This is a genomic window from Pseudomonas sp. MDT1-17, from assembly GCF_054898105.1.
The window spans coordinates 5,775,857-5,891,199 of record NZ_JBUBVM010000001.1 but is presented as its reverse complement, the minus strand read 5'-3'; the positions used below and the strand labels follow the sequence as shown (position 1 = coordinate 5,891,199).

Annotated in this window: 93 protein-coding genes, 3 tRNA genes, 3 rRNA genes and 5 pseudogenes (1 of these 104 cut by a window edge); 50 read left to right on the top strand and 54 right to left on the bottom strand. The window is 58.3% G+C overall.

Features of this window, described 5'->3' with window-relative positions; all coding sequences use genetic code 11:
• From ACYZTX_RS27225 to ACYZTX_RS27180, 10 genes are all read right to left on the bottom strand, one after another.
• Window positions 1–410, bottom strand: the 5' end (the start) of a protein-coding gene (locus ACYZTX_RS27225) for a S9 family peptidase (protein ID WP_462036605.1). The gene continues 1,417 nt to the left of window position 1, outside the view; the window shows 410 of its 1,827 coding nt (coding positions 1–410); its start codon is at window positions 408–410; its stop codon lies off the left edge, out of view.
• On the bottom strand, window positions 376–1,530 hold the full coding sequence (pqqE, locus tag ACYZTX_RS27220) for a pyrroloquinoline quinone biosynthesis protein PqqE (RefSeq protein ID WP_462037121.1): 1,155 nt from the start codon (window positions 1,528–1,530) through the stop codon (window positions 376–378). Before pqqE ends, ACYZTX_RS27225 begins: the two co-directional genes overlap by 35 nt.
• Window positions 1,523–1,798, bottom strand: a complete 276-nt coding sequence (pqqD, locus tag ACYZTX_RS27215; RefSeq protein WP_462036604.1) for a pyrroloquinoline quinone biosynthesis peptide chaperone PqqD — start codon at window positions 1,796–1,798, stop codon at window positions 1,523–1,525. The genes pqqE and pqqD overlap by 8 nt, the downstream gene beginning before the upstream one ends.
• On the bottom strand, window positions 1,795–2,547 hold the full coding sequence (gene pqqC, locus ACYZTX_RS27210) for a pyrroloquinoline-quinone synthase PqqC (RefSeq protein WP_462036603.1): 753 nt from the start codon (window positions 2,545–2,547) through the stop codon (window positions 1,795–1,797). Before pqqC ends, pqqD begins: the two co-directional genes overlap by 4 nt.
• Before the next feature lie 22 nt (window positions 2,548–2,569).
• Window positions 2,570–3,481, bottom strand: a complete 912-nt coding sequence (pqqB, locus tag ACYZTX_RS27205; protein ID WP_462036602.1) for a pyrroloquinoline quinone biosynthesis protein PqqB — start codon at window positions 3,479–3,481, stop codon at window positions 2,570–2,572.
• 72 nt (window positions 3,482–3,553) lie between these two features.
• On the bottom strand, window positions 3,554–3,628 hold the full coding sequence (gene pqqA / locus ACYZTX_RS27200; protein WP_009045898.1) for a pyrroloquinoline quinone precursor peptide PqqA: 75 nt from the start codon (window positions 3,626–3,628) through the stop codon (window positions 3,554–3,556).
• Window positions 3,629–3,783: 155 nt separating this feature from the next.
• Window positions 3,784–6,216, bottom strand: a complete 2,433-nt coding sequence (pqqF, locus tag ACYZTX_RS27195; RefSeq protein WP_462036601.1) for a pyrroloquinoline quinone biosynthesis protein PqqF — start codon at window positions 6,214–6,216, stop codon at window positions 3,784–3,786.
• Window positions 6,217–6,264: 48 nt separating this feature from the next.
• Window positions 6,265–7,059: a carbon-nitrogen hydrolase family protein gene (locus ACYZTX_RS27190; protein WP_462036600.1), complete on the bottom strand. Its 795-nt coding sequence runs from the start codon at window positions 7,057–7,059 to the stop codon at window positions 6,265–6,267.
• Window positions 7,060–7,071: 12 nt separating this feature from the next.
• Window positions 7,072–8,754, bottom strand: a complete 1,683-nt coding sequence (locus ACYZTX_RS27185; RefSeq protein ID WP_462036599.1) for a flavin monoamine oxidase family protein — start codon at window positions 8,752–8,754, stop codon at window positions 7,072–7,074.
• Window positions 8,755–8,910: 156 nt separating this feature from the next.
• Window positions 8,911–9,372 carry an Lrp/AsnC family transcriptional regulator gene (locus ACYZTX_RS27180; protein ID WP_007980298.1) on the bottom strand — a complete coding sequence of 154 codons (462 nt, stop codon included), beginning with the start codon at window positions 9,370–9,372 and terminating at the stop codon, window positions 8,911–8,913.
• A gap of 220 nt (window positions 9,373–9,592) precedes the next feature.
• Between ACYZTX_RS27180 and ACYZTX_RS27175 the strand changes: the two genes are divergently transcribed.
• Entirely contained in the window at window positions 9,593–10,273 is a 681-nt protein-coding gene (locus ACYZTX_RS27175; RefSeq protein WP_462037120.1) for a peptidase M41, read from the top strand.
• Between the two features lie 97 nt (window positions 10,274–10,370).
• Here the strand turns inward: ACYZTX_RS27175 and ACYZTX_RS27170 are convergent, their stop codons facing one another.
• The 8 genes from ACYZTX_RS27170 to rpsU all read right to left on the bottom strand — a co-directional run bounded on the left by ACYZTX_RS27170 (window position 10,371) and on the right by rpsU (window position 21,509).
• Window positions 10,371–11,180, bottom strand: coding sequence for a DUF3037 domain-containing protein (locus tag ACYZTX_RS27170; RefSeq protein WP_462036598.1), 810 nt, complete (start codon window positions 11,178–11,180; stop codon window positions 10,371–10,373).
• A complete protein-coding gene (locus tag ACYZTX_RS27165) occupies window positions 11,177–11,920 on the bottom strand; it encodes a HipA family kinase (protein WP_462036597.1) in 744 nt (247 codons plus the stop codon). The genes ACYZTX_RS27170 and ACYZTX_RS27165 overlap by 4 nt, the downstream gene beginning before the upstream one ends.
• A 354-nt stretch (window positions 11,921–12,274) precedes the next feature.
• On the bottom strand, window positions 12,275–12,550 hold the full coding sequence (locus ACYZTX_RS27160; RefSeq protein WP_462036596.1) for a DUF3077 domain-containing protein: 276 nt from the start codon (window positions 12,548–12,550) through the stop codon (window positions 12,275–12,277).
• A 403-nt stretch (window positions 12,551–12,953) separates the two neighbouring features.
• Window positions 12,954–13,030 (bottom strand) — tRNA-Ile (locus ACYZTX_RS27155).
• A gap of 15 nt (window positions 13,031–13,045) precedes the next feature.
• Window positions 13,046–16,792: a bifunctional diguanylate cyclase/phosphodiesterase gene (locus tag ACYZTX_RS27150; protein WP_462036595.1), complete on the bottom strand. Its 3,747-nt coding sequence runs from the start codon at window positions 16,790–16,792 to the stop codon at window positions 13,046–13,048.
• A 122-nt stretch (window positions 16,793–16,914) separates the two neighbouring features.
• On the bottom strand, window positions 16,915–18,765 hold the full coding sequence (rpoD, locus tag ACYZTX_RS27145; protein WP_462036594.1) for an RNA polymerase sigma factor RpoD: 1,851 nt from the start codon (window positions 18,763–18,765) through the stop codon (window positions 16,915–16,917).
• A gap of 67 nt (window positions 18,766–18,832) precedes the next feature.
• Window positions 18,833–20,812: a DNA primase gene (gene dnaG, locus ACYZTX_RS27140; RefSeq protein ID WP_462036593.1), complete on the bottom strand. Its 1,980-nt coding sequence runs from the start codon at window positions 20,810–20,812 to the stop codon at window positions 18,833–18,835.
• 481 nt (window positions 20,813–21,293) lie between these two features.
• Window positions 21,294–21,509, bottom strand: a complete 216-nt coding sequence (rpsU, locus tag ACYZTX_RS27135; RefSeq protein ID WP_002551877.1) for a 30S ribosomal protein S21 — start codon at window positions 21,507–21,509, stop codon at window positions 21,294–21,296.
• Between the two features lie 199 nt (window positions 21,510–21,708).
• Between rpsU and tsaD the strand changes: the two genes are divergently transcribed.
• Complete coding sequence (gene tsaD / locus ACYZTX_RS27130; protein WP_462036592.1) at window positions 21,709–22,734, top strand: tRNA (adenosine(37)-N6)-threonylcarbamoyltransferase complex transferase subunit TsaD; 1,026 nt, start codon at window positions 21,709–21,711, stop codon at window positions 22,732–22,734.
• 35 nt (window positions 22,735–22,769) lie between these two features.
• Here the strand turns inward: tsaD and plsY are convergent, their stop codons facing one another.
• Window positions 22,770–23,339, bottom strand: coding sequence for a glycerol-3-phosphate 1-O-acyltransferase PlsY (gene plsY / locus ACYZTX_RS27125; RefSeq protein WP_462036591.1), 570 nt, complete (start codon window positions 23,337–23,339; stop codon window positions 22,770–22,772).
• A gap of 74 nt (window positions 23,340–23,413) precedes the next feature.
• On the opposite strand from plsY, the gene folB reads away from it, so the two are divergent.
• Together folB and folK are read left to right on the top strand one after the other, a co-directional pair.
• Window positions 23,414–23,770 carry a dihydroneopterin aldolase gene (folB, locus tag ACYZTX_RS27120; protein ID WP_030129997.1) on the top strand — a complete coding sequence of 119 codons (357 nt, stop codon included), beginning with the start codon at window positions 23,414–23,416 and terminating at the stop codon, window positions 23,768–23,770.
• The gene (gene folK, locus ACYZTX_RS27115; RefSeq protein ID WP_462036590.1) at window positions 23,761–24,279 is read left to right on the top strand and encodes a 2-amino-4-hydroxy-6-hydroxymethyldihydropteridine diphosphokinase; all 519 of its coding nucleotides are present in this window, start codon (window positions 23,761–23,763) and stop codon (window positions 24,277–24,279) included. Before folB ends, folK begins: the two co-directional genes overlap by 10 nt.
• A gap of 115 nt (window positions 24,280–24,394) precedes the next feature.
• Here the strand turns inward: folK and ACYZTX_RS27110 are convergent, their stop codons facing one another.
• From ACYZTX_RS27110 to ACYZTX_RS27060, 11 genes are all read right to left on the bottom strand, one after another.
• Window positions 24,395–25,618 (bottom strand): multifunctional CCA addition/repair protein, encoded by a 1,224-nt coding sequence (locus ACYZTX_RS27110; RefSeq protein ID WP_462036589.1) that lies wholly within the window; start codon window positions 25,616–25,618, stop codon window positions 24,395–24,397.
• Between the two features lie 63 nt (window positions 25,619–25,681).
• Complete coding sequence (locus ACYZTX_RS27105) at window positions 25,682–27,244, bottom strand: SpoVR family protein (RefSeq protein WP_462036588.1); 1,563 nt, start codon at window positions 27,242–27,244, stop codon at window positions 25,682–25,684.
• The gene (locus ACYZTX_RS27100) at window positions 27,241–28,512 is read right to left on the bottom strand and encodes a YeaH/YhbH family protein (RefSeq protein ID WP_449645256.1); all 1,272 of its coding nucleotides are present in this window, start codon (window positions 28,510–28,512) and stop codon (window positions 27,241–27,243) included. The genes ACYZTX_RS27105 and ACYZTX_RS27100 overlap by 4 nt, the downstream gene beginning before the upstream one ends.
• 202 nt (window positions 28,513–28,714) lie before the next feature.
• Entirely contained in the window at window positions 28,715–30,637 is a 1,923-nt protein-coding gene (locus ACYZTX_RS27095; protein WP_033056218.1) for a PrkA family serine protein kinase, read from the bottom strand.
• A gap of 296 nt (window positions 30,638–30,933) precedes the next feature.
• Entirely contained in the window at window positions 30,934–31,263 is a 330-nt protein-coding gene (gene glpE, locus ACYZTX_RS27090; RefSeq protein ID WP_046045372.1) for a thiosulfate sulfurtransferase GlpE, read from the bottom strand.
• 33 nt (window positions 31,264–31,296) lie between these two features.
• Complete coding sequence (locus tag ACYZTX_RS27085; RefSeq protein ID WP_462036587.1) at window positions 31,297–32,178, bottom strand: symmetrical bis(5'-nucleosyl)-tetraphosphatase; 882 nt, start codon at window positions 32,176–32,178, stop codon at window positions 31,297–31,299.
• On the bottom strand, window positions 32,178–32,558 hold the full coding sequence (apaG, locus tag ACYZTX_RS27080; RefSeq protein ID WP_462036586.1) for a Co2+/Mg2+ efflux protein ApaG: 381 nt from the start codon (window positions 32,556–32,558) through the stop codon (window positions 32,178–32,180). The genes ACYZTX_RS27085 and apaG overlap by 1 nt, the downstream gene beginning before the upstream one ends.
• Before the next feature lie 123 nt (window positions 32,559–32,681).
• The gene (gene rsmA, locus ACYZTX_RS27075; RefSeq protein WP_449645255.1) at window positions 32,682–33,500 is read right to left on the bottom strand and encodes a 16S rRNA (adenine(1518)-N(6)/adenine(1519)-N(6))-dimethyltransferase RsmA; all 819 of its coding nucleotides are present in this window, start codon (window positions 33,498–33,500) and stop codon (window positions 32,682–32,684) included.
• On the bottom strand, window positions 33,497–34,486 hold the full coding sequence (pdxA, locus tag ACYZTX_RS27070; RefSeq protein ID WP_462036585.1) for a 4-hydroxythreonine-4-phosphate dehydrogenase PdxA: 990 nt from the start codon (window positions 34,484–34,486) through the stop codon (window positions 33,497–33,499). The genes rsmA and pdxA overlap by 4 nt, the downstream gene beginning before the upstream one ends.
• The gene (gene surA / locus ACYZTX_RS27065) at window positions 34,483–35,799 is read right to left on the bottom strand and encodes a peptidylprolyl isomerase SurA (protein ID WP_462036584.1); all 1,317 of its coding nucleotides are present in this window, start codon (window positions 35,797–35,799) and stop codon (window positions 34,483–34,485) included. The genes pdxA and surA overlap by 4 nt, the downstream gene beginning before the upstream one ends.
• Entirely contained in the window at window positions 35,780–38,596 is a 2,817-nt protein-coding gene (locus ACYZTX_RS27060; RefSeq protein WP_462036583.1) for an LPS-assembly protein LptD, read from the bottom strand. The genes surA and ACYZTX_RS27060 overlap by 20 nt, the downstream gene beginning before the upstream one ends.
• 130 nt (window positions 38,597–38,726) lie before the next feature.
• Between ACYZTX_RS27060 and ACYZTX_RS27055 the strand changes: the two genes are divergently transcribed.
• From ACYZTX_RS27055 to ACYZTX_RS27045, 3 genes are read left to right on the top strand one after another with little or no spacing between them, the layout of a single operon-like run.
• Window positions 38,727–39,746, top strand: a complete 1,020-nt coding sequence (locus tag ACYZTX_RS27055) for an aminoglycoside phosphotransferase family protein (protein WP_462036582.1) — start codon at window positions 38,727–38,729, stop codon at window positions 39,744–39,746.
• Window positions 39,743–40,414, top strand: coding sequence for an N-acetylmuramate alpha-1-phosphate uridylyltransferase MurU (gene murU, locus ACYZTX_RS27050; protein WP_462036581.1), 672 nt, complete (start codon window positions 39,743–39,745; stop codon window positions 40,412–40,414). The genes ACYZTX_RS27055 and murU overlap by 4 nt, the downstream gene beginning before the upstream one ends.
• A 1-nt stretch (window position 40,415) precedes the next feature.
• Entirely contained in the window at window positions 40,416–41,183 is a 768-nt protein-coding gene (locus ACYZTX_RS27045; protein WP_462036580.1) for a TerB family tellurite resistance protein, read from the top strand.
• 100 nt (window positions 41,184–41,283) lie between these two features.
• Here ACYZTX_RS27045 and ACYZTX_RS27040 read toward each other — a convergent pair whose 3' ends face one another.
• On the bottom strand, window positions 41,284–42,273 hold the full coding sequence (locus tag ACYZTX_RS27040; protein ID WP_462036579.1) for an alpha/beta hydrolase family protein: 990 nt from the start codon (window positions 42,271–42,273) through the stop codon (window positions 41,284–41,286).
• Window positions 42,274–42,346: 73 nt separating this feature from the next.
• On the opposite strand from ACYZTX_RS27040, the gene ACYZTX_RS27035 reads away from it, so the two are divergent.
• The 10 genes from ACYZTX_RS27035 (at window position 42,347) to trpE (ending at window position 54,677) form a co-directional block, all read left to right on the top strand.
• Window positions 42,347–44,746, top strand: a complete 2,400-nt coding sequence (locus ACYZTX_RS27035; RefSeq protein WP_462036578.1) for a PAS domain-containing sensor histidine kinase — start codon at window positions 42,347–42,349, stop codon at window positions 44,744–44,746.
• Window positions 44,747–45,376: a response regulator gene (locus ACYZTX_RS27030; RefSeq protein WP_003210977.1), complete on the top strand. Its 630-nt coding sequence runs from the start codon at window positions 44,747–44,749 to the stop codon at window positions 45,374–45,376. It begins immediately after the preceding gene.
• Between the two features lie 332 nt (window positions 45,377–45,708).
• Window positions 45,709–46,833, top strand: a complete 1,125-nt coding sequence (locus tag ACYZTX_RS27025) for an ABC transporter ATP-binding protein (protein ID WP_462036577.1) — start codon at window positions 45,709–45,711, stop codon at window positions 46,831–46,833.
• A gap of 44 nt (window positions 46,834–46,877) precedes the next feature.
• Entirely contained in the window at window positions 46,878–47,921 is a 1,044-nt protein-coding gene (locus ACYZTX_RS27020; RefSeq protein WP_462036576.1) for an ABC transporter substrate-binding protein, read from the top strand.
• A gap of 179 nt (window positions 47,922–48,100) precedes the next feature.
• Window positions 48,101–49,348, top strand: coding sequence for an ABC transporter permease (locus ACYZTX_RS27015; protein ID WP_134420430.1), 1,248 nt, complete (start codon window positions 48,101–48,103; stop codon window positions 49,346–49,348).
• A 13-nt stretch (window positions 49,349–49,361) separates the two neighbouring features.
• On the top strand, window positions 49,362–50,186 hold the full coding sequence (locus ACYZTX_RS27010; protein ID WP_462036575.1) for an ABC transporter permease: 825 nt from the start codon (window positions 49,362–49,364) through the stop codon (window positions 50,184–50,186).
• Window positions 50,187–50,406: 220 nt separating this feature from the next.
• Window positions 50,407–51,555 carry an iron-containing alcohol dehydrogenase gene (locus ACYZTX_RS27005; RefSeq protein WP_462036574.1) on the top strand — a complete coding sequence of 383 codons (1,149 nt, stop codon included), beginning with the start codon at window positions 50,407–50,409 and terminating at the stop codon, window positions 51,553–51,555.
• A gap of 79 nt (window positions 51,556–51,634) precedes the next feature.
• A complete protein-coding gene (rpe, locus tag ACYZTX_RS27000) occupies window positions 51,635–52,309 on the top strand; it encodes a ribulose-phosphate 3-epimerase (RefSeq protein ID WP_008027088.1) in 675 nt (224 codons plus the stop codon).
• Complete coding sequence (locus tag ACYZTX_RS26995; protein WP_462036573.1) at window positions 52,306–53,124, top strand: phosphoglycolate phosphatase; 819 nt, start codon at window positions 52,306–52,308, stop codon at window positions 53,122–53,124. The genes rpe and ACYZTX_RS26995 overlap by 4 nt, the downstream gene beginning before the upstream one ends.
• A gap of 71 nt (window positions 53,125–53,195) precedes the next feature.
• Window positions 53,196–54,677, top strand: a complete 1,482-nt coding sequence (gene trpE / locus ACYZTX_RS26990) for an anthranilate synthase component I (protein WP_462036572.1) — start codon at window positions 53,196–53,198, stop codon at window positions 54,675–54,677.
• Between the two features lie 81 nt (window positions 54,678–54,758).
• Here trpE and estP read toward each other — a convergent pair whose 3' ends face one another.
• A complete protein-coding gene (gene estP / locus ACYZTX_RS26985) occupies window positions 54,759–56,666 on the bottom strand; it encodes an esterase EstP (protein WP_462036571.1) in 1,908 nt (635 codons plus the stop codon).
• Window positions 56,667–57,073: 407 nt separating this feature from the next.
• Between estP and ACYZTX_RS26980 the strand changes: the two genes are divergently transcribed.
• The 4 genes from ACYZTX_RS26980 (at window position 57,074) to ACYZTX_RS26965 (ending at window position 60,359) form a co-directional block, all read left to right on the top strand.
• Window positions 57,074–57,667 carry an aminodeoxychorismate/anthranilate synthase component II gene (locus ACYZTX_RS26980; RefSeq protein WP_157713839.1) on the top strand — a complete coding sequence of 198 codons (594 nt, stop codon included), beginning with the start codon at window positions 57,074–57,076 and terminating at the stop codon, window positions 57,665–57,667.
• Window positions 57,668–57,676: 9 nt separating this feature from the next.
• On the top strand, window positions 57,677–58,726 hold the full coding sequence (gene trpD, locus ACYZTX_RS26975; RefSeq protein ID WP_462036570.1) for an anthranilate phosphoribosyltransferase: 1,050 nt from the start codon (window positions 57,677–57,679) through the stop codon (window positions 58,724–58,726).
• Window positions 58,723–59,559 (top strand): indole-3-glycerol phosphate synthase TrpC, encoded by an 837-nt coding sequence (trpC, locus tag ACYZTX_RS26970; RefSeq protein WP_462036569.1) that lies wholly within the window; start codon window positions 58,723–58,725, stop codon window positions 59,557–59,559. Before trpD ends, trpC begins: the two co-directional genes overlap by 4 nt.
• Before the next feature lie 98 nt (window positions 59,560–59,657).
• The gene (locus tag ACYZTX_RS26965; RefSeq protein ID WP_462036568.1) at window positions 59,658–60,359 is read left to right on the top strand and encodes a lipoate--protein ligase family protein; all 702 of its coding nucleotides are present in this window, start codon (window positions 59,658–59,660) and stop codon (window positions 60,357–60,359) included.
• Here ACYZTX_RS26965 and crp read toward each other — a convergent pair.
• The gene (crp, locus tag ACYZTX_RS26960) at window positions 60,356–61,000 is read right to left on the bottom strand and encodes a cAMP-activated global transcriptional regulator CRP (RefSeq protein ID WP_201116036.1); all 645 of its coding nucleotides are present in this window, start codon (window positions 60,998–61,000) and stop codon (window positions 60,356–60,358) included. The two genes, ACYZTX_RS26965 and crp, sit on opposite strands and share 4 nt — an antisense overlap.
• Before the next feature lie 230 nt (window positions 61,001–61,230).
• On the opposite strand from crp, the gene ACYZTX_RS26955 reads away from it, so the two are divergent.
• Window positions 61,231–61,653: an OsmC family protein gene (locus ACYZTX_RS26955; protein WP_462036567.1), complete on the top strand. Its 423-nt coding sequence runs from the start codon at window positions 61,231–61,233 to the stop codon at window positions 61,651–61,653.
• Between the two features lie 125 nt (window positions 61,654–61,778).
• Here ACYZTX_RS26955 and coq7 read toward each other — a convergent pair whose 3' ends face one another.
• The 6 genes from coq7 to hemJ form a co-directional block, all read right to left on the bottom strand.
• Window positions 61,779–62,426, bottom strand: a complete 648-nt coding sequence (coq7, locus tag ACYZTX_RS26950; RefSeq protein ID WP_462036566.1) for a 2-polyprenyl-3-methyl-6-methoxy-1,4-benzoquinone monooxygenase — start codon at window positions 62,424–62,426, stop codon at window positions 61,779–61,781.
• 119 nt (window positions 62,427–62,545) lie between these two features.
• On the bottom strand, window positions 62,546–62,884 hold the full coding sequence (locus ACYZTX_RS26945) for a histidine triad nucleotide-binding protein (protein WP_008147240.1): 339 nt from the start codon (window positions 62,882–62,884) through the stop codon (window positions 62,546–62,548).
• Between the two features lie 80 nt (window positions 62,885–62,964).
• Window positions 62,965–63,753, bottom strand: coding sequence for an SDR family NAD(P)-dependent oxidoreductase (locus tag ACYZTX_RS26940; protein ID WP_462036565.1), 789 nt, complete (start codon window positions 63,751–63,753; stop codon window positions 62,965–62,967).
• Window positions 63,754–63,815: 62 nt separating this feature from the next.
• Entirely contained in the window at window positions 63,816–64,781 is a 966-nt protein-coding gene (locus ACYZTX_RS26935; protein WP_462036564.1) for a DUF805 domain-containing protein, read from the bottom strand.
• Window positions 64,782–64,867: 86 nt separating this feature from the next.
• The gene (locus ACYZTX_RS26930; protein WP_462036563.1) at window positions 64,868–65,836 is read right to left on the bottom strand and encodes an NAD(P)H-dependent flavin oxidoreductase; all 969 of its coding nucleotides are present in this window, start codon (window positions 65,834–65,836) and stop codon (window positions 64,868–64,870) included.
• A gap of 33 nt (window positions 65,837–65,869) precedes the next feature.
• Window positions 65,870–66,298 carry a protoporphyrinogen oxidase HemJ gene (gene hemJ, locus ACYZTX_RS26925; RefSeq protein ID WP_282481848.1) on the bottom strand — a complete coding sequence of 143 codons (429 nt, stop codon included), beginning with the start codon at window positions 66,296–66,298 and terminating at the stop codon, window positions 65,870–65,872.
• Between the two features lie 135 nt (window positions 66,299–66,433).
• Between hemJ and argC the strand changes: the two genes are divergently transcribed.
• Both argC and erpA read left to right on the top strand, forming a co-directional pair.
• Window positions 66,434–67,468 (top strand): N-acetyl-gamma-glutamyl-phosphate reductase, encoded by a 1,035-nt coding sequence (gene argC, locus ACYZTX_RS26920; RefSeq protein ID WP_449646319.1) that lies wholly within the window; start codon window positions 66,434–66,436, stop codon window positions 67,466–67,468.
• Window positions 67,469–67,635: 167 nt separating this feature from the next.
• Window positions 67,636–67,986 (top strand): iron-sulfur cluster insertion protein ErpA, encoded by a 351-nt coding sequence (gene erpA / locus ACYZTX_RS26915; protein WP_007947969.1) that lies wholly within the window; start codon window positions 67,636–67,638, stop codon window positions 67,984–67,986.
• A gap of 80 nt (window positions 67,987–68,066) precedes the next feature.
• On the opposite strand, the gene ACYZTX_RS26910 is transcribed toward erpA, so the two are convergent.
• Together ACYZTX_RS26910 and ACYZTX_RS26905 are read right to left on the bottom strand one after the other, a co-directional pair.
• Complete coding sequence (locus ACYZTX_RS26910; RefSeq protein WP_462036562.1) at window positions 68,067–69,158, bottom strand: anhydro-N-acetylmuramic acid kinase; 1,092 nt, start codon at window positions 69,156–69,158, stop codon at window positions 68,067–68,069.
• 3 nt (window positions 69,159–69,161) lie between these two features.
• Window positions 69,162–70,598, bottom strand: a complete 1,437-nt coding sequence (locus tag ACYZTX_RS26905) for a peptidoglycan DD-metalloendopeptidase family protein (RefSeq protein ID WP_462036561.1) — start codon at window positions 70,596–70,598, stop codon at window positions 69,162–69,164.
• 212 nt (window positions 70,599–70,810) lie between these two features.
• On the opposite strand from ACYZTX_RS26905, the gene tyrS reads away from it, so the two are divergent.
• From tyrS to recD, 9 genes are all read left to right on the top strand, one after another.
• A complete protein-coding gene (gene tyrS / locus ACYZTX_RS26900; RefSeq protein ID WP_462037119.1) occupies window positions 70,811–72,010 on the top strand; it encodes a tyrosine--tRNA ligase in 1,200 nt (399 codons plus the stop codon).
• Between the two features lie 552 nt (window positions 72,011–72,562).
• Window positions 72,563–74,101 (top strand): 16S ribosomal RNA (locus ACYZTX_RS26895).
• Window positions 74,102–74,263: 162 nt separating this feature from the next.
• Window positions 74,264–74,340: transfer RNA gene (locus ACYZTX_RS26890), tRNA-Ile, on the top strand.
• A gap of 30 nt (window positions 74,341–74,370) precedes the next feature.
• Window positions 74,371–74,446 (top strand) — tRNA-Ala (locus tag ACYZTX_RS26885).
• Between the two features lie 251 nt (window positions 74,447–74,697).
• Window positions 74,698–77,589 (top strand): 23S ribosomal RNA (locus ACYZTX_RS26880).
• Window positions 77,590–77,744: 155 nt separating this feature from the next.
• A 5S ribosomal RNA gene (gene rrf / locus ACYZTX_RS26875) occupies window positions 77,745–77,860 on the top strand.
• The 16S, 23S and 5S rRNA genes sit together here with 2 tRNA genes alongside, the layout of an rRNA operon.
• Window positions 77,861–78,016: 156 nt before the next feature.
• On the top strand, window positions 78,017–81,466 hold the full coding sequence (gene recC / locus ACYZTX_RS26870; protein ID WP_462036560.1) for an exodeoxyribonuclease V subunit gamma: 3,450 nt from the start codon (window positions 78,017–78,019) through the stop codon (window positions 81,464–81,466).
• A complete protein-coding gene (gene recB, locus ACYZTX_RS26865; protein WP_462036559.1) occupies window positions 81,466–85,152 on the top strand; it encodes an exodeoxyribonuclease V subunit beta in 3,687 nt (1,228 codons plus the stop codon). The genes recC and recB overlap by 1 nt, the downstream gene beginning before the upstream one ends.
• Complete coding sequence (gene recD / locus ACYZTX_RS26860; protein WP_462036558.1) at window positions 85,149–87,254, top strand: exodeoxyribonuclease V subunit alpha; 2,106 nt, start codon at window positions 85,149–85,151, stop codon at window positions 87,252–87,254. The genes recB and recD overlap by 4 nt, the downstream gene beginning before the upstream one ends.
• Window positions 87,255–87,261: 7 nt before the next feature.
• Here the strand turns inward: recD and ACYZTX_RS26855 are convergent, their stop codons facing one another.
• Window positions 87,262–88,209, bottom strand: a complete 948-nt coding sequence (locus ACYZTX_RS26855) for a LysR family transcriptional regulator (RefSeq protein WP_150658678.1) — start codon at window positions 88,207–88,209, stop codon at window positions 87,262–87,264.
• 149 nt (window positions 88,210–88,358) lie between these two features.
• On the opposite strand from ACYZTX_RS26855, the gene ACYZTX_RS26850 reads away from it, so the two are divergent.
• Window positions 88,359–89,885 carry a CoA-acylating methylmalonate-semialdehyde dehydrogenase gene (locus ACYZTX_RS26850; protein WP_461976772.1) on the top strand — a complete coding sequence of 509 codons (1,527 nt, stop codon included), beginning with the start codon at window positions 88,359–88,361 and terminating at the stop codon, window positions 89,883–89,885.
• Between the two features lie 10 nt (window positions 89,886–89,895).
• Window positions 89,896–90,783 carry a 3-hydroxyisobutyrate dehydrogenase gene (mmsB, locus tag ACYZTX_RS26845; protein WP_462036557.1) on the top strand — a complete coding sequence of 296 codons (888 nt, stop codon included), beginning with the start codon at window positions 89,896–89,898 and terminating at the stop codon, window positions 90,781–90,783.
• Between the two features lie 46 nt (window positions 90,784–90,829).
• Here the strand turns inward: mmsB and ACYZTX_RS26840 are convergent, their stop codons facing one another.
• A complete protein-coding gene (locus ACYZTX_RS26840; protein ID WP_007946320.1) occupies window positions 90,830–91,174 on the bottom strand; it encodes a cupin domain-containing protein in 345 nt (114 codons plus the stop codon).
• 112 nt (window positions 91,175–91,286) lie between these two features.
• Window positions 91,287–92,168, bottom strand: coding sequence for a LysR family transcriptional regulator (locus ACYZTX_RS26835; RefSeq protein WP_462037118.1), 882 nt, complete (start codon window positions 92,166–92,168; stop codon window positions 91,287–91,289).
• Window positions 92,169–92,399: 231 nt separating this feature from the next.
• On the opposite strand from ACYZTX_RS26835, the gene ACYZTX_RS26830 reads away from it, so the two are divergent.
• Window positions 92,400–93,164, top strand: coding sequence for a sulfite exporter TauE/SafE family protein (locus ACYZTX_RS26830; protein WP_462036556.1), 765 nt, complete (start codon window positions 92,400–92,402; stop codon window positions 93,162–93,164).
• Here ACYZTX_RS26830 and ACYZTX_RS26825 read toward each other — a convergent pair.
• Window positions 93,154–93,468 (bottom strand): putative quinol monooxygenase, encoded by a 315-nt coding sequence (locus ACYZTX_RS26825; RefSeq protein WP_462036555.1) that lies wholly within the window; start codon window positions 93,466–93,468, stop codon window positions 93,154–93,156. The two genes, ACYZTX_RS26830 and ACYZTX_RS26825, sit on opposite strands and share 11 nt — an antisense overlap.
• Before the next feature lies 1 nt (window position 93,469).
• On the opposite strand from ACYZTX_RS26825, the pseudogene ACYZTX_RS26820 reads away from it, so the two are divergent.
• From ACYZTX_RS26820 to ACYZTX_RS26795, 6 genes and pseudogenes are all read left to right on the top strand, one after another.
• A pseudogene (locus ACYZTX_RS26820) lies at window positions 93,470–93,931 on the top strand (NAD(P)H-dependent oxidoreductase); the annotation flags it as partial.
• A gap of 166 nt (window positions 93,932–94,097) precedes the next feature.
• On the top strand, window positions 94,098–95,009 hold the full coding sequence (locus ACYZTX_RS26815) for a LysR substrate-binding domain-containing protein (RefSeq protein WP_462036554.1): 912 nt from the start codon (window positions 94,098–94,100) through the stop codon (window positions 95,007–95,009).
• 26 nt (window positions 95,010–95,035) lie between these two features.
• Window positions 95,036–95,761, top strand: a pseudogene (locus tag ACYZTX_RS26810) (NAD-dependent epimerase/dehydratase family protein); the annotation flags it as partial.
• A 209-nt stretch (window positions 95,762–95,970) separates the two neighbouring features.
• Window positions 95,971–97,416 (top strand): SulP family inorganic anion transporter, encoded by a 1,446-nt coding sequence (locus ACYZTX_RS26805; protein WP_462036553.1) that lies wholly within the window; start codon window positions 95,971–95,973, stop codon window positions 97,414–97,416.
• Between the two features lie 174 nt (window positions 97,417–97,590).
• Window positions 97,591–98,243 (top strand): annotated as a pseudogene (locus ACYZTX_RS26800) (amidohydrolase family protein); the annotation flags it as partial.
• A gap of 120 nt (window positions 98,244–98,363) precedes the next feature.
• Window positions 98,364–98,732 (top strand): glyoxalase superfamily protein, encoded by a 369-nt coding sequence (locus ACYZTX_RS26795; RefSeq protein ID WP_462036552.1) that lies wholly within the window; start codon window positions 98,364–98,366, stop codon window positions 98,730–98,732.
• A 136-nt stretch (window positions 98,733–98,868) separates the two neighbouring features.
• Here the strand turns inward: ACYZTX_RS26795 and ACYZTX_RS26790 are convergent, their stop codons facing one another.
• Complete coding sequence (locus tag ACYZTX_RS26790; protein ID WP_462036551.1) at window positions 98,869–99,231, bottom strand: DUF6124 family protein; 363 nt, start codon at window positions 99,229–99,231, stop codon at window positions 98,869–98,871.
• Between the two features lie 459 nt (window positions 99,232–99,690).
• Here ACYZTX_RS26790 and ACYZTX_RS26785 point away from each other — a divergent pair, with 459 nt between their 5' ends.
• From ACYZTX_RS26785 to ACYZTX_RS26775, 3 genes are all read left to right on the top strand, one after another.
• The gene (locus ACYZTX_RS26785) at window positions 99,691–99,903 is read left to right on the top strand and encodes a FitA-like ribbon-helix-helix domain-containing protein (protein ID WP_462036550.1); all 213 of its coding nucleotides are present in this window, start codon (window positions 99,691–99,693) and stop codon (window positions 99,901–99,903) included.
• Between the two features lie 175 nt (window positions 99,904–100,078).
• A complete protein-coding gene (locus ACYZTX_RS26780) occupies window positions 100,079–101,137 on the top strand; it encodes an IS110 family RNA-guided transposase (RefSeq protein ID WP_462037117.1) in 1,059 nt (352 codons plus the stop codon).
• A gap of 496 nt (window positions 101,138–101,633) precedes the next feature.
• Window positions 101,634–103,000, top strand: a protein-coding gene (locus tag ACYZTX_RS26775) for an IS3 family transposase (RefSeq protein WP_462036549.1) whose coding sequence is annotated in 2 segments (ribosomal slippage) — window positions 101,634–102,123 and window positions 102,123–103,000 — 1,368 coding nt in all. Because the reading frame shifts where the segments join, the coding sequence is not laid out codon by codon here.
• Window positions 103,001–103,057: 57 nt separating this feature from the next.
• Here ACYZTX_RS26775 and ACYZTX_RS26770 read toward each other — a convergent pair.
• Together ACYZTX_RS26770 and ACYZTX_RS26765 are read right to left on the bottom strand one after the other, a co-directional pair.
• Window positions 103,058–103,762, bottom strand: coding sequence for a methyl-accepting chemotaxis protein (locus tag ACYZTX_RS26770; RefSeq protein WP_462037116.1), 705 nt, complete (start codon window positions 103,760–103,762; stop codon window positions 103,058–103,060).
• 201 nt (window positions 103,763–103,963) lie between these two features.
• Window positions 103,964–104,842 (bottom strand): annotated as a pseudogene (locus tag ACYZTX_RS26765) (methyl-accepting chemotaxis protein); the annotation flags it as partial.
• A gap of 397 nt (window positions 104,843–105,239) precedes the next feature.
• On the opposite strand from ACYZTX_RS26765, the gene pmrG reads away from it, so the two are divergent.
• On the top strand, window positions 105,240–105,911 hold the full coding sequence (gene pmrG / locus ACYZTX_RS26760; RefSeq protein WP_462036548.1) for a lipopolysaccharide core heptose(II)-phosphate phosphatase PmrG: 672 nt from the start codon (window positions 105,240–105,242) through the stop codon (window positions 105,909–105,911).
• Between the two features lie 26 nt (window positions 105,912–105,937).
• Window positions 105,938–106,765, top strand: a complete 828-nt coding sequence (locus tag ACYZTX_RS26755) for a phosphatase PAP2 family protein (RefSeq protein WP_462036547.1) — start codon at window positions 105,938–105,940, stop codon at window positions 106,763–106,765.
• 40 nt (window positions 106,766–106,805) lie between these two features.
• On the opposite strand, the gene rimJ is transcribed toward ACYZTX_RS26755, so the two are convergent.
• The 5 genes and pseudogenes from rimJ to ACYZTX_RS26730 all read right to left on the bottom strand — a co-directional run.
• A complete protein-coding gene (gene rimJ, locus ACYZTX_RS26750) occupies window positions 106,806–107,393 on the bottom strand; it encodes a ribosomal protein S5-alanine N-acetyltransferase (RefSeq protein ID WP_462036546.1) in 588 nt (195 codons plus the stop codon).
• Between the two features lie 57 nt (window positions 107,394–107,450).
• Complete coding sequence (locus ACYZTX_RS26745; protein ID WP_462036545.1) at window positions 107,451–108,473, bottom strand: sensor histidine kinase; 1,023 nt, start codon at window positions 108,471–108,473, stop codon at window positions 107,451–107,453.
• 9 nt (window positions 108,474–108,482) lie between these two features.
• On the bottom strand, window positions 108,483–109,943 hold the full coding sequence (locus ACYZTX_RS26740; RefSeq protein WP_462036544.1) for an ATPase domain-containing protein: 1,461 nt from the start codon (window positions 109,941–109,943) through the stop codon (window positions 108,483–108,485).
• The gene (locus ACYZTX_RS26735) at window positions 109,940–110,374 is read right to left on the bottom strand and encodes a hypothetical protein (protein ID WP_462036543.1); all 435 of its coding nucleotides are present in this window, start codon (window positions 110,372–110,374) and stop codon (window positions 109,940–109,942) included. The genes ACYZTX_RS26740 and ACYZTX_RS26735 overlap by 4 nt, the downstream gene beginning before the upstream one ends.
• A 253-nt stretch (window positions 110,375–110,627) precedes the next feature.
• Window positions 110,628–111,131 (bottom strand): annotated as a pseudogene (locus tag ACYZTX_RS26730) (DUF2252 family protein); the annotation flags it as partial.
• A gap of 95 nt (window positions 111,132–111,226) precedes the next feature.
• On the opposite strand from ACYZTX_RS26730, the gene abiEi reads away from it, so the two are divergent.
• On the top strand, window positions 111,227–111,796 hold the full coding sequence (gene abiEi, locus ACYZTX_RS26725; protein ID WP_462036542.1) for a type IV toxin-antitoxin system AbiEi family antitoxin: 570 nt from the start codon (window positions 111,227–111,229) through the stop codon (window positions 111,794–111,796).
• Window positions 111,783–112,685: a nucleotidyl transferase AbiEii/AbiGii toxin family protein gene (locus tag ACYZTX_RS26720; RefSeq protein WP_462036541.1), complete on the top strand. Its 903-nt coding sequence runs from the start codon at window positions 111,783–111,785 to the stop codon at window positions 112,683–112,685. Before abiEi ends, ACYZTX_RS26720 begins: the two co-directional genes overlap by 14 nt.
• A gap of 446 nt (window positions 112,686–113,131) precedes the next feature.
• Here the strand turns inward: ACYZTX_RS26720 and ACYZTX_RS26715 are convergent, their stop codons facing one another.
• Window positions 113,132–113,782: a hypothetical protein gene (locus tag ACYZTX_RS26715; RefSeq protein WP_462036540.1), complete on the bottom strand. Its 651-nt coding sequence runs from the start codon at window positions 113,780–113,782 to the stop codon at window positions 113,132–113,134.
• Between the two features lie 618 nt (window positions 113,783–114,400).
• Here ACYZTX_RS26715 and ACYZTX_RS26710 point away from each other — a divergent pair.
• Window positions 114,401–115,324, top strand: a complete 924-nt coding sequence (locus ACYZTX_RS26710; RefSeq protein WP_462036539.1) for a hypothetical protein — start codon at window positions 114,401–114,403, stop codon at window positions 115,322–115,324.
• Window positions 115,325–115,343: the final 19 nt, after the last annotated feature.

The following is a 115,343-nucleotide window of genomic DNA, read 5'->3' as shown; positions in this document are numbered from 1 at the left end:
TGCCGATCGCGGTTTTCTTCAACCGCCAATACCTGCCCATCAGCGAACTGCAAATCGCCGTATCGGCATACGCCTGAGCTCAGCAACTCGGGCGTCTCGCCTGCCAGCGACTGCCGATAAAGCTGTTGGTCCGCCTCGTTGACGAACACGATCCCGTCATCGGTCAGACAGAATGCGCCGCCGCCATATTCGTACACCCGACTGCGCGCACTGAAGCCCGCTGGCGTCAGGCAATGCGCCTGGCCGTCACGCCAGTGCCAGATCCGGCAAGCGGCGTCCTCGGGTCGGTACTCGTTCCAGAACAAGCCGTGCCGGCCGACCTGCAACTCGGCGAAGTCGATGCCGGCCGCGACAGCCCTGGCAGCGCTGAAGGGTTCAGCTTTTAGCGATGAGTCGTGAATTTCGTTCATTGCGAAAGGCCAGTTGTTCGATGGACTGGGTCGCGTGTTCGGCTTCTTCGCGAGCCTTGAGGATCACGCCGTGATGTTCCGACTTGCTGCACACCGGGTCAGCATTGCTCGCATCCCCCGTGAGCATGAATGCCTGGCAGCGACAGCCGCCAAAGTCTTTTTCTTTCTCGTCGCAGGAACGGCACGGCTCGGGCATCCAGTCGTAACCGCGGAAGCGGTTGAAGCCGAACGAGTCGTACCAGATGTGCTGCATGCTGTGGTCGCGCACGTTGGGAAACTGCACCGGCATCTGTCGGGCACCGTGACACGGCAGGGCGGTTCCGTCCGGTGTGACGGTAAGAAAGATACTGCCCCAGCCGTTCATGCAGGCTTTCGGGCGCTCTTCGTAATAGTCCGGGGTGACGAAAATCAGTTTGCACGGGTGCCCTTCGGCTGCAAGTTTTGCGCGGTATTCGTTGGTGATGCGTTCGGCAAGGACCAGTTGTTCCTTGGTCGGTAACAGACCGACCCGATTGAGCTGCGCCCAACCGTAAAATTGGCAAGTGGCGAGTTCCACGAAGTCCGCCTCAAGGGCGATGCACAGCTCGATGATCCGGTCGATCTTGTCGATGTTGTGCCGATGGGTCACGAAATTCAGCACCATCGGATAGCCGTGGGCTTTCACCGCGCGAGCCATTTCCAGCTTCTGGGCGAAGGCCTTTTTCGAGCCGGCCAGCAAGTTGTTCACTTGCTCGTCGCTGGCCTGAAAACTGATCTGAATGTGGTCCAGGCCGGCCTTCTTGAAGTCGCTGATTTTCTGCTCGGTCAGGCCGATGCCCGAGGTGATCAGGTTGGTGTAGAAACCCAGCTTGCGCGCCTCGGCGATCAGCTCGGCGAGGTCCTGGCGCACCAGCGGTTCGCCGCCGGAAAAGCCCAACTGGGCGGCGCCCATCTCCCGCGCCTCGCGGAACACCTTGATCCACTGTTCGGTGCTCAGTTCTTTACCTTGCTCGGCAAAGTCCAGCGGATTGGAGCAGTACGGGCATTGCAGCGGGCAGCGATACGTCAGCTCGGCCAGCAGCCACAAAGGCAGGCCGATTTCCGGTTTGGGCGGTAACTTGTCTGACGAGAAATCAGGCAAGTTCGATCCAGTGCTGAGCACGCGCGACCTCCATGAATTGCTCGATGTCGTCACCGAGCTCTGGCACGCCGGGGAACTGCGCGTTCAGTTCGGCGACGATCGCCGCGACATCACGCTCGCCATCGATCAAGCCGCCGATCAACGCGGCGCTTTCATTGAGTTTGATCATGCCTTCCGGGTAGAGCAGCACATGACCTTTCTGCGCCGGTTCGTACTGGTAGCGGTAGCCCTGACGCCAGGTCGGGGTCTTGCTGCGATCAAAACTCATAAGGTGATTCCTTTATGCCAGACCCGTTGCTCGGTCACGCTGTGATAGGGCGGGCGTTTCAGTTCGTAGGCCATGCTCATGGCATCGAGCATGCTCCAAAGAATGTCCAGTTTGAACTGGAGAATTTCCAGCATGCGCTCTTGGCCGACCCGCGTCGTGTAGTGCTGCAAAGTGATCGCCAAACCGTGTTCCACGTCGCGGCGCGCCTGACCCAAGCGGGTGCGGAAATACTCGTAACCGGCCGGATCGATCCACGGGTAATGCTGCGGCCAGCTGTCCAGGCGCGATTGGTGGATCTGCGGCGCGAACAGTTCGGTCAGTGAGCTGCTGGCGGCTTCCTGCCAACTGGCCCGACGGGCGAAGTTGACGTAGGCGTCCACGGCAAAACGCACGCCGGGCAGTACCAATTCCTGCGAGCGCAGCTGATCCGGGTCGAGGCCGACGGCCTGGCCCAGACGTAGCCAGGCTTCAATGCCGCCGTCTTCGCCGGGGGCTCCGTCATGGTCGAGCAAGCGCTGAATCCACTCACGACGAATCTCGCGGTCCGGGCAGTTGGCGAGGATCGCGGCGTCCTTGAGTGGAATGTTCACCTGATAATAGAAACGGTTGGCGACCCAGCCCTGGATCTGTTCGCGCGTTGCCCGGCCTTCATACATCGCCACGTGATACGGGTGATGGATGTGGTAGTAGGCGCCCTTGGCTCGCAGGGCTGCTTCGAACTCGGCGGGGGACATTGCTGTGTCAGTCATTTCGGTTCTCCTGGGCCATCCGCTACAACACAATACTCATGCCATCGTAGGCCACTTCAACATCGCGCCGAGCCAGTTCTGCACGCTCAGGTGAATCCTCATCGAGAATCGGGTTGGTGTTGTTGATGTGGATAAGCACTTTGCGCTGTTTGGGCAGTTGTTCCAGCACTTCCAGCATGCCGCCGGGGCCGTTCTGCGCAAGGTGGCCCATTTCCCGACCGGTGCGGGTGCCGACGCCGCGGCGCTGCATTTCGTCGTCATCCCACATCGTGCCGTCTACCAGCAGGCAATCGCTGCCGGCCATGATCTCCAGCAGCGGTGCGTCGACCTTGCCCAGGCCCGGTGCGTAGAACAGTTTGCCACCGGTGTTGAGGTCTTCGACGATCAGGCCGATGTTGTCACCCGGGTGTGGGTCGAAGCGGTGCGGCGAGTAGGGCGGTGCGGCGCTACGCAGTGGCAAGGGGGTGAAGCGCAGGCTCGGACAGGCCGGGATGGTGAAGCTGCGGTCGAGTTCGATGCGGTTCCAGTTCAGCCCGCCGTTCCAGTGGGTCAACATGGTGAACAGCGGGAAACCGGTGCTCAGGTCTTCATGGACCATGTCGGTGCACCAGACATTGTGCGGGCAACCTTCGCGCAGGCTGAGCAGGCCGGTGGTGTGGTCGATCTGGCTGTCCATCAGAATGATCGCGTCGATACCGGTATCGCGCAGGGCGCGGCCCGGTTGCATCGGGGCGTAGCTCTGGAGCTGGGCGCGGATGTCCGGCGATGCGTTGCACAACACCCAGTTCACGCCGTTATCGGAAATCGCGATGGACGACTGGGTACGCGCCTTGGCGTTCAGGCTGCCGTCGCGAAAACCTGCGCAGTTCACGCAGTTGCAGTTCCACTGGGGGAATCCGCCCCCAGCGGCGGAACCTAGAATCTGGACGAACATGGGTGCTCCATCATTTCAACGCTGAAAACAAAAACGCCTCGGCAAACCGAGGCGCTGAACGACAAGACAAACTTAACGGCTTGCGAAATACATGGTGACTTCAAAGCCGATACGCAGGTCGGTGTAAGCAGGTTTGGACCAGGACATAGGAACGCTCCTTCAGGTGATGGGACAGATGAGATCTATACATATAGTCCACCTCCAGCCGGAGATGTTCAGATAGTTAGGTGGCTATGTTACTCAAAATTACAGGGTGATTGGCCGCGAATCTTTGAGAAAGCTAATTGCAGCGCCGGTAATGATCATTTTGCCGCTTGCCAAGGTGAGCCTGGGCACGGTCCGCTGGCCAGACAGCGCCAACCGCCTTCTGCCTGATTCAGTCGATGTGCGGCGGCCAGTAACCTGTCACGATCGATCATCAGGATCGTCTGAGGCAGAAGCTCCAGATAATCCGACGAGCGGCCAGCCAGCTTGCTTTGCCAGAGCAGCTCGGCAGCCTGCGCATCGGGTAGCGCCGCATGATCGAATTGATCGGCCAGTGCCTGGCGCTGGTCGATGAAGGTCACGTCATCAATGTTGTTGATCATCCCGGCCAAATCGCTGAGGAAATGTTCGATGTGTTCCAGAAGATCCAGAGGGGCGACGTTGGGCGATTGCACGCCGAACAGTAGCCCGGTCTGCCCATGGATCTGGCGCAGGGCGCTGAACACCGCATAACCGAGCTGCAGTTCGACCCGCAGGCGTTGGTAAAACGGCGTCTGGCAGAGATGAGCCAGCAAGCGCCAGGCAGCTTCGTCAGCGATGTCCCGGGTTGCGGTCGGACAGAAGAGCAGCAACGCGTGTTCGCTGGACCCGGTATCGACAGCGTTCCAGAGACGCTGCGTGCTGATCGGGGAGGGCGGCGTCAGTTGATTGTCCGCAGTGCCGGGCACACGACTCAAGGCAAGACCCATCGCCGCTTGTGTCTGGGCGGACAGACCGGTCGCCAAACCATCCCAGCGCGCGCTCGACCAAAGTTGCGTCAAGTCGTCCGAGTCGGCGGTGCGCACAAGGCAATGATCGGGCAGCGCTTTGAGCAGCTGTCGAATCGGCATCAGCGCAACGCTCATGGGTGTTTCTTGTGAGAGACCGGCATCAGGCTTTGTCAGCTCTTTCAGTGCATGTTCCAGGATTACCGGCATCGGCTCCTGCAGCCCGGTCATTTTCAGCAGCCATTCATTGCCTGATGCGCTGAAGGAAAAATCGACACCTGCCTGACGAGCGTCTTCACGCAATGGCTGCAGGCGGCTTTCCAGATTCGCCTGAAGGTTTCCTCGAGGCGCCGCCTCCAGACGCCAGCGCAGGTAAACCGCGCCTTCAGCACTGCCATCCGGTAAAGCCTGACTGAATTGCATGGGCGAACGTACGCGACGGCCACGCGAACGATCCTGAGCAAAGGTCCGCAGGCCTCGGTGTTTGCTGGTCTGGCCGCGGATCAGTCCGGCATTCGAGGCCGGAGCCTCGGCACGCAAAAACGGATTGGGTGTCGGCAGTTGCCATTGGCCGGTGAAGTTATCCACAGCGCCGATTTGTTTCAGTATGTCCTTGAGGGCTGCGACGCCCGATTCGGACAACCCTGTTTCACGCTGTTCGCAGTCCATTCGGGCCAGTTGTAGGGCGCCGCTGACGTGCTGCTGGCGTTGCAGCAGGGCGGCGTATTCTTCGCGCAACCCGGTCCAGGGTTGCTGCGAGGCAAAGAATCCAAACCAATCCAGTAGCTGCTCGCGGATCCCTGTTTGCGGCGCATTAGTGGGCAGGTCGAATTCGATGTGCAACAAGGCTTGTCCAGCAAACTGATACAGCGGTGCAGCTTTCAGGCTGTCAGCCAGACCGCGCCCGCGCAAGTGCGCGAGCAGGCCACCGGGTTTCGCAGCGTTCAACCAATGGCACAGGAACGCCAACGCCTCAGGCGATACCTCTGGTAGCGCTTCAAAAGCGAACAGCAGATCCACCCGACGCTCTCCAGCCTGTTGATAATTATTGTCCGAAGATTCCATCAGCGGAGTAGGCGTTTGTTGCGGGACTGTTTTGCCCTCGGTGATGACGGCCGCGAATGCGTGGGCCATCCCTTTCAACTCATCCAGACTCTGCGGCCCGGCCAGGCTCAAGGTCATCTGCCCGGTCTGGTAAAACCGCTGATAGAAATCCTTCAGGGATTGCTGAAACTCCGGTTGCTCCACCGGCAGGCTGTCACGGTTGCCGGCGTGAAATCCTCGCAGTGGGTGCGCCGCTGCAAGGCCAGCGAAGAGTGAAAATTGCTGCTGAGCGGCCGTATCCCCGGACCATGCGACAAATTCTGCATGCAGCACTTCCCGTTCCCGCAATTGATCGTCCGAAGTCATACGCGCATGAGAGAGCATGTCCGACAGACGCTCCAGTCCACCGCTAAACGCCTGAGGCGGTAATTCGAAAAAGTAGTCCGTGGTGCGTTCGCTGGTCTTGGCATTCAGCTGACCGCCATGACCCTGGACGTAGGCCATCAGCCCAAGGCCAGCGGGAAAGCGCTCTGTACCGAGAAACAGCAGGTGTTCGAGAAAGTGCGCCAGCCCGGGCCATGCCAGCGGCACATCATGGCTGCCAGCAGCGACTCGCAACGCAGCAGCACTGCGCCTCAAATCGGGAACATGACGCAGCGTCACCCGCAGACCGTTGGCCAGGGTTTCAGTGCGAAGGTGGGGGTGATTCAGCGCAGGCATGAGCACTTCCAGAACAGAGAAGCGCTAATGCTAGCGGATAACGGAGGATCAGCGCTTGTTCAGCTCGCCATAAAGCTCGGGACGGCGATCGAGGAAGTAGCGATTGGCCTCGCGGGAGTCAACCATCAACTGACGATCCAGTTCGCCGACAATCAGTGCTTCATCAAGGCCGGCCTGGGCGATGCGGCTGCCATCCGGCGCGGCGATGCTGCTCTGGCCGCAATACTGGATCTCGCCTTCGTTGCCGCAATAGTTGGCGTAAGCCACATAACATTGGTTTTCGAAGGCCCGTGCACGGACGGTGACATCGGCAACAAAATCGAAGGGGATCATGTTCGCCGTCGGCACCAAAATCAGCTCGGCACCGGCCAGGGCCAGGCGCCGGGCGTTTTCCGGGAACTCCATGTCGTAACAGATCAGGAAACCGAGCTTCCAGCCATTGAGCTCGACCAGCGGGAAATCATCCCCTCCGGCGCTGAACATAGAGTGATCGAGGTCGCCGAACAGGTGAGTCTTGCGGTAGTTGCACAACCGCTCGCCATGAGCGTCGATCAACTGTACGGCGTTGTAGATCTGGCCGTCCTCCGCACGCTCGGGGTAGCCATAAAGAATGGCAATCCCGGCCGTCTTGGCAATGCGCGCAATCTGCTGCGCCGATTCACCGTTATACACCTCCGCGAGGACGCTGACCGCATCGACGCCGATGTTGTAGCCAGTCAGGAACATCTCCGGCAGCACCAGCAAATCGGCGCCTTTGGCCTCCAGCGCCAGTTGATGCAGACGTTGCAGGTTGCCAGCAACCTCCAGGGGCAGCGGTGGACATTGGTAAAGGGCTACGCGCATTTCGGATTCCTCTTACTCGGGCAAGGCGATCGGACCGATCTCGTTGAACACATCTCCTGGACCCGGGTTCTCGGCGTGAGTTTCACCGCCGAAGTGTTTCATGATGCCCCACACCGCATTGAGCGAGGTCTGCACCGCGCCTTCGACCCAGGCCGGTGTCCACGAAACATCGTCGCCGGCGATGAAAATGCCGCGTTGCTCGGCCGGCATGTCGGCCTGCATGAAGTGCGCATACATGCGCTGGTTGTAGCGGTAGTGGCCGGGCAGGGCGCCTTTGAAAGCACCGAGGAAATGCGGGTCGGCTTCCCAGGACACGGTGATCGGATCACCGATGATCCGCGCGGCGATGTCGACTTTCGGGTAGATCTTTTTCAGCGCATCCAGTGCCAGCTTCACGCGCTTTTCCACCGGGTGCGGGAGCATTTTCAGCGCGTCGCTCATCCACGAGTACGACAGGCAAATCACGCCGGGCTTGTCGTCGCCGTTGTCGAACAGGTAGGTGCCACGGGTCAGGCGATCGGTGAGGGTCATGCTCATCAGGTCGCGGCCGGTTTCCGGATCCTTGTCCTTCCAGAATGGCCGGTCGACCATCACGAAGGTTTTCGACGATTGCATGTAGCGGGTGCGGTCGAGGGCCATCCACATTTTTTGCGAGAACAGCGTTTCGTCGCATTCGATCTGGGTGGTCAGCAGCCAGCTCTGGCAGGTGGTCAGTACCGCCGCATATTCGCGTGTGTCGCCGTAGTTGTCAGTGACCGTAAAACGGCCGTTCGGTGCGTGGGCGATTTTTTTCACACCGGAGCGCGGTGCGCCGCTGTGCAACGAGCTGAGGCTGGTGCCTTCAGGCCAGTGCACGCATCGTTCCGGCACATGGCGCCAGATCCCCAACGGCACTTGTTCCACACCGCCGACCACCAAGTGCTGGTGATCGTCGCAGTTGGTCATGACCACACGGAAGATTTCCAGCATCGAGTTCGGGAAGTCCGAGTCCCAGCCGCCGGTGCCGAAACCGACCTGGCCAAACACTTCGCGGTGATGAAACGAGAGCTTGGCGAAGGCTTTGGAGGTGGCAACGAAGTCATAGAATGTGCGGTCGTCCCACAACGGGACCAGGGTGTTCCACAGCTCTTTGAGGCGCGGTACATCGCGGTCGCGGATTGCTTGCTGGATGTCAGCGAACTGCGAACCGGCTTCCAGCGCATCGGCCCAGGCGTCGGCGACTTCCTGGAACAGTGCAGGAAGATCCGCCAGCTTCTGTGCGTAATGGGTCTGGCCTTCGAGGTCGATCACCGTGCTGCCCGAGGCCGGTGTCAGCGGGTTCGGGAAAGGTTTTGTTTGCAGGCCCAGCTTGTCGACGTAGTGATAAAACGCGGTGGACGACACCGGGAAACGCATGCCGCCGAGCTCGGCGACGATGCCTTCAGCGCCGTTGAATGCCTGGGAGCGCAGACGGCCGCCCATTTTCGAAGCTTCGTAGACGACAGGTCTGAGGCCCAGTTTCATCAATTCATAGGCCGCCACCAAACCGGCGATGCCGGCACCGACAATCGCTACCTCGGCGCCATGATTGTGCGCAGGGATGCTGCCCAGGCCGGCCGGGTGCTCGATCCAGTCGTCGAAGGCGAAGGGAAAGTCCGGACCAAAAATGGTGACTGGTTTTTTACCGTCTGCAGGATGGCGATTGTTCTTGTTCATGGCTGACCTTGCTGGCGACCCGACGCGGGATGCGCGTCTGAGTATAGGAAAAGATGGCAGCCATTCTAAAGAGCGTAGAACACGTTAATAAGACGCAATGTGTCGTCGTTTTGCTTGTGAATGCTGCAATTAGACGAGCGAGTTGATCAAATTGGATTAAACCGGCTGGCCGCGATCAATCTTGCTGCTGAGAATGATCGAGGTCGTGGTCTTCTCCACGCCATCCACGCTGCCAATTTGATCGAGCAACTGATCCAGCTGCTCAGGTGAATCGGTGCGTAACCACGCCACGTAATCAAATTCGCCACTGACCGCGCACAACTGCTGCACCTGAGCCATCGCGCTGAGACGTCGCAACACTTCCTTGCCCGAACGCGGTTGCACCGTGATCCCGACGTAGGCCTGCAAGCCGCCATCTACTACGCGTTGACCCAAACGTACGCCGTAACCGGTGATCACTTTGGCCTTTTCCAGCCGAGCCAGCCGCGAAGTCACGGTGGTTCGAGCGATGCCCAATTGTCGCGCGAGCATGGCCACACTCTCGCGGGCATTGATTTGCAGGGCTGCGATCAACTGGCGGTCGATTTCGTCAAGAACAGGTGGGCGAGTATCAGGCAAAGGTCGTCTCCAGCGGTACAGATCAATGGGTTGGCATATTACAGGCACATCCCGCGCAGCGCTCGTGGGCGGGGTGACTACGTGATTGCGTACGCCTTGCCGAAGTAAAGGCTGAAACGCAGGTACGAAAAAGCCGCGCAACTGCGCGGCTTTTTCTGTGGATGGACAGCAACAGTCACTCGTAGTCGAATGCGACATCAAGGGATGCGAGGTGATGGAAATGACGAACAAGATGCCTCCCGCTATACGGGACCATGCGTTGCAGATTGCCCATCACGAAATGGGGCACTACGTCATGGCCCGAGCCCTGGGGTTTGCAACGGGGGGCGTGACCCTGACAGTGACCATGGACTTAAGGCATCAAGGGGGTGCTTCCATCACCTTGGTGCGATCCATTTCGTCGATAGACGCGATGAAGGAGCATTTGGAAGCCCGGATGATGGTCCTCCTTGCTGGCGCTATGGGGCAGACATTACCTTCAAAACATTCGCCCAGGAAATTAGTCGATAAGTCGAAAGCGGCAGCCATCCTGAAAGGAGAGCAGGGGGCGGAACAGGACTACGCAAAAATAAGGGAGTTACGGCACTTGCTGCGCAATATCGCCTACCCCGATACGGATCCCTCGTCGTCTGACCGCATAACGGCTGAGCTGAAAGAGATAACTGATCGCGTGTGGCTCCGGACTCAAACGATCGTAGAGGCATTGGCCGATACGATTACCGGATTGGCAGGGGCGCTGGTAGACGGCATGGTCATCGTGGAGCAATGGGGTAGGGCGGCGGATACGTATGAGGTCGTTCTGACGGGGGAAATGCTTGAACGGATGCTGCCCGTGCAGGCTATTTCTTCGTTAAGTGCCCGGGCTGACAGTGGCAGTGATGCCGGTCAGCGCAGAAAGTAACGACATTCCAGGCACGCATTGCAGCAGCGCTCCCGATCACGGTGTGGAAGCCCCGAAAGTCGAGGCGTATTTCAAAGCGTGAGCGTTTCGCGTGAGATTACTGAGCGTAGTTCTGCGCGAAGGCGGCGATTGCCTGTGTAGCCTGGAAGTCGACCAACTGCAGTCCGCGCTCCTGGATGCTAGCCTTGGCGATTTGCACCGCTTTAAGGTGGCGAGGCGACAGATCTTCAGCGGGGGTGGTTACGGGGATCAGGACGTTTTTCAACTGAATAATCCCTTCCTGTTCGGCGCGTACAAACTTCATCAGCCACTGGTCGCAGTGGTCGAGTATTGCACTTGGTTCGGCCTGATCAAAAGCTAAGGGTTTGATAGCGGCCACTACTTCGTTTCGGTGAACCAAGGGCAGGTGCAGCTTGGTCAGGTCACCGGTCAGAGTATCGTCGCGGAAATTGCGGATCGATGCTTCCGAGAACATTGTTCGAATTTCTCGAACCATGATCTCTTCACGACGATCACGCCCTATGCCTTGGCGCTCGATATAGCGGCTAAACAGCGTTGCAAGGGTCGTGTCGAAGTTTTCCACCAAGATCGAGCGCATTGGGCTGAAGCGAATCAATGACTCCTTTGGCTCGGTCAGGAAACGAAAGTGGTTAACGATCTGCGACTCTTGGGCTTCTGTTGTCATGAGGCGAACGCTATCCAATTCGTTCTGGGCTATTTCCATAGCCTTGGCGAATAGGTTGCTGCACTCGAAGAAATGATTGACCCGTTTCAGGTTTTTGCGGGCGAGCCTGTACTCCATGCGCCCTATAGCTGGTGCCGAGAGAACAATGCCGACATTGGCAAACTCTTCGGTTTCGGCGAAAGGCGCGAAGCGCACGATGCTGTAAAGGCAGGTGTATTTCATTGCAGGACGCTCCAGAACTCGTCCGATTGACAGAGCATCAGGTTACTTTCGATTTCTTCGAGCAGAATGTCGAGCCCCGGGTTGCCAATGGATTCACACCATTCATCGGGTATGTCCAAGCATAGGTCACGAAACCGCCTAGCAGTGTCGTGCATCCGTTGGCTGTATTCAACTTTGTCGACCAGATCCAGTTGCCATGTTCGATTGCTCGGGCCAAATACATGGCTTTCCGAGAACTTTTGAGCATCCAATGGCCATTGAAACGCCTGGTTGTGATCGATCAGCTGCAGCTGATTATCGAGGCCGCACATCAGCAAATTGGGGCGACCGCCCAATGGCCCTAACTGACGATCACTGTTACCTACCCAGTAATCAAAGACGAAAACGGCTTTTTGCAGGTCGCTCGGAACCTGAAGTGCTTGTGAGTACAACAGGTCTGCAGCGTCCGCGACATAGGCCAGGGCATAGCTATCTCCAGGCCCAAGATCGCTGCGTGCTTCTGAGTTGTAGCGCAGCAGGGCAGGGTCAATGTAGATATAGCCATGCTCGGGGATTGGTAAGCCGAATTGAGCGGCCAGGCGGGCACAGAGCAGTTCGGCAATACGCTCGGAGGGCGGCAATTCCAATCCCTTGGCCACATAGTGTTTGTCATTGCTGGCGCGGCACAGGAAGGGGCGTGTGATGCCACCCTCCAGTCGCCGGATGATCTCAACCGCTTCTATGTAGTTAACCGCGGCCATTCCCGGCGCCCCTATAAATTATCTTGGCAGACCATACTGGTCTGCATCCTACTGCACCATGCCCTGTGATGATTTTTAAGGGCGTTGCGTAGGAACCTTGGAAGCAAGAGGTGTTAATTTCGGTGGCGCTAACCAGTCCTAACCGGTGAGCGGGAGAAGCGGGAAACCGTGAAAGAAGAGGCCGATATTTAGACTTACAGAAAGCCCCGTTGCGAAAGCACCGGGGCTTTTTGCTGTCCATCAAACGGATTTGCCTGAGTTACGCGTTTCTAGAGTTTAGGGTCCGACTTGCCTAGGGGAATCCCACGGCTTGTGTGCGACTATTTTTTCGGACTTCGCCGCAGTCCGACTGGGTCACCGTGTTAGCACCTTCACCACATCATCAATCACCGCCTTACTCATCGCCGTCAGATAATGCGCGGCCCAAGTATGGCGGTCGGTGTCTTTTGCGTAGGCGGCATCCACGGTAAGTGCTTTGGCGAGGAACAGCAGATCGGAGGCCTGGGCCAAGGCATCAGCAATGGGAACGCCTCGATTGACATGGAACAGCGCTTGGTTTGAGCAGTAGATGAAAGGCGTGAGGCCGATGGTTTTCAGTGCTGAGGGTTCGGAGGGATTTGTTTTTGTCATGGTGTAGCTCCTAATTTGAAGAGCTGTCACATTCATTTCCAAGCGAATGGGTGACAGCTGTGCGCAGGTTGGAAAACCGGGAAATTAGGAAACCGGCACGCCCGAAGACGTCCCGCGCACAGCCGTCATAACTCAAGAGTGCAAGCTAAAAAAGCGTCTGCAAACGTGACGCGGCGCTGTTGCGACTAATTTCAACGGGTTTCCAAGCCCGATCGCTGAATGGTCAGCGACGTCCGGAGATTATCCCGTCGAAGAAAAGCGCAACATGGCAGCAAAGCGCCTAAATGCAAGTTTCAGAGTTTGCCTACAAGGTCTGCGGGCGTCATCCGACTTTGCGACACGCGAAGCAAACTGAATTAAACATAAGGCACGAAAAAGCCGCGCATTGCGCGGCTTTCTTGTTTGGTGGGCCCACACGGACTTGAACCGTGGACCAAAGGATTATGAGTCCTCTGCTCTAACCAACTGAGCTATAGGCCCTCAGTAGGCCGCGGATTATAGCGACGGTTTCTCCGCTGTGCTATCCGAAAAGTCTGAAATGGCTATACGAAGAAACGTCGCGGCAAATTCGTCCGGTGGCAGGGGCAGGCTGACGATGTAGCCCTGAATCTGTTCACAGCCTTCGGCCGCGAGGAATTGCTGTTGCGCGAGGGTTTCGACGCCCTCGGCAATGATGGTGAATTGCATGCTGCGGCCCAGGGCGATGATGGCGCGAACGATGGCTGCGTCGTGGGGATCATCTGGCAGGCCGCGGACGAAAGACTGGTCGATCTTCAAAATGTCCAATGGCAGACGTTTGAGGTAACTCAAGGACGAGTAACCGGTGCCGAAGTCGTCGATCGCCAGTTGCACGCCCAGGTGTTTGAGTTGATGCAGCACTGCGAGCGCCTCTTCAGCCTGGCTCATGATGAAGTTTTCGGTAATTTCCAATTGCAGGAAACCGGGTTTGAGGCGGTTGTCCTTGAGCAATTGTTCGATCCGGCCGAGCAGGTTCGGCTGACGCAACTGAGCGCCCGCTAGGTTGACCGACAGCGGGCCGACGGGTTGGTAAGCCTGATTCCACTCGAACATCTGCCGGCAGGCGGTTTCAAGAACCCAATCGCCGATTTGCAGGATCATGCCGTTTTCTTCGGCCAGCGGAATGAAGTGTTCCGGCGGCACATCGCCGAAGGTCGGGTGGCGCCAGCGAATGAGCGCTTCTGCGCCGACCAGGCAATGGTCGACCAGGCTGATCTTCGGTTGATAATGAAGATGCAGCTCATTGCGCTCGATAGCGCGTCGCAGTTCATGTTCCAGTGCCACTCGCTCGCTGGCTTGAGCGGTGAGGTCGCGGGTGTAGCTTTCGACCCGGTTGCGACCCTTGGCTTTGGAGCGATACATCGCCGCATCGGCGTTCTTGACCAGCGTTGCGACGTCGCAGCCATCCTTGGGGTACAGGCTGGTGCCGATACTGGCGCTGATAAAAAACTCATGTTCGCCGGCCTGGAACGGTGCGCCGAAGCAATTGAGCAACTTGGCCGCGATGTTGTCGGCGTCACTGGATTGCTGCAGCCCCGGCAGCAGGATGATGAATTCGTCGCCGCCCAGTCGCGCCACGGTGTCGATGTCGCGCAACTGTTCCTTGAGGCGCACGGCAATGCCCTTGAGCAGCAGGTCGCCGACCGGGTGACCCAGGCTGTCGTTGATGTGTTTGAAACGGTCCAGATCCAGGAACAGCACCGCGCCCTGGCCGCCGTTTTCCTGCTGATTGTTGAGCGCGGTCAGCAATCGGCTCTCGAACAGCGTGCGATTCGGCAGGCCGGTCAGCGGGTCGTGGTGTGCCTGATAATCGAGCTTGGCCTGGGCGTGTTTGAGGCTGGAAATGTCCGCGAACACCGCGACAAAGTGGGTGACGAATTTGTCACGGTTGCGCACCGCACTGATGGTCAGCCAGCTCGGGTAGAGCTCGCCATTCTTGCGTCGGTTGGAAATTTCGCCCTGCCAATGACCTTCGGCGGTCAGCTGATGCCACATGGCGGCATAGAACGCGCTGTCATGCAGGCCCGAGGCAAGCAGGCGAGGGGTGTGACCCAATGCTTCGCTCTCGCTGTAACCGGTGATTTCGGTAAACGCACGATTGACCGCGCTGATGTGCTGTTGAGTGTCGGTGATCAATACACCCTCGGCAGTGCTCTCGAATACCGTGGCGGCCTGTTGCAGCTTCTCCTGCATCAGGTGCCGCTCGGTGATGTCCCGAGCGATGGTCAGCATGCAGTCTTCATCGCCGATCGGCAGCGGACGGCTGGATACCTCGCAGAGGCGGATCTGCCCGTCACTACGGCGTATATGGCAACTGAAGTCGCGGACGAAACCGTCCCGCTGCAGCATATCGAGCATCTGTTTGCGTTCGTTGAGATTGACCCAGATCCCTAGCTCGAGGGCGGAGCGATCCACGGACATCGCGCTGTTGAAACCGGTAATGCGACTGAAACCCTCGTTGACCTCAAGCAATAAACCGTCGCTCTGCCGGGACAACAGCAAGCCGTCGGGGGAGGCATGGAAGGCCTTGGCGAATTTCTCTTCGGAGGTCTGCAGCTGTTGCTGGGTTTCCTTGAGCTGGCTGATGTCCCGCACCACCACCACCAGCGCTAGGGTTGTATCGAGGTCGAACGGTTCTGCGGAGATCAGGCCGGTAAACACTTGGCCATTGTTGCGGCGAAAGGGCATCTCCAGGTTACGGATGCTGCCGGCCTGCAAGCGCTGCAACAAACCCGGCCCGACGCCGGGTATGCCCCAAATGTTCAGGTCTGTGGCCGTCTGGCCGATGACGTCTTCGGCCTTGAGGCCGATCTGTTCTTCGAACGCTTCGTTGACTTCCAGCAGGCAGCCATCGGAGAGCCGCGCGATGACCAGAATGTCCGGGCATTGCTGGAAGACCGAGGCGAACTTCTGTTCCGACAGGCGCAACGCCTCCTCGGTGCGCTTGGCTTCGCTGATGTCGATCATCAGCCCGCGCATCACCGGTTCATGGCCATGCTCAATCAGGCTGACGATATCGCGTACCCAAATGCAGCGGCCATCGGCGGTGATGACCCGGTAATCGAGGCTGTGATCGCGCCCGGCCAGTACTTCGTGATCGCAGAAGGTCTGGGCGCGGGTCAGGTCGGCCGGGTGGATAATGTTGCGCCAGAACCCCGGAATCAGCCAATGAGACAGGGGGTAGCCGAGTAGATCCTCGGCATGGGGCGACACATAGCTGTAAGTGAAATCGCTGATTCGCGCTTCCCAGGCGATGGCCGAAAGGCTCTCCACCAGCCCGCGGTAGTGGTATTCGCTGCTGCGCAGTTCTTGTTCCAGATCGACCCGGCGGGCAATTTCTGAGCTCAGTCGGCGGTTGATCCGGATAACCACCGCCAGCACGATGATCAGCACCATCAATCCCGGTAGACCGTAAACCAGCAGATCGGTCCAGAAGGTTCGATGATCGAGGACGTTGCCGACCCAGTGTTCCTGAATGGCATTGATTTCGTCCGGGGTCATGTCCGCCAGGACTTTATCCAGAATGCCGACCAGCATTTTGTTGTCCCGGGGCACGCCCATGGCCAGTTGATAGCGATAGGGGGTTTCGCCGCTGACGTAGAGCCCGTCGAGCTTGAGCTGACGCAGGCTCCAGACGCTGGAGGCGAGATCGCCTACCACAGCGTCCACTTCATCGGTTGCCAGCGCTTGCAGCGCTGAGCTGACATTGGGCATCGCCACCAGATTCAGGTCGGGATTGTGGGTGCGCAACAGCTCGTGGGGGGCGTAGTTTTCCACCACGGCGACTTTAAGGCCATACAGGTCTTCGAGCTTGCGTGGTTGGGGGCCTCCGACATGGGCAAGGATGACAATCGGAAAGTCCAGGTAGGGGCGGGTGAATGACAGGTAAGTCTGGCGCTCCGGGGTCGACATAATGCCCGGCAACAAGTCCAGCTTGGCTTTTTTGGCCTGTTCCAGGACGACTGTCCAGCTAACGGGCTCGATGGGCGTCAGCTTGATCGCCAGGCGTTGGCGAATCAGGTCGATATAGTCTGCTGCAAGGCCCTGATAGCGGCCTTGATCGTCGCGAAACTCGAAGGGAGGCCATGACGCATCGACACCCAGGCGTAAATCCGGGTGTGCCGCCAGCCAGCTACGTTCTTCGTCGGTAAGAGTCAGCGCGCCAGCCGTTGCGGTCCAGGTCAATAGCGACAGCAAAAAAAGCACGGTCGGCAGTCTGGGCATAACGGTCTCGTTATGGCTCGAGGGAATGTTTCGAGTGTAGACGGGCAATTCGGCGGGAGCGAAGTGCGGAAGATTTTATCTGCATAAAGCAAAACCCCCGGCCTGGGCCGGGGGTTTAGTTGTTACTCGTCGAGGAAGGAGCGCAAATGCTCGCTTCTTGTCGGGTGGCGCAGCTTGCGCAGCGCCTTGGCTTCGATCTGACGGATCCGTTCACGGGTCACGTCGAACTGCTTACCAACCTCCTCGAGGGTGTGGTCGGTATTCATGTCGATACCGAAGCGCATGCGCAGAACCTTGGCTTCACGGGCAGTGAGGCCGGACAGAACTTCGCGAGTCGCTTCTTTAAGGCTCTCAACGGTAGCGACATCGATTGGCGACTGCATGGTCGAGTCTTCGATGAAGTCACCCAGGTGGGAGTCTTCGTCATCACCGATCGGGGTTTCCATGGAGATCGGCTCTTTAGCGATCTTCAATACCTTGCGGATTTTGTCCTCAGGCATTTCCATGCGTTCGCCCAGCTCTTCCGGGGTCGGTTCGCGACCCATTTCCTGCAACATCTGGCGGGAAATACGGTTGAGCTTGTTGATCGTCTCGATCATGTGCACCGGAATACGGATGGTGCGGGCCTGGTCGGCGATCGAGCGAGTGATCGCCTGACGGATCCACCAGGTGGCATAAGTCGAGAATTTGTAGCCGCGGCGGTATTCGAACTTGTCTACCGCTTTCATCAAACCGATGTTGCCTTCCTGGATCAGATCGAGGAATTGCAGACCACGGTTGGTGTACTTCTTGGCGATGGAGATCACCAGACGCAAGTTCGCTTCTACCATCTCTTTCTTCGCGCGGCGGGCCTTGGCCTCACCGATCGACATGCGACGGTTGATGTCCTTGATCTCGGCGATCGTCAAACCGGTTTCGGTTTGCAGCGCGGTCAGCTTCTGCTGGCAACGAATGATGTCCGGTTGCAGGCGACCAATGGCTTCAGCGTATTTGCTTTTGCCTTTGGCCAGTGCGTCGGTCCAGCTTTCGTCGACTTCATTGCCCGGGAACTGGCGCAGGAAGTCGGCACGCGGCATGCGGGCATCACGAACGCAAAGTTGCATGATCGCGCGCTCTTGCTGACGCAGACGATCCAGGGCACTGCGGACACGCTCGACCAGGCCTTCGAATTGCTTCGGAACCAGTTTGATCGGCATGAACAGCTCAGCCAGGAGCACCAGCTCGGCAATTGCCAGCTTGTTGCCACGACCGTGCTTTTTCAGAGCCTTGCGGGTGACTTCCATCTGATCGGAGACAGCACCAAAGCGCTGTGCAGCGATGACCGGATCCGGACCGCTTTCGGCTTCTTCTTCGTCGTCGGTGCTGGCTTCAGCTTCTTCGTCGTCGGTGTCGTCATCCGCTTTCACGGCTTTCGGATCGACAGGCGGAGGCACTTCGGCTGCAGGCGGCGCAATGCCGTCGTCCGGGTCGATATAACCGCTCAGGACGTCGGACAGGCGGCCACCTTCGGTGGTGACGCGAGTGTATTCGGACAGAATGTGGTCAACCGTGCCAGGGAAGTGCGCGATTGCGCCCATCACTTCACGGATGCCCTCTTCAATACGCTTGGCGATTTCAATTTCGCCTTCACGTGTGAGGAGCTCTACCGTACCCATTTCACGCATGTACATGCGCACTGGGTCGGTGGTGCGACCAATGTCGGTCTCGACCGCTGCCAACGCTGCTGCTGCCTCTTCGGCCGCGGCTTCGTCGGTATCGGCGTCGGCCAGCATAAGGGAATCCTTATCTGGCGCAACCTCGAATACGTTGATCCCCATGTCATTGATCATGCGGATGATGTCTTCCACCTGTTCCGGATCTGAAATATCCTCCGGCAGGTGGTCGTTGACCTCCGCGTAAGTCAGGTAGCCCTGCTCACGACCAAGTGTGATCAACTCTTTGATACGAGACTGCTGTTGCGCTTTTCCGGACATAACACCCTATCCACTGAAGGTCTTGGCGGGCAAAAAACAAGCCGAGGATTATACCTGAGCTATGACCTCACGCGCCAGTTGAGGTCGGGTCTGATACAGCCATATTTCGTTTTAATAGGTCGCGCATCTGATTTGCGATCTGAATTGCTTCCTCCGCGGTCAATCCTGGCTGCCTTGCTTTTCTGATAAGTACTTCCAGGCTATCCGTGTGTTGACTTGCCGATAACCTAGTAATGGTGTCTAAAAACTGTTGTTCAAGGTTGTCGCCGTCAATCAGCCACTCCTTTTCCGCTAAAGCCTTGAGCAGGCGCCCCTGTTCAGTGCCATGCCATCGCGCCATTAGCTGGATAGAGTTTAGCTTAGGATTTTTCTGCACGGCCCCGATGAGGGCTACCAGCAGTTGCGCGTACGTGTTGGTCTCATTCGCGAAGTGATCGGCGGTTTCTACCTTGCCCGCCAGCTCCGGATGATGAATGAGGGTGCGCAGCGCTATCAGCGTTGGAGCTTCGACTCCAATCGGTTTGCGTGGGGCGCTGTGTTGGTCGCGATCACCGCCGCGTTTGCCGTTCTTGTCCCACGGCTTCTTGTCCCACTTCTTGCCACCTGCGCCGGGTTTCTTCGGCGTCCACTCCTGCTGCGGCACGTACATCTCTTGTGCCTGCGGCTGATGGTAGTCGCTGTAATCCGGCATGGCGTCGTAATCGATGCCGGGATCGTAAGCCGGTGGCGTTTCCTGGGGGGCGCTGTGCACAAGCTGGCTCACGGCTTCACCGCTCAGACCGGTAATTTCGGTCAGGCGCTGACGCATCAGGATGCGCAGGTTGGCGCCCGGGACTTTGTCGATCAGCGGCGCGGCGAGGGTGGCCATGTGGGCCTTGCCTTCGAGCGAGCGTGGGTCCGATTCCTCGGTCAGCTGTTGAAAAAAATAATCCGCCAACGGTTGGGCGTGCTGGTTGATCCGTGCGCGGAAGGCGTCAGTGCCTTCGGAGCGGACCAGCGTGTCCGGGTCTTCGCCTTCGGGCAGGAACAGAAAACGTGCGCGCCGCCCATCCTGCAGGCTCGGCAGCGCCGCTTCCAATGCCCGCCAGGCGGCATTTCGACCGGCCTGATCTCCGTCGAAACAGAACAGTACGTTGGGCACGACGCGAAATAGTCGCTTCAAGTGCTCTTCGCTGGTGGCGGTGCCCAAGGTCGCGACGGCATTGCGCAGGCCTTGCTGCGCGAGGGCGATAACATCCATGTAGCCTTCGACGACGATGATTTCGTCGAGGTTGCGGTTGTTCTTGCGTGCTTCATAAAGGCCGTAGAGTTCCTGGCCCTTATGGAATACCGGGGTTTCCGGTGAGTTCAGGTATTTCGGCTTGTCGTCGCCCAAAACCCGGCCGCCGAAAGCGATGATGCGTCCGCGGCTGTCACGGATCGGGAACATCACGCGATCGCGGAAGCGATCATAGCGTTTGCCGGTTTCGGCGTTCTCGATCAGCAGGCCAGCATCGATCATGGCTTTCTGTTGCAGGGTATCGCTGCTCAAGTGCTTGAACAGGTTGTCCCAGCCGGGCGGGGCAAAGCCGAGGCCGAAGTCTCGAGCGATTTCACCGGTCAGCCCGCGACCTTTCAAGTAATCCACAGCCGCTTTGCGCGACGGATGGCTTTTCAGGGCCTGGCGGTAAAAGTCGGCGGCGGCGGTGAGTAGCGGGTAGAGCGGCGAATCGGTCGGCTGCCGCGGTTTGTGCGGCCGTCCGCTTTCTTCGCGGGGGATTTCCATGCCGGCGGCTTTGGCCAGTTCTTCGACAGCCTGGACGAAATCCAGGTTGTCGTGGTCCATCATGAAGCCGAGGGCGTTGCCGCCAGCGCCGCAGCCAAAGCAATAATAGAACTGCTTGTCGGGGCTGACGCTGAAGGAGGGGGTTTTCTCTTTGTGAAACGGGCAGCAGGCGGTGTAATTCTTGCCAGCCTTTTTCATCTGCAGGCGCGAGCTGACCACATCGACGATGTCGGTGCGGTTCAGAAGGTCGTCAATGAAGCTCTGGGGAATTAGCCCGGCCATGGCGTTCTCGTCATCTGCGCTGAAATGGACCCAAAACGATGAACGGCCGAACGCGGGGCGTTGTTTGAGGCGCGCAAAATGTGCGGCTCGACCGGTGTCGTCTGCGTAATCGCTGTCGGGAAGTGTATCTGCCGAAAATCCACTGACGTTAGTACCAATCAGTATTCGACTATTTGAAAGTGTTGCGCTGAATCCGGCTGCGGCCTGTCGATGGCCTCGGATAGCTCATAAGCTGGCACGCAAGAAGGTGCCTTGGGCTGATCGTCGTGAGAGGAATCAGTGGGTGTGCTCGTCAGTAGCCTTGGAAGGCTCGTCAGAAAAGACGTGCACCGCTGGCAAAAGAGCCAGGTCTGACGCTGTGAAGCAGATTTGTCTCGGTCGCGTGTGCGGCTTTGACGGTGAAGCATCAAGCGTTTCTGCAAATGCCATTAGCCCGGCTGAGGGCCGGGCTTGGCAGAAGCTTGCTACGAACGTCTGTGTATTAGTACAGACGAACGGCGCGGCGCTGTTCGCGCTGTACTTTCTTGGCGTGACGCTTAACAGCGGCTGCTGCTTTACGTTTACGCTCAGAAGTAGGCTTCTCGTAGAATTCGCGGCTACGAACTTCAGCCAGTACACCGGCTTTTTCGCAGGAGCGCTTGAAACGACGCAGAGCTACGTCGAAGGGTTCGTTCTCTTTTACTTTGACGGCTGGCATCCAGAGCTACCTTCATTCATTACCGGGGTCAACATCCTCGTGGCAAAAGAGCACTTGAAGACGTCGGTTTTTAAGGGTTGCGGATGTTAACCCCTCATCGCTCGGAATGCAAAGCCTCTGATCGAAAACCGCTAGTCGGGGCATCCCATGGCGACTATTATGCGCGCCTTCGAATTCAGCCTAAACAAGGCGCAAACCCATGCTAGTACTGGGATTAGAAACCTCCTGCGACGAAACCGGTGTCGCATTGTATGACAGTGAACGAGGCCTGCTGGCCGACGCGCTGTTCAGCCAGATCGACCTGCACCGCGCCTATGGCGGGGTAGTGCCGGAGCTGGCCTCGCGGGATCACGTCAAACGCATGCTGCCCTTGATTCGTCAGGTGTTGGCCGAAGCTGACTGTGTGCCGACCGAGATCGACGCCATCGCTTATACCGCGGGTCCTGGCCTGGTCGGTGCCTTGCTGGTGGGCGCCTCCTGCGCTCAGGCGCTGGCCTTCGCCTGGGGCATTCCGGCGCTGGGTGTGCACCACATGGAAGGCCACCTGCTGGCGCCCATGCTGGAGTCGCAACCACCGGAATTCCCGTTCGTCGCTTTGTTGGTGTCGGGCGGTCACACGCAGCTGGTTCAGGTCGACGGGATCGGTCAATACACGCTCTTGGGCGAGACCCTCGACGATGCCGCCGGGGAAGCTTTTGACAAGACCGCGAAGATGATGGGCCTCAATTATCCGGGTGGCCCGGAAATCGCGAAACTGGCAGAGCAAGGCGTCGCAGGACGTTTCACCTTTCCGCGTCCGATGTGTGACCGTCCAGGGCTGGCTTTCAGCTTCAGTGGCTTGAAAACCTTTGCCCTGAACACCTGGCAGCAGAGCGTCAGCGCCGGGGACGACAGCGAGCAAGCCCGTTGCGACATCTCGCTGGCGTTCCAGCAGGCCGTGGTGGAGACTTTGACCATCAAGTGCAAGCGTGCCCTGAAACAGGCGGGCATGAAGCGTCTGGTGATCGCTGGCGGCGTCAGTGCCAACAAGGCACTGCGCACTTCGCTGGAAAAAATGCTCGGCGATATGAAGGGCGATGTGTTTTATGCCCGTCCAGAGTTCTGCACTGACAACGGCGCGATGATCGCGTTTGCCGGCTGCCAGCGCTTGCAGGCCGGTCAGCACGAAAGCCTGGCGATCAGCGTGCAGGCGCGTTGGCCGATGGAGCAATTGTCGGCGCTGTGATGACGTGCGGGATGAGCCGCGTTCATGCCCGGTATTTAAAAATGCCGTTCGCGCCCGGCAAACAGGTCGCGTAGATTGCCGCGATGGCGCCAGACGATCAGTCCCGTGAGTGCGCTCATGGGCAGCAGTGCCGCCGGTTCTTGCCAGGCTAACAGCGGCAGGGTCAGCGGTGTGGCGATCAATGCGGCCAGTGAGCTGGTGCGGGTCAGGTAGAACGTCAGTAGCCAGGCGCAGACCGCCAGCAGTGCCGCAGGTGGGTAAAGGCCCAGCAACATTCCGGCAGCGGTGGCGACACCCTTGCCACCGCGAAAGCGAAAGTACAGCGGGAACAGGTGACCGATGACGGCGCAAACGCCGATCCAGGCTTGTTCTTGCAGCGAAAGGCCCGCAAGCCCTGCGATCAGCACCGGCAGCAGGCCTTTGCAGAGGTCACCGAGCAAGGTCAGGATGGCGAGTTTCTTGCCGGCCAGGCGCAACATGTTGGTGGCGCCAGCATTGCCCGAGCCACTCATTCGCGGATCGGGGTTGCCGGTCAGGCGGCTGAGCAAAATGGCGAAGGACAGAGAGCCAAGCAGGTAGGCGAGGGTCGCCAGTAACCAAAACATGCTAACTATTCCGGGCGAGGACGCCCTGATTCTAACGGCGCATTGCGCCCTTGTCGTGCAGCGGAGAAAAGTGCTTGGACAGAGTGTTTATCGAGGGCCTGGAAGTCGACACCGTGATTGGTGCTTACGACTGGGAGCGAGGCATCCGACAGTGCTTGCGTCTTGATCTGAGTTTCGCCTGGGACAATCGCCCAGCCGCCGCCGGTGATGACCTGACGCTGGCGCTCGATTACGCGAGCGTTTCCTCGCGCATCCAGGCTTTTGCCGAGCAGGCGCAGTTCCAGCTGGTCGAGACCTTCGCCGAACGTCTGGCTGAAGTGCTGATGAGCGAATTCAAGATCACCTGGATGCGCCTCAAGCTGACCAAGCCAGGTGCCATTCCGGCTGCCACGGGTGGTGTGGGCGTGGAGATCGAGCGCGGATGTCGCTGACTCAGGTGTATCTCGGGCTCGGTAGCAATATCGAGCGTGAATCCCATTTGCAGGCGGGCCTGGAAGCCTTGGCAGGTTTCCTGGTGGACATACGCTGCTCGGCGGTATTCGAAAGCCAGCCGGTGGGGATCAAGAGCGGGCCGTTCTTCAATTTTGTGGTGTCGGCTTTTACCGATTTACCGCTGATGGAGTTGGATCGCCGGCTGAAATTCATTGAGGCGGACAACGGTCGTTATGCACCGGACCGCAAGGGTTTGCCACTGGATATCGACGTGCTGTTGTTCGGCGATCTGGTGGGTAACTTTGATGGCTTGATCCTGCCACGGGCCGAAATTCTGAAAAATGCCTTCGTGCTATGGCCGTTATCGCTGATTGCACCGGATCGCGTGCATCCGGGGGTAGGCAAGAGCTTCGCGACGTTGTGGCGCGAGGCGCAGATTGATCAGGTGTTGGCGCCGGTGGCGTTCGAATGGCGTGGTGAGCAACTGACGCCCTCAGATTTGCTGTAAAGCAAAAGATCGTCCGAACGCGGCCCGAACCTTCGGCAGCTCCTACATGGATGATGTGCGCCCAGTAGGAGCTGCCGAAGGTTCGGGCCGCGTTCGGACGATCTTTTGCTCTTGCTTAGGCTTTTTCTTTGTAAGTCTTCAACGCCTTGAGCCGTTCACGCTTGATCGCTTCACCCAGCTCCGGCCCTTTGAATCCTTTCTCCAGCAACGGCTGAACCGCCACGGTCCGAGCGGCATTCGCCGCCCCACGCAAATAATCCGCCTGTGGATAACTTCTCTGTTCCAACCCTTTGCGTCCACGCGCATCCATCTCGCACGCTGCGATAAAATCCTCGAACCGCTGCGGTCGACGGTAAACGTCAAAACTTTGCAGCAACTCCAGCAAGGTCGACGGCTTCAGCTCCAGGGCGCGATGGCCGTGGGTGTGATATTCGCCAACCAGCAGAGCCAGCTCCTGACAGTCCCTCGGCGCCTTGAAGCGTTCATTGACCGCCTTGATCAGTTTCAGGCCCTTGTGCTCGTGGGCAATGTGCCGGGGCCATTCCTCCTCGGGCGTCAGTCCCTTGCCCAGGTCATGCAGCAGGCAGGCCCAGCGCACGGTGAGTGGTTGTTTGTGCAGTGCTGCTTGCTCCAGCACGCTCAGGGTGTGCACGCCCGTGTCGATTTCCGGGTGATGGACTTGCGGTTGCGGTACGCCGAAGAGCACGTCGAGTTCCGGCATCAGCACCTTGAGCGCACCACACTCGCGAAGCACCTGAACGAACACCTGGGGTTGGTCTTCCATCAGGGCGCGAGAGATTTCTTTCCAGCTTCGTTCCGCGGTCAAGACTTCCAGTTCACCTGACTCGCTGAGTTGACGCATAAGTTCCAGTGTCTCAGGTGCGACGGTGAAACCCAGCCCCGCATAACGAGCGGCGAAGCGGGCAACGCGCAGAACCCTGAGAGGATCTTCGGCGAATGCGGGGGAAATGTGGCGCAGGAGGCGATCCTTGAGGTCCCGTTGGCCATGGTAAGGATCGGTCAGGTTCTGCTGATCGTCTTCTGCCATGGCATTGATTGTCAGGTCACGACGGATCAGGTCTTCTTCAAGGGTGACTTCGGGGCTGGCGTGAAAGGTAAAGCCGCCGTAGCCGCGTCCGCTTTTGCGTTCGGTCCGGGCGAGGGCGTATTCCTCACCGCTTTTGGGATGAAGAAAAACCGGGAAGTCCGCCCCCACCGGGCGAAAGCCCTTGGCGAGCATTTCTTCAGTGGTGGCGCCCACCACGACCCAGTCGATGTCGGTGACAGGCTTGCCCAGCAGGCGATCGCGTACCGCACCGCCGACTTTATAAATCTGCATGAAATACCTCCGTTAGCTCGACAGAATAACCTTTGCGTCGAACTTCCGGAGGCAGAAACAGGATCAAAGATGGATGACAGCCAGGTCCAGCCGGCCGTAATCCCCCTCGCTGTGTTCACCTCTGGGCGGAACATGCTGGGTTTTCATTACCTGATCCCCTTGCAGGGTTTCCAGATGAATGTCGAAGCCCCAGAGACGGTGCAGGTGTTTGAGTACTTCCTCGGTGGACTCGCCCAGCGGTTTGCGGTCATGTTGCTGGTGACGCAAGGTTAGAGAGCGGTCGCCGCGCCGGTCGATGCTGTAGATCTGCACGTTGGGTTCGCGATTGCCCAGGTTGTACTGGGCCGCCAGGGTTTCACGGATGATCCGGTAGCCCGGTTCATCGTGAATGGCCGGCACCAACAGATCGTCCTTTTGATCGTCATCGAGAATGCTGAACAATTTCAGGTCGCGGATCACCTGGGGTGACAAGTACTGCAAGATGAAGCTTTCATCCTTGAAGCTGCTCATGGCGAACTTGATGCTGGACAGCCAGTCGGTGCCGGCAATTTCCGGGAACCAGCGGTAGTCCTCTTCCGTTGGGTGTTCACACATGCGCCGGATGTCCCGGTACATGGCAAAACCCAGGGTGTAGGGGTTGATGCCGTTGTAGTAGGGGCTGTCGAAGCCGGGTTGATAGACCACGCTGGTGTGGGACGTCAGAAACTCCATCATGAAGCCGTCGGTTACCAGGCCTTCGTCGTACAAATCGTTCATCAGGGTGTAGTGCCAGAACGTGGCCCACCCTTCGTTCATCACCTGCGTCTGACGCTGTGGATAAAAATACTGGGCGATCTTACGCACGATCCGCACAATTTCCCGCTGCCATGGCTCCAGCAACGGTGCGTGTTTTTCGATGAAGTAAAGGATATTTTCCTGAGGTTCGGCGGGGAAGCGCGCGTTGTCCTTGTCGCTGTACTTGTCCGCACCTTTTGGAATGGTCCGCCACAGATCGTTGATTTGTTTCTGCAAATGCTCTTCCCGATCCTTTTGCCGACGGCGTTCTTCTTCGGCGGAAATCGGATACGGGCGTTTGTAGCGATCGACCCCGTAGTTCATCAGGGCGTGGCAGGAATCCAGCAGGTCCTCGACCGCGTCGATGCCGTGGCGCTCTTCGCACTGCATGATGTACTGCTTGGCGAAGACCAGGTAATCGATGATCGAACTGGCGTCAGTCCAGGTGCGGAACAGGTAGTTGCCTTTGAAAAAGCTGTTATGCCCGTAGCAGGCATGGGCAACGACCAAGGCCTGCATGCAGATGGTGTTTTCTTCCATCAGATAGGCAATGCACGGGTCCGAGTTGATCACGATCTCGTAGGCCAGCCCCATCTGCCCACGGCTGTAGGATTTCTCGGTACTGAGGAAGTGTTTGCCGTAGGACCAATGGTGATAGCCCAGCGGCATACCGACGGAGGCATAAGCGTCCATCATCTGCTCGGCAGTGATCACTTCGATCTGGTTGGGGTAGGTATCCAGGGCATAACGAGCCGCCAGGCGACTGATTTCTTTGTCGTACGCCTGAATCAGCTCGAACGTCCATTCGGAGCCGGTGGAAATGGGTTGGCGCTTCTGCTCTTTGGCGGTCATGTCACTAACCTGCGCTGGAAGAGTTCACGGAAGACCGGATAGATATCCCCGGCCGAGACCAGTTGTTGCTGGGCGAAATTGTCAGAGAAGGCTTCGGCGATGCGTTCGTACTCGAACCACAGGGCCTGGTGCTCGCGCGGGGTGATCTCAACGTAAGTGTAGTACTGCACGAACGGCATGATCTGGTTGATCAGAATGTCGCGGCAGATCGGCGAGTCGTCGTTCCAGTTATCGCCGTCGGAGGCCTGGGCGGCATAGATGTTCCACTCGTTTGTCGGATAGCGTTCGGCCATGATCTCCTGCATCAGTTTCAAGGCGCTGGAAACGATGGTGCCGCCGGTTTCGCGCGAGTAGAAAAACTCCTCTTCATCCACTTCCCGGGCACTGGTGTGGTGGCGGATGAATACGACGTCGATCTTGTCGTAGTTACGCTTGAGAAACAGGTACAACAGGATAAAGAAGCGCTTGGCGATATCCTTGGTCGCCTGAGTCATGGAACCGGACACGTCCATCAGGCAGAACATGACTGCCTTGGAACTGGGGTTGGGTTGCTTGATGAGCAGGTTGTACTTGAGGTCGAAGGTATCGAGGAACGGTACGCGATGAATGCGCGCACTGAGTTTTTCGATTTCTGCTTCGATTTCCTGAATATCGCCGAAGTTGTCAGGCTCATCCCGCTTGAGTCGCAGCAGTTCGTCTTTGGCTTCACGTAATTTTGCCCGGCTGCTGCCAGACAGGGCGATTCGCCGTGCATGGGCCGAGCGCAAGGTGCGGATGATGTTGATCCGTGACGGATTGCCCTCGTTACTGATCCCGGCACGAACAGTTTTGAAGGTGTCGGTGCCGGTCAGGTTGCGCTTGACCAGATTCGGCAGCTCAAGGTCCTCGAACATGAATTCGAGGAATTCCTCCTGGGTGATCTGGAAGACGAATTCGTCCATCCCTTCGCCCGAGTTACCTGCCTTGCCGGGGCCTCTGCCACCGCTACCTCCAGGCGGGCGGGCAATGTGCTCGCCGCTGGTGAATTCCTTGTTGCCCGGATGCACGACGGTTTGCTTGCCACCCCGACCGTGGTGAAGCACCGGCTCGTCAATGTCGCGGCCGGGGATGCTGATCTGTTCGCCGTGTTCCATATCGGTAATGGAGCGCCGGCTGACCGCCTCTTCGACAGCCTTTTTGATGTGATCACGGTAACGCCGCAGAAACCGCTGACGGTTCACCGTGCTCTTGTTCTTGCCATTGAGACGTCGGTCGATCACATAGCTCATGACTGCTCCTTAGAAGCTGTCCTGAAAGGGGCGAGCGGTTATGCAGCATCGACCGTGCCAAGGGATGTTCACGCTCCCCCAAGCGCTTTTGGACGCTGACTGAACCTCGCTACCGACTTTCGAACACCTTCCAAAGGTCTGTGTAACAGAAAATGCGAACACAGGCCTCTGGCTGACGACAACCGGTCTGACCGGCAACGGGTTATTGTGATTTTCGGACCCGCAAGTACCACTCGGACAGCAGTCGTACCTGTTTATCGGTGTAGCCCCGCTCGACCATCCGTGTGACGAAGTCGTTGTGCTTCTGCTGGTCCTCTTTGCTGGCCTTGGCGTTGAAGCTGATGACTGGCAGGAGGTCCTCGGTGTTGGAGAACATTTTCTTCTCGATGACCACCCGCAGTTTTTCGTAGCTGAGCCAGGTCGGGTTCTTGCCGTTGTTATTGGCCCGGGCGCGCAGTACGAAGTTGACGATTTCGTTGCGGAAATCCTTCGGATTGCTGATACCGGCCGGTTTTTCGATTTTCTCCAGTTCTTCGTTGAGCGCTACGCGGTTGAGGATCTCGCCGGTTTCCGGGTCGCGGTATTCCTGGTCCTGGATCCAGAAGTCGGCGTACAGCACATAGCGATCGAAGATGTTCTGACCATACTCGCTATAAGACTCGAGATAGGCGGTCTGGATCTCCTTGCCGATGAATTCGATATAACGCGGTGCCAGGTATTCTTTGAGAAAGCGCAGATAGCGTTCGCGGGTTTCGGCCTGGAATTGTTCCTGCTCGATCTGTTGTTCCAGCACGTAGAGCAAATGCACCGGGTTGGCGGCGATTTCGTGCGGATCGAAGTTGAACACTTTCGACAGGATCTTGAACGCGAAACGGGTCGACAAGCCGTTCATGCCTTCGTCGACACCGGCGTTGTCGCGGTATTCCTGGATAGACTTGGCCTTCGGATCGGTGTCCTTGAGGTTTTCGCCGTCATACACACGCATCTTGGAGTAGATGTTAGAGTTTTCCGGCTCTTTGAGGCGCGAGAGTACAGTGAACTGGGCGAGCATTTTCAGGGTGTCAGGTGCGCAGTGAGCCTTGGCCAGGGAACTGTTGAACAGGAGCTTGTCGTAGATCTTCACTTCATCGCTGACCCGTAGGCAGTACGGCACTTTGACGATGTAGATCCGGTCGATAAAGGCTTCGTTGTTTTTGTTGTTGCGGAACGTGTGCCATTCCGATTCGTTGGAGTGGGCCAGCAGAATCCCGGTAAACGGAATCGCCCCCAGACCTTCGGTACTGTTGTAGTTGCCTTCCTGCGTGGCGGTCAGCAGTGGGTGCAGCACCTTGATCGGTGCCTTGAACATTTCGACGAACTCCATCAGGCCCTGGTTGGCCCGGCACAGTGCGCCCGAGTAGCTGTAGGCGTCGGCGTCGTTCTGCGGGAATTCTTCGAGTTTGCGGATATCGACCTTGCCCACCAGTGCCGAGATGTCCTGGTTGTTTTCATCTCCCGGCTCGGTTTTGGCTACGGCAATCTGGTTAAGGATCGACGGATACAGTTTCACCACGCGGAACTGGCTGATGTCGCCGCCGAATTCGGCCAGGCGCTTGGTAGCCCATGGCGACATGATGGTGTTGAGGTAGCGCCGTGGAATGCCGAAGTCTTCCTCGAGGATCGCGCCATCTTCAGTGGCGTTGAACAGACCCAGAGGCGATTCGAATACCGGCGAGCCTTTGATCGCGTAGAAAGGCACCTTCTCGATAAGCTGTTTCAGCTTTTCGGCCAGGGACGATTTACCGCCACCCACAGGGCCGAGCAAATAGAGAATCTGTTTCTTCTCTTCCAGGCCCTGAGCGGCATGGCGAAAATACGACACGATCTGGTCAATGCATTCTTCCATCCCGTGGAAGTCTTCAAAGGCCGGATAACGGCGGATCACCTTGTTGGAAAAGATTCGCGACAGTCTCGAGTTGGCCGAGGTGTCGAGAAGCTCCGGTTCACCGATGGCCAGCAACAGACGCTCGGCGGCGGAAGCGTAGGCGCTGCGGTCGCTTTTGCACAGTTCAAGATACTCTTGCAGCGAGAGTTCTTCCTGGCGTGTGGACTCGAAGCGTTGTTGGAAGTGGCTAAAGATACTCATGACGTCACCTCGCTCGATACGTGGAGCCGACGCCGGATCATTCAGTCGATGCTGGCAGCCACTGGATATGCAGTCGCTGTTTACCCCCCAGAACTCTTTCGGAGCTGACTACCCCGAAAGCTACTCCCGATGACCCGCGCGCCGGTGTACCGGCTCTCCCCTGTTTTGGATGGCCTGCGCTTAAGGATAGTTGGGAATTCGGCAGGTAAAGGCGAGATACGTAATTAGTTGTGGCAGACCGTTCGTCTGCCACCGCGCGAGCCCGCGGGGGCCGGGGCTTGCGCGTTACAAAAAAATTATTCGGAAGTGCCTTGCGCCGTTTCCGAAGGATAAGTCGTACGCCACAGCTCAAAACCGCCATCCATGCTGTAGACGTCGGAGAAGCCTTGACTGATCAGGTACGCAGCGGCGCTCTGGCTGGAATTGCCGTGATAGCAGACCACTACAGTCGGTGCGTCGAGGTCGGCGGCACGAATGAAATCCGAGATGGAAACATTGTCCAGATGCTTCGAGCCGGCGATGTGCAGCGCAGCAAAGGTCGCAGGGTCGCGGACATCGACTACCACCGCGCCTTGTTCGCGCAGGGCTTGGGCCTGTTCCGGGGGGATACGTTTGAATTCGCTCATGGCGGGCTCCTGTGGCTCGGCTGAAAGCGCAGTCTAGCGCGGGGCGCTGGCTGACGATGGTTCGGGGATAAGTGCGGCGACTGGCGGCAGGGCAAGGCCATGCTCGTCGCATTTGCAAGACAGCCGTTCACCGCTGTCGACATTCATCAGGGTCAGGGCGCCACCCCAGACACAGCCGGTATCAAGGGCGGATACGCCCGGTTCGTTGCACCGGCCTTCCAGCGCGGCCCAGTGACCGAAGATGATCTTCAGGCCCTTGGTCTTGCGTTCCTTGTGCTGAAACCATGGCTGGTAACCCGGTGGCGCATTGTCGAGCCCTTCCTTGCTTTTGAGGTCAAGCTTGCCCTCGGCGGTACAAAACCGCATGCGGGTGAAATAGTTGGTGATCACCCGCAGGCGTGTCACGCCTTTGAGGTCGTTGTCCCATTTCGCCGGATCGTTGCCGTACATGCCATCGAGGTAGGCCGGGAACAGGTTGTCGTCGCGCAGTGCAGTCTCGACTTCGGCGGCACATTTCAAGGCCTTGCGCAGCGACCACTGGGGCGGTATGCCGGCATGGACCAGAGCAACTTCGCGCTGTTCGTCGTAGTGCATGAGTTTTTGCTGACGCAGCCACTCCAGCAGTTCCGTGCAGTCGGGGGCTCCGAGAATCTCGAGCAGGGTGTCGGCCTTCTTCAGGCGCTCGATGTTTTGCCCGGCGGCCAGCAAGTGCAAATCATGGTTGCCGAGCACGCACACCAGCGATTCGCGGATGCTATAGAGGAAACGCAAGGTTTCCAGAGACTGCGGGCCCCGGTTGACCAGGTCACCTACCAGCCACAGACGATCCCGTGTCGGGTCGAAGGCGACTTGCTTGAGCAGGCATTGCAGTGCTTGAAGGCAGCCTTGCAGATCGCCGACAGCATACGTTGCCATCAGTGCAGGGCTCCGGGCACCGCCAGACGGAATGGGGCGATGATGGCGTCGAAGTGTTTGCCGTCGTCGGCAACCATTTCATAAGTGCCCTGCATCGTGCCGACCTTGGAGGTCATGACGGTGCCGCTGCTGTAGGTGTGGCTTTTGCCCGCGTCGATCAACGGTTGCTGGCCAACAACGCCCGCACCGCGAACTTCTTCGACATGCCCGTCACCGTCGGTGATCACCCAGTGCCGCGACAACAGTTTGGCCGGTAGCTCGCCATTGTTGTGCACGGTGATGGTGTAGGCGAAGGCAAAACGGTTTTGCTCGGGTTGCGATTGTTCTGCCAGATAGCGGGTGACGACGCTGACGTCGACCTGATAACGAGGATCGGACATGCAAGAGGCCTTAAAATCGAAGCGGAACGCGGGGCGTAGCTGATGGAACTCAGTCTAGGCCAAGTATCGGGTAGTAAACCAGACATGGGCGCTGGTGTCCTACCCGATAACGCTTCAGGCCTGTCAGATATCAGCAGGCTTTTGTAGGACTTGTTCGCTGAGCTTGTCAGCCAGACGCACGAAAGCGGCTAGATCGAGTTGTTCGGGACGCAAGCTGCCATCGACGCCGGCGGCTTCGATTTCATCGTTGCTCAGCAGCAGTTTGAGGGTATTGCGCAGGGTCTTGCGGCGCTGGTTGAAGGCTTCGCGCACGACGCGCTCCAGCAACTTGTGATCCTTGGCCGGGTGCGGCAGTACCGCGTGGGGTACCAGGCGCACGATGGCCGAGTCGACTTTCGGCGGCGGATTGAACGCGCCCGGGCCGACGTTGAATAGATGCTCGACCCGGCAGTGGTACTGAACCATGATCGACAGACGACCCCAGTCACCGCCACCAGGGCCTGCCGCCAGACGCTCGACCACTTCCTTTTGCAGCATGAAGTGCATGTCGCGAATGATGCCGGCGTTGTTCAGCAGGTGGAAAATCAGTGGCGTGGAGATGTTGTACGGCAGGTTACCGACTACACGCAGGCTGTTCGGCGCGGCATTCAGGCTGTTGAAGTCGAACTTCAGCGCGTCGCCCTGGTGCAGGTTGAAGTTGTCCTTGCCGGCGAACTGCTGGTTGAGGATCGGGATCAGGTCCTTGTCCAGCTCCACCACGTCCAACTGCGCGCCGCTGTTGAGCAGGCCTTGAGTCAGTGCGCCCTGGCCCGGGCCGATTTCCAGCAGGCGGTCTTCGGGTTTGGCGCGGATGGCGCGCAGGATGCGGTCGATAACGCCGGCATCGTGCAGGAAGTTCTGGCCAAAGCGTTTGCGCGCCTTGTGTTGGTAATGCTCGGTCATAAACGGGTCTCGGCCATCTGGTAAGCGGTTTCCAGGGCGACTTGCAGGCTGCCGGTGTCGATGTTGCCGCTACCGGCCAGGTCCAGGGCAGTGCCGTGGTCCACCGATGTGCGGATGATCGGCAAGCCGAGGGTCACGTTGACTGCCGCGCCGAAGCCTTTGTACTTCAGCACCGGCAGGCCCTGGTCGTGGTACATCGCCAGCACCGCGTCGCAGTGCTCCAGATATTTGGGGGTAAACAGAGTGTCGGCGGGCAGGGGGCCGCGAAGGTCCATTCCTTCGCCACGCAGGCGCTCTAATGTAGGTTCGATAATGTCGATTTCTTCATGGCCCAGGTGTCCGCCTTCGCCGGCATGAGGGTTGAGCCCACACACCAGGATGCGCGGCTGGGCGATGCCGAATTTTTCTTGTAGATCGGTGTGCAGAATTCGCGTGACCCGTTCCAGTCGCTCCGGCGTGATCGCATCGGCAATCTCGCGAAGAGGCAGGTGAGTGGTGACCAGCGCCACGCGCAATCCGCGAGTGGCGAGCATCATCACCACTTGTGCGGTATGGGTCAGGACGGCAAGAAATTCCGTGTGCCCGGAAAAGGCGATCCCGGAGTCATTGATCACGCCCTTGTGCACAGGGGCCGTGATCATGCCGGCAAAATGCCCGTCCAGGCAGCCTTGGCCAGCTCGGGTCAGGGTTTCCAGGACGAAAGCCGCGTTGGCCTTGTCCAGTTGCCCGGCGGTGACCTTGGCGTTGAGCGGTGTATCCCAGACATACAGGCTGTTGGCTGGCGCGGGTGCATCCGGCCAGCTGTCCGGGGTTACCGGCAGCAAATCGACAACCACGCCCAGTTGCGCGGCCCGCTCAAGGAGCAGGTCGCGGCTGGTAATGGCAATCAGGGGATGTGGCTGGGCTTGCGAGGCGAGCAGCAGGCACAGGTCAGGACCTATGCCGGCCGGCTCGCCGGGTGTCAGCGCAAAACGCTTGGGTTTCACTGCGCTGCCTGGTCTGCACCAGGGAGTTTGATCTCTACGTACGCTTCGTCGCGGATCTGACGCAGCCAGGTTTGCAGCTCTTCGTCGTATTTGCGGTTACGCAGTACGGTCATCGCTTGTTGCTCACGGGCCTGGGTGGTGCTGTCAGTGGCGCGACGGCCAAGGACTTCCAGGACGTGCCAGCCGTATTGAGTCTGGAACGGCTTGGACAGCTGACCTTGCGGGGTCTTGGCCATCACTTCGCGGAACTCAGGCACCAATGCATTCGGGTCGATCCAGTTCAGGTCGCCACCGTTGAGGGCGGAACCCGGATCTTCCGAGAAGCTCTTCGCCAGTTCGCCGAAATCTTCACCCGCTTCGATACGGGTATAGAGCGACTCAGCCAAAGCTTTGGTTTTAGCCTCGTCGCGGATCGGGCTCGGTTTGACCAGGATGTGACGCACGTGCACTTCGTCACGCGTTTGGGTCTCGCCGCCACGCTTGTCGAGGATCTTCAGAATGATGAAGCCGCCCGGCGTGCGCATCGGTTGAGTGATGTCGCCGACAGTCATGGTGCTCAGCATGCGATCGAACGGAGGTGGCAGCTGACCGGCTTTACGCCAGCCCATGTCGCCACCCTCCAGTGCGGTTTCGCTGGCGGATTTGGCGATTGCCAACTGACCGAAGTCAGCGCCTTGCTTGAGCTGCTGGTAAACCGCGTCGGCTTGCTTGGCGGCATTCTGAATGGCGTCGGAGTTGGCACTTTCCGGCGTAGGAATCAGGATATTGGCCAGGCGGAATTCTTCGGACAACTGCATTTTGCCCAGGTCGGAAGCGAGGAAGTTTTTCACTTCCTGTTCGGAAACCTGAATGCGCTCGGCCACACGACGCTGACGCACACGGCTGATGACCATCTCGCGGCGAATCTGGTCGCGGGCGTCGTCATAAGACAGACCATCGCGAGTCAGGGCGGAGCGGAATTGATCCACAGACATGTTGTTGCGCTGGGCAATGGTGCCGACAGCCTGGTTCAGTTCTTCATCGGTAATACGGATGCCGGAACGTTCGCCGATCTGCAGTTGCAGGTTTTCGACGATCAGGCGCTCAAGCACCTGCTGGTCCAGCACGCCGGCCGGTGGCACGGCTGAACCGCGCTTGGCGATGGTTTGCTGAACTTCATGGACGCGTTGGTCCAGTTGGCTCTGCATGACCACGTCGTTGTCGACAATGGCCACCACTTTATCGATGGACTGCACCGCGGCGTTCGCCGCGGTACCCAGGAACAGCGCGCCCAGCATCAGCGGGCGCAGACAATCAGAAAGCTTGGTCTTCACGTTCACGATAACCTTGGATGCCTTTGTCGAGGAAGCTCTCTACTTTGGCGCCGGTGAGGCCGCCGAGTCCCTTCAGAACGATTTGTAGGAAGACGCCATGGTCGCCTTTTTCGTTTTGCGCAACGTCTTGACTGGTTTCGTCATAGTCAACCCAGTAACGGTTGATCAGGCGCAGTTTCCAGCAGCAGTTGTCGTACTCGAAACCACCGAAGGCTTCCAGGGTACGGTTACGGTTGTAGTCATACTGCCAGCGGCTGATGGCATTCCATTGCGGCACGATCGGCCAAATCACCGAGAAGTCGTGCTGTTGAATCTTGTAGTAGTCCTTCACGAAGCCAGGCTGACCTTCAACACCCAAGTTACCGCCGCCTACAGTCCATTGACCGGTGTTCTGGTCGTAACGGACCTGGTCATTGCGATAGCGATAGCCAGCGTTGATGACCTTGTTCGGGTTGTCTTCAGGCTGGTAGTGGAACATTGCGCTGCCCGAGCGAGGGCTGCGGCTGTCCGGGTCCCAGTTGTAATCGGCCGTGGTGCGCCAATCACGGTTCCAGCGATATTCGTATTCCAGAGCATAAGGCGAGACTTTAGCCTGCGCATCGTCGCGGGTTTTTGCGTCAATACCCGGCAACTGAACTTCGCGGTTCTTGAAGTACACGGCCTGACCGACGCTGATGCGCTGACGTTCGAAGCCATTGTCTTCGATCCAGCGGTTGGTTACGCCCAGAGACAGTTTGTTCTCGTCGCCGACGCGGTCGGAGCCGGAGAAGCGGTTGTCACGGAACAGCGATGCGTAGTTGAAGGTGTATTCGCTGGTGTCGAATACCGGAATGTCTTCCTGGTCCGTTTCAGGCACGTACAGGTAGAACAGGCGCGGTTCGAGGGTCTGGCGATAGTTCTTGCCGAACCATTGGGTGTTGCGATCGAAGTACAGGCCGCTGTCGATGCTGGCGATTGGAACGCCACGGCTCTGGTTGCTGCCGAAATGACCATTGACGTTTTCAGTCCCGGCTGCAGCTGCGGCTTGATCTTGAGCCACGATCTGGCTTTTTCCGATACTGTCCAGGTCCAGTTGGTACTGTGTGTACTGGTACTTCAGGGATGGCTTCAGGAAGCCATAGCTGGTATTCATCGGATAGCTGACAACCGGGGCAACATTCAGACGATCACCGGTAGCACGCGCCAGACCTTGAACGTTTTTGTCCAGGCGATCAGTTACGTTGCCGTCTTCATCGGTGAAGGTGCCGTTTTTCAGGTCACGATCAAATCGCACTACTTCGGTTTCGTAAGCGAAATCCAGTCCGCCCGGGTGATCCGGCAGTGCACCGTTGAAGGTGATCTGCGGCAGACGATCATACGGCGTGATGTTGGAAACGGTCGCCAGCTGATAAGCCTGGGCGTTCACGCGAGCGGTGTAGCTGTCGCCACGATAGGTGACAGAACCCTGCTGGTTCACATAATCGGAGCTTTTAACCCCGATCTGGTCGGTTTCGAGATCCTGGAAGTAATACGGATCGCTGATCTTGGTGTAATCAACTTGACTCAGAACGCGAGAGTCGAGACCACCCTTGTGCTGCCAGTTGTACATGTAGCGGTTTTTTTGGTAGTCGGTCTGCAGCTTGCGATCGGTGTCTTCGTCGTTGAGGTACGCTGCGCCGAACTGACCTTCGCTGGACGGGGTCAGGTAACGGAATTCACCTTCCATCAACAAGCCGTGCTTGCTCATGTAGCGCGGGTACAACGTGGCATCGTAGTTCGGTGCCAGGTTGAAGTAATACGGTGTGACCAGCAGGAAGCCGGTATCTGTGCCGGTGCCGATGGTCGGCGGCAGGAAGCCGGACTGGCGACGGTCATCGATCGGGAAATAGATGTACGGCGTGTACAGAACCGGAATGTCCTTGACCCGCAGCGTCACGTTGGTCGCGGTACCGAAACCGGTGGCCGGGTTCAAGGTGATGTTGTTGCCCTTGAGCTGCCAGGCGTTGCTGTTCGGTTCGCACGTGGTGTACGTACCATCCTTGAGGCGGATGATCGCGTTCTCGGCACGCTTGGCGTACAGCGCGCTGCCGCGGATACGGGATTTGTGCAGGACGTATTCGGCGTTGTCGACCTTGGCTTCACCGGTGTCGAGCTGCACGTCGGCGTGGTCGCCCACGATCAGTGCGCCATTGTCGCGAATACGGACGTTGCCGCTCAGTTCGCCACGGCTCTCGGCCTGGTAGAGGTTCGCTTCGTCGGCTTCGACCTGCATGCTGCCCTGACGCATGACCACGTCACCGGCCAGGGTCGCGACCTGCTCATCCTGCTTGTAGCGAGAGGCTTTGGCGCCGAGAAAGGTCGGAGCGTCACTTTTATTCGTCTTGTCATTCATGCCAGGACGAATCGGTTCGATATAGGAACCAGCGCAGTAAGGACCTGTTTCGGCCAATTGCGCTGCAGTGAGCTTCTCGCGCGGAACCCAGTCGAGGTGGCTGTAGTCTTCGCTACGCGACTTCAGGCCGCGGCCCTTGGATTCGGTCACCAGCACAGGCTTGGCGCCGGAGTCTTGACTGGAGCCGCTGTCGGCCGGAGTCTCACCGCTCGTGCTTACCGCCGCACTGCCGTCATGGACGGGACGCGGTGGCAGCGCAGCTGCTGGAGATTTTGGCGCACAGTTCCAGGCACCCGAAGCAGAGACTGAGCAGTCATACTGTTCCGCGGCGACCACGAACGAAGTGGCTAGAGGTTGCAGGGCCAGCAGACTGCCGGTAACCAACAACGGAAATTTTTTACGAAACGCGGGGGATTTCAATGCCATCTTATTAGTCCGGGCTTCCTGCGTGCCATCTGCCCGCGGTGTGGGCCGCACGCCTCTCGATGGTCTGAAAAAGATGCTGGATAATAAAGCATGACCCGCTTGACGGCTAGCGCCGTCGGAGACCCTTGCAATGCCTGACCAAGATGTACGTTTGCAACACCTGAAAGTTTGGCTCGATGAGCAATTGGCTGTCCTCTTTGCAGAACAGGGTTGGGGCGTCGTACCCCCGGCCACGTTGACCGCGGCCAGTAGCGATGCGAGTTTTCGACGTTATTTCCGCTGGGAAGGCGAGGGCCGAAGCTTCGTCGTAATGGACGCGCCACCCCCCCAGGAAAACTGCAAACCCTTCGTGGATATCGCTTTTCTGCTGGCGAAATCCGGAATTAATGTTCCTAAAATTTATGCCGAAGACCTCGAACGTGGTTTTCTTTTGCTCAATGACCTGGGCAACAAGACTTACCTGGACGTGATCGACAGCGAAAATGCCGACGATTTGTTCAAGGATGCCCTGCAAGCACTGCTGGCTTTTCAGCAGTTGCCGATGGTTGCACCGCTGCCAAGTTATGACGTGGCATTGCTGCGGCGCGAGCTGGAATTGTTCCCGGAGTGGTACGTGAAACGCGAGTTGGGTATCGAGTTCGACTCGGCTCAGCAAATGCTCTGGCAGAACGTGACCGAGCTATTGATCGACAGTGCGCTGGCCCAGCCCCAAGTGCTGGTGCACCGCGACTACATGCCACGCAACCTGATGCTCAGCGAGCCGAACCCCGGTGTGCTGGATTTCCAGGACGCGGTCTATGGCCCCGTGACCTACGACGTGACCTGCCTGTTCAAGGACGCGTTCCTCAGCTGGCCCGAAGAGCGCGTGTTCGCCTGGCTGCAAGATTACTGGCAACAAGCAGGCGCGCTGGGTATCCCGGTCCAGCCTGACTTCGAAGATTTCCTGCGTGCCAGCGACCTGATGGGTGTGCAGCGTCACCTGAAAGTGATCGGCATCTTCGCCCGCATCTGCCATCGTGATGGTAAGCCGCGTTACCTGGGCGATGTGCCGCGCTTCTTTGCTTATATAGACGCAGTGATCGCTCGTCGTCCTGAGTTGGTTGAGCTGGATGTGTTGTTGGCCAGTTTGCGCGCTGGAGCGAATGCATGAAGGCAATGATTCTGGCGGCAGGTAAAGGCGAGCGCATGCGCCCGCTGACCCTGACTACACCGAAACCGCTGGTTCGCGCCGGCGGTATTCCGTTGATCGAGTATCACTTGAAGGCCTTGGCGGTGGCGGGGTTTACCGAGGTGGTGATCAACCACGCCTGGCTCGGTCAGCTGATCGAAAACTACCTCGGGGATGGCTCTCAATACGGCGTACGTATTCAGTATTCGCCGGAAGGAGAGCCACTGGAAACCGGAGGCGGGATTTTCCGCGCGTTGCCGTTATTGGGAGACAAGGCCTTTGTCGTGGTCAACGGTGACATCTGGACCGACTACGACTTCAGCGTATTGCACCAACCCATCACCGGGCTGGCGCATTTGGTGCTGGCTGACAACCCGGCCCATCACCCAGCCGGGGATTTCAGTCTGATCGACGGGCAAGTACGCGACGGTCAGCCGGACACCGCAACCCTGACCTACAGCGGCATCGCGGTGCTGCACCCGCAGCTGTTCGACGGTTGCACCGCCGGGGCGTTCAAGCTTGCACCGCTGCTGCGCAAGGCCATGGCCGATGGACACGTCACCGGCGAACGCTTGAACGGGCATTGGGTGGATGTCGGCACTCACGAGCGTCTGGCTGAAGTCGAAGCTCTGTTAGAAGCGAGACGCTGACATGCTGTGGCCAGCGACTCTCATTGGCGCCGGAGCGGGCTTTGTCATAGCCAGCATTCCGGGGGCCATGCTTGGCGCCTTATTGGGGCAGGCCCTGGATCGGCGCTTGCAGTTGCAGAGCTGGGCACACTTGCGAGAAAAGCTCGGTGGTCGCTCGGTGCTGCGCAACGATGAACTGCTGTTTGTGTTGTTGGGACGACTGGCCAAGAGCGATGGACGGGTGGTGGAGGGCCACATCCAGCAGGCCCGTCAGGAAATGCGTTCGCTGGACATGAACGAGTCGGCGCAGAGCCGGGCAATTGCCGCGTTCAACCGCGGCAAATCGGGAGATGATCGGTTGCGCGGCTACCTGCGCCGCTTGAGTACTCAACCCCATGCGGCCGAAGGCGTCTTGCGTGCCTGTTGGCGGATGATCTGGGCTGATGGCCGTGCCGGTAGCGCTGAACGGGAGCTGATTAAGCAGTGGGGCAAGTGGCTGGGCTGGACACGACCACAGGTGCAGGCGCTGGCGGCCGATTATGAACAGCACAAGCTTGCGCCGGTCAGCAGCGCTGTCACCTACCAAGATGCGATGCGGCTTTTGGGCGTGTCGGCGACCAGCGAGCCGGCGCAGATCAAACGCGCTTATCGACGCCTGCTGAGTCGCCATCACCCGGACAAGATTGCCGGCAGCGGTGCAACGGCGTTGCAGGTTCGCGAAGCCACTGACAAGACTCGCGAACTGCATAGCGCCTACACGTTAATTCGTGAGCGGCGGGATTTTCGCTAGTGGCCTGGAAGATCAAAAGATCGCAGCCTGCGGCAACTCCTACAGGTGTACGCATAACCCGGTGTAGGAGCTGCCGCAGGCTGCGATCTTTTGCTTTTGCTTAATTCGCGTTCTGCGGATTCAGCCAGCCGCGCACTCGGCGCACCAATTGCTCTTGCTCTGCCGCTGTGTTCCCAGGTAAAGCCTTGAGCGAGACCTGACTGAACCCCGAAGTCTTCAACCGTTTGCTGGCTTGCATTCGTTCCAGCGCCGCGTTGCGATCCAGCGGCTTGTCCATATAGAAGATGTCAGCGGTGGGCAGCTTCAGGGTCGGTGTCAGTTCGGCCAGCTCTGGTTTGGCTTTCACCGGCATCTGAGCGGCAACCATCACAAACTTCTCCACTTGCGAGGGCTGCCTCTCGCTCAGATAACGTGCCGCCCAGTAAGCGCCGGTGCCATGGCCCAATACGACAATGCGGCGAGCACTTTGCTGTTCGGCGTAGGCAATGGCGGCGTCGATGCGGGCGAATATTCGTTCGGCGTCGGCGTTGGCCTTTTCCTCGGTGGTTTCGGCGATCGCCTTGTCTGCCACCTCCGCTTCGCCACCCGCCGCTTGTTCGATGGGCGCTGCGGTGGTCGAGTCTTTGCTGTCGGTGTCAGGGGCTTTTGGCGTGGGTGCCACTTCTACGATACGTGGTGCAATGGCATCGCTTTGCAGGTCCGGCAAGGTGATACTCAGGCTGCTCCACTCTGCGTCCGGCAATTTGCGTCGCAATGGACCTATTGCTTGCGGCCAGTCAACGCTTTCCCCAGCGCCAGGGATGATAATCACCGCGCCTTTGGGTTCGGCGGTATTGGCCGGTTTCCACAAGGCCAGAAACGTGTCGCTGCCCGCTTGCAGTTGCTGCTGTTCCTGAGCAGGGATCTTGCGCTCAAGTGCAGTCGCTTCTTCCTGACTACGCTCAAGCAGCGGCTGGCGCTCGACCGGTTTTGCTTCGGGGGGAGTCTCCGTCGCGGCAGGTGCCGGGTCGGCGGCCTCGACGGAAAAGGCGCAAGGCAGGATCAGCGACAGGCACAATGCTGGCAGTGCCAGGCGGTAAACAGGGGGCATCGGATATTCCAGGCCAGAAGTTATTCCGGCAGCCTAATGGGTTGGTCAGTATTTGTCAGTGTGTGAGATTTCGATGATGCGTTTTCGCTGCCTGTGGGTTATCGGCTGTTTGTGGTTTCCCTTGATGGGCTGGGCGGCTCCCGCGCCACCGGGGCACGTCGCGCCATTGTCCGCGGACCAGCAGCAATGGCTGGCGCAGCATGGAGAGTTGCGCGTCGGGCTGGTGTTGCAAGTGCCCTACGCCCAATACGATCGCCGCTTGCAGCGCCTGTCCGGGGTTAACGTCGAGCTGATGAAATGGCTGGCCAAGTCCCTCAACGTCGAGCTGAGCTGGCGTAATTTCCCCGACCTGGCGCATCTGGAAACCGCCGCGCGCGAAGGTGAAATCGACATCGCTCCGGGGTTGACCCAAACTCCCGCTGGCCTGCGGCTCTGGCAGTTTTCCGACCCATACATGCGGGTGCCGCAACTGGTGGTCAGCGACCAGAAAAGCACCGGCGTGGTCGAGCTGGAAAAACTCGACAGCCAGACCCGCGTTGCCGTGCGCATGCCCGGCGCCACCGCCGATTACCTGCGCAGCAATTACCCGCACCTGAACCTTCAAGGCGTCCCGATCGAACGCCAGGCACTGCAACTGCTATTGAGTCAGCAGGCCAGTTACGCCGTGGTCGACGAAGCACAGTTGGGACGTCTGACCGCCGAACCGGAGTTCGCCGGGCTGGTGGTGGTCGGTGACATCGGCCTGCCGCAACTGTTGCGGGTGGCCACGCGCCGGGACTGGCCGGAACTGGCTGGCATCGTCGAAAGCGCGTTGCGGGCGATCCCGGCCAAGGACCTGGAGCAACTGCACAACCAATGGCTGCAACCCAAGTACCCGCGGCTGACCGAGTCCCCGGGTTTCTGGCAAAACCTCTGTCTGCTGTTGGTGGTGTTGATGTTGAGCAGCATGGCCATCGTGTTCTGGCAGCGGCGGCAGCAGCACAGTCTTGAGCATCGTTTGCGGGCAGCGCGCGAAGACATTGCCCTGCGTGCCGCCAGTGAAGAAGCCTTGCGTCTCACACAGTTTTCCATCGACCAGAGCACCGTCGGCATCCTTTGGGTCAATTGGGACAGCCATGTGCGCTACGCCAATCGCGCGGCCGAAACCATGCTGGGTTATCCGGCGGGGGGGATCATTGATCGGCCGCTGATCGACTTCGAGCCTGGCTTGCACATGGATCGCTGGCTGAACCTGTGGAAGCGCGCCCGGGCCAGCGAGGAAGGCCCGCAAAGTTTCGAAACCAACTGCGTGCGGGCGGATGGCAGCAATCTGCCGGTGGACGTTTCGCTGAGTTTTTTGCGCTTTCGCGACGGCGAATACCTGGTGGTCTACCTCAACGACGTTACCGAGCGTCGTCGCGCCCTCGCCGCGTTGCGAGAGAGCGAGGCACGCTTGCAAGGGATCGCCGCCAACGTTCCAGGACTGGTCTTTCGTCTGGAACGGGCCCCGGTGACGGGGCAGATCGACTTTGCCTACATCAGTGAAGGCAGCGAGAGCCTGGTGGGTTACTCACCGGCCACCCTGGCCCATCGCGACAAAGGCCTGCGCAGCCTGGTGCACCCGGATGACAAGGCCAGTTATCACCAAACCCAGGACCATGCGCTGGATACCGACAGCGACTGGTCGTGGCAGGGGCGGATTCTCACCCGCTCCGGCGAACAGCGCTGGGCCGAGATCAAGGCCATTACCCGTCGACTCGAAGACGGCGCCTATGTCTGGGACGGGATCGTCTGGGACATTAGCGAAAGCAAACGCATCGAACTGGAATTGGCCGGCTCTCGCGAGCAATTGCGTGAGTTGTCCGCACACCTGGAGAGCGTGCGGGAAGAGGAAAAGGCCCGCATCGCCCGGGAAGTCCACGACGAACTGGGTCAGATGTTGACCGTGCTCAAGCTTGAAACCTCCATGTGCGAACTGGCCTACGCCCAACTCGACCCCGGTCTGAATGAACGCTTGAACAGCATGAAGCGCTTGATCGCTCAGTTGTTCCAACTGGTACGGGATGTGGCGACGGCGCTGCGACCGCCGATTCTCGACGCCGGGATCGCCTCGGCCATCGAGTGGCAGGCCCGCCGATTCGAGGCGCGCACGCAGATTCCGTGTCTGGTGCAGGTGCCGGAGAATCTGCCGTTACTCAGTGATGCCAAGGCGATCGGCCTGTTCCGGATCCTTCAGGAAGCGCTGACCAATGTCATGCGCCATGCCCAGGCGCATACTGTCGAACTTACATTGGTGTTGGAAGGCGACGAGTTGTGTCTGACCGTCAGCGATGACGGCGTGGGATTTGTCCCTGCCACCGGTAGGTCAACATCCTTCGGGGTGGTCGGCATGCGCGAGCGAGTGTTAATCATGGGCGGGCAGATGTCGCTTGAAAGTGAACCGGGTGAAGGCACGACCCTGAGTGTGCGAGTGCCGTTGGATGAGGAGAAGTAAGTGATCCGTGTACTGGTAGCTGAAGACCACACCATCGTCCGTGAAGGCATCAAGCAGTTGATTGGCCTGGCCAAGGACTTGCTGGTGGTGGGAGAGGCGAGCAATGGCGAGCAGTTGCTTGAGACCTTGCGCCATGTCCCCTGCGAAGTGGTCTTGCTGGACATCTCCATGCCCGGGGTTAACGGCCTGGAGGCGATTCCGCGGATTCGCGCGCTGAACAATCCGCCGGCGATTCTGGTGTTGTCGATGCACGACGAAGCGCAAATGGCCGCCCGGGCGCTGAAGGTCGGCGCCGCCGGCTACGCGACCAAGGACAGTGATCCGGCGCTGCTGTTGACAGCGATCCGCAAGGTCGCGGCGGGCGGACGCTACATTGACCCGGACCTGGCCGACCGCATGGTCTTCGAAGTCGGCCTGACCGATTCGCGTCCACTGCACTCGTTGCTGTCTGAGCGCGAGTTCTCGGTGTTCGAACGCCTGGCCCAGGGCGCCAACGTCAACGACATCGCCCAGCAACTGGCCCTGAGCAGCAAAACCATCAGCACCCACAAGGCGCGGCTGATGCAGAAACTCAACATCACCTCCCTGGCGGAACTGGTGAAGTACGCCATGGAGCACAAACTGCTGTAGGAGCTGTCGAGTGCAACGAGGCTGCGATCTTTTGATCTTGTTTTTGATTTGAAAAAACCAAAGTCAAAAGATCGCAGCCTGCGGCAGCTCCTACAGGGGATGTGCGTCGGCATATCCATCTGCGACACGCCATGAAAGCGCTTTTGCCTGTCCTTGCGGCTTGTAGCTTGAAGCTTGCCGCTGCGTTTGCCAAAACGCGCCATCCTTGTAGGGCAATCCCTACCCCCAACCTTCCATCCGGCTGAGGCCATTCTCTCCTGCGCCCCGATTTGCGTGGTCAGCAGTGTCCACTAGGCTTAGTCCACAGCAGTCATCACAACAAAGGTGTGGGTATGAGCCAGGTCGATTCAAACGCAGGGGCCAGCGATATTCTGGTCAGCTTTCGTGGAGTGCAAAAAAGCTACGACGGCGAGAACCTGATCGTCAAAGACCTCAACCTGGAGATTCGCAAAGGCGAATTCCTCACCTTGCTCGGCCCGTCCGGCTCCGGCAAGACCACCAGTCTGATGATGCTCGCCGGTTTCGAAACCCCGACCGCTGGCGAAATCCAGTTGGCCGGGCGTTCCATCAACAACGTGCCGCCGCACAAGCGCGACATCGGCATGGTGTTTCAGAACTACGCGTTGTTCCCGCACATGACGGTGGCCGAGAACCTCGCGTTCCCGCTGACCGTGCGTGGCTTGAACAAGAGCGATGTCAGCGACAAGGTCAAAAAAGTCCTGAGCATGGTTCAGCTCGACACCTTCGCCCAGCGCTACCCGGCGCAACTGTCCGGCGGTCAGCAGCAGCGTGTAGCCCTGGCTCGCGCGTTGGTGTTCGAACCGCAACTGGTGCTGATGGACGAACCCCTCGGCGCACTGGACAAGCAACTGCGCGAACACATGCAGATGGAGATCAAGCATCTGCACCAGCGCCTCGGCGTGACCGTGGTCTACGTGACCCACGACCAGGGCGAAGCCCTGACCATGTCCGACCGTGTGGCCGTGTTCCACCAAGGCGAGATCCAGCAGATCGCTTCACCGCGCAGCCTCTACGAAGAGCCGAAAAACACCTTCGTCGCCAACTTCATCGGCGAGAACAACCGCCTCAATGGCCGCTTGCACAGCCACACCGGCGACCGCTGCGTGGTGGAGTTAGGTCGCGGTGAAAAGGTTGAAGCCCTGGCCGTCAACGTCGGCAAGACCGGCGAACCCGTCACGCTGTCGATTCGCCCGGAACGCGTGAGCCTCAATGGTTCGAGCGAGTCCTGCGTCAATCGCTTCTCGGGACGGGTGGCGGAATTCATCTATCTGGGCGACCACGTCCGGGTTCGCCTGGAAGTCTGCGGCAAGACCGATTTCTTTGTGAAACAACCGATTGCCGAGCTCGATCCCGCGCTGGCCGTTGGTGACGTGGTACCGCTTGGCTGGCAAGTCGAACACGTTCGCGCGCTCGACCCACTTCTAGAGGCGAATTGATCGCCCCCCTGCAACACCAACCCTGCACGTGGAGAACAATATAAATGTTGAAATCCCTGAAATTCACCGCTTTGGTCATGGGCATGATCGGTGCGGCACACGCAATGGCGGCGGGCCCGGACCTGACCGTGGTGTCCTTTGGCGGGGCGAACAAGGCAGCGCAGGTCAAAGCCTTCTATGCACCGTGGGAAGCGGCAGGCAACGGCAAGATCGTGGCGGGCGAATACAACGGCGAAATGGCCAAGGTCAAAGCCATGGTCGATACCAAGAGCGTGTCCTGGGACCTGGTGGAAGTTGAATCGCCAGAACTGTCCCGTGGTTGCGACGAAGACATGTTCGAGCAACTCGACCCGGCGCTGTTCGGCAAATCCGAAGACTACGTCAAAGGCGCCATCCAGCCATGCGGTGTGGGCTTCTTCGTGTGGTCGACCGTGTTGGCCTACAACGCCGACAAGCTGGCATCCGCACCGACCAGCTGGGTGGATTTCTGGGACACCAAGAAATTCCCGGGTAAACGCGGCCTGCGTAAAGGCGCCAAGTACACCCTCGAATTCGCTCTGATGGCCGACGGCGTCGCGCCGAAAGACGTCTACAAAGTGCTGGCCGGTAAGGATGGTCAGGATCGCGCGTTCAAGAAACTCGATGAACTCAAGCCAAGCATCCAGTGGTGGGAAGCCGGCGCGCAACCGCCGCAGTACCTCGCTTCCGGTGATGTGGTCATGAGTTCGGCCTACAACGGCCGGATCGCTGCCGTGCAGAAAGAAAGCAACCTGAAAGTCGTATGGAACGGCGGTATCTACGACTTCGACGCATGGGCCATTCCAAAAGGTCTGGACAAGGCGCGTGCTGAAGCGGCGAAGAAATTCATCGCATTCTCGGTGCAGCCGCAGCAGCAGAAGACCTACTCGGAAAACATCGCCTACGGCCCTGCCAACATCCAGGCCGTACCGTTGCTGGCCAAGGATGTCCTGAAAGACATGCCGACCACCCCGGAAAACATCGCCAACCAGGTGCAGATCGACGTCAGCTTCTGGGCTGACAACGGCGAGCAACTGGAACAGCGCTTCAATTCCTGGGCTGCGAAGTAATCCTTCGCCTGTAGGAGCTGCCGAAGGCTGCGATCTTTTGATCTTCAGCGGTCTTGGCGCCGCCAAAAGATCGCAGGCTGCGCCAGCTCCTACAGGGGCCGGTGTCTGTTCAAGTACATTGATGCAATGCGGCATCACTCTAGGTGATGCCGCCCATTCAAAGATTTCCGGAGTACGCCATGGCCACCGCCATTCCCCTGAACGCGGGCACCGACCCCACCTTGAAGCAGCGGCTCAAGCACGCCGAGCGGATCAACCGCTGGAAAGCCCAGGCTTTGATCGCGCCATTGGTGTTGTTTTTGTTGCTGGTGTTTCTGGTGCCCATCGTGGCGCTGCTCTACAAAAGCGTCGGTAACCCGGAAGTAGTCGGCGGCATGCCACGCACCGTGGCGGCCATTGCCAGTTGGGATGGCCGAGGCCTGCCCGCTGAACCGGTGTACAAGGCGGCCAGCGAAGACCTCGCTGAGGCCCGCAAGAATCAGACCTTGGGCGACCTGTCCAAGCGCTTGAACATGGAGTTGGCCGGCTACCGCAGCCTGCTGACCAAAACTGCACGTGCCTTACCGTTCGCCACCGAACCGGCCTCCTATAAAGAAGCGCTGGAAGGTCTCGACGAGCGCTGGGGCGACCCGGCCTACTGGCAAGCCGTGCGCCGCAACACCAGCAGCATCACGCCTTACTACTTGCTGGCGGCGGTCGATCACCGGATCGACGACCTCGGTGAAGTCGCCCCGGCCACACCCGATCAAGCGATCTACCTCGACATCTTCGCCCGGACCTTCTGGATGGGGCTGATCATCACCGTGATCTGCCTGCTACTGGCTTATCCGTTGGCCTACCTGCTGGCGAACCTGCCGTCACGGCAAAGCAACCTGCTGATGATTCTGGTGCTGCTGCCGTTCTGGACGTCGATCCTGGTGCGGGTCGCTGCGTGGATCGTGCTGCTGCAATCGGGCGGACTGATCAACAGTGGTCTGATGGCCATGGGCATCATCGATAAACCGCTGGAGCTGGTGTTCAACCGCACCGGGGTTTACATCTCCATGGTGCACATCCTGCTGCCCTTCATGATTCTGCCGATCTACAGCGTGATGAAAGGTATTTCGCCCACCTACATGCGCGCCGCGATTTCCCTCGGCTGCCACCCCTTCGCCAGTTTCTGGCGGGTGTACTTCCCGCAGACCTATGCCGGTGTCGGCGCCGGTTGCCTGTTGGTGTTCATCCTCGCGATCGGCTACTACATCACCCCGGCCTTGCTGGGCAGCCCAAACGATCAGATGGTCAGTTACTTCGTCGCCTTCTACACCAACACCAGCATCAACTGGGGCATGGCGACCGCACTCGGTGGGCTGCTGCTGTTGGCGACCGTGGTGCTTTATCTGATTTACAGCTGGCTGGTGGGCGCCAGTCGCCTGCGCCTGAGCTAAGGGGGAGAACGAAATGCTGAGTCCTTATATGTCGCCCATTGAACGGGTGTGGTTCTACAGCTTGCGGATTCTCTGCGGCTTGATTTTGTTGTTTCTGATTCTGCCGGTGTTGGTGATCATTCCGCTGTCGTTCAACTCCGGAAGCTTCCTGGTGTACCCGCTGCAAGGTTTCTCGCTGCAGTGGTATCACGACTTCTTCGCCTCGGCGGAATGGATGCGCGCGTTGAGGAACAGCGTCATCGTTGCCCCGGCGGCGACGGTGCTGGCGATGATCTTCGGTACGCTGGCGGCGATCGGTCTGACTCGAGGTGATTTCCCGGGCAAGGCGCTGGTCATGGCCCTGGTGATTTCTCCGATGGTGGTGCCGGTGGTGATCATCGGTGTGGCGAGTTATCTGTTCTTTGCACCGCTGGGCCTGGGCAACAGCTTCTTCTCGCTGATCGTGGTGCATGCGGTGTTGGGCGTGCCGTTTGTGATCATTACCGTATCGGCCACCTTGCAGGGGTTTAACCACAACCTGGTGCGCGCCGCTGCAAGCCTGGGGGCTTCGCCGCTGACGGCGTTCCGCCGAGTGACGTTGCCGCTGATTGCACCCGGTGTGATTTCCGGTGCGCTGTTCGCCTTTGCGACCTCGTTCGATGAAGTGGTAGTGACGCTGTTCCTCGCCGGTCCTGAACAAGCGACCTTGCCACGGCAGATGTTCAGCGGCATCCGTGAAAACCTCAGCCCGACCATTGCGGCGGCTGCGACGCTGCTGATCGCGTTCTCGGTGATCCTGTTGCTGACGCTGGAGTGGCTGCGTGGGCGCAGCGAGAAACTGCGCACCGCCCAGGTCTAAAGCTACACACCGATCCAATGTGGGAGCGAGCCTGCTCGCGAATGCGGTGTATCAGTCGACATTGATGTTGAATGTCGGTCCGTTTTCGCGAGCAGGCTCGCTCCCACGGGGATTTTTGGTGCTTTCGGGATCTCGGGTTATTCACGGCTTGAATAGCAGACAATCCCAAATCCCCAGCTACTCTTGTGCCCAGCTCCCCTATCTATAAGAGGCTGCGCACATGAGTCTTTCCTCTTTCAAAATCGCTCACAAACTGATCACCGGCGCCGGTGCCATCGAGCAACTGGCGGCTGAATTGACACGCCTGGACATCGACAACCCGCTGATCGTCACCGATGCCGCATTGGTCAAGTCCGGCACGGTCGAGCTGGCGCTGGCGCAGCTGGGCGATCGAACCTACGAAATATTCGACCGTGTGCTGCCAGACCCGGAAATCGCCATCGTCGAAGATTGCATGCGGGTCTACCGCGAGGGCGGGCACGACGGATTGATCGGCCTGGGCGGCGGCAGTGCCATCGACATCGCCAAAAGTGTCGCGGCCTACGCCGGTTATCACGGGGCGCTGGAGGATCTGTTCGGCATCGATCAGGTGCCGCGCAAAGGTCCGCCGTTGATCGCCATCCCGACCACCGCCGGCACCGGCTCGGAAGTCACCAACGTGGCGATCCTCTCCGACAAGGTTGCGCAACTGAAGAAAGGCATCGTCAGCGACTATCTGTTACCGGACGTGGCGCTGGTCAGTCCACAAATGACCCTGACCTGCCCACGCAGTGTCACTGCCGCCAGTGGCGTCGATGCGCTGGTGCACGCCATCGAATCCTATCTGTCGCTGAACGCCTCACCGATTACCGACGCGCTGGCCATCGGCGCCATCAAGCTCATCGCCAAGGCGCTGCCCAAGGCCTATGCCAATCCGTCCAACCTGCAAGCCCGCGAAGACATGGCCACCGCCAGCCTGATGGCCGGTATGGCGTTTGGTAATGCCGGGGTCGGGGCGGTGCATGCATTGGCGTATCCGCTGGGCGGGCGGTTCAACATTGCCCACGGGGTCAGCAATGCCTTGCTGCTGCCGTATGTCATGACCTGGAACAAAATGGCCTGCGTGGAGCGCATGCAGGATATTGCCGAGGCCATGGGCGTGAAGACCGCTCATCTGAGCGCTAACGACGCGGCCGACAAAGCCGTCGAGGCGATGACCGAGCTGTGCGCTGCGGTGGAAATCCCGTCGGGCCTGCGCAGTTTCGGCGTTCCCGAGGACGCCATCCCGGCCATGGCAGTGGAAGCGGCGGGAATTGAGCGTCTGATGCGCAACAATCCGCGCAAATTGAGTGCCGTCGATATCGAGAAGATCTACCGGGCGGCCTACTGATTATCGCGCCACGGTGCGCGCTTCAAAGCATGAGGTATACAATGCGCGCCATCGTGATTCTGCTCAAAAAAGGTGCGTCATGCAGCCCTTCGTAATTGCTCCGTCGATTCTCTCCGCCGACTTCGCCCGCCTGGGTGAAGAAGTGGACAACGTCCTGGCTGCCGGTGCCGACTTCGTGCACTTCGATGTCATGGACAACCATTACGTGCCGAACCTGACCATCGGCCCGATGGTCTGCGCCGCACTGCGCAAGTACGGCGTGACTGCGCCGATCGACGCACACCTGATGGTCAGCCCGGTGGACCGCATCGTCGGTGACTTCATCGAAGCCGGCGCGACCTACATCACCTTCCACCCGGAAGCCAGCCAGCATGTAGACCGTTCCCTGCAACTGATCCGCGAGGGCGGTTGCAAGTCGGGCCTGGTGTTCAATCCGGCGACTCCGCTGGACGTGCTCAAGTACGTGATGGACAAGGTCGACATGATCCTGCTGATGAGCGTCAACCCGGGCTTCGGCGGGCAGAAGTTCATCCCCGGCACCCTCGACAAGCTGCGTGAAGCGCGGGCGCTGATCGATGCCTCCGGCCGTGACATCCGCCTGGAAATCGACGGCGGCGTGAACGTGAACAATATTCGTGAAATCGCCGCTGCTGGCGCCGACACCTTCGTCGCCGGCTCGGCGATCTTCAATGCACCGAACTACCAAGAGGTGATTGAAAAGATGCGTTCCGAACTGGCGCTGGCCCGTCCATGAGTGGCTTTGAGCAGCTGTTCCCGGGGTCTCTGCCGCGGTTGGTGATGTTCGATCTGGATGGCACGCTGGTCGATTCGGTCCCCGACCTCGCAGCGGCTGTGGATAACATGCTGCTCAAACTCGGGCGTCAACCTGCTGGCATCGAATCGGTGCGTGAGTGGGTGGGCAACGGCGTGCACCTGTTGGTGCGCCGGGCCTTGGCCAACCACATCGACGCCGAGGGTGTCGATGATGTTGAAGCCGAGCATGCCCTGGCGTTGTTCAACGGCTTTTATGAGGACGGTCACGCGCTGACGGTGGTTTACCCCGGCGTGCGCGACACCCTGAAATGGCTGCACAAGCAGGGTGTAGAGATGGCGCTGATCACCAACAAGCCGGAGCGTTTCGTCGCGCCGCTGCTGGATCAGATGAAAATCGGTCGTTACTTCAAATGGATCATCGGCGGCGACACACTGCCACAGAAAAAGCCCGACCCTGCGGCGCTGTTTTTTGTGATGAAAATGGCCAACATTCCCGCGTCTCAATCGTTATTTGTCGGCGATTCGCGCAGCGATGTGCTGGCGGCGAAAGCGGCGGGGGTCAAATGCGTGGCGCTCAGTTACGGCTATAACCACGGCCGGCCGATTGCCGAAGAGTCGCCGGCGCTGGTGATCGACGATCTGCGCAAGTTAATTCGCGGTTGCCTGGATCCGGCCGCTGAGATAACGTTGGCCAACGCTGTTCAACCCCCTTCTGGAAACGCCATCGTGGTGGTCACTCGCAAACTCTGGATGAAAGTCATCAAGGCCCTGGCCCGCTGGCGTTGGCGCGCCTGACTTGTTCCTGGCCGGCCTACCGGCGCGTTTGCATACCTGACTGTTAGACCCTCAAGCCACGAGGCTACCCCATGATCCGCGAAGAATTCCTGCGTTTGGCCGCTGCCGGCTACAACCGCATCCCGCTTGCCTGCGAAACCCTGGCCGACTTCGACACACCGCTGTCGATCTACCTGAAACTGGCCGACGAGCCCAACTCCTACCTGCTCGAATCGGTACAGGGCGGGGAGAAGTGGGGCCGTTACTCGATCATCGGCCTGCCGTGCCGCACCGTGCTGCGGGTTCACGACCATCAAATCAGCGTGACCCACGATGGCGTCGAGATCGAAAGTCATGAGGCTGAAGATCCGCTGGCTTTCGTCGAAGAATTCAAAGCCCGCTACAACGTGCCGACTATCCCTGGCCTGCCGCGCTTCAATGGCGGTCTGGTGGGTTACTTCGGTTACGACTGCGTGCGGTATGTAGAAAAGCGTCTAGGCAAATGCCCGAACCCGGATCCATTGGGCGTGCCGGACATTCTGCTGATGGTTTCCGACGCGGTGGTGGTGTTCGACAACCTCGCCGGCAAGATGCACGCGATTGTTCTGGCCGATCCGTCGCAAGCAGATGCCTTCGAGCAAGGTCAGGCACGACTGGAAGAGCTGCTGGAAAAACTCCGTCAACCGATCACCCCGCGCCGTGGCCTGGATTTCAGCAAACAACAGTCTGCTGATCCGGTCTTTCGTTCGAGCTTCACCCAGGACGATTACGAAAAAGCCGTCGATACCATCAAGGAATACATCCTGGCCGGTGACTGCATGCAGGTCGTGCCGTCCCAGCGCATGTCGATTGACTTCAAGGCCGCGCCGATTGATCTGTACCGGGCGCTGCGTTGCTTCAACCCGACGCCTTATATGTACTTCTTCAACTTCGGCGACTTCCACGTCGTCGGCAGTTCGCCTGAGGTGCTGGTGCGGGTCGAAGACAACCTGATCACCGTGCGCCCGATTGCCGGCACTCGCCCACGCGGGGCCAACGAAGAGGCTGACCTGGCGCTGGAAAAAGACCTGCTGTCCGACGACAAGGAAATCGCCGAGCACTTGATGCTGATCGACCTGGGCCGTAACGACACAGGTCGGGTCTCGGAAATCGGTTCGGTGAAACTCACCGAGAAGATGGTCATCGAGCGTTATTCCAACGTGATGCACATCGTTTCCAACGTCACTGGTCAACTGAAGGCCGGGCTGACGGCGATGGACGCACTGCGCGCGATTCTGCCGGCGGGCACGTTGTCCGGCGCACCGAAAATCCGCGCGATGGAAATCATCGACGAACTGGAACCGGTCAAGCGTGGTGTCTACGGCGGCGCCGTCGGCTACTTCGCCTGGAACGGCAACATGGACACTGCGATCGCGATCCGCACAGCAGTGATCAAGAACGGCGAACTGCACGTGCAGGCCGGTGGTGGCATCGTTGCCGACTCGGTGCCGGCGCTGGAATGGGAAGAGACCCTGAACAAGCGCCGCGCGATGTTCCGCGCCGTAGCCCTGGCTGAACAAACCCCGGAAAGCTGAGTTTCCACCAAGACCTCACCACCATAAAAAACGCGGCACCTGTGAGGGCGCCGCGTTTTTTTTTGCCTGCTGATTGCCGGATCAGAAGTCCAGCGCAACCCCAACGGTAAGCCCTTGCTGGGTAAAGTCATCATCCTTGCGGAACGTATACCCACCGCGCAGCGCCAAATCGGCCGTCAGCTTGTGGCTGACCCCCAGGCTCACGCGATTCAAGTGGCTTTGCGGTGTATAGCCGTCCAGTTTGAAGTCCAGGGACGGCAGGCTGTTGAGCGCGATGTTTACTTTCTGAGTGTCATCCTCGTATTCACGCTCATACGCGTATTCGCCGAACACTTGAGTCTGCGTGGTGATCTGATACTTACCCTGCAGACCGGCGCCCAGACGTTTTGAATCGCGTTTCTGGTCATCAAAAGTCAGCGCTGTGGAGCGAGTGCTGTTTTCCGAATAACCGTCGACTTCCACTTTCGCGTAATCGGCGCTGATGAACGGCGACAGGTGCCACTCGCTGCCTGGTTGCGCAATGTCGAAGCCAACCCGTGTGCTGAAGGCCCACAGATAGCCATCGGTATCGCCTTTCTCCGCACCTTCGCTGGCACCCAGGTCGAATTTGCGTTTGAGGTTGTCGTAATCCAGCTTGCCGCCGGTCAACGCGGCATCGGCCCACCAACGATTCTGCTGGAACTGGGCGAAGGCGGTGGCCAGGTAGCTGTTGAGTTCGTAGTCCGAATCGTTATTACCTGCTTCCAGGTTCTGACGATAGAAACCCGCCGCCACACCGACGCGCCAGGCGTCATTGAGACGATAGCTGCCGCCGATGTTCAGGTTGTAACCGTCGCCGTCGGCGCTGGCGCCGCTGCTTTGGCTATCGACATCCAGATGCTGACCTCCACCGGCGACAATGGCACGCCATTGGCCGATCGCTTGCCAGTTATCCCAGTCCGATTGCCATTGGCTGCGCAGTTCATCCTGGTGCGCACGCAAGGTAGCGTGGGCCATTTCCGGCAACAACGTCAGCTCCCAAGGCGCAGCCAGTAAGGAATAGGCGTAGTCGGAAATCAGTTTCTGCCCGGCTTCAGTCGGATGAACCCCATCGTTATAAATCAGCTTGCTGGGGTCCGGCGTGGCACTGTTGATGCCATACGTAGGGTTTTCGGTGCAGCTGTTACCGCTGAAACAGGTCGCCGTCAGGTTCTGGCCTGTAGCAAAACCGAATCGAGCCGGATCGGCGAAGGTTTCCTGCAACAGCAACGGAATGTTCAGCGGGATGATTTCGGCATCGATCCCCGCGAGACGGGTGACCAGTTGCCGGTTGAAGGCAGAGCTCAGTAGTGAGGTGGGTGTCTGCTGGGGCGTGCCATTGATGGCGGGTGTCAAGCCCAGGTCGGGCAGCAGCCATACCACGATGTACCGGGCGCCGGCGGTCTGCAGAACCTGGACGCTGTTGGCCAGTCGATCCGCAGCGGCATTTGCCTGAGCGCCACTTTGTACACGGCCCTGAAGAAAATCGTTACCACCCCCGGAAATGTAATACAGCGCATTCGGATCGGCGCTGAAGTTGTTTGTCGGCAGATAGCCCGAACGCGTGCGTTCACCCGTGGCGGATACGCTGGTGATCGAGGTGAGGATCTGGTCGGTGCGATATCCGCCAACGGCCCAGTTATTACCGTCCGGCAGGCCCTGGTTCGCACGCGCCGCCGAGGTTGAAGCGGCCGTCTGATCCGGTGAAAACCCGAGCCTTTCACCCAGCAGTTGGGTCGAGTTGGCGGAATAGACTTCGCCGCTGCCGTTCTGGTAAACCGGTCCGGTCCGGTTGGTGAAGCGCAGGGTCGAGCCGGGAGGGCCGCCCGTGTCGGTAAACTGCCCGGCATCGTTGAGACTATCGCCGAAGACGATGAAATTCGAATAGGGGTTGGGCGCCGCGATCGCCTGGGTGCAGGCCATAGCGAGCAAGCAGCCGGCAAGCGGTACAGCCAACGTCTGTCTGATCATGAGCAAGTCCGTTTGTTATTGTTGTAGTGAGCAAAACGATAGTGCCAAAAAACTATAGAGCCTGTTGCCGTTCGGCGCGAACCCGTCGATTGTTTTACGCGCTTCGATCGCCCCATATTGCACGCTCTGCCCAGCTAAGTTACTGTGCCAAGACGTATAAATGAGACCTTCCCCCGTGTTGATCGTCAGCAAACTTCTGGATCAAGTCATCAAGGCACACGCCCGTTGGCGTTGGCGCGCCTGAATCCTTCTGCCGGCCCGGCCGGATCTTTACCGCTTTGCCTTCTTTACCCGTAAGACAAACCGCTTTGCAGCGCGACTCCAGCGACTGACAAAGTGCTGGACGCTGCGGGTAAATCATTCGAAGGCAGTATTTAAAGTCAGTGAATTCAAGAGGTTCTTAAGCCATGTTGCTGATGATCGATAACTACGACTCTTTTACCTACAACGTTGTGCAGTACCTCGGTGAACTCGGCTCCCAGGTCAAAGTCGTGCGCAACGATGAGCTCACCATCGCCGAAATCGAAGCCCTCAACCCTGAGCGGATTGTCGTTTCCCCCGGTCCTTGCACGCCGACTGAAGCCGGCATATCGATTGAAGCGATCAAACATTTCGCCGGCAAACTGCCGATTCTCGGCGTCTGCCTGGGCCATCAGTCCATCGGCCAGGCCTTTGGCGGCGATGTGGTTCGCGCCCGCCAGGTCATGCACGGCAAAACCAGCCCGGTGTTCCACGAGGACAAGGGCGTTTTCGAAGGCCTGAACCATCCGCTGACGGTCACCCGCTATCATTCACTGATCGTCAAACGCGAAACCCTGCCCGATTGCCTTGAGCTGACCGCCTGGACCCAGCTTGAAGACGGCTCGGTCGACGAGATCATGGGGCTGCGCCACAAGACACTGAACATCGAAGGCGTGCAGTTTCACCCTGAGTCGATCCTCACCGAACAGGGACACGAGCTGTTCGCTAACTTCCTCAAACAAACCGGCGGCACGCGCTAAGGACTTTTCATGAATATCAAGACAGCCCTGAGCCGTATCGTCGAACAGCTCGACCTCAGCACCGATGAGATGCGCGACGTGATGCGCGAAATCATGACCGGTCAATGCACGGACGCGCAGATCGGCGCGTTCATGATGGCCATGCGCATGAAGAGCGAAAGCATCGATGAGATCGTGGGCGCCGTGTCGGTCATGCGCGAGCTGGCGGACAAGGTCGAACTCAAGACCCTCGACGGTGTTGTTGATGTGGTCGGTACCGGTGGTGACGGTGCCAATATCTTCAACGTGTCGACCGCTTCCTCGTTCGTGGTCGCCGCGGCCGGTTGCACCGTCGCCAAACACGGTAACCGTGCGGTCTCGGGCAAAAGCGGCAGCGCCGACCTGCTGGAGGCGGCCGGTATCTACTTGAACCTGACGTCGGTTCAGGTAGCACGCTGCATCGATAACGTCGGCATCGGTTTCATGTTCGCCCAGACCCACCACAGTGCCATGAAGCACGCCGCCGGCCCGCGCCGGGAGCTGGGTTTGCGCACCTTGTTCAACATGCTCGGCCCGCTTACGAATCCGGCCGGCGTGAAACATCAGGTGGTGGGCGTGTTCAATCAGGCGTTGTGCCGGCCATTGGCCGAAGTCTTGCAGCGTCTGGGCAGCAAACACGTGCTGGTGGTGCACTCGAAGGATGGCCTGGACGAATTCAGTCTGGCGGCGCCAACCTTTGTGGCGGAATTGAAGGATGACCAGATCACCGAGTACTGGGTCGAACCAGAAGACTTGGGCATGAAGAGCCAGAGCCTGCACGGCCTGGCGGTGGATAGCCCGGCGGCCTCCCTGGAACTGATTCGCGATGCCCTGGGCAAGCGCAAGACCGAGAACGGTCAGAAAGCCGCGGAAATGATTATGCTCAATGCCGGGGCCGCGCTGTACGCCGCCGACCATGCCAGCAGTTTGAAAGAAGGCGTTGCCCTGGCGCACGATGCGCTGCACACAGGCCTCGCTCGGGAAAAACTGGAGGAGTTGGGTGCATTTACCGCGGTATTCAAAGTGGAGAATGAGGGATGAGTGTACCGACGGTTCTGGAAAACATTCTGGCCCGCAAAGTCCAGGAAGTCGCCGAGCGTAGCGCTCGCGTTAGCCTGGCGGAGCTGGAAAGTCTGGCCAAGGCGGCCGATGCACCCCGTGGTTTTGCCAAGGCATTGATGGCTCAGGCCAAGCTCAAGCAGCCAGCGGTCATTGCTGAAATCAAGAAAGCTTCACCGAGCAAAGGCGTGATTCGCGAGAACTTCGTTCCTGCCGACATCGCCAAGAGTTACGAGAAGGGCGGCGCGACCTGTCTCTCGGTGCTCACTGATATCGATTACTTCCAGGGCGCCGATGCGTATCTGCAACAGGCTCGTGCGGCGTGCAGTTTGCCGGTGATCCGCAAGGATTTCATGATCGATCCGTACCAGATCATTGAAGCCCGAGCGTTGGGCGCCGACTGCGTGCTGCTGATTGTCTCCGCACTGGACGACGTGAAAATGGCTGAGCTGGCGGCCGTGGCCAAAAGCGTCGGCCTCGATGTGTTGGTAGAAGTCCACGACGGCGACGAGCTGGAGCGGGCCTTGAAAACCCTCGACACGCCGCTGGTGGGCGTCAACAACCGCAACCTGCATACCTTCGACGTCAGTCTGGAAACCACACTCGACCTGTTGCCACGTATCCCGCGTGATCGCTTGGTGATCACCGAAAGTGGCATTCTCAACCGGGCTGATGTTGAGCTGATGGAAATTAGTGATGTGTACGCATTCCTGGTTGGCGAAGCATTCATGCGCGCCGAAAGCCCGGGCACCGAACTGCAGCGTCTGTTCTTTCCTGAGCGCGGCGGTCCGGTCAGCGGCTTGACCCTCGACTGAAAACATCTTCGCAGGCAACCCGATCCCCTGTGGGAGCGGGCTTGCCCGCGAAGAGGCCATCAAGTACCCCAAAGACTTCATGTCTTACGGAGTTATCCATGCCTCAGCCAATCTCTCTGACCGTCGAAGCCGGCCTGCTCGCCGAACAGGATCTGTTGGCCCATGTGTGCACCGGCGATTCGGAGTTTGGTCTGCTGTTCTGGCAACCCAGTGATCGGGCGCTGGTCATGCCGCGACGGTTGAATCGCCTGCCTGGGTTCGAGGCCGCGTGCGAGGTATCGGCTGCGGCGGGTTGGCCGGTGTTATTGCGTGAAACCGGCGGTGAACCGGTGCCGCAATCGGCCTCAACCATCAATATCGCGCTGGTCTACGCGCCACCGCGTAACGAGGGTGACCAGAACCGGATCGAAACCGCTTATCGCCGACTCTGCGACCCGATGTGTCAGCTGCTTGATGAGTTGGGCGGCGTTTCGTCCCTGGGCGAAATTGATGGCGCGTTTTGCGATGGCCGATTCAACGTCAATCTCGATGGTCGCAAGATGGTTGGCACTGCTCAGCGCTGGCGTCAGAGCAAGGGCGGTGCGCGTCCTGTAGGGTTGGTGCACGGTGCGTTGTTGCTCGATAACGAGCGTGAGTCGATGGTTGCGGCGGTCAACCGTTTCAATGAAGCCTGTGGCCTGGAGCAGCGAGTTCGCGCCGAGAGCCACATCGCCTTGCATGAAAAATATGCAGCACCTGATGCGTTGGAGCGACTCGACTCGTTGTACCGCCAGTTGCTGGCAGACATGTTCAGGGCTTAGCGCGTACCGAAGACCACCATGGTCTTGCCTTTGACGTCCACCAGGTTGCGTTCTTCCAGATCCTTGAGTACGCGACCGACCATCTCACGTGAACAACCGACAATCCGCCCGATTTCCTGGCGGGTTACCTTTATCTGCATGCCGTCCGGGTGGGTCATGGCATCCGGCTGTTTGCACAGTTCCAGCAGGCAGCGCGCAACGCGACCGGTGACATCGAAGAACGCCAGATCACCGACTTTGCGCGTGGTGTTGCGCAGACGCTGTGCGATTTGTCCGCTGAGCACGTAAAGAATGTCCGGATCCTGTTGAGATAACTCGCGGAACTTCGCGTAGCTGATCTCCGCGACTTCGCATTCGATCTTCGCGCGCACCCAGGCGCTGCGTTCCTGTTCCAGGCCGGCCTGTTCGAACAGGCCCAGCTCGCCGAAAAAGTCGCCGGAGTTCAGATAAGCGATGATCATTTCGCGGCCGTCGTCATCCTCGATCAGGATGGTGACCGAGCCTTTGATGATGAAGAACAGCGTGTCCGAGCGGTCGCCGGCACAAATGATGTTGCTCTTGGCCGCATAACGCCGGCGCTGGCAGTGCATCAGCAGCTTGTCGAGGTTCTTGATTTTGGGTGTGGGGGCAATAGCAACCATGGTTGTATCCCGAAAAGACTGCGCGGTATGTTTGGTTTTTTTATGAATAGCTGAGGTTGCTACAAAGCTGGCTATGCGCCAGCGAATTGGCGCCAGCTTAACAGACACTTCCTGCAATATTCGAACATTTACCTACGACGCAGATGGTTATGTCCTACGAAGGCGAACGCTGTCAATCAAGGGCCCTGTGCTAAGCTGGCGACCCTTTTTTATACAGTGGAGTCTTGGCGATGAAGGCACGCATCCAATGGGCTGGCGAAGCCATGTTCCTCGGTGAATCCGGCAGCGGTCATGTCGTGGTCATGGACGGTCCGCCCGATGCCGGCGGTCGCAACCTGGGTGTCCGGCCGATGGAAATGCTCCTGCTGGGTGTTGGCGGTTGCAGCAATTTTGATGTGGTCAGCATCCTCAAGAAGTCCCGTCAGGCCGTTGAAAGCTGCGAAGCCTTCCTCGAAGCCGAGCGCGCCAACGAAGATCCGAAGGTTTTCACCAAAATCCACATGCACTTCGTGGTCAAGGGCCGCGGGCTTAAAGAAGCCCAGGTCAAACGCGCCATCGAGCTGTCTGCCGAGAAGTATTGCTCGGCATCGATCATGCTCGGCGCGGCTGGCGTGGAAATTACCCATGACTACGAGATCATCGAACTCGGTTGAATCGACATCAACATCGAACACAAAAAAGGCGACTACTTTGCGGTAGTCGCCTTTTTTATTGCTGACGCAGAGCCATTGTGGGAGCGAGCCTGCTCGCGAAGAGGCGCTCAAGAGCAATGCAGTTATCAGATCCGATAAGTACTCTTGGTCATTACCTTGGCCATCAGGCTCATACCGAACTTCACCGGTGTCGGGAAGCGGAAACCCCCAGCCTCCAGCGCGCTTTCGGCGTGGTGTTCTTCATCAATGCGCATCTGCTCGAGGATTGCCCGGGACTTTTCGTCCTCGGCCGGCAGTTGCTCAAGGTGTTCGTTCAGGTGTTTGCAGACCTGATGCTCGGTGGCGGCAACGAAACCCAGGCTGACTTTATCGCTGATCAACCCGGCCACCGCGCCAATCCCGAACGACATGCCGTAGAACAGCGGATTGAGAATGCTGGTGTGGCTGCCCAGCTGTTTTATGCGTTGTTCGCACCAGACCAGGTGGTCGATTTCTTCTTCGGCGGCATGTTCCATGGCTGCGCGCACTTGCGGCAGCTTGGCGGTCAGGGCCTGACCCTGATACAGCGCCTGGGCACAGACTTCGCCGGTATGGTTGATGCGCATCAGGCCGGCGACGTGCCGGGTGTCTTCGTCGCTCATTTGCGCATCCGGCTGCACGATAGCGGGCGAAGGACGGTACGGCTGGCCACTGAAGGGTAGCAAGGTACGCATCGCGGCATCGGCTTGCAGCAGAAGACGGTCAATCGGCGAGTAGTGACGTTGGGTAGTCATGCTGACCTCCGGGAAGAATCTCGACGGCCAGTTTAACCCAATCGGCCGGCGAAGGTTTGCGTTGGGTCATTTGTGGGAGCGAGCAAGTCACACCGCCGCTCCCACAGGTTTTACTGCAATCAGCCCGGCGGCCAATGCATCTGGCGCTGACCCAGCACGTGCATATGAATGTGATAGACGGTCTGCCCACCCAGTGGATTACAGTTCATGACCACACGGAAGCCCTCTTCGCAGCCCAGCTCCAGGGCCAGACGCTGGGCTGTGAACAGAATGTGCCCAGCCAGTGCCTTGTCGTCCTCGGTCAGGTCGTTAAGCGTGCGCACCGCTTTTTTCGGGATCACCAGAAAATGCACCGGTGCCTGTGGGGCGATGTCGTGGAAGGCCAGTACCTGGTCGTCCTCGTAGATGATCTTGGCCGGGATTTCCCGGTTGATGATCTTGGTGAACAGAGTATCCACAGCTGTTTCTCCGTTGTTTGGGCTGGCCTGAGTGTAACCATGGGGTATGCCCGAGCCCAGCCTTTTACCTTGAGGGGCGATCAGCGCGGGCAGTAAGCCTTGTTGACCATGCCTGCGATTGTCCGGGTCAGCCAGCGTGAGCCGAGCCGCGGCAGGAAGGCGCGCCAGCGGTTGCGTCGCCCCGGAATAATGATGGCGCGATTTTTCTCGAGAGCCCGCACGGTATAGAGCGCGACTTCCTCGGGGCTCATCAGTATTTTGCTGTCGACCAGTTTGCCAGCGTCCAATTGCGCAGTGCGGAAAAACGCCGTGCGGGTAGGGCCGGGGCAGAGCACCGACACCTTGACCGCGCATTTTTTCAGTTCGACGCGCAACCCTTCGGAAAAGTGCAGCACATAAGCCTTGCTGGCGTAGTAGGTACTCATCCATGGGCCGGGATGGAACGCCGCAACCGAGGCGACATTCAAAATCTGCCCGCCGCCCTGCAGCGCCATACTGTTGCCGATCGCGTGACACAGGCGAGTGAGCGCGAGGATGTTCACTTCGATCAGGTCCTGCTCGGTCATCCAGTCCTGGGCCAGGAAAGGGCCGCAAGTACCGATGCCGGCGCAGTTGACCAGCAAATCGATCTGTCGGTCACCTTCCTCCAGCTCCAGCAGAAATCCGGACAGCCGTAGCGGCTCGCCAAGGTCACAGGCTCGGAACAACACTTCCACGCCAAACCGTTGAGTCAGTTCAATCGCAATACTTTCCAGCTGATCACGCTGACGGGCCACCAGAATCAGGCTGCGGCCGCGCCGGGCCAGCGCTTCGGCCATCGCCAGGCCGATGCCGCTGGAAGCGCCAGTGATCAGAGCGTAACGGGTCATGCATTTCTCCATCGCAACAGCTCCGCGCCGGCGACGCAGGTGTCACGGGCGGGGAGCGCTGTTCATTCGTTCGCAGAGTCTACAGGGGGCTGGGCTTCTTCGGCTGCATCGTCGGCTGAATTTGGCGCCGGCTCTGCTTCCACAGCGGTCTGATCTTCGATCTCTTCGGTGGTCACGGAGTCACTTTCATAGCTGCTCTGGGTGGCGCTTTCGTATTCGCTTTGAATGGTAGTAAGGCCACCGGTCAGTCCGCCGATGAACAGGAGCGCGATAAACACCAGCCACAACGAAGACAGTACCTTGACCGCGGTGCTGTTGGGCGGTGGTGGCGCACCGTATCGGTTTGCGGTGTTATTACCCGGCGCAATCATCATCACGAACGGAAAGATGCTGCCCACAAACGGCACGAGGGTCAGCAGCCAGAGCCAGCCAGACCAGCCGATATCATGCAGACGCTGGACACTGAACTGAATGCTGACGAACGCGAGTGCCACGAAGAGAACAAAGGCCAGCAAGCCACCGAGAATCAGGCCGGCGCTCGAGTCCGTACTGATGAGGGCCAAGCCGAAAACAGCAAGCACAGCGCCAACACCAAGGGTCACCAGCGTCAGGGACATCGTCCAGGCCAGGTAGCGCAAGCGGCCGATGCGGCCCCCGAAACTGAACGCCTTGAGTGAGGAAAATTCAGGCAAGGCTTCGCCGACGATCGCTCGGGGTGGTGCATAAGGGGATTCAGGATCTGCTGCAACGGCAGGGGGGTGTTCATGAACGTCAGACAGGTTCAGCTCGATCGAAGGTTCGGATTCGATCCGGGCATCGATACCGGTTTTGGTCAGCGCCTGGAGATAAGTCTGGGCATCGGTTTGTGACAGGTCGCGTTTGAGTGCAATCGGTTTGCCACTGAACAGCCGCTCCATGGCAGCCACATCGCTTTTGAACAACTCGGCGAGATTGAGCTTGGCGGTGGTTACGTCAACACCTGGCAGTAGAGCGCCGTCGAATACGATCTTGAAACGGATTTCGCTCATTGCGAGGCATCCTTGTCGCGAGTGTTTTAGGGAGTATTGCGCGTGAAGTGTAAGGCCAGCCGGAATGGACTGGCCAAGTTTTACTGTCAGCGTGGCCAGCGCTTGGGCAGCGCCGCCGCCAGCTCCAGTGCTTTGCGGTACTCGACATCAAGACGAGCGACCAACTGATCAACACTTGGCAGGTCATCGATTTCGCCGACACCCTGGCCTGCGGACCAAACGGTTTTCCAGGCCTTGGCTTCATCGCTTATAGGCTTGAGTTTGGAGCCGAAGTTCACCTCACCCTTGCCTTGCAGCGCTGCCATGTCGAAACCCGCAGCCTCAAGGCTCTGACGCATAAAGCTCGCCGGTACTCCCGACACCGCTGGAGTATGGACGATGTCCGCCGCTCTGGCAGTCAGCAGCATTTCTTTATAGGCGTCGGGCGCGTGGCTTTCGGTGGTGCCGATAAATCGCGTACCGAAGTAGGCCAGATCCGCGCCGAGCAATTGTGCCGCGAGAATCTCGTGGCCGTGGTTCAGGCAACCGGCCAGCAGCAGGGTCTTGTCGAAGAATTGGCGTATCTCGGCAATCAGCGAGAACGGGCTCCAGGTCCCGGCGTGTCCACCGGCGCCTGCTGCCACGGCGATCAAACCGTCGACCCCGGCCTCGGCGGCTTTCTCTGCATGACGACGAGTCGTCACGTCATGAAACACCAGACCACCATAGCTGTGCACGGCATCGACCAGTTCTTTCACGGCGCCGAGGCTGGTGATCACGATCGGCACTTTGTGCTCGATACAGATCTCCAGATCCGCTTGCAGCCGCGGGTTACTGTTGTGGACGATCAGGTTCACCGCAAAAGGCGCCGGATTCTCCAGTGTTGCCAACCCTGCTTCGATCTCTTCAAGCCAGGCCTTGAAGCCACTGCTCTCGCGCTGGTTCAGCGCGGGGAAGCTGCCCACCACGCCATTACGGCAGCAGGCGAGCACCAGTTGAGGGTTGGAGATCAGGAACATCGGCGCTGCCACCACAGGCAGGCGCAAACGTTGTTCGAGCAGAGCGGGCAGCGACATTGGAAGTACCCCGGTGAGTTGTGCTTATTGGAGTTAGAACGGCCGAACGACAACCAGAATTACAATAGCCAGCAATATCAGAACCGGCACTTCATTGAACCAGCGATAAAAGACATGGCTGCGGGTGTTCTCGCCACGGGCAAAACGTTTTACCTGGGCGCCGCACATGTGGTGGTAGCCGATCAGGATCACCACCAGCGTCAACTTCGCGTGAATCCAGGCACCTTGACTGAATATGCTGGGGTTCAAGGCGATCAGTGCAATGCCGAAAACCAGCGTGGCGATCATTGCCGGCCCCATGATGCCGCGGTACAGCTTGCGCTCCATAATGCTGAAGCGTTCTTTGCTGACAGTGTCTTCGCTTTGGGCGTGATAAACGAACAGGCGCGGCAGGTAGAACAGGCCGGCAAACCAGCAGACCATGCTGACGATGTGAAGCGCTTTGAGCCACAGATAAAGCATTTTTAGTTATTCCCAGGTTCACGGTAGCCCGAATAGTAGAGGGTTGAAGCTCCGCACGTCACCTTGCCGGTTGTCGCAAGACGATGCGGGCCCTATTATCGACGGCTTTCCAGTGGGTTCGTTGAGGGCAGGTTTATGGTCAAGGTCGGTATCGTCGGCGGCACGGGTTACACCGGTGTCGAACTGCTGCGTCTGTTGGCGCAGCATCCGCAAGCTGAAGTGGCAGTCATCACTTCCCGATCCGAGGCCGGTATGGCCGTGGCTGATATGTATCCGAACCTGCGCGGTCATTACGATGGCCTGGCATTCAGCGTTCCGGACATCAAAACGCTGGGCGCTTGTGACGTGGTGTTCTTCGCTACGCCTCACGGTGTTGCTCATGCGCTGGCCGGCGAGTTGCTGGCTGCCGGCACCAAGGTCATCGACCTGTCGGCGGACTTCCGTCTGCAGGACGCCGAAGAATGGGCCAAGTGGTACGGTCAGCCTCACGGTGCACCGGAACTGCTGGAAGAGGCGGTCTATGGCTTGCCGGAAGTCAATCGCGAGCAAATCAAGCAGGCTCGCCTGATCGCTGTGCCGGGTTGCTACCCGACGGCTACGCAATTGGGTTTCCTGCCATTGCTTGAAGCAGGTCTGGCCGATACCACCCGCTTGATCGCTGACTGCAAATCCGGCGTCAGTGGCGCTGGTCGTGGGGCTTCCGTCGGTTCGCTGTACGCCGAGACGTCGGAAAGCATGAAGGCTTACGCTGTCAAAGGGCACCGTCACTTGCCGGAAATTCGCCAGGGTCTGCGTCGCGCAGCGGGCAAGGATGTCGGTCTGACCTTCGTTCCGCACCTGACGCCAATGATTCGAGGCATCCACTCGACGCTCTACGCGACCGTCGTGGATCGCTCGGTGGATCTGCAGGCGCTGTTTGAAAAGCGTTATGCCAACGAACCGTTTGTCGATGTCATGCCGGCCGGCAGTCATCCGGAAACCCGCAGCGTGCGCGGTGCCAACGTTTGCCGTATTGCCGTGCATCGTCCGCAGGATGGTGATCTGGTGGTGGTGTTGTCGGTGATCGACAACCTGGTCAAAGGCGCGTCGGGTCAAGCGGTGCAGAACCTGAACATTCTGTTCGGTCTGGATGAGCGCTTGGGTCTGTCCCACGCAGGTATGCTGCCGTAAGGTTTATTCAGCCCAGCAAAAAGGCCCGTCTGACGGGCCTTTTTGCATTTCGGGCGGGCAAATGTGTTGATTGATATACCATAACAATAGTTGACCAATTTTGTAGGAGAAGCGGATAATGCGCGTCATCACGCATTATGGCGGCGTAACGCCGGGAGATAGTTAGCATGAGCGTCGAATCCTTCACCCCCACGGCTTTGCAATTCACCCACGGTGCCGCGCACAAGGTGAAGAGCCTGGTCGATGAAGAGGGGAATGATCGCTTGAAGCTGCGCGTATTCGTTACGGGCGGTGGTTGTTCAGGTTTTCAGTACGGCTTCACCTTCGATGAAGAAGTGGCCGATGACGACACCATTGTCGAACGCGAAGGTGTGAGTCTGGTGGTCGATCCGATGAGCTTCCAATACCTGGCAGGCGCCGAGGTGGATTATCAGGAAGGTCTGGAAGGTTCGCGTTTCGTGATCAAGAACCCGAACGCCAGCACCACGTGTGGCTGCGGCTCTTCGTTCTCGATCTGATCGCAATTCACCGCATCACCAAGCGCCGCATGGCCTCAGGGCTCTGCGGCGTTTTGCTGTCCGGGATTCGGTATGGATAGTCAGGCAGGGTAGATGGCGCCGAGTACGCGCAGGCCACGGGCGCCGGTGACGCTTGGGCGATTGGCAGCAATGCCTTCCAGGCAGCAATGGGCCAGCCAGGCGAAGGCCATCGCTTCGACCCAGTCCGGGTCTACACCGTAAGCCGCGGTGCTGCTGACCTTGGCATTCGGCAGCAAGCTGGCCAAGCGGTTCATCAGCGTAGCGTTGTGCGCGCCGCCGCCACAGACAAGCAGTTCCTGGGTGTCTGATTGGGCGTTTTGCAGTGACTCGACGATAGTCAGTGCGGTCAGTTCAAGCAGCGTTGCCTGCACGTCTTCGGTGGCGAAGGTCGGCAGCTGTGCCAGATGTTGTGTCAGCCATGGCAGGTTGAATACTTCGCGACCGGTGCTCTTGGGGCCTTTGGTCACGAAGAACGGATCGCTGAGCAATTCTTTCAAAAGAATCGGTTCGACCTTGCCGCTGGCAGCCCATTGGCCGTCGCGATCAAAGTTGTCGCCGCGTTGCTTGTGAATCCACGCATCTTGCAGGACATTGCCCGGGCCACAGTCGAAACCCGCAACAGGCTTGCCAGGTTCAATCAAACTCAGGTTGCTGAAACCGCCAACGTTCAATACCGCACGATTGCCAGGCTGTTCTTCGAACAACGCTTCGTGAAAGGCTGGAACCAGGGGCGCGCCTTGCCCTCCGGCTGCCACATCGCGGCTACGGAAGTCGCTGACCACGGTGATGCCGCTCAACTCCGTCAGTAGGGCAGGGTTGCCGATTTGCACCGTGAAACCGCGCGCGGGTTCGTGGCGGATGGTCTGGCCGTGGCTGCCGATTGCACGAATGTCTTCCGGCTTCAGGTTTTGTTGATCAAGGAGAGTATGAATGCCCTGTGCTGCCAGCTTCACCCAGTTCTGCTGGGCAATGGCAGAGCGGGCAATCTCATCCGGGCCGCTGGCGCACAAGCCGAGCAGCTCGGTGCGCAGGGAATCAGGCATGGGAATGTAGTGCGTGGCGATCAGTTTGATCGCCGGGGTCAGCTCGACCAGCGCAATATCCAGGCCATCGAGGCTGGTCCCGGACATCACACCTATGTAGAGCGTCATGGCTTATCGCTTGCTCGAAGCGAGCTGCGTGGACTTCTCTTGATCCATACGCGCCATCAGCGGTTGGCTCTGCGCGAGGAAACGTGCGCGTTCAGCTTTGGAGATTGGGTCGGCCATCGCCACCTTCTGGCCCAGTGGGTCGACGTGTACGCCATTGACCTGGAATTCATAGTGCAAGTGAGGGCCGGTGGAAAGCCCGGTTGTGCCGATGTAACCGATCACCTGGCCCTGCTTGACGCTACCGCCAGTCTTGACGCCCTTGGCAAAGCCCTGCATGTGGCCATACAGCGTACGGTAGGTATTGCCGTGCTGGATTATCACGGTGTTGCCGTAGCCACCGCGGCGTCCGGCCAACAACACTTTGCCGTCACCGGCTGCCTTGATTGGGGTGCCACGCGGCGCTGCATAGTCGACGCCTTTGTGGGCGCGGATCTTGTTCAGGATTGGGTGCTTGCGGCCCATGGAGAATTTCGAACTGATGCGTGCAAAGTCCACCGGCGTGCGGATAAACGCCTTGCGCATACTGTTGCCGTCAGCGGTGTAGTAGCTGCTGTTGCCTTGTTTATTGATGTAACGCACGGCGGTGTAGGTCTTGCCGCGGTTGGTGAAGCGCGCGGAAAGGATCGGGCCATTGCCGACGGCCTTGCCGTTGACGACTTTCTGTTCGTAGATGACATCGAACTCGTCACCCTGGCGAATATCCTGGGCGAAGTCGACGTCATAGCCAAACACGCTGGCCATGTCCATGGTCAGGCTGTGGGACAGGCCGGCCCGTGCAGCGGATTGCGACAGCGAACTGTTGATCACGCCATGAACGTAGGCGGAGCGCACGGTAGGCTTGGCGGTAATGCGGTTGAACGCATAACCCTTGTCATTCTTGGTCAGGGTGATGCTTTCGACGTCGCTGACCTTGCTGTGCAAGTTGGTCAACTGGCCATCGGGGCTCAGTTCGAATTCAAGTTTCTGGCCATGTTTGAGTTGGCTGAACTGCTTGGCCTGTTTGTCGCTGGTCAGCACTTCATGCACCGAAGTTGCTGGAAGACCGACTTTCTCGAACAGTGTGGAGAGCGTATCGCCTTTAGAAACGATCACTTCCCGGTGGTTTGGAGATTTTTTTTCTTCGATTACAGGGACGGGCGTGGGGGCGGGCGCCGGTGCGGCCTGAGCGGTTTCCTGGGGTTCTTCAGTGCTGTTTTCGATCTGCGCGAAAGGGGAGGCTGCTGGCTCATTTGTGGCCTGGACGGCCTCGGCAGCGTCTTGATCTTGTGTCAGTTGTTCAGCAGGGCTTTCCAGTTCAAGACTCAGGGTTGTCTTTTTGGCTTCAACATCACTGGAAGGGAATACCAGAAGCGCCAGGCTCAGCAGGGCGGCGATGCCACTTGCTGCGAGCAGGTGGGTCTTCGGGTAAAGCGGCGGCGCTTTAGACGATTCTTTGGTCATAGGTAATTTTGACTTTGAAAAAAGATGAATTGGAAAAGATGAATGACATGATGAAGATGAAATAACTGTATAAAATATAACCAAATCATCTCTGAAGCAAGTCCGCGAACGTTCTGTTCGTGGATTGGCGTCCGTGCGCCGGGCAGAACTTGTATTTGACGCGCGATCTTGTATGGTTGGTTCCCTTTGAATTCGAGCCTTGCGGGTCTGTTATGAAGTCGGTTGAAGAGCAGCTAGCGCTGATCAAACGTGGTGCGGAAGAACTGTTGGTCGAGTCCGAACTGATCGAAAAGCTCAAGCGTGGCCAGCCGCTACGTATCAAGGCAGGCTTCGATCCGACCGCGCCGGATTTGCACCTGGGTCATACCGTGCTTATTAATAAGCTGCGTCAGTTCCAGGAACTGGGCCACCAGGTCATCTTCCTTATAGGTGACTTCACCGGGATGATCGGTGATCCGAGCGGCAAGAGTGCAACACGTCCTCCGCTTACCCGTGAGCAGGTTCTCGAGAATGCCGAGACCTACAAGACCCAAGTCTTCAAGATTCTTGATCCGGCGAAAACTGAAGTTGCGTTCAACTCCACCTGGATGGATCAGATGGGGCCTGCAGACTTCATTCGTCTGACCTCCCAGTACACCGTGGCTCGCATGCTCGAGCGCGACGACTTCTACAAGCGCTACACAACCAATCAGCCAATCGCCATTCACGAGTTTCTCTATCCGCTGGTTCAGGGCTATGACTCGGTCGCTTTGCGTGCGGATGTCGAGCTGGGCGGTACCGATCAGAAGTTCAACCTGTTGATGGGGCGTGAACTGCAGCGTGGATATGGCCAGGAGGCTCAGTGCATTTTGACCATGCCGCTGCTCGAAGGTCTGGATGGTGTGAAGAAGATGTCCAAGTCCTTGGGCAACTACGTGGGTATTCAGGAAGCGCCGGGTGTGATGTACGGCAAATTGGTTTCCATTCCGGATGCGCTGATGTGGCGGTACTTCGAGTTGCTCAGCTTCCGCTCCATGGATGAGATCAATGCGTTCCGTGTGGATGTTGAGGCGGGCGCAAATCCGCGCGACATCAAGATCAAGTTGGCTGAAGAGATCGTCGCGCGTTTCCATGGTGAGGAGGCTGCGGCCAATGCTCACCGTGCGGCGGGTAACCGTATGAAGGAAGGCGAGTTGCCGGATGATCTTCCAGAGATCGAATTGACGGCTGCCGAGGATATGCCGATTGCAGCCGTCCTTAATAAAGCAGGGCTGGTGAAGAACTCGGCTGTCGCGCGCGACCTTCTGGGTTCGGGAGGTGTGCGTATAGATGGTGAGGTTGTTGACCGCACCTTTATATACGCACTGGGTGCTACCCATGTTTGCCAGGCGGGGAAGAAGGCATTTGCACGTATTACGCTCAAATCCGAATAAAGCTGAAATAAGGGGTTGACGGCAGATTCTGGAAGTCTATAATTCGCCCCACTTCCGGCGCAGTCGAAACGGAAAACTCCTTGGTAAACAATGAGTTACGCAGTTTTCGGCAGCGGGTTGCTTCAGGTCATCGAAGCCCAGAAGGAGTTGAGAGAGCGGGGTTGTGTGGCTCTTTTAACGGTTCGATCTTCTCGGTCGAAAGCGGTGTAAAAGAGGTGTTGACAGCAGCGAGTAACGCTGTAGAATTCGCCTCCCGCTAACGAGAGATCGGAAGCGCAAGTGGTTGAAGTTACAAAGGAAACTTTGAAAACTTCTGAAAATAATCGCTTGACAGCAACAGAGGCTGCTGTAGAATGCGCGCCTCGGTTGAGACGAAAGATCTTAACCAACCGCTCTTTAACAACTGAATCAAGCAATTCGTGTGGGTGCTTGTGGAGTCAGACTGATAGTCAACAAGATTATCAGCATCACAAGTTACTCCGCGAGAAATCAAAGATGTAACCAACGATTGCTGAGCCAAGTTTAGGGTTTCTTAAAAACCCAAAGATGTTTGAACTGAAGAGTTTGATCATGGCTCAGATTGAACGCTGGCGGCAGGCCTAACACATGCAAGTCGAGCGGCAGCACGGGTACTTGTACCTGGTGGCGAGCGGCGGACGGGTGAGTAATGCCTAGGAATCTGCCTGGTAGTGGGGGATAACGCTCGGAAACGGACGCTAATACCGCATACGTCCTACGGGAGAAAGCAGGGGACCTTCGGGCCTTGCGCTATCAGATGAGCCTAGGTCGGATTAGCTAGTTGGTGAGGTAATGGCTCACCAAGGCGACGATCCGTAACTGGTCTGAGAGGATGATCAGTCACACTGGAACTGAGACACGGTCCAGACTCCTACGGGAGGCAGCAGTGGGGAATATTGGACAATGGGCGAAAGCCTGATCCAGCCATGCCGCGTGTGTGAAGAAGGTCTTCGGATTGTAAAGCACTTTAAGTTGGGAGGAAGGGCAGTAAATTAATACTTTGCTGTTTTGACGTTACCGACAGAATAAGCACCGGCTAACTCTGTGCCAGCAGCCGCGGTAATACAGAGGGTGCAAGCGTTAATCGGAATTACTGGGCGTAAAGCGCGCGTAGGTGGTTCGTTAAGTTGGATGTGAAATCCCCGGGCTCAACCTGGGAACTGCATTCAAAACTGTCGAGCTAGAGTATGGTAGAGGGTGGTGGAATTTCCTGTGTAGCGGTGAAATGCGTAGATATAGGAAGGAACACCAGTGGCGAAGGCGACCACCTGGACTGATACTGACACTGAGGTGCGAAAGCGTGGGGAGCAAACAGGATTAGATACCCTGGTAGTCCACGCCGTAAACGATGTCAACTAGCCGTTGGGAGCCTTGAGCTCTTAGTGGCGCAGCTAACGCATTAAGTTGACCGCCTGGGGAGTACGGCCGCAAGGTTAAAACTCAAATGAATTGACGGGGGCCCGCACAAGCGGTGGAGCATGTGGTTTAATTCGAAGCAACGCGAAGAACCTTACCAGGCCTTGACATCCAATGAACTTTCCAGAGATGGATTGGTGCCTTCGGGAACATTGAGACAGGTGCTGCATGGCTGTCGTCAGCTCGTGTCGTGAGATGTTGGGTTAAGTCCCGTAACGAGCGCAACCCTTGTCCTTAGTTACCAGCACGTCATGGTGGGCACTCTAAGGAGACTGCCGGTGACAAACCGGAGGAAGGTGGGGATGACGTCAAGTCATCATGGCCCTTACGGCCTGGGCTACACACGTGCTACAATGGTCGGTACAGAGGGTTGCCAAGCCGCGAGGTGGAGCTAATCCCAGAAAACCGATCGTAGTCCGGATCGCAGTCTGCAACTCGACTGCGTGAAGTCGGAATCGCTAGTAATCGCGAATCAGAATGTCGCGGTGAATACGTTCCCGGGCCTTGTACACACCGCCCGTCACACCATGGGAGTGGGTTGCACCAGAAGTAGCTAGTCTAACCTTCGGGAGGACGGTTACCACGGTGTGATTCATGACTGGGGTGAAGTCGTAACAAGGTAGCCGTAGGGGAACCTGCGGCTGGATCACCTCCTTAATCGACGACATCAGCTGCTCCATAAGCTCCCACACGAATTGCTTGATTCATTGAAGAAGACGATAAAGAAGCAGCCCTGACGGGTTGTAGCTTGGTTGGTTAGAGCGCACCCCATGCTTTGTGGTAGAGAGCAGGGTGAGGTCGGCCTTATAGCTCGAAATTGGGTCTGTAGCTCAGTTGGTTAGAGCGCACCCCTGATAAGGGTGAGGTCGGCAGTTCGAATCTGCCCAGACCCACCAATTTTGTGTGGGAAACGCCTGTAGAAATACGGGGCCATAGCTCAGCTGGGAGAGCGCCTGCCTTGCACGCAGGAGGTCAACGGTTCGATCCCGTTTGGCTCCACCACTAACTGCTTCTGTTTGTTGAAAGCTTAGAAATGAGCATTCCATCGTGATGATGGTGAATGTTGATTTCTAGTCTTTGGCTAGATCGTTCTTTAAAAATTTGGGTATGTGATAGAAAGATAGACTGGACGTTACTTTCACTGGTAACGGATCAGGCTAAGGTAAAATTTGTGAGTTGCTCTTAATGAGTAAGAATGCGAATTTTCGGCGAATGTCGTCTTCACAGTATAACCAGATTGCTTGGGGTTATATGGTCAAGTGAAGAAGCGCATACGGTGGATGCCTTGGCAGTCAGAGGCGATGAAAGACGTGGTAGCCTGCGAAAAGCTTCGGGGAGTCGGCAAACAGACTTTGATCCGGAGATGTCTGAATGGGGGAACCCAGCCATCATAAGATGGTTATCTTAAGCTGAATACATAGGCTTAAGAGGCGAACCAGGGGAACTGAAACATCTAAGTACCCTGAGGAAAAGAAATCAACCGAGATTCCCTTAGTAGTGGCGAGCGAACGGGGACTAGCCCTTAAGTGGCTTTGAGATTAGCGGAACGTTCTGGAAAGTACGGCCATAGTGGGTGATAGCCCTGTACGCGAAAATCTCTTAGTCATGAAATCGAGTAGGACGGAGCACGAGAAACTTTGTCTGAATATGGGGGGACCATCCTCCAAGGCTAAATACTACTGACTGACCGATAGTGAACTAGTACCGTGAGGGAAAGGCGAAAAGAACCCCGGAGAGGGGAGTGAAATAGATCCTGAAACCGTATGCGTACAAGCAGTGGGAGCCCACTTTGTTGGGTGACTGCGTACCTTTTGTATAATGGGTCAGCGACTTATTTTCAGTGGCGAGCTTAACCGAATAGGGGAGGCGTAGCGAAAGCGAGTCTTAATAGGGCGTCTAGTCGCTGGGAATAGACCCGAAACCGGGCGATCTATCCATGGGCAGGTTGAAGGTTGGGTAACACTAACTGGAGGACCGAACCGACTACCGTTGAAAAGTTAGCGGATGACCTGTGGATCGGAGTGAAAGGCTAATCAAGCTCGGAGATAGCTGGTTCTCCTCGAAAGCTATTTAGGTAGCGCCTCATGTATCACTGTAGGGGGTAGAGCACTGTTTCGGCTAGGGGGTCATCCCGACTTACCAAACCGATGCAAACTCCGAATACCTACAAGTGCCGAGCATGGGAGACACACGGCGGGTGCTAACGTCCGTCGTGAAAAGGGAAACAACCCAGACCGTCAGCTAAGGTCCCAAAGTTATGGTTAAGTGGGAAACGATGTGGGAAGGCTTAGACAGCTAGGAGGTTGGCTTAGAAGCAGCCACCCTTTAAAGAAAGCGTAATAGCTCACTAGTCGAGTCGGCCTGCGCGGAAGATGTAACGGGGCTCAAACCATACACCGAAGCTACGGGTATCACTTAGGTGATGCGGTAGAGGAGCGTTCTGTAAGCCTGTGAAGGTGAGTTGAGAAGCTTGCTGGAGGTATCAGAAGTGCGAATGCTGACATGAGTAACGACAATGGGTGTGAAAAACACCCACGCCGAAAGACCAAGGTTTCCTGCGCAACGTTAATCGACGCAGGGTTAGTCGGTCCCTAAGGCGAGGCTGAAAAGCGTAGTCGATGGAAAACAGGTTAATATTCCTGTACTTCTGGTTATTGCGATGGAGGGACGGAGAAGGCTAGGCCAGCTTGGCGTTGGTTGTCCAAGTTTAAGGTGGTAGGCTGGAATCTTAGGTAAATCCGGGATTCTAAGGCCGAGAGCTGATGACGAGTTACCCTTTGGGTGACGAAGTGGTTGATGCCATGCTTCCAAGAAAAGCTTCTAAGCTTCAGGTAACCAGGAACCGTACCCCAAACCGACACAGGTGGTTGGGTAGAGAATACCAAGGCGCTTGAGAGAACTCGGGTGAAGGAACTAGGCAAAATGGCACCGTAACTTCGGGAGAAGGTGCGCCGGTGAGGGTGAAGCATTTACTGCGTAAGCCCATGCCGGTCGAAGATACCAGGCCGCTGCGACTGTTTATTAAAAACACAGCACTCTGCAAACACGAAAGTGGACGTATAGGGTGTGACGCCTGCCCGGTGCCGGAAGGTTAATTGATGGGGTTAGCTAACGCGAAGCTCTTGATCGAAGCCCCGGTAAACGGCGGCCGTAACTATAACGGTCCTAAGGTAGCGAAATTCCTTGTCGGGTAAGTTCCGACCTGCACGAATGGCGTAACGATGGCGGCGCTGTCTCCACCCGAGACTCAGTGAAATTGAAATCGCTGTGAAGATGCAGTGTATCCGCGGCTAGACGGAAAGACCCCGTGAACCTTTACTATAGCTTTGCACTGGACTTTGAATTTGCTTGTGTAGGATAGGTGGGAGGCTTTGAAGCGTGGACGCCAGTTCGCGTGGAGCCAACCTTGAAATACCACCCTGGCAACTTTGAGGTTCTAACTCAGGTCCGTTATCCGGATCGAGGACAGTGTATGGTGGGTAGTTTGACTGGGGCGGTCTCCTCCTAAAGAGTAACGGAGGAGTACGAAGGTGCGCTCAGACCGGTCGGAAATCGGTCGTAGAGTATAAAGGCAAAAGCGCGCTTGACTGCGAGACAGACACGTCGAGCAGGTACGAAAGTAGGTCTTAGTGATCCGGTGGTTCTGTATGGAAGGGCCATCGCTCAACGGATAAAAGGTACTCCGGGGATAACAGGCTGATACCGCCCAAGAGTTCATATCGACGGCGGTGTTTGGCACCTCGATGTCGGCTCATCACATCCTGGGGCTGAAGCCGGTCCCAAGGGTATGGCTGTTCGCCATTTAAAGTGGTACGCGAGCTGGGTTTAGAACGTCGTGAGACAGTTCGGTCCCTATCTGCCGTGGACGTTTGAGATTTGAGAGGGGCTGCTCCTAGTACGAGAGGACCGGAGTGGACGAACCTCTGGTGTTCCGGTTGTCACGCCAGTGGCATTGCCGGGTAGCTATGTTCGGAATAGATAACCGCTGAAAGCATCTAAGCGGGAAACTAGCCTCAAGATGAGATCTCACTGGGACCTTGAGTCCCCTGAAGGGCCGTCGAAGACTACGACGTTGATAGGTTGGGTGTGTAAGCGCTGTGAGGCGTTGAGCTAACCAATACTAATTGCCCGTGAGGCTTGACCATATAACACCCAAGCAATTTGTGAACTCGAAAGAGGCCAGATTGCGGTGTGTGAAGACGACACCAGTCGAAAATTCGCAAGGCAACACACAAATCTATCGCCTACCCATTCGCTGGAGCGTGAACCTGAAAAGGCCCACGACCTGGCTACCGAATTTCTTGACGACCATAGAGCATTGGAACCACCTGATCCCATCCCGAACTCAGCAGTGAAACGATGCATCGCCGATGGTAGTGTGGGGTTTCCCCATGTGAGAGTAGGTCATCGTCAAGATTAAATTCCGAAACCCCTATCTGCGTATGCAGGTAGGGGTTTTGTTTTGTCCGCAGGAAAGTTCTCACAGCAATACCGGACGGCTCCCGGCTGTCACAGTCTCCCGACAATGCTAAGGTTCGGCCCTAGCTTTTGTATTTTTCCAAGGAAGCCTTTATGCCGGACGCGACGTCCCTCAGTGCTGGTTTTATGGTGGTTCACGGCAACCGCCTGGACGAGTTGCGCAGCCTGGTGGTCAGCTGGATGCGGCGTTACCCGCTGGCTCCCTTGGAAAACGAAATTGCCTTGGTACAGAGCAACGGCATCGCCCAATGGCTGAAGCTGGCATTGGCGGAAGACCCCGAAGATGACGACATGGGCGGCTGCGGAATCGCCGCAGCCATCGACGTGCAGTTACCGGGGAGCTTCATGTGGCAGCTCTATCGCATGGTGCTCGGACGTGACGAAATCCCGGTCAAATCCCTGCTCGATAAAGCGCCCTTGACCTGGCGTCTGATGCGCCTGCTTCCCCAGTTGATCAATCAACCGCACTTCGAACCGCTGCAGCGCTTCCTTACCCATGACACCGATTTACGCAAACGCTATCAGTTGGCCGAGCGGCTGGCGGATTTGTTTGACCAATACCAGGTGTATAGGGCCGACTGGCTTGAAGACTGGGCGGAAGGTCGTCATCAATTACGCAATGGCAGAGGCGAAACCAAACCGCTGACCCCGGCTAACTGCTGGCAGGCAGAGTTGTGGCGCGCGCTGTTGCTGGATGTGGGTGAACAGGGCATGGCGCAAAGCCGAGCCGGCGTCCATCAACGGTTTATCGAGCGCATCAACAGCCTCGACGTAGCCCCCAGCGGATTGCCTTCACGGGTGATCGTTTTCGGGATTTCTTCACTGCCCGCTCAAGCCCTGGAAGCACTTGCGGGACTGGCCCGGTTCAGCCAGGTTCTGCTTTGCGTACATAACCCGTGTCGTCACCATTGGGCAGACATCGTCGCCGATAAAGACCTGTTGCGGCATCAGTACAAGCGTCAGGCTCGCAAGAGCGGAATGCCGGTTGTGCTCGACCCACAAACCCTTCATCAGCATGCCCATCCGCTACTGGCGGCATGGGGCAAGCAGGGGCGGGACTACATCAATCTGCTCGACAGCTATGACGATCCCAACAGCTATCGCTCGGCATTCCGGGATGGTCGTATCGATCTGTTCAGCGATAGCCAGCCGCAGAACATGCTCAATCAATTGCAGGACGACATTCTTGAATTGCGCCCCTTGAACGAGACTCGCGAGCGCTGGCCGGCCATCGATCCGGCGAACGACGAGTCGATCCGTTTTCACATCGCCCATAGTGCCCAGCGCGAAGTGGAGATTCTCCACGACCAGTTGCTCGCACGCTTCAGTGCTGATCCGGACTTAAGGCCTCGCGATGTGATCGTGATGGTCCCTGACATCGACAGCTACGCACCCCATATTCGTGCGGTGTTTGCTCAGCTTGAACGCCACGACCCGCGTTTCATTCCCTTCACGCTCGCAGATCAAGGCCAACGTGGCCGTGATCCGCTACTGATTGCTATCGAGCATCTGCTCAAACTGCCCGACAGCCGTTTCCCTGTGAGCGAGATCCTCGATCTGCTGGACGTTCCTGCACTACGCACTCGCTTCGGTGTAGAGGAACGCGATCTGCCGACCCTGCACCGGTGGATCGAAGGTGCAGGCATCCGCTGGGGCATGAATGCGGAGCAGCGCGCGGGTCTCGGTCTGCCGCAGGAGCTGGAGCAAAACAGTTGGCGTTTCGGCCTGCGACGGATGCTGCTCGGCTATGCCGTGGGCAGTGCCAGTGCCTGTGAAGGTATTGAACCGTACGACGAGATCGGTGGTCTGGATGCCGCGCTCATTGGGCCTTTGGTCGCGCTACTGGATGCATTGGAGATTGCCCACCAGGAACTCTCGCAACCCGCAGCTCCCAAACAATGGGGCTTTCGGTTGCATGCACTGGTTCAGCTGTTCTTCCAGGCCAGTAACGAGCATGACGACTACGTGTTGGCCCAACTCGAAGAGCTGCGTGAAACCTGGCTTGAGACCTGCGAGTCAGTTGGCTTGCATGATGAACTGCCGTTGACCGTGGTCCGTGAAGCCTGGCTCGCCGGCCTTGACCAGGGCCGTTTGTCCCAGCGTTTTCTGGCCGGTGCTGTTAACTTCTGCACCTTGATGCCCATGCGAGCGATCCCGTTCAAACTGGTCTGCCTGCTGGGCATGAATGACGGGGACTACCCGCGCGCGCAGCCGCCACTGGACTTCGACCTCATGGGCAGTGATTACCGTCCTGGCGATCGCTCCCGACGAGAAGATGACCGCTATCTGCTGTTGGAAGCACTGTTGTCGGCGCGTGACCAACTCTATATCAGTTGGGTCGGCCGCAGCATTCGCGATAACAGTGAGCGCCCCGCGTCAGTACTGATTGGCCAATTACGAGATCACCTGGCCAGCGGTTGGCGATTGCATCATGTCGACGAAGATCTGCTTGAGGCCATCACTCAGGAACATCCACTGCAACCTTTCAGCGCCCGCTACTTCCATGAAGGCGATGACCTGTTCAGCTACGCGAATGAGTGGCAGGTACTTCATCACCCCCTTGCGCTAGCGTCTGATATCGAGGTCCTTGATCCCTACGTTCAGGAGGAGCCGCTGAGTCTCGGTCAATTGCAGGACTTCTTGCGTAATCCTGTGCGACATTTCTTCAGTCAGCGACTGAAGGTGTACTTCGAAGCGGCTGAAGTGCCCTTGGCTGATGAAGAGCCATTTGTACTCGACGCGTTGCAACGTTACAGCCTCAGCGACAGCTTGCTCGAAGCGGCGCGGGGACATCTGGATAGCACCGACCAAGTACTGGAAGCACAGGCAAAACGTCTGCAAAACAGTGGGCTCCTGCCCATGGCCGGATTCGGCGAATGCCTTCAGCGAGAGTTGATCGAACCGTTGCCGGATCTGCTGCAGCGTTACCAGCAGCTTTTGGCGTTATGGCCAACGCCGCTTACCAACGCTTTGCCAGTGAATCTGCAGTTGCGGGGGTTGCGCCTGGAAGGTTGGCTCAGCGGCCTGCATCAACGTGCGGACGGTGGTTTGCTGTCGGTCACTACAATCCCCAACAGCATCGGCTCGATCAAGTCTCGCAAATGGCATCGGCTGACACGGCCATGGGTCAATCATCTGGTTGCTTGCGCCAGCGGTATGGCGATGACCACGGCGTTGGTGGCCAGTGACGACAGTCTGCTGCTCGGTCCGATAGAGGAGGATGCAGCCTTGCGGATTCTGGGTGACCTGTTAATGGCTTGGCAAACGGGCATGCGCCAACCACTGCCGATTGCAGTGAAGACCGGCTTCGCATGGCTTGGTCAAACTGATCCGGTCAAAGCCCAAGCCGCAGCCCGCAAGGCTTATGAGGGCGATGGACTGACCACCGACGGCGAGCGTCGCGAAAGCGCGGCCCTCGCACGGCAGTTCGCCGACTACGACACGCTTACCGCAGACGAAACGTTCCCGGATTGGTGCAACGCATTGTATCGGCCGCTGCTTGAAGCGCCTTGGCGTTCATTGAACAGCGAGGAGGCGAGCTGATGACCACTAAACCTCTGGCCTTGGCATTTCCCCTGCGCGGCAGCCAACTGATCGAGGCAAGCGCCGGGACCGGCAAGACCTTCACCATTTCCGCGCTTTATCTGCGGTTGGTTCTAGGCCACGGCGCAGAGTCGAGTGGCTTCGGACGTGAACTGTTGCCGCCGCAAATCCTCGTTGTGACGTTCACCGATGCCGCGACTAAAGAATTGCGCGAACGTATCCGCACACGTCTAGCTGAAGCTGCGCGTTTTTTTCGCGATGAAACACCGGCGCCCGATAGCCTTATCGCGGAGCTTCGTGAAGAGTATCTACCCGAGCAGTGGTCCGGGTGCGCAAACCGCCTGGACATCGCCGCGCAGTGGATGGACGAGGCGGCCGTTTCGACTATCCACAGTTGGTGCCAGCGCATGTTGCGCGAGCACGCGTTCGACAGTGGCAGCCTGTTTACACAGACCCTTGAAACCGATCACAGCGACTTGCTGGGCGAGGTCCTGCGCGACTACTGGCGGCGGTTCTGTTACCCGATGCAAGGGGATGCGCTGAACTGGGTGCGCGGCAATTGGGGCGGTCCGGCGGCATTGCTGCCGCGATTACGTGGTTTGTTCGCCAGTGAGCGAGACAGTGTTGAAGGTAAAGAGCCTGCCGAACTGATCACGGAGTGTCTGCAAGAGCGGCGTGCTGCCTTGCTCGAACTCAAGATGCCCTGGCGCCAGTGGGCGGACGAATTGCTTGCCATCTGCCATCAGGGTGTCGCGAGCAAGAGTGTCGACGGTCGAAAAATGCAGGCGCGCTATTTCGAGCCCTGGTTCGAAAAGATCAGGGCCTGGGCTGAAGACGAATCCGTTGAGCAATTGGATATCGGCACCGGATTCACGCGCCTGACTCCCGAGGGTATGGCTGAAGCCTGGAAGGGCGAAGTACCCCGTCATCCGGGACTGGATGCCATGCCCGGCCTCAAGATCAGTCTCGATGGATTGCCGGCTCCTGATGCCGTCGTGTTGCAGCACGCGGCCCAGTGGGTCGGTACACGGTTCGAGGAAGAAAAGCGTCGCCGCGCGGAAATGGGCTTTGATGACATGTTGCTGCGGCTCGACGCCGCCCTCCAGTCCGATGGCGGTGAGCGCCTGGCAACCTTGATCCGCGAGCAGTTCCCGGTGGCGTTGATCGACGAGTTCCAGGACACCGACCCAGTGCAGTACCGGATCTTCGAGAGCATCTATCGCATCGAAGACAACAATCCCGAATGCGGTCTGTTCCTGATCGGCGATCCGAAGCAAGCGATCTACGCTTTCCGTGGTGCCGACATCTATACCTACCTGCGCGCTCGCCAGGCCACCGCTGGCCGTCTGCATACCCTGGGCACCAATTTCCGTTCAAGTCATGGCATGGTCGGTGCCGTGAACCATGTGTTCGAGCGTGCCGAGTCTCGCGAGACCGGGCGCGGCGCCTTCCTGTTTCGTGAAAAGAATGGCGAGAACCCGGTACCGTTCCTGCCCGTCGAATCCCAGGGACGCAAAGAAGTTCTACACATCGACGGTCAGGTTGTGCCCGCCCTGAAACTTTGGCATTTGTCCGCCGAGCAGCCATTGTCCGGCGCGGTTTATCGACAACAACTGGCCGCCACTTGCGCCAGTGAAATCACCGCTTTGCTCAACGGCGGGCAACAAGGTCGCGCGGGCTTCATACAAGACGGCAAGGACTTCAGAGGGTTGCTGCCAGCGGACATCGCGATCCTGGTGCGCGACGGCAAAGAGGCTCAAGCCGTGCGCGGTGAACTCTCCGCTCGTGGCGTGCGCAGCGTCTATCTGTCGGACAAGGACTCGGTGTTTGCCGCCCAGGAGGCCCACGATCTGCTGACCTGGCTCAAGGCCTGCGCCGAGCCGGATGTCGAGCGTCCACTGCGAGCCGCGTTGGCCTGCATCACGCTGAACCTGTCACTGGCTGAACTGGAACGGCTCAATCAGGACGAACTGGCCTGGGAAGCACGGGTCATGCAGTTCCGCGGTTATCGCGAGCTCTGGCGCAAGCAGGGCGTGTTGCCCATGCTGCGGCGGTTGCTGCATGACTTCCAGTTGCCTCAGACATTGATCACGCGCAGTGACGGCGAGCGGGTGCTGACCAATTTGCTGCACCTGTCCGAGTTGCTGCAACAGGCGGCTGCCGAACTCGATGGTGAGCAAGCGCTGATCCGTCATTTGTCCGAGCATCTGGCGTTGTCCGGTCAGGCCGGCGAAGAGCAGATCTTGCGTCTGGAGAGCGACGAACAACTGGTCAAGGTCGTGACCATTCACAAGTCCAAGGGGCTTGAATATCCCTTGGTGTTCCTGCCGTTCATTTGCTCGGCGAAACCGGTGGATGGCAGCCGCCTGCCGTTGCATTACCACGATGCCTCGGGCAAGTCACAAGTGACCTTGAAGCCGACGGCCGAGTTGATTGTTCAGGCGGATGATGAGCGTCTTGCCGAGGATTTACGCTTGCTTTACGTGGCCCTGACCCGGGCGCAACACGCCTGCTGGCTTGGAGTGACTGATCTCAAGCGCGGCAATAACAACAGCTCGGTGCTGCATCTTTCTGCATTGGGCTATCTACTGGGGGGCGGTGCACCATTGGCCGACTCGGCAGGTTTGAAGCGTTGGCTGGAAGACCTGCAGCAGGACTGTCCTGCGCTGAGCTACGGTGAAATGCCTGAAGCGACCGTCGAGCACTACCATCCGCCGCACAACGATGCGACGTTGCTTGCTCCGCTGATCCCCAAACGCAAGGCCAGCGAGAACTGGTGGATCGCCTCCTACAGCGCCTTGCGCATTGGCGACAGCATGAGCGTGGGCACCGATGAAGCGCCGGAGAGTCCGCAAGCGCAAAAGCTCTTCGACGACGAACGCCTCGATCCGCAAGCACCACGAGAAGTAGTGGCCGGAGGCGCTGATATCCATCGATTCCCTCGTGGTCCGAACCCCGGCACCTTTCTCCATGGTTTGCTCGAATGGGCCGGCGACGAAGGTTTCGCCGCCACCCCGCAAGCGGTGGAAGACGCTATTGCCCGTCGCTGCAACCGCCGTGGCTGGGAGGGCTGGATAACCACCCTGAACGACTGGCTGCAGCACCTGCTCGAGTCCCCGCTGCATATCGGCGGCGGGCAGGCCCCCGTGGTCTTTGAGCAACTGACCCAGTACCGGGTCGAGATGGAGTTCTGGTTCGCCAGCCACAAGGTCGATGTGCTCAAGCTCGATGAGCTGGTGCGCCAATACACCCACAACGGCGTCGCCCGGGTGGCTGCCGAGCCGGTGTTGCTCAATGGCATGTTCAAAGGCTTCATCGACCTGACGTTCGAGCACGACGGCCGCTACTACGTCGCCGACTACAAATCCAACTGGCTGGGTGTCGATGACGCGGCCTACACCGAGCAGGCCATGGAGCAGTCGATTCTCGACAACCGTTACGACCTGCAATACGTGCTGTACCTGTTGGCTCTGCATCGCCAGCTCAAGGCGCGACTTGTCGATTACGATTACGACCGGCATGTCGGTGGTGCGCTGTACCTGTTCCTGCGCGGTACGCACGCATCTAGCCAAGGCGTGTATTTCGCCCGTCCTCCACGGGAGTTGATCGAGCGTCTGGACCGGCTGTTCCAGGGTAAGCCAGAACCCAAGGCCGAACCCGCCTGGGAACAGGGAGTTTTGCTATGAGTCGCACCTTTGCTGATTTGCTGCCCACTCCGTTGACAGCCGAAAGCCTGGCCGATCTGGCGCCGTTGAGTCGCGCCGATGATTTGCTGCTATTGCTGACACGCTGGGTTGAGCGCGGCTGGCTGCGAGCGCTGGACAAAGCCTTCGTTGCTTTTCTTCATGAACTGGCTCCCAGCGATGATCCGCTGGTGCTGCTGGCCGCTGCGTTGGCCAGTCATCAATTGGGTCACGGTCATGTGTGCCTGGATTTATTCGAGACGCTCAAGGAGCCGGACTTCGCCCTGTCGCTGCCACCGGAAGGCGATCTGCAAAGTGGCGCGATGTTGCTGCCGTCGCAATTGCTTGAGGCGCTGGACGGTGCCCATTGGTGCAAGGTCCTGGCCTCCAGCAGTCTGGTCGCATTGGCGGCCGACGGCCGTGAGGCGGCGCAGCATCGGCCATTGGTGTTATCGGGCAAACGTCTGTACCTGCGTCGCTACTGGGCTTACGAACGGCGTATCGACAGCTCGCTGCGCCAACGCCTGGCGGAACACGAAACCACACCGGATGATTTGCCCCAACGCCTCAGCCGTTTGTTCGGCCAAGCAAAGCCTGGCGAAGTGATCGACTGGCAGAAACTCGCCTGTGCCCTCGCTACCCGCAGCGCCTTCAGCATCATCACCGGCGGCCCGGGGACCGGCAAGACGACGACGGTCGTGCGTTTGCTGGCGTTGCTCCAGGCGCCGGCGGTCGAGGCGGGCAAGCCGTTGCGCATCCGTCTTGCGGCACCCACCGGCAAGGCTGCAGCCCGACTGACGGAGTCCATCAGTCAGCAGGTCAGGACCCTGGAAATCGTTGAAGGCGTACGGGTGAAGATCCCGTCAGACGTCACCACCGTTCACCGTTTGCTCGGCAGTCGCCCCGGTACTCGACACTTCCGTCACCACGCCGGTAATCGCTTGCCACTGGATGTACTGGTGGTGGACGAAGCCTCGATGATCGATCTGGAAATGATGGCCAATCTGCTCGATGCGATGCCGGCCCATGCCCGCCTGGTGCTGCTCGGAGACAAGGATCAACTGGCATCGGTGGAGGCCGGCGCCGTTCTAGGCGACCTGTGCCGCGACGCCGAGGCCGGTTGGTACAGCCCACAGACTCGCCTGTGGCTGCAAGCGGTCAGTGGTGAAAGCCTGGATGCCAGCGGTTTGCAGGAAGACACCCAAGGGGCACATCCCCTGGCCCAGCAGGTTGTGATGCTGCGTCATTCACGCCGGTTCGGCGAGGGCAGCGGCATCGGCCAACTGGCTCGTTGGGTTAACCAGCAGCAACCCGAAGAAGCTCGAAAGTTGTTGGCGGCTCGAAGTCACGACGATGTGTTTTCCCTGTCCCTCAAGGGGGAGCAGGACCGGGCGTTGGAACGCTTGCTGCTTGAGGGCCATGGCGATGGACCGCAGGGTTATCGGCATTACCTGACTCTCTTGCGCAGCCTGCGACCACCGCTCGACAACACGCTGAATGATCCCTGCTGGACCGATTGGGCTCGGCAGGTGTTGCAAGCTTTCGACGCCTTCCAATTGCTATGCGCCGTACGCAAAGGGCCGTGGGGCGTGGAAGGTTTGAATCAACGCGTGACCGCGGCGCTGCTCAAGGCTCGGCTGATCGACAACGACCAGCAGTGGTACGAAGGTCGGCCGGTGCTGATGACCCGCAACGATTATGGTCTGGGTTTGATGAACGGCGACATCGGCATTGCGCTCAAGCTCCCGGAACGTGATGGGCCGGAAGCAGGGAAGCAGGTGTTGCGTGTGGCGTTCCCGCGCAATGATGGTCAGGGCGGCGTACGGTTTGTTCTGCCGAGCCGGCTCAATGATGTCGAAACCGTGTACGCGATGACGGTGCACAAATCCCAGGGCTCGGAATTTGCCCACACGGCATTGATTCTGCCGGATGCCCTGAACCCTGTACTCACCAAGGAACTGATCTATACCGGGATTACCCGGGCGAAAAACTGGTTCACCCTGATCGAGCCTCGTCCCGGTGTATTCGAAGAGGCGGTGCGGCGCAAGGTCAAGCGTTTGAGCGGGTTGATGCTGGAATTGGAGGAGGGTGTTGAATCATGCTGAGCGCCGACTAATCGGCGAACAGCGTCTCCCGACTTTCTCCCATCAACAGACCCTGATTCTGCTCAGTGACCGCGCGGATGTAGTCCCACAACAATGTGATCCGCTTGAGCTTGCGCAGGTCCTCGCGGCAGTACATCCAGAACTGGCGGGTGATGTTGATCTCTTCCGGCAACACCGGCAGTAACCGTGGATCCTGGGCCGCCAGGAAGCACGGCAAAATCGCCAGCGACCGGCCTTGCTGCGCGGCCACGAATTGCGCGATCACACTGGTGCTGCGCAAATTGGCACTGGCGCCGGGCAACACATTTGCCAGGTACAACAGCTCCGAGCTGAACGCCAGATCGTCGACGTAGCTGATGAATGAATGCTTGCCCAAGTCTGCCGGGCGGCGGATCGGTGGGTGCTTGTCCAGATAGTCCTGAGTCGCGTAGAGCTGTAATTTGTAGTCACAGAGTTTGCAGCAGACGTACGGGCCATGCTCCGGGCGCTCCAAGGCAATGACGATGTCGGCCTCGCGCTTGGACAGGCTGATGAAGTGCGGCAGCGGCAGGATGTCCACGGATATCGCCGGGTAGGCATCGACGAAATGGCTCAGCTGCGGAGTGATGAAAAAGCTGCCGAAGCCTTCGGTGCAACCCATTCGCACATGCCCGGATAACGCGACGCCGGACCCCGAAACCTGTTCGCAGGCCATGTGCAGCGTGCTTTCAATCGACTCGGCGTAACCGAGCAACCGCTGGCCTTCGGCGGTCAGGACAAAACCGCTGGTCCGGGATTTCTCGAACAGCAGTGTGCCCAATGCCGCTTCCAGCGAGCTGATGCGCCGCGACACGGTGGTGTAGTCGACCGCCAGGCGCTTGGCCGCGGTGCTGGCCTTGCGGGTGCGGGCGACTTCGAGGAAAAACTTGAGGTCATCCCAGTTCAACGAGCCTAACGACGTGATGTTTTTTTGCATGATGGACCGGCTTTTATGTGCGTTCTTATTAGAAGTTTGCACATCTATACTCCAAAAACAGTCCGACAACCAATTCGCGACACACGCCTCATCTCAAGGCGACTTATCCGCCTTGGCTCCCTGCATAACAACAAGTCCAGGAGACCAGCATGAACGCATCGCTCACGCCCAACGAAACCACTGTCCAAACGGTAAAGCTGTTGATCGACGGCGAGTGGGTCGAGTCCCAGACCACCGAGTGGCACGACATCGTCAACCCGGCGACCCAGCAAGTGCTGGCGAAAGTACCGTTCGCCACCGCGCAGGAAGTCGATGCCGCAATCAGCGCCGCCCATCGCGCCTTCCAGACCTGGAAGCTGACGCCGATCGGCGCGCGGATGCGCATCATGCTCAAGCTCCAGGCGTTGATCCGCGAACACTCCAAGCGTATCGCCGTGGTGCTCAGCAATGAGCAAGGCAAAACCATCGCCGACGCTGAAGGCGATATCTTCCGCGGCCTGGAAGTGGTCGAACACGCCTGTTCCATCGGCAGCCTGCAAATGGGTGAATTCGCCGAGAACGTCGCTGGCGGCGTCGATACCTACACCCTGCGTCAGCCCATCGGCGTCTGCGCCGGCATCACCCCGTTCAACTTCCCGGCAATGATTCCGCTGTGGATGTTCCCGATGGCCATCGCCTGCGGAAACACCTTCGTGCTCAAGCCGTCCGAACAGGACCCGATGTCGACCATGCTGCTGGTGGAACTGGCGATCGAGGCCGGCGTTCCAGCGGGCGTGCTTAACGTCGTTCATGGCGGCAAGGATGTGGTGGACGCGCTTTGCACACATAAAGACATCAAGGCTGTTTCCTTTGTCGGTTCGACCGCCGTCGGCACTCACGTCTACGACCTGGCCGGCAAACACGGCAAACGCGTGCAATCGATGATGGGTGCGAAGAACCATGCCGTGGTGCTGCCGGATGCCAATCGCGTACAAGCGCTCAATGCGCTGGTGGGTGCTGGTTTCGGTGCCGCCGGGCAACGCTGCATGGCCACGTCCGTGGTGGTGCTGGTGGGCGCGGCCAAGCAATGGCTGCCTGACCTGAAAGCACTGGCACAGAAACTCACAGTGAATGCCGGCAGCGAGCCGGGCACTGATGTGGGGCCGGTGATTTCCAAACGGGCCAAGGCACGGATTCTCGATCTGATCGAAAGCGGCATCAAGGAAGGCGCCAAGCTTGAGCTGGATGGTCGCGACGTGACCGTTCCAGGCTTCGAAAAAGGCAACTTTGTCGGCCCGACCCTGTTCTCCGGCGTGACGCCCGAGATGCAGATCTACACCCAGGAAATCTTCGGTCCGGTGCTGGTCGTGCTGGAAGTCGACACCCTCGATGAAGCCATTGCACTGGTCAACGCCAACCCGTTCGGCAACGGCACGGGGCTGTTCACTCAAAGCGGGGCGGCGGCGCGTAAATTCCAGACGGAAATCGATGTCGGCCAGGTCGGCATCAACATCCCGATTCCAGTGCCGGTTCCGTTCTTCAGCTTCACCGGTTCGCGCGGGTCCAAACTCGGCGACCTCGGTCCGTATGGCAAGCAAGTGGTGCAGTTCTACACTCAGACCAAGACTGTCACCAGTCGCTGGTTCGATGACGACAGCGTCAACGACGGTGTGAACACCACCATCAACTTGCGTTAAGGAGCCGGACATGAAAATCGCTTTTATCGGTCTCGGCAACATGGGCGCGCCGATGGCGCGCAACCTGATCAAGGCTGGTCATGCACTGAGGCTGGTCGACCTGAACAAAACCGTTCTGGCAGAGCTGGAGCAACTCGGCGGCAGCATCAGCGCTTCGGCCCGTGAAGCCGCGCAAGGTGCAGAGCTGGTGATCACCATGCTGCCAGCCGCTGTGCATGTGCGCAGCGTATGGTTGGGTGAAGACGGCGTGCTGGCGGGTATCGCCAAGGGTGTACCGGCAGTGGATTGCAGCACCATCGATCCGCAGACGGCGCGTGATGTTGCGGCGGCGGCAGCCAAGCAAGGCGTGGCCATGGCGGATGCGCCGGTCTCTGGCGGTACTGGTGGTGCAACTGCCGGGACCCTGACCTTTATGGTCGGCGCCACCCCTGAACTGTTCGCCACCCTGCAACCGGTGCTGGCGCAGATGGGCCGCAACATCGTCCATTGCGGCGAAGTCGGTACCGGGCAAATCGCCAAGATCTGCAACAACCTGCTGCTGGCGATCTCCATGGTCGGTGTCAGTGAAGCCATGGCGCTGGGTGATGCTCTCGGCATCGACACAACGGTGCTGGCGGGAATCATCAACAGTTCCACCGGGCGTTGCTGGAGTTCGGAGATGTACAACCCGTGGCCCGGCATCGTCGAAACAGCGCCGGCCTCGCGTGGCTATACCGGTGGTTTCGGTGCCGAACTAATGCTCAAGGATCTGGGGCTGGCCACTGAAGCGGCGCGTCAGGCCCACCAACCGGTGGTGCTCGGCGCGGTGGCCCAGCAGTTGTATCAGGCGATGAGTCAGCGTGGGGAAGGAGGGAAGGACTTCTCGGCGATCATCAACAGCTATCGCAAACCCCAATAAGGGGTTTTCCGGGAACCCGCGTCGGGCGGGTTCCCGGTTTTTTGCATCAGGCAAACACGAAATACTTGCGCACGGTTTCAACCACTTCCCACGTGCCTTTCATCCCCGGCTCAATGACGAAAATATCACCGGCGCGCAGATGGATCGGCTCCTTTCCTTCTGGGGTGATGATGCAGTACCCCTCGCGGAAATCGCAGTATTCCCACTTCACATATTCCACATACCACTTGCCTGGTGTGCAGATCCAGGTGCCCATGATCTTGCTGCCGTCTTCGCTGGTATAGGCGTTGAGGTTGACGGTGTGCGGGTCGCCTTCGAGTTTTTCCCATTTGCAGGCATCAAGCACCGGCAGTGGGTGGGTATCGCGAAGAACGGTAATAGGTGCGGTCATGTCGACTCCGGGCAGTGAACTAGAGAACTGAAGTCGCACCCTATAGCGCCCGTCCACCGGTCAGTTGTCTGTGCTCGACATCGAAGTATCCAGAAACGCGCAGAACCAAAACCTAAAGGGTCAAGGCGTGCAGCAAGGCCTTGGCGTAACCGGGCAGCGCCGTAAAGTCTCGGGCACAGAGCAGGAGTTTGCGTTGGGCCCAGGTTTCTTGCAGGGCGAGGCTCTTGAAGGATTGTTCACCGCGCCAGCGCTCAACCGCCGCTAGGGGCACGATCGCTAGCCCCGCGCCCCGGGCAACCATGCGCATCACACCATCAAAACCGTCGGCGCGGATGCGGATCTGCAGGCGTACACCTGCGTGCAGTGCCTGTTCTTCGAGGTACACGGCCAAGGCGCTGTTGGCGTTCAGACCGACATAGTCGTGGTGCAAGGTGTCGTTGAAGCTTAACGATTCGATGTCGGCCAAAGGATGGTCGCGGGGTAGGATCAGTACCAGCGGATCGTCGCAAAAAGCGCGGGTCTGTAGGCCATCGGTGTCCACGGCGTCGGACACGATACCCAGGTCGGCCGCACCTTGGCGCAAGGCGTGGGTGATGCGTGCACTGGGCCGTTCTTGCAGGTCGATGTCGAGATTGGGGTGCTCGCGCAGAAAGTCCGCAAGCAACTCCGGCAGGTATTCGGTGATCGCTGTGGTGTTGCACAAAAGTCGCACCTGACCTTTGACGCCGTTGGCGTATTCGGCCAGATCCTGTTGCATGCGTTCGGACTGTTGCAGCAGGACACGGGCGTGTTGCGCCAAGGCTTTGCCGGCAGATGTGGGCGTGACGCCGCGGCGACCGCGGTCCAGGAATTCGAGACCCAACGAAGCCTCCATGGCGCGGATGCGCGCACTCGCTGCCGCCAGGGACAAATGGCTGCGAGCCGCGCCGGCGGTGATGTTGCCGCTGTCGAGGATGTTCAAATAGAGGCGCAGGTCGGTCAGGTCGAAGTGCATCGTCAGCCCCAGGATGTTTGTTGTCTGGGCGGACGCCTTCGCGGGCAAGCCCGCTCCCACAGTTGAATGCATCGAACACAAATCTGGTGTCCGCCATAGATCCCTGTGGGAGCGGGCTTGCCCGCGAAGGCGTCAGCGGCCGCAGCGAAATTTCTAGCCTCTGTCAAAGCAAGAGGCTGCCTCAGTATATGGCAGATTTTCAAGTGGCCGATCCGGGCTCACGATAGCCCCATGAATACACTCGCCGCGTTCTATCAAAACCTCGGTCTGGCCCTTTCATTTATGGTCATCGGTACTTTTCTGCTGGCCGGCATGATCAAGGGTGTAATCGGCCTCGGGCTGCCGACTATCGCGATGGGTTTGCTCGGTCTGGCTATGGCTCCGTCGCAGGCTGCTGCGCTACTGATCATCCCCGCGACGCTCACCAATGTCTGGCAACTGGCATTCGGCGGGCATTTGCGAGGCTTGATTAAACGGTTGTGGCCGATGTCGCTGGCGATTTTCATCGGCACCGGGGCCGGCACGTTGTGGATCGGCATGGCCGGTGGTCATTGGGTCGTGCGGGGATTGGGCGCTGCGCTGTTGCTCTATGCGTTGAGCGGCTTGTTCATGCCGACCTTGCGTGTTGGCAGTCACACCGAACGTTGGCTGGGTCCGCTTTGCGGCGCGTTGACGGGCGTCATCACCTCGGCCACCGGCGTTTTCGTGATTCCGGCAGTGCCTTATCTTCAAGCGCTGGGCTTGAGCAAAGATGAACTGGTGCAGGCACTGGGTCTGTCGTTCACCGTCTCGACCCTGGCCTTGGCCGCCGGCCTGTTATGGCGCGGTGCGCTGGGCGGAGGCGAGTTAAGTGCGTCGTTGCTGGCGCTGATCCCGGCGGTGCTCGGCATGTTGCTGGGGCAATGGCTGCGCCAGCGGATCAGCGCCGTGCTGTTCAAGCGCGTGTTCTTCATCGGCCTCGGCGTGCTTGGCGGCCACTTGCTGATCAGCGGGTAGCGGACGACGGGCTGAGCATGTCGATGGCGCGGATATCGAAATCCCGTTCCAGGTACTCCATGCGCATGTCGCGGAACTGCCTCATGTGCGGCAGGTTCGAGTGCACATCGAGGTGAGCCTGGGACTGCCAGATCTCGTAGAAGATAAACAGCGTCGGGTCCTGTTTGTCTCGCAGCATGTGGTACTCGATGCACCCGGGTTCGGCGCGGCTCGCTTGCACATAACCGCTGAAAAAGGCTTCGAAGGCGTCGGATTTTTCCGGGAGGGTCTTCGCGTGCAGGATGAAGCCTTGCATTTCACTCATCATCGATGAGGGTTACGACTTCGCCGAAGAAGTCGCCAAATTTCTTTGGGCCGACGTGATCATTTATCAGATGCCCGGCTGGTGGATGGGCGCGCCCTGGACCGTGAAAAAGTACATTGACGAAGTCTTCACCGAAGGCCATGGCAGCCTCTACGCCAGCGACGGCCGCACCCGTTCCGACGCCTCGCAAAAGTATGGCAGCGGCGGCCTGTTGCACTGTAAGCAGTACATGCTTTCGCTGACCTGGAACGCCCCGCAGCAAGCCTTCGACGACCCGAGCGACTTCTTCGAAGCCCAAGGCGTGGACGCGGTGTACTTCCCGTTTCACAAGGCTAGCGAATTCCTCGGCATGACCGGCTTGCCGACCTTCCTGGCGGTCGATGTGATGAAACGCCCGAATAACGAAGACGACGTGGCGCGCTATGAACAGCATTTGACTGAGGTATTCGGTCTGCCAGCATAGGTTTTCCGGCTAGTATCCGTCGCAACGGCGGGAAAGATCGCAGCCTGCGGCAGCTCCTACATATTGCGTACACTCGGTGGTTCTGTGTGACGCAATCCTTGTAGGAGCTGCCGAAGGCTGCGATCTTGGCGATTGATGCCTCGCTGATTTGCGAAAGAGGACACACGTGAAAGCCAGATCCGATGAGTTGCAGATTTTCGTCTGCGTGATTGAATGCGGGTCGATTTCAGCTGCGGCCGAGCAGGTCGGGCAAACGCCTTCGGCGGTCAGCCGCACGTTGTCTCGGCTGGAGGCGAAACTCGATACCACGCTGATCAACCGCACCACGCGACGCATGGACCTGACCGAGGAGGGCAAGTACTTCTTCGAGCACGCCAAGCTGATTCTCGATCAGATGGACCAGCTCGAAGAACGCCTGACCTCACGCCAGCAAACCCCATCCGGGCGTCTGCGGATCAACGCCGCATCGCCGTTCATGCTGCACGCCATCGTGCCCTACATCGATGAGTTCCGCCGGCTCTATCCGGACATCCAGCTGGAGCTCAACAGCAACGATCTGATCATCGATTTGCTGGAGCAAAGCACCGACATCGCTATCCGTATCGGCACCCTGGCCGACTCGACGCTGCATGCCCGCTCGTTGGGGTGCAGTCCGCTGCACATCGTCGCCAGCCCGGCTTATCTTGAACAACACGGCGTACCGGCTGAAGTGGCGGATTTGTCCGGGCACTCGCTGCTGGGCTTTACTCACAACGAAGGTCTCAACCAATGGCCGCTACGTTATGTGCACGGGGATCGCTGGCCGATTCAGGCTTCAATCAGCGCGTCCAGCGGCGAGACGATCAGACACTTGGCGCTGGAAGGCCAGGGCATTGCCTGTCTGTCGGATTTCATGATGATTGATGACATCCGCGCCGGACGCTTGCAGGTGCTGCTGGCGGATTTCAACAGCGGCTATCGCCAGCCGATCAATGCGGTGTACTACCGTAACTCGCAACTTGCGCTACGGATTCAATGCTTCCTGGACTTCATCCAGGGCAAATTGGCGGCTTACGCGAACGCGGATTTCAAGGGCTGATTCGTGACCCCTGCGCAACAGGCGTACTACTGGCCGAACAGGCCCGCGCTGCCGATGCTGTGATCAACGCCGCCAGCAGCGACCATCGCGGCGCAGTGGACGCGTTGCTCAATGCGCTTCGCGGTTCCAACAAAGTGTTCCTGCACACCAGCGGTTCGAGCATTGTCGGCGATGCGTCGGGCGGCAAATCCAGCGACGTTATCTATTACGAAGACAACCTGCCGGAGCCGACGGTCGACAAGGCTGCTCGCGTGGCCATCGACAACCTGATCCTTGCGGCTGCGAAAGAAGGGGTGAACTCGGCCGTGATCTGCAACACGCTGATCTACGGCCACAGCCTGGGCGTGAATCGTGACAGCGTGCAGCTACCGCGTTTGCTGAAACAGGCGAGAAAAAGTGGTGTGGTTCGGCATGTGGGTACTGGCCAAAACATTTGGTCCAACGTGCACATCGAAGACGTGGTTTGCGTGTACCTGCTGGCGCTGAGCAAAAACGTACCGGGCACTTTCTACTTCGTCGAAAGCGGTGAAGCGTCGTTTATCAACATGACCACGGCGATTGCCCAAGCGCTGAATCTGGCTGAGCCACAAGACTGGCCGCTGAAGGATGCGGAAGCCGAGTGGGGTTATGAAATGGCCAACTATGGCCTGGGCTCCAACAGCCGGGTTCGCGGTAAACATGCGCGTGAACTACTGGGCTGGGCGCCGAAGCGGAAATCGGTGATTGAATGGATTCGTGACGAGATGGTGTGAGTTCACTCTAAACCGAGTCATCGTTCTTCGCGAGCAGGCTCGCTCCCACATTTTGATCTTCGTAGGACACAGATTTTGTGTACGACGAAGACCCACTGTGGGAGCGAGCCTGCTCGCGAAGGCGTTTTCAGCAGCCCAACAACTGGCCGGGTCGCCTTCAATTCCGTAACATCCGCTCCCTCTTTCCCCGCCTGTATTTTAGGTCAGCCATGAAACCCAAACATCTGCGCGCCGATACCCTGGCCGGGCTCACCACGTCTTTCGCCCTGCTACCCGAATGCATCGCCTTCGCGCTGGTTGCCCACCTCAATCCATTGATGGGGCTTTATGGCGCGTTCATCATTTGCACCCTGACCGCGCTCTTCGGCGGGCGGCCGGGCATGGTGTCCGGCGCCGCGGGGTCGATGGCGGTGGTGATCGTCGCGTTGGTGGTGCAGCACGGCGTGCAGTACTTGCTGGCCACCGTGTTGCTGGGCGGGCTGATCATGCTGGCGTTCGGGCTGCTGAAGCTGGGCAAGCTGGTGCGGATGGTGCCGCATCCGGTGATGCTCGGCTTCGTCAACGGCCTGGCGATCATCATTGCCCTGGCGCAGTTGGAACATTTCAAGAGCGGTGACGTCTGGCTCAGCGGCACGCCGCTGTACCTGATGGCAGGGCTGGTTGCCGTGACGATGGCCATCGTCTACTTGCTGCCGCGCCTGACGCGAGCCGTGCCGCCGGCGCTGGTGGCGATCCTGGGCGTTGGCCTGGCGGTGTATCTGCTCGGTCTGCCGACCCGCACCTTGGGCGACATGGCGCACATCGCCGGCGGCTTGCCGACCTTTGCGCTGCCAGACATCCCATGGACCCTGGAAACCCTGCACATCATCGCCCCCTACGCGATATTGATGGCGTTGGTCGGCTTGCTGGAAACCCTGCTGACCCTGAATCTCACCGACGAGATCACCGAGAGCCGTGGCTTCCCGGATCGTGAGTGCGTGGCGCTGGGTGCGGCCAATATGGTCTCCGGCGTATTGGGCGGCATGGGTGGCTGCGCGATGATCGGTCAAACGGTGATCAACCTCAGTTCCGGTGGACGCGGTCGGCTGTCCGGTGTGGTGGCCGGGGTGATGATCTTGCTGTTCATCCTCTTCCTCTCGCCGCTGATCGAGCGCATCCCGCTGGCGGCATTGGTCGGGGTGATGTTCGTGGTGTCGCAGCAGACGTTTGCCTGGGCCTCGTTGCGGGTGGTGAACAAGGTGCCGCTGAACGACGTGTTGGTGATCATCGCGGTAACGGTCATTACGGTGTTCACCGATCTGGCCACTGCCGTGTTGTGCGGGATCATCATTGCGGCGCTCAACTTTGCCTGGCAACAAGCCCGCGAGCTCTATGCCGACAGTCATCTTGAAGTCGACGGCAGCAAGCTCTACCACCTGCATGGCACGCTGTTCTTCGCCTCGACTGCACCTTTCCTCAATCAGTTCGACCCCGCTAACGACCCACCCGTAGTGACGATCGATTGTCGCCACCTGAGCTTCGTCGACTACTCGGCGATCGCCGCGCTGAAAACGCTGCGTGAACGCTACGCCAAGGCCGGCAAGCACCTGCGTGTGCTGCACTTGTCCGAACGCTGCAAGAAGCTGCTCAAGCGGGCTCGCGTGAATCACGACTAACGCCTAACCCCTAACCCCGGCAGGCGTGATGAATATCCGCCTGCCTGATTTTCATAACCTGCGACCTCCCATACATTTGCGCGACATCCCTTGTCCCACCACGAAAATCAGTTTCACCTCGTTTGAAAATAACGTCTCGAGATGCGCTACGGCCTGTTGCTGGTCATCGACGTTCTTGCCACCGGTCTGGCCTACGCCAGCGCGTTCTCGGCATCCACCGATGAAGTGATGCAGTTGACCGAAGAGTTGAGCGCATTCGGCGCGGTCTACACCACCCATTTGCGCAGCGAATTCGAGCCGGTGCTGGAGGCCATGGATGAAGCGTTCCAAATCGGCCGTCATGCGAAAACACCGGTGATCATTTCCCACCTCAAATGCGCCGGCGCCGGTAACTGGGGGCGTAGTCCGCAACTGCTGGCGTCCCTCGAGCATCCGCTGTCAATGGTCGGCTCTGACGGACTACCGGAAGCCCCGTTTCCTCATCCACGCTTGTGGGGCGCATTCCCGCGCGTGCTTGGCCATTTCAGTCGTGACATAGGGTGTTTCCGTTGCACACCGCCGTGCACAAAATGACCGGGTTGTCGGCGGCGCGATTTGGCCTGAAGGAACGTGGCGAAATCCGGGAAGGGCATTGGGCCGATCTGGTGTAGTTCGATCCTGTGACGATACGCGACGTGGCAGATTTCAATAATCCGCAACAAGCGGCGGAAGGGATTGATGGGGTTTGGGTCAACGGTGTCTTGAGTTACAGCGACGGTCAGGCAAACGGAAGACGGGAAGGGCGGTTTCTGGCGCGGCAAGGGGACCTGCGTGACGGGTTCCACTGAACATTCCGAGTACTGCGTCACAGTGATGGCACATTGCAACTAAAGAAAACCATTACCAAGCCGAAGCGCTGACATCTCGCCCGGCTACACTCTGGGCCTTATCAGTCTGGGAGCACCTCCATGAGCTTCGTCAAAACCACCCCGATCCTGCGGATTTTCGATGAAATCAAGGCCGTGGAGTTCTACGTCGACTTCCTGGGTTTCAAGATCGACTGGCAGCATCGTTTCGAACCCAACTTTCCGTTGTACCTGCAGGTTTCCCGTGGCGAATGCGTGCTGCACTTGTCCGAGCATCACGGTGATAGCACGCCAGGCTCGGCGTTGCGGATCGAGACCGATGAACTTGAGGTATTCCAGCAGCAACTACTGGCCAAGGAATACCCGTTCGCCCGCCCACACATCCAGGCCATGCCGTGGGGCAGCCAGGACATGACCGTGACCGACCCGTTTGGCAATCGGTTGGTGTTTACCAATGCGATTAGTGTTTGATCTTTAGATAGCCATCGCGGGCAAGCCCGCCCCCAAAGGTTCAGCGAATACCCTGTGGGAGCGGGCTTGCCCGCGATTGGATCTGTGATTCAACGCTGACTGAATGTCAGACCCGGAAGTTGCAGGAGGCCAGTGGCTACTCAGCCAGGTCGAGTTGATCCAGCGCTCGATTCACCGCCAGCTCGCCCAGCATGATGACTTGCGCAATGCCCAACAGGGAGTTGCGACTCGGTCCATCCATACGATCCGCCAAATCCATGGCCATGACATTGGCCGATGCCAGCGATTCACAAGCATGGGTCAGCAGGGTTTCGACATCGATCTCAGGATTGACGATGAACATCGTGCCGAGCTTACGCTCAGTGGCTTTGATGTCGGCGGCCGTGTTGAAGTGGAAATCGAGGGCGCGCTCGGCGGCTTCGTGGAGTTTTTTTGAGTCGAGGCTTTCGTACGGGGATGCCGGATCGGTATCTGGCGGATTGGGTGTGACCTTGAACATAGATGAAACTCCAAATCAGAAAAGAGGAGCCATCACCCTCGCTACCAAACGAAGGGTGGTGGCCATACGCGGGTTGGTAGACCGGTGACTTGGAAAACCGGCGCGTTCGAAAGCGCCCTGCGCATGGCCACCATTAAATACACGAGCCAAAAGGCCTGCATCAGGTGCGCTATGCACATAAGTCAACCGGGCTACCAAACCCGATCGCTGTTTTTTTCAGCGACCGGAAAACGATATAGCCCAGGCCTTAGGTGCACAAGCCGGCGGATTCTTACGCACCTGTAGGCGATGACGCAAGGCGTTGTAGCTTTCATGACGTAACACTGACGGCCGTTAAACAAACTCTGTCTAACGAGCGGACTTTTCCGATACACATGCGATTAGCGTCTAGAGGAAGCAGGAAAATTTGATGCCTGTGCTAGTGTCGTCCGATCATTTTGACGAGTTCAGGAAGCGCTTATGGCCAGCATTACCCTTAGTGATCTTGACTCCCAGCTCTTTGAGCAGCTGCGTATTTCGGCAGGCTGCAATGGCTGTTCGGTGGAAGAAGAAGCACGCATGATTCTCGTGCATGCACTTAATCAAAACGACTGTGCAAAGGGACTGGGGACTCGAATCAACCAGCGGTTCAGAGCCGATGGTGGCGTTGAGTTGGAGCTGCCTTCTCGCTAGAGCGGGCATGTAGGCTAATGCCGATCAGTTAAGCCGTAACACGATCTGTAATTGGATGGACTCGCCCAAGCCGAGGCGTCAATGCGCCACGGTGGCAGTCTAAACAGCCAACGACAGCGAGGGCGAGTCCATGAAAAATCATAGTTCGATTGATCAATCCCTGTCTTCTTCCGATTTGTCGGCCTGTACAACTTTGGCGGTCGATCTGGCCAAGCAGGTCTTTCAGGTCGCCGGTGAAGATGTCCTCGGCCAGGTGCACTACGAGCAGCGGATCAAGTCGCGTGAGGCGTTTTATGAGTTTCTCCAACAGTTACCGCCTCATGTCGTGGTTTTGATGGAGACCGGTCCGGGTGCTCAAGCCTGGGCCCGGCAGCTGCAAGACCAAGGCAATCTGGCGCGCATTCTTCCAGCCGGTTTGGTGGCCACACACCGCAGCGGGCCTAAAAATGATCGCAACGATGCGCTGGCGATTCTGCGGGCTGGTCGCGATGAAAAAATATGCGCAGTACCGGTCAAAAGCGTTGCGGCGCTGGCAATGCAGGCGCTGCATCGCGCCCGACAGGGCTATGTGCGTCGACGCACGGCGGTAAGTAATCAGATGCGCGGCCTGCTGCTTGAGCACGGCGTGGCCTTGGCGCAGGGCGATGTTGCGATCAGCCAGAAAATTCCGCGGGTACTGGAAGATGCTACCCAGCCGGTGCCTGGCCTGCTGCGTGAACTGATCGACGAACTGTTGGCCGAGTGGCGCCATTTGGGCGAGCGCATCAGCGTGCTGACGGGACGCCTGGAAGTGGCCGCCAACGCCGACATGACGGCGAAGCGACTGATGACTGTGCGCGGCATCGGCCCAGTCACTGCCACGGCACTGGTGGCCAAGGAAACCAAACCTGAGCGATTTCCCAATGCCCGCAAGTTTGCCGCGTACTTTGGCATGGTGCCTGACCAGCACAGCAGCGGGCAGACGGTCCGGCTGGGGGACATGACCAAGCGAGGTGATGTTTATTTACGCAGCCTGATGATCCAGGGAGCCCATGCGGTGCTGCAACAACTACGACCTGATTCCCAGCAACCCGATGACCGCCGCTTGTTGCGCTGGGTGAGCCGGCTGGGTCGTAAGGAGGCTGCGATCAGGCTAGCCAACCGCAACCTGCGAATCGTCTGGGTGCTTCTACAGAATGACCAGACTTATCGTCGCCACGCTGGTGATGGCCAGCAAGCGACGATAAGCCACTGAGCGACAGAGTTCTGCCACCGAGGTACTGACTGTCCGACCCTTTGCTGAAGAAAATTGACCCCAGGTAAGACCGGCGTGGATTGATGCCTTAGCTGCTACTGGCCTTCGAGGCCTGACTGTAATCGGCATACCACGAGCTTTACCAATTTTGGCCAGAAGCCGAAGACGGCTTCCACGAATAGGCCTGATACATAGATGCAACGGGGCGACGGTTTTTTCAAAAGCGGGTAGACAGTGGGGGCGAGTCCATACATAGCAGCTGGCGAAGCCTGCGTTCGGCTGCGTAGCAGTCGTAAAACCTGAGTGCGAGGTCTTCCTGAAACATCTTGTTGACTGATTTCACGACTGCTACGCAGCCGAACGCAGGCTTCGCCAGTTGCTACAAAGAGCGTGTTTTGCCTGCAATTTATTAACTGATCGGCATTAGGCATATGGATCGTTCCCACGCGGGAGTGGTCTGCACCCCAAAAGTTGGACACAACTGATGGGGTGTTTCATGGGTAAGTACACCGTTCAAGCGAAGTTATCAGCCGTGCAGGATTACTGTACCGGCAAAGCGGGTTTGAGAGAGGTCGCGCATCAACACGCAGTGGATTTTTCGTCGTTGCGCCAGTGGGTCGCGGCCTACCAGGTGCACGGTGCTGTGGCGTTAGAAGCAAAAAAGGTGCAGCACTACAGCGTTGAATTCAGGATGTCGGTGCTGAAGCGTATGCGTGAGGAACAGCTTTCCTATCGCCAAGTCGCGGCGTTGTTTGATATCCGGAAATTCAACATCGTCGGCGATTGGCAGCGTCGCTATGATAAAGGCGGTGAAAATGCCTTGCTCAGCCAACCCAGACGAACCGGATCTACGAAAAAGATGCCCAAACCGCCCGAACCAGCCCAGCCTCTGTTACCTGATGAGTCTCGTACCCGGGAGGAGTTGATCGCAGAGCTGAATCAACTTCGGTTGGAAATTGATTATCTAAAAAAGCTCGATGCCTTGGTTCAGAAGAAACGAGCAGCGCAAGAGAACAAGCGCAAATCGTAATCGAACTGAGGCAGCGGCACTCTCTCGACGGCCTGTTGAAAGCCGCTGGATTAGCGCGCAGCACGTTCTACTATCAGCAGAAAGTGCTCCAGGCGGCTGATAAATATGCGGATCTGAAAGCCAAGATATGCGAGGTTTTCAACGAAGACGAAGGCAAGCTTGGCTATCGCCGCGTAACGCTGGCAGTGCGCAAGGCTGGCTACGTGATCAGCTACAAAACTGTCCAGCGCCTCATGGCGGAGCTTGATCTCAGATGCCGTGTGCGTGTGAAGAAGTATCGCGCTTACAAAGGTGAGGTTGGTCGAGCCGCACCAAATCTTCTGAACCGTGATTTTCAAGCCTCACAGCCCAATCAGAAGTGGGTGACCGATGTCACGGAGTTTAAAGTGGGAGGACAGAAGCTTTATCTTTCGCCAATCCTGGACCTGTATAACGGCGAAATCATTTCCTACGATATCGCCAAACGGCCGGTGTTCAGCATGGTTGGGACAATGCTCATCGAAGCTTTTACGCGGCTCAAACCAGATGAAAAGCCCATTTTGCATTCAGACCAGGGCTGGCAGTACCGGATGCCCATTTATGGCCAGCTTCTCAAAGAGCACTCGGTCACACCGAGCATGTCACGCAAAGGCAACTGTTACGATAACGCGGCCATGGAGAGCTTCTTTGGCACGCTCAAATCAGAATTTTTTTACCTGAACAAATTCAGTAATCTGGACGAGCTTCACGCTGGTTTGGTGGATTACATCCACTATTACAATCACCGTCGCATCAAGCTGAAGCTGAACGGACTGAGCCCTGTTGAATACAGAACTCAGTCCGTTCAGATATAGGTCCACAATCGTCCAACTTTTCGGGGTCAGTCCAGAGCGTGGGAACGATCAGGTGTGTTACACCCGGAAGTGACTCACCATCATCTGCAACTGATTACCCAATCGCGCCAGTTCAACGCTGGATGCGGCGGTTTCGTCGCTGGCGGCGGCGGTCTGTTCGGACACGTCGCGCACGTTGATGATGCTGCGGCTGATCTCTTCGGCCACGGCGCTTTGCTGCTCGGCGGCGGCGGCGATCTGCTGGTTCATCGCCTGGATGTTGGACACCGTGCGGGTGATGTTTTCCAGTGATACACCGGCCTTGCGGGTCAGCGCGACGCTGCTGTCGGTCAGTGCGCGGCTGTTGTTCATCACGGCCGACACTTGTTGAGTGCCGTTCTGCAGACCGGCCACCAGGCCTTCGATTTCTTCGGTGGATTTCTGCGTGCGCTGAGCCAGGCCGCGAACTTCGTCGGCAACCACGGCAAAACCACGACCGGCTTCACCGGCACGGGCTGCTTCGATGGCGGCGTTGAGCGCCAGCAGGTTGGTCTGTTCGGCCACGGCCTTGATCACGTCCATGACGCTGCCGATCTTGTCGCTTTCCTGTTGCAGCACGCTCATGGCTTCGGTGGAACGCGCCACTTCGGTGGCCAGACGTTCGATCTGGGCGATGGCTTCGTTGACCACCTTGTCACCTTCGCGGGCTTCGCCGTCAGCGGCGGCCGCCGCTTGAGAGGCTTCTTCGGCGTTGCGCGCGACTTCCTGCACGGTGGCGGTCATCTCGTGCATGGCGGTGGCCACCTGATCGGTTTCAATCTTCTGGCTATTAACGCCGGCGCTGGTTTGCTCGGTCACGGCCGACAGTTCTTCGGCAGCGCTGGCGATCTGGGCGACACCGTCGCGGATGCCGCTGATCAAGTCGCGCAGGGTCACGCCCATGCGGGCGATGCCTTGCTGCAGCACACCGAGTTCGTCACGGCGAGTTACTTTGACGTCCTGGGACAGGTCGCCGCTGGCAATGCGTTCAACCACGGCCAAGGTGGCGCGCAACGGGCCGGTGATCTGACGGGTGATGACCACGGCAGCAATGATGCCCACCAACAACGCCAGCAAAGTGCTGATCAATTGCAGGGTGCGCGCTTGAGCACTTTCGGCGTCACGGCGGTCGAGCTGAATCTGATACAGCTGGTCGCTCAGGGTCACGATGGCAGCGCCCTGCTCAGTCATTTCCTTGCGCGCCTGCACTGCATCGTTGCTGGCGGCTTTATACGTCTGCAAGGCGCTGCGGTAGCTGGTCAGCGCGGTGTCCAGCTGACGCAGGGTGTCTTGCTGAGTGTCGGCGAAATGCACGTTGAGGGGTTTCAGGCTGGCGATGGCCACGTCCAGTTGGCCGACGGCTTTTTGCTCGGTCTCGGCGTTGGTGGTGGCGGTGTAGCCGCGCACTTCGTAGCGGGCCAGCAAGAACGCTTCCTTGGCGGCGGTGATGGCCTGGAATTGTTCGAAGCGCTGATCGCTCAAGGGCATTTGCTGAACGTGGGTGTTGATGGCGTTGATCAGCGTGTTGGCTGAATCGGCGTTGGCGCCCATCACGTCGCGGGCGCTGTTACCGGTGCGGTACGCGCTGCGCATTTTGTTCAGGGACGTCCTGTAAGCCTCGATGACGGCGCCTTGCTCTTTGAGCAACTTGAGGTTTTCCGGGCTCTTGAATTTCACCAGAAGCGCTTGTTGCTGAGCGGAAAACGCGTCGAGCGTGGTCTGGACGTTTTGCGCTGCAGTCTCGTCGCCGTTGGTCAGCATGTATTGCAGGCGAACCACGCGCAGCTTGGTCAGGCCGGCGTTGAGCTGGGTGATGTCGCTCATCCAGTTGCTGCGGTCAATCAACCCGCCCAGGCTCGTCCAGCCGGTCAGGGCGAGGACGCAGGTCAGTGCCAGGACCAGGCCGAACCCCAGGCCCAGCTTCATGTTCACGCTGATGTTGCCGAACCAGCTATTCATCAAAAGTCCTCCAGGGACGTTGTGCTTCTTGATCGTCGGTTGGCTGGAAGATTGTTGTTTTTGGTCGCCAGCAAGGTGTGTAGCAGGACTGTATCGGCAGCTATTGCGAGAGCTGAATGGTTTTTGCAGGACACGATGTGTAACAAGGCCTTTGCGTAGGGTTTAAGCTTTTTTTCACATGAGTTTCACCAGCTGCCGACGCCAGCCTCTCTACCCTCGTGGGATCGAATGAAAGTGATGCGTGCCGGTGAGGCGGCTTGATGTGGAATTGAGACTGAGTCTGTTCGGGGTAAAACGCGCGATTGATCTGAGTCGTTTTGCCCGCTATCGCAATGCTGCTGTCGTGCTCGCCTCGGCGCTGTTGGTGATTCCTCTGACGGTGTGGCTTTTGCATCCCGCCGCTGTACCGGACCTGGCCCACGGCAACGTGGCCGGCGCCCGGGCGTTGGCGGCCGGTTGGGCCAAAGGCAACGTGATCGTGCTGGTGCGTCACGTCGAACGTTGCGATCACTCCAGCGCAGCCTGCCTGAACGGTAACGATGGCATTACCGATCGTTCTCGCAGCGTGGCCGTGGAGGTCGGGGCGAATTTTGAACAGCTCGGGCTGAACCACGCCGATATCTACAACAGCCCGATCATCCGTACGGCGCAAACGGCCGGTTACATGTTCAACAAGGTTGGGGTCGGTGAAGAATGGCTGATCAATTGCAAAGGCACCATGCTGCGCGACGCGCTGGCGCACAAGGTTGCCGGGCGAAACCTGATTCTGGTGACCCACAGCGAATGCATGTCGCAACTTGAGAAAGACCTCCAGTTGCCGGCCTCCACTTTGGGTTATGGCGCCTCCTTGTTCATTTCGGCTGAAACGCCTCAAGCGCCGCGCATGCTTGGGTTTATCGAAGCTTCTGACTGGCGCTCGGTCACCACCCAATGAATTCACTCTCTGGATCTGGACACACGATGCTGACTTCTTCCCGTTACCGCTTTTACTGGGTGAACTTTGGTATTCCGCTGGTCTGTGCGGTCGTGGTGTTCCTGCTGTTCGACCTGACCAAGATCGACATCGCTTTTAGTGATCTTTTTTATGAGCCGGTCACGCAGACGTTTCCGCTGGATCATGTCCATCTGTTCGAAAAAATCACCCATAAATGGGCGCGAATCATCCCGAACTGGACCGGAGAGTTGGCGATTGTTGGCGCCTTGCTGTCGTTTCTCTGGCCGCGTCTGAAGGCCGAAAAGCATTCGAAAATCATCTCGTTTCTGGAAAAAATCAAGGTCGCGCCGGTGCTTCGGTTCGCCAGCAAGCACCGTCGGGACTTCCTCTACGTGGTGTTCGCGTTTTCCATCAGTACTGGCGTCATCCACTACCTCAAGGGTCACACTAGCGTGTACTGCCCGATCGAAACGACCCGGTACGCGGGGAAAATTGAGCATAAGGAGTGGTATCAGAATTTCGATCTGCTGAAAGTCGCGGGTGATGGGCGCTGCTGGCCGGGCGGGCATGCGTCGGGAGGTTTCACCATGCTCGCGTTGTACTTCGTGGCGCGCCGCTACCGCTGGCGCTATTCAAAAGCGGTCATGTACGGCTCGTTGCTGCTCGGTTTCGTCTACGGCACGACGCGGGTTCTGCAAGGCTGGCATTACATGTCCCACACCTTCTGGGCCGGAATCTTCGTGTGGCTGGCGTGTTTGCTGACGGCGCTGGCGTTTTATGGGCGAGCGCGGCTGGAGCAACCGGTGCTCCAACAGGCTGCGCGACTCATCGCTGAACCGCTCAGAAACTCATGAAGTCCGAACAAGGGAACGGGAAACCTGAGCAGACGAAGTATTACGAGAGACGTCTGGACCAGCGCTGTTCCGGTGCTTCAAAGCGATCATTGATCAACGCCGTCAACACATGATCCTGCCAGCGCCCGGCGATACTCAGGTAGGCCTTGGCGTAGCCCTCACGTTCAAATCCCAGACGCTCCAGCAGCCGCGCACTGCGTTCATTGCCAGGGATGTAATTGGCCATGATCCGGTGCAGTTTCTGCTCATCGAACATGTAGCCGATTCCCGCTTCCAGTGCTTCCTGCATCAAGCCCTGGCCCTGATGAGATTCGTCGATGTGGTAACCGAGATAGCAGGCCTGAAACGCCCCGCGAGTGATGCCGCTGAAGTTGCAGGCGCCGATCATCTGACCGTTGTCCGGATCCAGCAGCGCGAAATGCACCGCCAGGCCGGCCTGGAAAGCGCTGGCTTGCACTTCAAGGCGCGGGCGGATGAGTACAGGGCTGTGGTAATCGGCGGGGCGAATCGGCGACCACCGGGCGAGATGCCTCTGGTTGCGCCGGTAGAAGTCGCTTTCCAGCGCCGCCTGCTCAGGGTCGAGCACGGCCAGCGTCAAGCGTTTACAGGGCAGGGACAACAGCGGCATAGGGCGCTCCGGTTCGCGGGGATCGTCGCGCAAGCATTGCGTGTACAGCGGAAAAACTCAAATCGCCAGCGGCAATGTCACGATAAAGGTGCTGCCCTTGCCGTCACCGTCGCTCACGCCGATAACCGTGCCGCGATGGGCTTCGACCAACTCGCGAACCACCGTCAGGCCAATACCCAGGCCCGCACCGTTGAAGCCGACCGCGTGAACATCCTGCACAAACGGCTCGAAGATAAACGGCAGGGCCTTGGCGGAAATACCGATGCCGTCATCGCAGATGCGCATCTGCAGCACGTCGGCTTCAGCGGTGACCGACAGCGTGACATTGCCGCCCGATGGCGTGTATTTGGCCGCGTTGCCCAGCAGGTTGCCGAGAATCTGCGTGAGGCGTACCGGGTCACCCTCCACCGCCAACGCGCACTCGGGCAATTCAGCGGTGAAGTGCAAATGGTGAGCAGTCATCACCGGGCTGCACACGTCGATGGCCTGATGGATGATCTGCACCATGTCCACGATTTGGCAATCGAGGCGCAACTTGCCGGTGCTGGCGCGGGAGACGTCGAGCAAATCGTCTACCAGTCGCGACATGTGTTGCACCTGGTTTTCGATCAGTGCCTGCATGCGCGGCAGTTCCTCGCTGGGGACGCGCACCAGTCGTCCGGCGATCATGCTGATGGGCGTCAGCGGGTTGCGCAGTTCGTGAGCCACCAGGGTGAGGATGTTGCGTTGTTGTTCCAGGGTATGTTCGGCTGAGGCTTGCAGGTCTTGCGCGCTGAGGGCCGCGATCACCAATTGCGCGTTGGCTTCGCGCATCTCCAGGAACAGCCGTTGTTCTTCCTGCATGCGTTTTGGTTTTTCTGCATCGGACTGCGCCAGCAAAATCGCCAGCACCAATTGCTGATTGGCCTCGATCAGTTGCTCGACCTGCTGGCTATCGACCAGCCGGGTGCTGGCGTCGCGCAATTCTTTTTGCAGCGCTGCCAGCACTGCCCGTGCCTCAACAGTTTTCTGGCCTAGCAGGAACAGTTCGCGAGCGGCAGTGGCCTTCGCTTCTTCGTTCTGGCTATCGGCCGTGCTCATGACCTTGACTCACGCATTGTCTTTTCCGGGGCGTTGCCGGGTTGGCCGACCGCCGAGTAAGCCTTCCTGGTCCGGCAACATCTCGCCGATCTGCAAACCATTACTGTCGATGCGGTAAAGCCGTAACTCATCGGAGTGGACGCTGGCCCGCACCTTGACCACGGCCATGATGCGCAGCAAACGGCTCTGCACTTCAATGTAGCGCTGAACGATGATTGCGTCGGTGAGAAATGCCGTGCCGTATGGGCTGAAGCGCAGGTCGGTGTAGCGGTCTTCCAGCTCTGAAGTCATCAACACGCTGACCCCGGCGCTCGTCAACGCAGTGACCATGCGCGACAGCGACTCGCGATAGTCTTCGCGGAAGGTCGGCGCGAGCGCCAGTTCAAAACCTGACAGCGAATCGATGACCACGCGGGTCGCTTTCAATCGGGTGATTTCGCTCAACAGCAAATGCACGATTTCGTCGATGGACAGGTCCGGGGCGCGGCTGTCCACCAGACCGATCTGTCCGCTCTGGATCAGGCCCGCAAGGGTGGCGTTCTGGTAGTGATTAGGCCGTTGTTCAAACACCGCGATCACACCGGTTTCACCATTGCGCGCGCCCTCGGCGAGGAAGGTCGCCGCCAGAATGCTTTTGCCCGAGCCCGACGGCCCGGCCACCAGCAAGGAATAACCACGGGGCAGGCCGCCGCCAAGCATCTCGTCGAGCTGTGGCACGCCCATTTTCAGGCGCTTGATGGGGAACTCCGGCGGAGCTTCAACCGGGTTGAGTGCCGCAGGCGCAAAGACCTTGATCCCCGACGTTGCAATACGGAAGGTATGCAGGCCCGGAAGCGTCGGCTGCCCGCGCATCTTCATGATTTCCATCTTGCGCACCATGGAGTTGCGCTGAACGCTCTGGCGCAGCCAGATCAGGCCGTCGGCCACGGTGAAAATCGGGTTGGTGTCGGTTTCGGTGAAGTATTCGCCAATCAGGAAGGTCGTCGCCTGCCAGGTGGTCATCAACATGCCCAGTTGCTGCACGAACTGCGGCAGGTTGTTGTTGGGGTTGTCCTGGGTCTGGCTCGCCAGCACCACCGAACGGAACGAGTCGACGAACACCAGTGACGGGGAGTGAGCCTCCACCTCGCTGACGATGCGCCGCAACACCTCGTCCAGATTCCCGGCCAGGGTGTCGTCCGCCAGGTTGATGTAGCGGATCGAATGGTTGATCGCTTCGCTGTCGAAAAAATCGAATTGCTGCTGATAACGCAGCATCTTCAGCGGCGGCTCGCCCAGTACGGTAAAGAACAGCGCCGGGCGCTCGGGTGTCGCCAGGGCGAACATCATCTGATGCGCCAGGGTGGTTTTGCCACAGCCAGGCGGGCCGGCGATCAGGTTGAACGAAAACTCCGGCAATCCACCGCCCAGCACCTCGTCCAGTCCTGGCACGCCGGTGGCCAGACGGTTGATAGTCACTTTGGTGCTCATGGCGAAATTTCCTGCGAAGGGGTGTCGCTCAAAGAAGGTTCCCACATGTCACGAAGCAAACGTTCGGTAAGCGAGGGCCCGATGAGCGTGGTCAGCAGCTCGTAAAAGGTAGTCAGCAACTCTTCACCGAAAAACAGCGCATCGGCGTTGCTTTGCTCAACGATTACGGACTTGAGGGCAGTCAAATCCATGCCGGACGGCAAACTGTCATAGGTGCGGGCCAGACGCGGATGAGTGGAGGCGCACAGGCGGAGGCTGCGGCGATAAAGCGCTGCAACCCCTTGGTGGCCGATGATGGGCGTGAGGGCTACATCCATATCCTGCAAGGTTGAAATGATCGCTTGGGCGATCCTTGCGATGTCAGCGTTTGGGCCTACACGGTGCGCCAGAGAAGCTACGATCTGGCGGCTCTCTTCGCTTAGCGTGGACATGGCTAACTGATATCTGATGGACAGAGCTTGATGGTACACCCTATGCGGGCGTCGCGAGTGATTTGCGTCAGAGGAGTGCGGGAGGGCCTGAACACCGATGAAACAAAGCAGCAGGCAAAAAAAAGCCCGCGGGAGGGCGGGCAAACCGTAGTTTCTTGAATGAGCGAGCGCAATGTACCCGTTGGTGAGAGGTCGTGGGGGGAAGAAAAATTCATGTCGATGAGTGTCCGCCGATTCACGCCCTGAAACACGCCTAAGGCAAATGATCAGCCGCAAAGTCCGCTTCCGAGCGCGCCCGCAAACGCCCCTTGCGGCAGGCCTGCTGGAATTGTTCGAAGTCGCGCTCATTCTGCTCGGTGTAGCTTTGCGCATACTTGAACAGCGCGTCGGCCAGCGCATCGCTCTTGCCGATGTAGCCGCTGATCTGCGCGGCGTGCCCGGACGATTTGGCATGGGCGCGGGCCAGAGCGCGGCCACAAACGCGTCCGTAGGCGGCGAAGGTGTCCGCGTCGAACGTCTCGAGTTCGGCCGAGACTTTCATGTCGCGCAACTGGCGCACATAGAAGTGTCGACCGCTGGGACCGGTGGTCCAGCCGAGAAACAGGTCTCTGGCCGATTGCATCAGCCGCTGTCCATCGACCACGCGCTGACCGTTATGCCGCACACGTGACTTGGTCTTCACGTAACCGGCAAGCACCGAGCGACGCGCCTCCTTGAATTGCAGGAACAGCGGGAATTCCTGATCATTCATTGAAAGTGGAAGCGTGATGGCACGCGGTGAAAAGACCATTGGCTTTTGAATAGCTCTACAGTAAGTTACATTAAGTGAAACCTTCTGTTGAGTCATTGCTCATGCAGCCAATCTCAAAATCCACCCAGCCGATGGGGCGACTCCTCCGGAAACTGAGCCACCTGGCCAGTGATGAGCGCTATCTGTACACCCCGGACGATCTCAGGGCTTTGGTACCCGATATTTCCGAAGGTGCCTATAAAACATTGTTGAGTCGTGCAGCTTCTGACGGTCATCTGACACGAGTGTGCCGAGGGCTCTACTTGTTTGACGCAGCCAAACCGTCCAGTGGGCTGGTGCTGTTTCACGCGGCCGCCCGCCTGCGTGCCATGCAGTTCAATTTCATCAGCCTTGAAACGGCGCTGAGTGATTGCGGGGTCATCTCGCAAATTCCCATCAACTGGATCACGCTGATGTCATCCGGGCGCAGCAGCACTATTTCATGCGGCCGCTGGGGCACCATCGAGTTCGTACACACACGCCAGAAACCTCGGGACCTCGTTGGCCAGGTCCACTATGACGCTCGTTGCCGGCTATGGCGTGCGACACCGCAACAAGCATTGCGAGACATGAAGGCAGCGAAACGAAATATGGACTTGATCGATTGGAGCGTTGCCAATGAGTTTGTTTGATGAGCTGGTAGATGAAGCATTAAAAAACAAACAAGACCTCGCGCCGTTGCGGGTCGTCGTGGAAAAAGAATTGCTGCATCACGACATCATGCTGGCGCTGAGTTCGGCCGGTATGCTCGCCAAACTTACCTTCATCGGTGGTACCTGCTTGCGCACCTGCTACGGGTCCAACCGTTTGAGCGAGGACCTGGATTTTACCGGGGGCGCAGATTTCAATCGCGAGAGCCTGATCGAGCTCGCCCAAGTATTAGTCACCACACTAAAAACTAAATATGGTCTTGAGGTCGAAGTCGGTGAGCCTGTTCGTGAGGAGGGTAATGTCGATACCTGGAAGTTAAAGGTCCAAACCCGGGCCGGACGCAAGGATCTGCCGGCACAGCGCATTAATATCGATGTGTGCTCCATTCCAAGTTATCAACCGCAGCCTATGCAGTTGCTTAATCCTTATGGTGTCGATATGGGCACGAGTGGCCTGATTTTGCTGGCTGAAACACGCGAAGAAATCTATGCCGACAAAATCGTGGCATTTGCTCTGCGTCCTGACCGAATCAAGAACCGTGATCTCTGGGATATGGTTTGGCTGCGTCAGCTGGGCATAACGCCACAACTGAATTTAATCGCGAAAAAACTGGGTGATCATCACTGCGGGCAAGATGAGTTCTTGAAGCAGTTCAAAGAGCGTTCAGCACAGCTTGAAGCCGATCCAAAAGTTGTCATTGAGTTTCGCAAGGAAATGAGTCGGTTCCTGCCGGGTAAGTTGGTAGCCCAAACCGTGAATGAGCCGGCGTTCTGGACATTTTTGGTGGGTCATATACGTGATCTGTATGTGACGACTGAGAAAACGCTGAGCAGCCATGAAAGCGTTCAGGGCTCGGGCTTCAAAATGTAATACCGCAGGATAGGTGGCGGCAGTCAAAAAATGGGCGACCTCAATGAGGTTGCCCATCTTGCTTTCCTTAGTTGAGACCTGCGCCTGGATCAGGCTGTCATTGTCGGGAGCCGGGTGCCAGGCGAGTTGTTTTTGGAACGGGGGGTTTGGATTCATCGTGGCGCTCGACCGTGGCGACGGGCTTGTGGCCGCTGGGTATTTTTGTATTGGTAGGGCTGGCCTCTTCGTGGGCAAACCCACACGGGCGCGCGGAGGGGGGGATGGAGTGTCGAACCCCAGATGCAACAAAACCCGCACTTGGCGGGTTTTGTTTTGCTTCGTATTTGGTGGGCCGGGGTAATCTGAACAGGACTGTTAACTTATTGATTTTAATTAGTAATTATCGGTTGAATATTTGCGCGGAATACCTTTTGGAATACCAAGGGTTTCAGCGTGGTTGTCGAGGTTCAGATAAGCCTCTCGCTAATAATGTCATGCTTGAGCGCGATGATATTGAGCGACCTCTTGATTCCCTTCATCCTTTTTTCTACCTCTCTGCGTGCGTCGGTCTCGTCGCCATCGAAAGGTGGTTGACTAGCATTCATGGATGTTTCCCACATTACGAGTAACTCCATGTGACGCTCCAGGTGATTCATCACCTCGTCCAATTGGCTTTTGAGCATGGCATTCATTTGCTTGGCCGCTTTCTGCTCAATTTGTGTGGCTTCCTTCAACTGCTTGGCTTTCGTCTGTTGCTCTTTGGTGAGGCTGTGCAGTCCATCAATGAGTTCGGTAACGATCGATGTTTTTGATTGGCTGGGATCTTTTGCCAGGCGACGAAGGTTCTTCACTGTGGAGTTGGTGAGTGAAAAAGTACATGCCTGTCTGCCGTTGCTGGGTGACCGGTACCTGCGCTGCCGCAAGGCATTTTTTAATTGCTCGATCAACCTCATTCCATCGAGATGCTTTCCAAGATTTTCGATGATCAGCGTTGTCTTCGCGTGGCTTGGACTTCCGGAATACTCCAACAGTAAATCTTTCGGAGCTCGATGCCGCAGATAGCTCTCAGCCCATTGCCATTCATCTTGGCGTAGCCATTTCAAGCTCTTTTTGGTCACAGGTCTTCGCCTTTTAACTCGTTACAGAAAGTATTTTGTATTCCTCTTTAGGGGCGATCGCAACTTTTTTGTAAAACGTTACGGTAACGTTATGCGTTTGTTTGAGATAATTGCTTTATTGTTTATACCGGTGTAAAAACTGATCTTTAATTCTGGGGAGGGGCGTGGTTGGCTCTGTATATAGAGGGAATGATTGCGAATTTAGCCAGCTGTGGCGCGGCGGCTCGCTTTCTTCTGGAAGCTATGGCGTGCCGTGTTCTCGAGGAGTCCAGCGCAGACGTCGCTTGCAGTGCCAAGGCGCTCGCTAAGGCGCTTCAACTTTCTGGAGTGCTGGTCACTGACGCTCTCGCTGAGCTCGTGTCCGTTGGTGTGGTGTGTCGGTTGTCGGAATCTTTAGGCCGAGGTAGGCCGTCAATCCGTTACCACATCGCACCGGGGACGGTAACTACTCTGAGGGCCAATCAATGCTCATACGGGTTCCACTCCCAACACCTGCAACGGCTCTTCTCTGGAGCCTCGATGGTGACGGAGAGGTTAGGTGAGCCTCAGAAGGGCCGGAAGGAGAGGGTAACCGTTACTAAGCTAGGTAAGCCCGCGCCTCTCGGTGCACGCGGTCAATTGAGCGCCTGCAATCGCTTGCTGCTGGGTGTCTTGCTGGCACATGCGGATCGCTTTGGCGTGGTGGAGGGGATTGGTAACGTCGGTTTGCAACGCGCAACCGGGCTCGATACCGACAGCTTAAAATATCGACTTCAGCGGCTGATCGCCTTGGGTTTGGTCCGTCGCCATATGCCGGGGTTATCAAGTTCTGTGTTTAGCGGTGGCAAGATCAGCAGCACTTATTACCTAAATCTGAATCACTCGGTATTTGCCGTGAAGCGCAGTACCTCGGTAATGGTGCATGCGGCTAGGGATATGGACGCCAAACGCGTTGACCATGGGGAAGCACTTCGGCGGGATGTCCTGGCATGGAGAAGTCGGCACGCAGGCGATCAGCATGAGACACCCCAGGCGGTAATTAGATTTCTTGCAGGGCAGAAAATCGAGGTCTTCGAGGTCCTTCAGCACATGCTACTGCGTCATGCCTCTGATTTGCTTTCACGGCATTGGATTGACCTTGGTAATGGGGTGCAAATCGACGCTGGCTGGCTTCAGGAGAATATCGCTGCGGCGCTGCGAAATCCATCGGCATTCGAAGAGGGACAAACGGAAACCGAGTTGCGCGAAGTGGTCGAGCATTTTTGCCGTCTAGTGTTTGAGATGGCGCAAGAGTTCAGGTCGAGGTTTGGTCAGGCGAATTGGGTCGGATTTGAGCCGGGTTGCCTGAGTATCCTGCCAGCCTCGGCGGGCGCGGGTTACAAAGTCATAACGTTAGTACTTCAGCCGCCTCCTATTGAAGTCCCTGAGTGCATGGTTTTACGCGAAGAAAGGCGAGGCCTCGTGAGTGATAAACCCTGGAGTTCTGAAGCTGAGATGCCGCTGACGGATCGATTATTTTGTGGCCTCGCTTCGCCTCCGCCGAGACGGCTAATGAAGGGCTAGGTCATTTTTTACCGACCTT

Coding starts and splice junctions, on each gene's coding strand:
- pqqD (WP_462036604.1), bottom strand. CDS start 1,798: ATGAGTTTTGATCGCAGCAAGACCCCGACCTGGCGTCAGGGCTACCGC.
- pqqC (WP_462036603.1), bottom strand. CDS start 2,547: ATGACTGACACAGCAATGTCCCCCGCCGAGTTCGAAGCAGCCCTGCGA.
- pqqB (WP_462036602.1), bottom strand. CDS start 3,481: ATGTTCGTCCAGATTCTAGGTTCCGCCGCTGGGGGCGGATTCCCCCAG.
- pqqF (WP_462036601.1), bottom strand. CDS start 6,216: ATGCCTGCGCTGAATCACCCCCACCTTCGCACTGAAACCCTGGCCAAC.
- ACYZTX_RS27190 (WP_462036600.1), bottom strand. CDS start 7,059: ATGCGCGTAGCCCTTTACCAATGTCCACCGCTGCCCCTGGAGGTTGCT.
- ACYZTX_RS27185 (WP_462036599.1), bottom strand. CDS start 8,754: ATGAACAAGAACAATCGCCATCCTGCAGACGGTAAAAAACCAGTCACC.
- ACYZTX_RS27175 (WP_462037120.1), top strand. CDS start 9,593: ATGACGAACAAGATGCCTCCCGCTATACGGGACCATGCGTTGCAGATT.
- ACYZTX_RS27170 (WP_462036598.1), bottom strand. CDS start 11,180: ATGAAATACACCTGCCTTTACAGCATCGTGCGCTTCGCGCCTTTCGCC.
- ACYZTX_RS27165 (WP_462036597.1), bottom strand. CDS start 11,920: ATGGCCGCGGTTAACTACATAGAAGCGGTTGAGATCATCCGGCGACTG.
- ACYZTX_RS27160 (WP_462036596.1), bottom strand. CDS start 12,550: ATGACAAAAACAAATCCCTCCGAACCCTCAGCACTGAAAACCATCGGC.
- ACYZTX_RS27150 (WP_462036595.1), bottom strand. CDS start 16,792: ATGCCCAGACTGCCGACCGTGCTTTTTTTGCTGTCGCTATTGACCTGG.
- rpoD (WP_462036594.1), bottom strand. CDS start 18,765: ATGTCCGGAAAAGCGCAACAGCAGTCTCGTATCAAAGAGTTGATCACA.
- dnaG (WP_462036593.1), bottom strand. CDS start 20,812: ATGGCCGGGCTAATTCCCCAGAGCTTCATTGACGACCTTCTGAACCGC.
- rpsU (WP_002551877.1), bottom strand. CDS start 21,509: ATGCCAGCCGTCAAAGTAAAAGAGAACGAACCCTTCGACGTAGCTCTG.
- tsaD (WP_462036592.1), top strand. CDS start 21,709: ATGCTAGTACTGGGATTAGAAACCTCCTGCGACGAAACCGGTGTCGCA.
- plsY (WP_462036591.1), bottom strand. CDS start 23,339: ATGTTTTGGTTACTGGCGACCCTCGCCTACCTGCTTGGCTCTCTGTCC.
- folK (WP_462036590.1), top strand. CDS start 23,761: ATGTCGCTGACTCAGGTGTATCTCGGGCTCGGTAGCAATATCGAGCGT.
- ACYZTX_RS27110 (WP_462036589.1), bottom strand. CDS start 25,618: ATGCAGATTTATAAAGTCGGCGGTGCGGTACGCGATCGCCTGCTGGGC.
- ACYZTX_RS27105 (WP_462036588.1), bottom strand. CDS start 27,244: ATGACCGCCAAAGAGCAGAAGCGCCAACCCATTTCCACCGGCTCCGAA.
- ACYZTX_RS27100 (WP_449645256.1), bottom strand. CDS start 28,512: ATGAGCTATGTGATCGACCGACGTCTCAATGGCAAGAACAAGAGCACG.
- ACYZTX_RS27095 (WP_033056218.1), bottom strand. CDS start 30,637: ATGAGTATCTTTAGCCACTTCCAACAACGCTTCGAGTCCACACGCCAG.
- glpE (WP_046045372.1), bottom strand. CDS start 31,263: ATGAGCGAATTCAAACGTATCCCCCCGGAACAGGCCCAAGCCCTGCGC.
- ACYZTX_RS27085 (WP_462036587.1), bottom strand. CDS start 32,178: ATGGCAACGTATGCTGTCGGCGATCTGCAAGGCTGCCTTCAAGCACTG.
- apaG (WP_462036586.1), bottom strand. CDS start 32,558: ATGTCCGATCCTCGTTATCAGGTCGACGTCAGCGTCGTCACCCGCTAT.
- rsmA (WP_449645255.1), bottom strand. CDS start 33,500: ATGACCGAGCATTACCAACACAAGGCGCGCAAACGCTTTGGCCAGAAC.
- ACYZTX_RS27060 (WP_462036583.1), bottom strand. CDS start 38,596: ATGGCATTGAAATCCCCCGCGTTTCGTAAAAAATTTCCGTTGTTGGTT.
- ACYZTX_RS27055 (WP_462036582.1), top strand. CDS start 38,727: ATGCCTGACCAAGATGTACGTTTGCAACACCTGAAAGTTTGGCTCGAT.
- murU (WP_462036581.1), top strand. CDS start 39,743: ATGAAGGCAATGATTCTGGCGGCAGGTAAAGGCGAGCGCATGCGCCCG.
- ACYZTX_RS27045 (WP_462036580.1), top strand. CDS start 40,416: ATGCTGTGGCCAGCGACTCTCATTGGCGCCGGAGCGGGCTTTGTCATA.
- ACYZTX_RS27040 (WP_462036579.1), bottom strand. CDS start 42,273: ATGCCCCCTGTTTACCGCCTGGCACTGCCAGCATTGTGCCTGTCGCTG.
- ACYZTX_RS27035 (WP_462036578.1), top strand. CDS start 42,347: ATGATGCGTTTTCGCTGCCTGTGGGTTATCGGCTGTTTGTGGTTTCCC.
- ACYZTX_RS27025 (WP_462036577.1), top strand. CDS start 45,709: ATGAGCCAGGTCGATTCAAACGCAGGGGCCAGCGATATTCTGGTCAGC.
- ACYZTX_RS27020 (WP_462036576.1), top strand. CDS start 46,878: ATGTTGAAATCCCTGAAATTCACCGCTTTGGTCATGGGCATGATCGGT.
- ACYZTX_RS27015 (WP_134420430.1), top strand. CDS start 48,101: ATGGCCACCGCCATTCCCCTGAACGCGGGCACCGACCCCACCTTGAAG.
- ACYZTX_RS27010 (WP_462036575.1), top strand. CDS start 49,362: ATGCTGAGTCCTTATATGTCGCCCATTGAACGGGTGTGGTTCTACAGC.
- ACYZTX_RS27005 (WP_462036574.1), top strand. CDS start 50,407: ATGAGTCTTTCCTCTTTCAAAATCGCTCACAAACTGATCACCGGCGCC.
- rpe (WP_008027088.1), top strand. CDS start 51,635: ATGCAGCCCTTCGTAATTGCTCCGTCGATTCTCTCCGCCGACTTCGCC.
- ACYZTX_RS26995 (WP_462036573.1), top strand. CDS start 52,306: ATGAGTGGCTTTGAGCAGCTGTTCCCGGGGTCTCTGCCGCGGTTGGTG.
- trpE (WP_462036572.1), top strand. CDS start 53,196: ATGATCCGCGAAGAATTCCTGCGTTTGGCCGCTGCCGGCTACAACCGC.
- estP (WP_462036571.1), bottom strand. CDS start 56,666: ATGATCAGACAGACGTTGGCTGTACCGCTTGCCGGCTGCTTGCTCGCT.
- ACYZTX_RS26980 (WP_157713839.1), top strand. CDS start 57,074: ATGTTGCTGATGATCGATAACTACGACTCTTTTACCTACAACGTTGTG.
- trpD (WP_462036570.1), top strand. CDS start 57,677: ATGAATATCAAGACAGCCCTGAGCCGTATCGTCGAACAGCTCGACCTC.
- trpC (WP_462036569.1), top strand. CDS start 58,723: ATGAGTGTACCGACGGTTCTGGAAAACATTCTGGCCCGCAAAGTCCAG.
- ACYZTX_RS26965 (WP_462036568.1), top strand. CDS start 59,658: ATGCCTCAGCCAATCTCTCTGACCGTCGAAGCCGGCCTGCTCGCCGAA.
- crp (WP_201116036.1), bottom strand. CDS start 61,000: ATGGTTGCTATTGCCCCCACACCCAAAATCAAGAACCTCGACAAGCTG.
- ACYZTX_RS26955 (WP_462036567.1), top strand. CDS start 61,231: ATGAAGGCACGCATCCAATGGGCTGGCGAAGCCATGTTCCTCGGTGAA.
- coq7 (WP_462036566.1), bottom strand. CDS start 62,426: ATGACTACCCAACGTCACTACTCGCCGATTGACCGTCTTCTGCTGCAA.
- ACYZTX_RS26940 (WP_462036565.1), bottom strand. CDS start 63,753: ATGACCCGTTACGCTCTGATCACTGGCGCTTCCAGCGGCATCGGCCTG.
- ACYZTX_RS26935 (WP_462036564.1), bottom strand. CDS start 64,781: ATGAGCGAAATCCGTTTCAAGATCGTATTCGACGGCGCTCTACTGCCA.
- ACYZTX_RS26930 (WP_462036563.1), bottom strand. CDS start 65,836: ATGTCGCTGCCCGCTCTGCTCGAACAACGTTTGCGCCTGCCTGTGGTG.
- hemJ (WP_282481848.1), bottom strand. CDS start 66,298: ATGCTTTATCTGTGGCTCAAAGCGCTTCACATCGTCAGCATGGTCTGC.
- argC (WP_449646319.1), top strand. CDS start 66,434: ATGGTCAAGGTCGGTATCGTCGGCGGCACGGGTTACACCGGTGTCGAA.
- erpA (WP_007947969.1), top strand. CDS start 67,636: ATGAGCGTCGAATCCTTCACCCCCACGGCTTTGCAATTCACCCACGGT.
- ACYZTX_RS26910 (WP_462036562.1), bottom strand. CDS start 69,158: ATGACGCTCTACATAGGTGTGATGTCCGGGACCAGCCTCGATGGCCTG.
- ACYZTX_RS26905 (WP_462036561.1), bottom strand. CDS start 70,598: ATGACCAAAGAATCGTCTAAAGCGCCGCCGCTTTACCCGAAGACCCAC.
- tyrS (WP_462037119.1), top strand. CDS start 70,811: ATGAAGTCGGTTGAAGAGCAGCTAGCGCTGATCAAACGTGGTGCGGAA.
- recC (WP_462036560.1), top strand. CDS start 78,017: ATGCCGGACGCGACGTCCCTCAGTGCTGGTTTTATGGTGGTTCACGGC.
- recB (WP_462036559.1), top strand. CDS start 81,466: ATGACCACTAAACCTCTGGCCTTGGCATTTCCCCTGCGCGGCAGCCAA.
- recD (WP_462036558.1), top strand. CDS start 85,149: ATGAGTCGCACCTTTGCTGATTTGCTGCCCACTCCGTTGACAGCCGAA.
- ACYZTX_RS26855 (WP_150658678.1), bottom strand. CDS start 88,209: ATGCAAAAAAACATCACGTCGTTAGGCTCGTTGAACTGGGATGACCTC.
- ACYZTX_RS26850 (WP_461976772.1), top strand. CDS start 88,359: ATGAACGCATCGCTCACGCCCAACGAAACCACTGTCCAAACGGTAAAG.
- mmsB (WP_462036557.1), top strand. CDS start 89,896: ATGAAAATCGCTTTTATCGGTCTCGGCAACATGGGCGCGCCGATGGCG.
- ACYZTX_RS26840 (WP_007946320.1), bottom strand. CDS start 91,174: ATGACCGCACCTATTACCGTTCTTCGCGATACCCACCCACTGCCGGTG.
- ACYZTX_RS26835 (WP_462037118.1), bottom strand. CDS start 92,168: ATGCACTTCGACCTGACCGACCTGCGCCTCTATTTGAACATCCTCGAC.
- ACYZTX_RS26830 (WP_462036556.1), top strand. CDS start 92,400: ATGAATACACTCGCCGCGTTCTATCAAAACCTCGGTCTGGCCCTTTCA.
- ACYZTX_RS26825 (WP_462036555.1), bottom strand. CDS start 93,468: ATGAGTGAAATGCAAGGCTTCATCCTGCACGCGAAGACCCTCCCGGAA.
- ACYZTX_RS26805 (WP_462036553.1), top strand. CDS start 95,971: ATGAAACCCAAACATCTGCGCGCCGATACCCTGGCCGGGCTCACCACG.
- ACYZTX_RS26795 (WP_462036552.1), top strand. CDS start 98,364: ATGAGCTTCGTCAAAACCACCCCGATCCTGCGGATTTTCGATGAAATC.
- ACYZTX_RS26790 (WP_462036551.1), bottom strand. CDS start 99,231: ATGTTCAAGGTCACACCCAATCCGCCAGATACCGATCCGGCATCCCCG.
- ACYZTX_RS26785 (WP_462036550.1), top strand. CDS start 99,691: ATGGCCAGCATTACCCTTAGTGATCTTGACTCCCAGCTCTTTGAGCAG.
- ACYZTX_RS26770 (WP_462037116.1), bottom strand. CDS start 103,762: ATGACCGCCACCGTGCAGGAAGTCGCGCGCAACGCCGAAGAAGCCTCT.
- ACYZTX_RS26755 (WP_462036547.1), top strand. CDS start 105,938: ATGCTGACTTCTTCCCGTTACCGCTTTTACTGGGTGAACTTTGGTATT.
- rimJ (WP_462036546.1), bottom strand. CDS start 107,393: ATGCCGCTGTTGTCCCTGCCCTGTAAACGCTTGACGCTGGCCGTGCTC.
- ACYZTX_RS26745 (WP_462036545.1), bottom strand. CDS start 108,473: ATGAGCACGGCCGATAGCCAGAACGAAGAAGCGAAGGCCACTGCCGCT.
- ACYZTX_RS26740 (WP_462036544.1), bottom strand. CDS start 109,943: ATGAGCACCAAAGTGACTATCAACCGTCTGGCCACCGGCGTGCCAGGA.
- ACYZTX_RS26735 (WP_462036543.1), bottom strand. CDS start 110,374: ATGTCCACGCTAAGCGAAGAGAGCCGCCAGATCGTAGCTTCTCTGGCG.
- abiEi (WP_462036542.1), top strand. CDS start 111,227: ATGCAGCCAATCTCAAAATCCACCCAGCCGATGGGGCGACTCCTCCGG.
- ACYZTX_RS26720 (WP_462036541.1), top strand. CDS start 111,783: ATGAGTTTGTTTGATGAGCTGGTAGATGAAGCATTAAAAAACAAACAA.